Source organism: Acinetobacter sp. WU_MDCI_Abxb74, assembly GCF_025513915.1.
Lineage (GTDB): Bacteria > Pseudomonadota > Gammaproteobacteria > Pseudomonadales > Moraxellaceae > Acinetobacter > Acinetobacter calcoaceticus_C.
The window spans coordinates 690,942-806,284 of sequence record NZ_JAHPRP010000001.1 but is presented as its reverse complement, the minus strand read 5'-3'; the positions used below and the strand labels follow the sequence as shown (position 1 = coordinate 806,284).

Sequence of the window (115,343 nt, the reverse complement as noted above, 5' to 3'; positions counted from 1 at the left end):
TGCATGTTGGCTTTTGCTAGGAATAGGATTTTTATAGTCAGCTTTGCTCATATTTTACTATTACGACACGTTGAATATCCTATGGTATAGATGACCTTGTCTTTTAACAAGGTCATCTTTTTATAGAAATAAATTTAGTGAGAATGGCGTGGAACTTCTGAACCGCGGCAGCCAACCAAGAAATCAAAATCACAACCTTCATCGGCTTGTAAAACGTGTTCTACATAGAGTTTGCGGTAGCCACCAATAAAACTTGGCGGTGCTGGAGGCGCTAAACTCTCAAGACGTTGTTGAAGTTCTTCATCACTCACTTCTAGGTGAAGTTTTCCTTCATAGGCATCGAGTTCGATAAAGTCACCATTTTGAACTGCGGCTAAAGGCCCGCCCGCCATGGCTTCGGGTGCAACATGTAAAACTACGGTGCCGTATGCTGTACCACTCATACGTGCATCGGAAATACGGACCATATCGGTAATGCCTTTGGCTAAAACTTTTGGAGGTAACCCCATATTTCCAACTTCGGCCATCCCAGGATATCCTTTAGGACCAGCATTTTTCATGACAAGAATACATGTTTCATCGACATCAAGGTCCGGATCGTTAATGCGAGCTTTATAGTCATCGAAGTTTTCAAATACGACTGCACGGCCACGGTGTTTCATGAGTTCGGGTGTCGCAGCAGAGGGTTTGAGCACAGCACCTTTGGGCGCTAAATTGCCACGTAAAATACACATCCCTCCATCTTGTCGAATTGGATTATCAATTTTTCGAATGACTTCATCATTATAAATAGGTGACTGCTGGCAATTTTCCCAAATGGCTTGACCATTTACGGTTAACGCTTGTGGATGTGGTAATAAATTCGCTTCGCCCATACGACGAATCACGGCTGGTAAACCACCACTGTAATAAAACTCCTCCATTAAAAAACGGCCAGAAGGCTGTAAGTCAACAATGGTAGGCATGCCACGGCCCACACGGTTCCAGTCATCGAGTTGTAAATCAACTCCAATACGTCCCGCAATTGCTTTTAAGTGAATCACGGCGTTGGTTGAACCACCAATTGCAGCATTGACTTTAATGGCATTTTCAAAAGCTTCTTTGGTTAGAATTTTAGATAGACGTAAATCTTCATGCACCATGTCGACAATACGCATACCCGATAGGTGAGCTAATACATAACGCCGAGAATCAACTGCTGGAATAGCTGCATTGTGCGGTAAAGACGTACCTAAAGCTTCTGCCATACAAGCCATTGTAGAAGCTGTGCCCATGGTATTACATGTACCTGCCGAGCGTGACATGCCAGACTCGGCAGATAAAAATTCATTTAAATCAATTTTGCCTGCTTTTAATTCTTCATGCATTTGCCAAACAATTGTGCCTGCACCAATGTCTTTACCTTTGTGTTTACCGTTAAGCATTGGGCCACCAGTCACTACAATTGCTGGAATATCACAGCTTGCAGCACCCATTAATAATGCAGGTGTGGTTTTGTCACAACCTGTAAGTAGCACGACTCCGTCAATAGGGTTGCCACGAATGGCTTCTTCAACATCCATGCTGGCCAAGTTACGCGTGAACATAGCGGTTGGACGCAAATTTGATTCACCATTTGAAAACACTGGGAACTCCACAGGGTAACCGCCTGCTTCCAAAATCCCTTTTTTTACATGTTCGGCAATTTTTCGAAAATGTGCATTACAGGGTGTGAGTTCAGACCATGTATTACAAATTCCAATGATCGGTTTACCTTGAAACTCATGATCAGGAATTCCTTGGTTCTTCATCCAGCTACGATACATAAAGCCATTTTTATCAGTTGTACCAAACCAGGCTGCTGAACGAAGAACTTGTTTGTTTTCCATACAAATTTCCCTATATAGTATTACTATTTAAATTTATTTAAATCAAAATACACTAAAAAAATTACTTTTAAAAGGTTTGAAATTTAAATAGTAATACTATATTTTAAATAAAAATGATTATTTGTGAGCAAGAAGCTCTATACATAAATAATGGAAATGGAGACAAAGATGGATTTTGAAAAGGATGTAATACGGACGGTCACGTTTAAGCTCATACCTGCATTAGTCATACTTTATCTGGTCGCATATATCGATCGGGCTGCTGTTGGTTTTGCTCATTTGCACATGGGTGCTGATGTTGGAATTGGCGACGCAGCCTATGGTCTAGGAGCAGGTCTATTTTTTATTGGATATTTTCTTTTTGAAGTTCCAAGTAATTTGCTTTTAGATAAATTTGGCGCTCGTAAATGGTTTACCCGCATTTTGTTGACGTGGGGTTTAATCACCATGGCAATGGCACTCATTCAAGGACCAAAAAGCTTTTATTTTCTACGGTTTTTACTCGGTGTAGCTGAAGCAGGCTTTTTTCCGGGTGTTTTATATCTGATTACGCAATGGTATCCGGTACGCCACCGCGGAAAAATCATGGGCATGTTTGTGCTTTCACAGCCCATTGCCATGATGATTGCTGGGCCTTTAGCAGGTCTATTACTTGGCATGGATGGCATTGCAAATTTACATGGTTGGCAATGGTTATTTATTGCAGTTGGATTGCCTGCGGTTTTATTAGCTTTACCAACATTCCTTTGGCTGCCAGATAATATTGATAAAGTGAAATGGTTGAGCATTGAGCAAAAGCAATGGCTTAAAAATGAACTTATTAAAGATGAAGCGGAATACGATCAAACTCGACACGCCAATCCATTACATGCTTTAAAAGATAAACGCGTACTTTTATTGGCACTCTACTATTTACCAGTAACTTTAAGTATTTATGGTCTAAATCTGTGGTTGCCTTCTATTATCAAACAATTTGGAGGCGGCACCGATCTTCAAATTGGTTTCTTGTCTAGCATTCCCTACATTTTCGGAATTATTGGTCTTCTCATTATTCCACGCAGTACCGACCGTCTAAATGACCGTTATGGACACTTAAGTTTTCTTTACGCATTAGGCGCTTGCGCAATGTTTTTAAGTGGTTGGTTACATTCTCCAGTCATGCAATTGGCTGCTTTGGCTGTGGTTGCATTTTGCCTATTTTCATCAACGGCTGTGTTCTGGACTTTACCGGGGCGTTTCTTAACAGGCACAAGCGCTGCTGCTGGTATTGCCTTAATCAATTCTGTTGGGAATTTAGGTGGCTATGTCGGGCCGTTTGGTATCGGACTTTTAAAAGAATACACAGGAAATATGGCTGCTGGTTTGTATTTCTTATCAATTGTCATGATTTTCGGCTTGATCTTGACCTACATCGTATATGCCAAGCTCGAACGTCAAAAAACACAAACAGTGAATATTCAAAAGCCATTCTAAAGGAATAAAACATGCAAATTATTCAATTTGAAAATCGTGCAAATCAGCGTGCCGTCGCAAAAGTGGAAGGCAACATGGTGTATCCGGTTAAAAATATTCAATCGGTTCGTGATTTAGCACTTTTGGCAATTCGTAATAAAGTTTCATTGGAACAGCAAGTTGAGGCGTTAGGGTTTGAATCAGAGACCTATGATTATTCATCTTTATTAGCAGACCTAAAAGTCTTGCCACCATTGGACCATCCAGATCCGACACATTGTTTAATTTCTGGCACAGGTTTAACCCATTTAGGTTCTGCATCTGCACGAGACAAAATGCATCAACAAAATTTAAGCGATGATAGCTCCGTCACAGACACCATGCGGATATTTCAGTGGGGTCTACAAAAGGGCCGTCCAACAGAAGGACAGGTGGGCGCACAACCAGAATGGTTCTATAAAGGCGATGGTTCAATTGTGGTAAGACCGGGGGCTGAATTACCTTTACCTCCCTTTGCCGAAGATGGCGGAGAAGAACCTGAAATTGCAGGCCTATATGTCATTGGCGAAGACTTAAAGCCTTACCGAATCGGATTTGCACTGGGTAATGAATATTCTGATCATGTGATGGAACGCCGTAATTATCTATATCTAGCTCATTCAAAATTGCGTTTTTGCAGTTTTGGTCCAGCTTTACGGACAGGCGAATTACCAAAACATTTAGTGGGAACCAGCCGTTTGCGCCGTGATGGACAAATCATTTGGGAAAAAGAGTTTCTGTCGGGTGAAGACAATATGTGTCATAGCTTGGCAAATCTAGAATATCACCACTTTAAGTATCAACAATTTTTAAAAGCAGGCGATGTTCACATTCACTATTTCGGTACAGCGACTTTATCTTTTGCCGATGGTATTCAAGCGCAGGTCAACGATGAGTTTGAAATAGAGATGAAAGAGTTTGGCTACCCGCTTAAAAACAAACTTGCCCCTACACAACCAGAACTACCTATTGGTTCAGTCATTACACTTTAAGGAATTTAAAATGGTCATTGGATACAACTTTATTGGCGGTTCACGCAGTGCTCAAAGTACAACACTATTAAAAAGTGTGAATGCAACGACGGGCGAATCTCTGCCTTATGAGTTTCGCCATGCAACTGAACAGGAAGTGAATCAGGCTTGTGAAGCAGCCAGTCAAGCTTTTAAAACTTACCGTCATACCTCTCCTGAACAGCGTGCCACCTTTTTAGAAAATATTGCCGATGAACTTGATGCTTTAAGTACAAATTTTCTAGAGGTCGTTTCACAAGAAACTGCTTTACCGCTTGCCCGTTTGCAAGGTGAGCGTGGACGTACCAGTGGACAAATGCGTCTGTTCGCCAAAGTGTTGCGCCGTGGTGACTTTTTAGGCGCCCGTATTGATACTGCTTTGCCAGAGCGTCAGCCCTTACCACGACCAGACTTACGCCAGATTAAAATCGGTGTTGGCCCCGTTGCTGTATTTGGTGCAAGTAACTTTCCATTAGCCTTTTCAACTGCCGGCGGCGACACCGCTTCTGCACTTGCGGCAGGATGTTCGGTGGTGGTGAAAGCCCATAGCGGTCACATGGCGACAGCAGACTTTGTCGCTCAGGCGATTGAACGTGCCGTAGAGAAATCAAATATGCCAAAAGGCGTATTTAACATGATTTATGGCAATGGTGTGGGTGAACCATTAGTGAAACATCCTTTAATACAGGCAGTAGGTTTTACCGGTTCACTGCGTGGTGGACGGGCTTTATGTGATATGGCGGCAGCACGCCCACAACCGATTCCAGTATTTGCTGAAATGAGCAGTATTAACCCAATGCTAATGTTGCCCGAAGCCTTAAAAAACCGTGGTGAAAAAATTGCACAGGAATTGGCAGATTCAGTCGTTCTAGGCTGTGGTCAGTTCTGTACCAATCCGGGCCTAATTTTGGGAATTAAGTCAGCCGAATTTAGTCAGCTCATTACTAACCTGACCAATATTATGGGCGGCAAACCTGCTCAAACCATGCTGAATGCCGGAACCTTAAAAAGCTATTCGGCGGGTCTGGAACACTTAACTGAGCACCAAGGCATTGAACATTTGGCGGGTCAAACCCAGCAAGGCAATCAGGCTCAGCCACAATTATTTAAAGCTGATGTTGAGTTATTACTGGCGGGTGACCAGCTTTTACAAGAAGAAATCTTTGGTCCAGCAACTGTCATTATTGAAGTTGCAGATAAAGCTCAGCTCCTTCAAGCCTTACAAAGCATGAATGGTCAGCTTACAGCCACTTTAATAGCCGACGAAGCCGATTTAACCGAGTTTGCAGATGTGGTTCCTGTGCTCGAAGAAAAGGCTGGTCGCTTACTGTTAAATGGCTATCCAACAGGTGTGGAAGTGAGCGACGCTATGGTACATGGTGGACCCTACCCAGCAACATCAGATGCAAGAGGCACCTCGGTTGGAACCTTGGCAATTGACCGTTACTTACGTCCAGTGTGTTACCAGAACTATCCGCAAAGCTTATTGCCAGAGGCTTTGAAAGACAGTAACCCATTGCAGATTTTAAGACTTGTAAATGGCGAAATGACCAGAGGCGCGATCTAATAAACTAAAAAGAGACCTGTTAATGGTCTCTTTTTCATTATTTGTTATGAATAGCAATAAATCTACAGTGGGGTCGGCAAATTAAGTACCACCTGAGCGTCTAATAGATTTACCTATTAGATTAGTAAAGATGACTTATTAAATAATTGTGTATATACCATCAATTAAACATGAGCCATTCATAAAACGTGCTCATCGGAAGCGAGGAAAATAGCTAAAAACTTCCAGAAGAATTTTATCAGGCAGACAAATTTATGGCATCGCTACGTGTATTTATAATATTCTAGGTAACTTAGTTTGCTTGTTTTAAATTATGGACAGTAATTATTAATTTTGCTTGCTATTGTACAAAAAGAGATTGCTCCTAACTCTCCCATACCAGAAGCTGCATCTATGATAATACAGGTTTTATTAAGTTTGGATCTAAGTACTCATTGTGAAGTAAGAGCTATAAATATTTTTTATTTCCTATAATTTAATCTAGCTTAAATTTAAAGAATAATAATATTTCATTGAAAATGATAAAGGTGAAAGAGTTTTTAGAACTTGTAGATTAACATAGTTATCTCGTAGGCCTAATACAAATCTTTAAAAGTATTCTATTCCGATTATAAATAAAAACTATTATATGAAACAAAATAAGTATTGGTATTTAGCCGAGGATTTTTCCATTCTTAAACTGTTTTTATGTACACGTTCCAGTAGGTAGCTGTCTCGGAAAATACAAGGGATTTGTTGTGTCTAACTTTGCCTGAACTTCGTATTCCGTTTTTATACCTTCAGTAACGCAGTATACGTTCAATTTTGCAGTTTAAGGAAATATTGATGTCGAATTCTGCTGTTGTTGATTCAGTTGCTTTTGCCTTAAGACAAGCTGAACTATCACAAACTGCGATTATTCCTATTCGTACTGAGCTCGGTGGTGAACAGGCAAATGTGGATATCGCTTATGCAGTACAGGAAATCAATACTGTACGTGCACTCTCGGAAGGGCGTCGTTTAGTAGGTCGAAAAATTGGTCTAACTTCTAAAGTAGTACAAGCCCAACTCGGCGTAGATCAACCTGACTTTGGGATGTTATTTGCTGATATGGCATATGGCGATGGTGAAGTCATTCCAGTGGGTAAGTTGATTCAGCCAAAAGTTGAAGCTGAAATTGCGCTTGTACTCAAAAAGGATTTAACTCAAGCCCGACATACATATGCAGACATTATTAGTGCGACAGACTATGCATTACCAGCTATTGAAATAGTTGATAGTCGTATTGAGAACTGGAAAATCTCATTGATTGACACAGTTGCTGATAATGCATCAAGTGCAGCTTTTGTGCTGGGTTCACGTCCAGTACAGCTTAATCAACTCGATTTAGTTAATTGCAAAATGACGATGACTCGTGGTGACGAAGTCGTTTCGCAAGGCGTTGGTAAAGCTTGTTTAGCTAATCCATTGAATGCAGCAGTTTGGTTAGCTGATGAAATGGTACGACGCGGACGTCCATTACAAGCAGGAGATATTGTCCTGACTGGGGCATTGGGTCCAATGGTGGTGGCTGATCCAGGGGATGAGTTTAAAGTTGAAATTGAAGGCTTCAATTCAGTTGTTGCATGCTTTGCTGCTGAATAAAGGATAGGAAAATGAAAAAGATAAAATGTGCCTTAATTGGTCCAGGAAATATTGGAACAGATTTGTTGTATAAATTGCAGCGTAGTGAAGTTTTGGAGCCAGTATGGATGGTTGGAATTGATCCTACTTCCGAAGGCTTGGCTCGCGCTGAAAAAATGGGTTTAAAAACCACGGCTGAAGGGGTTGACGGTTTATTACCTCATGTACTTGAAGATGAGATCAAAATTGCTTTTGATGCAACTTCAGCATATGTGCATGCAGAGAACAGTCGCAAGCTCAATGAGCTTGGGGTGTTAATGATTGATTTGACTCCTGCGGCAATTGGTCCATTTTGTGTTCCGCCAGTGAATTTGGAAGCTTTGTTAGATGCTGGTGAAGTACCCAATGTGAATATGGTGACTTGTGGTGGGCAAGCCACTATTCCGATGGTCGCGGCAATTTCACGGGTACAGACTGTTAACTATGCTGAAATCATTGCAACAGTATCAACTAAATCAGTTGGTCCCGGTACGCGTAAAAATATTGATGAATTTACCCGTACAACTGCTGGAGCAATTGAAAAAGTTGGTGGCGCCAAACAAGGTAAAGCCATCATTATTATCAATCCTGCTGAACCACCATTAATGATGCGTGACACCGTACATTGTTTAGTTGATGGAGAACCTGACCAAGCTGCAATTACTGAATCAGTAAATGCCATGATCAAAGAGGTACAAAAGTACGTACCCGGCTACAAACTGGTGAATGGACCTGTATTTGATGGCAATCGTGTTTCTATGTTTCTTGAAGTAGAAGGCTTAGGCGATTATTTACCGAAATATGCAGGTAATCTTGACATTATGACTGCGGCAGCTGCACGTACTGCAGAAATGTTTGCAGAACGTGTTTTATCTAATCAAAAAGCTGAAGTTGTTTAAGGAGAAACCGTATGTCTAAGATTATTGTGCATGATATGACGTTACGTGATGGTATGCATCCACAACGTCATCAAACTACAGTTGAGCAAATGATTGCCATTTCAACCGCGTTAGACGAAGCGGGTGTGCCATTAATTGAAGTGACTCATGGTGATGGCTTAGGGGGGAGTTCCGTTAACTACGGTTTCGCTGCTGCAACAGATGAAGAATATTTATCTGCGGTTGTGCCACGCATGAAAAATGCCAAGGTGTCAGCGTTGTTATTGCCTGGCATTGGAACAGTTGATCATTTAAAAATGGCATATGAGATTGGTGTTTCAACCATTCGTGTTGCAACACACTGTACAGAAGCAGACGTGTCTGAGCAGCATATTACTGCTGCACGAAAATTGGGAATGGACACCGTAGGCTTTCTAATGTTGGCACATATGGCATCGCCACAACATTTGCTAGAAGAAGCAAAAAAAATGGTGTCTTACGGTGCTAACTGTATTTATGTCACTGACTCTGCTGGGTACATGTTGCCACAAGATGTTACTGATCGGGTTGGGTTACTTCGTCAAGAACTTGATAGCAGTATTGAGTTAGGTTTCCATGGCCACCATAACTTGGGTATGGGCGTTGCCAATACAGTCGCTGCAGTTGAAGCTGGTGCAATTCGGGTTGATTTGGCAGCAGCTGGTCTAGGAGCTGGGGCAGGCAATACACCACTTGAGTTATTTATTGCGGTTGCAAATCGTATGCAAATAGAAACAGGCGTAGACTTGTTTAAGGTACAGGATATTGCAGAAGATCTTGTGATTCCAATGATGCTAAACCCAATTCGTGCAGATCGTGATGCAGCAACATTAGGTTATGCAGGTGTATATTCATCTTTCTTGTTGTTTGCAAAACGTGCCGAAGCTAAATATGGCATCTCTGCACGTGAAATTTTATTAGAGCTTGGTCGCCGTGGTACGGTTGGGGGACAAGAAGATATGATTGAAGATCTTGCCTTGACCATGTCAAAAGCGAAAGTAATGAGCGCATAAGTTTTTTACAAATGAGAAAGAGCACTCCACGAGAGTGCTTTTTTTCATTTACTGATTTGATATAGATGAAATAACTTGAATATAAGCGTTATTTTCTATAAATGGATAGATATTATTTTTGATTGGATGAGCTTCTATTTAAATAAAAAAACGATTAGAAAATTAAAAATAGCGAATTTAAATAAAGCTATTTTAATAAAAAATAGATATATAACAAATGTTTATTCTGTTTTTTGGGAGATGATTAATCGTTTTTAGTGATCTGTTAAAAATCTTCATTACTGGAAAAGTAACATTTTTTTAAAGCATTGAGTTTAAAAAGAAAAATATCTTAATACTCTAGTCGAATTTTTCATAAAAATAGAGTTGAGCATGATAGGGCTTGGTTTCATGGATTGATTGAAAGGAAGTACGCAATGCGTCGTCAAACGTTATGGATCGCAATGGCTTGCGCAATAGCAACAATAGGGGCTACTGGCACATATGCAGGCTTTGTTGAAGATAGTCAGGTTCAGCTGAAATTTAAAAACTTCTATTTAGATCGTCAGTATGATGACACCCCCGCAAAAAACTGGGGGAGTTGGTCGCAAGCTGCGACACTGGATGCAAAATCGGGCTATGCAGAGTTTGGGGCGTTACAACTCGGTGTTGATGTGTTAGCACAGTACGCTGTGCGTCTGGATGGCCGTGACCGTAATGCCGATTGGGTTCTGCCGTACAGTGGGATTTCCGGTACAGGCACGGGAAAACAAGATCGCCAGTTTGGAAAAATAGGAGCAACTCTTAAAGCGAAAATCAGCCAAACTGAATTACGAATTGGTGAAATTTTACCTGTAACACCAGTAATTCATTTTGATCCATCACGTCAATTATTGACCACTTATAATGGGGTCTGGCTAGAGTCAAAAGATCTTAAAAATACTAAATTAACACTGGGTTATTTGGATAGTATCAACGCTCGCTATGAAAATCAGCCAATGGATTTTGGTCTATGGCCTAAAGCATTAAATAATGATGGTAAAACTGATGGGATGTATGTCGCGGGCATAAATTACCAATTAAATAAAAACTGGTCTGCAAGTTACTTTTATGGCGATGTGACGAATATCTATCGTCAAAATTACTTGGGTGTGAACTATAAAAACAATTATGAAAAGTTAAAAGTCGATTCACACATACGTTTTTTCGACAATGCAGAGTCGGGAGATGCTTTGTATGGTGATATTGATAATCAGGCATTGTCTATAGGCTCAACCTTAACTTATGGCTCACACAGCCTAGGTTTATCTTATCAGCAAATGTTTGGTGACCATGGTAGTAACCCGAGTGCAGCAACTGGTGCACCATATTTCCCATCCCTCGCAGGTTGGGTACCTCAGCCTTATTTGGATAACTGGTCAGTTGCGAGTTTTATCCGTAAAGATGAGAAATCGGTGGGTGTGGTTTATAGCTATGATTTTACCGATATTGGCATTAAAGGTTTAAAAACCACTGCAAAATATTGGCATGGTTGGGGCATTGATTCAGCTTATGAATCAAGTGCATTAACAGGCAAAGGCAAAGAAGATGAATTTAACTTTATTCTGAATTACGTAGTGCCGGAAGGGAAGTTAAAAGGCTTAGGTTTTCAGTGGATGTACATCGATGTGAACTTTGACAATATTGCAGGCCAAGCAAGCGATTTGCAGGAACATCGTATTGCAACCACATACACCTATAAATTTTAAAGGATTTTAAATATTTATTTAAATAACAAATAGTTATTAATATTTTTTTTATATCATATCATCGTAAACAAGTATCAGTTTAAGTACTTTGAACGGGTAATATGGATGAGCAAAACATTTAAAATTTGGCCTAGTAAAAGCAGTTTAATCTTGAGTTGAGCTGCATAAATTGCAAGAGGAATGATATGGGCACAGTACAAATCCCCGAATATAAAACAGATCCATTTTTTGGTTTGGAAGATAAATGGATTGAAACAGCAGCAGGCGAGCTCACTCATTATCATGAGCTTGGAAAAGGTACTCCAATTTTATTTTTACATGGTTCGGGTACTGGTGTTTCAGCAGCAGCAAACTGGTGGTTGAACTTACCACAAATTGCTGAGCAGGCACGCTGTATTGCTATTGATTCGATTGGTTATGGACAAACTGTTGTTGCAGAAGGCACAGCTTACGGTATCCGTGCATGGGTAGATCATGCAGTCCGTGTATTAGATGCTTTAGGAATTGAAAAAACCTGGTTAGTAGGTAATTCTTTAGGTGGTTGGTTAGCATTCCAGTTTATATTGGATTACCCAGAGCGTGTAATGGGTATTGTATCAATGGGAACGGGTGGTGCTAAACAGACGGCAGCACTTAAAGCACATGCTAATCCTGAATTGACAGAAGCTGGTATCCGTAAAACTTTAGAAATGTTTGTAGTCGATAAGTCTTTAGTCACAGATGAATTGGTTAAAGTTCGTTTTGACTCAGCAAAAAATGACTACGCATCAGATCGATTGATGGATGTTGTTGGTGCACGAGACCGCGACCGTTTTGAGTTCCCGCTTGATTTTGAAAAGATGAAAGAGATTCAAGTTCCTGTACTACTCATTCATGGTGTGCAAGATGTGGTTATTCCTGTATCTCGTACATGGGATATTTTGAATATTGTACCTTATGCTGATGCACATATTTTTAGTCAATGTGGTCATTGGTCACAAGTTGAAAGAGCACAAGAATTTAACCAGATTATTAAACAATATTTAGCAGTACATGATGTTAAATAAAATATAAAAAATACAGGAAGGATAAATTATTATTCTTCCTGTATTTAAATTAAAAAATTTGGTTTTTTGCTGAGCCCTATTATTTTATCTTAGACTTTTGTATTAAATAAGATAAGTTAGATCTGGTTAATATTTAAGTAAAAAACTTTACTTAATAAATCCATGAATTCTTTAACCCCAGAAGATTCTGCGTCTTTGCGATAGCTTACAAATAAATCTAAAAAAGGTAGATCGACATCAACAGGTCTAGTGACAATATGATTTAAAGTGAGCGGCTCTATATAGCTAGGCAAGATCCCGCAACCTAATCCCATCCCTATTGAATTAATATTAAATAAAATATTATGAGCAGTTTGCACAATGTTAAATTTAATTTTATGAAGTTCAGCAAAATTAAGAATTGTATTATGTAAAATCGATGACTGTTCTGATGATGGGATAATAAAATCAATATTATTTAAAAGTTTTACTGGAATACGCTCGTACTGAGCAAGTGGGTGATCTCGAGGAAGCAATAGCATTAGAGGTTCACGTAATACAAACTGACTCTGAATTTCATCGTTATTTAAGTTATCCCTCATAAAGGCAATGTCAATTTCACCTTTCTTTAATGCTTCCATTTGTTCGGTATTATTCATGCTCCGTAATTCAATTTTTAAGTTTGGATTTTGTATGCGTAAACTCGGAAGAACACACGGGAAAACTTTCATTTCTACTACTGGAACAAAACCAATGGTCAGTTGTTGTTTTTTAAATTTTGAAACTTGACGAGCCATAGCAATTGCTTTGTCCGCCTGAGCTAAAGTCAGACGGGCTTGTTCAAGAAATACACTACCTTCTTCAGTGAGTTCAACTTTACGTTTAGTGCGATGTAGTAATGTAACGCCCACCTCATCCTCAAGATCTTTAATTTGTTGACTTAACGAAGGTTGAGCTGTGTAGAGACGAAGTGCAGCTTTACTAAAGTTGAGTTCTTCTGCCACCATTACAAAGTAGCGTAAATGACGTAATTCCATATCAGTTGTGATCCCAAAATCCTATTATTAACTTTGGATAGTTAATAAAATATGCTAAATGCTTGAAAACCATAAATCCGTTTATAAAACCACTGATCAGTATCAGTCGAACTTAATTTTAATATTTAAAATCTATAATGAATAATTCATAAAAAGTCTAATTTGAAACAAATAAAATATTTCACTTAAAACATTTAAAAAATCATTATCCATTCAAATTGAATTTTATGTTGTGCGTTTTTGGCGGCAGCAGGAGTGCTTCTCATGAATGGAAAAATTGAAGTGTGTGAAATCGATGCGTTAGTCGATGCACAAAATGGACGTATCTCGCCAACTATCTATACAGATCCACAATTATACGAACTAGAGTTAGAGCGTGTTTTTGGACGTTGTTGGTTATTTCTTTGTCACGAAAGCCAGATTCCAAAGTCAGGCGACTTTTTCAATACGTATATGGGTGAGGACCCAATTATTGTTACGCGTCAAAAAAACGGTTCGATTAAAGCATTATTAAATCAATGTCGTCACCGTTCTATGCGAGTTAGCTATGCTGACTGTGGTAATACGCGTGCGTTTACCTGTCCATATCATGGCTGGTCCTATGGGATTGACGGTTCTCTTAAAGATATTCCATTGGAAGGTATCGCTTTTCCACATGGGCCTTGTAAAGAAGAATGGGGATTGCAAGAGGTTCCTCGTGTTGCAAGCTATAAGGGTTTAGTTTTTGGTTGTTGGGCAGATGACACACCCGAATTACTCGACTATATGGGTGATATTGCTTGGTATCTCGATGCAATGATTGACCGCCGTGAAGGTGGTTCGGAAGTCATTGGTGGCATTCATAAATGGGAAATCAACTGTAACTGGAAATTTGCAGCAGAACAGTTTGCTTCTGATCAATACCACGCGCCGTACTCGCATGCCTCTGCAGTACAAGTTTTAGGTGGTAAACCTGATGATGCATCAAAAGCATTAGGTGCAGCACAAACGGCACGTCCAGTTTGGGAAACAGCAGAAAGCTGTGTGCAATATGGTCAACGTGGCCATGGTTCAGGTTTCTTCCTTACGGAAAAACCAGATGCCAATTTCTGGGTTGATGGTCAAGTAGCAGATTACTTCCGTGAAACCTATGAAGAAACAAAAGAACGTTTGGGCGACACACGTGCTTTACGCTTGGCTGGACACAACACCATGTTCCCAACTTTATCTTGGTTGAACGGTATGACGACGATGCGTATTTGGCATCCACGTGGACCAGATAAAACTGAAGTTTGGGCATTCTGTATCACGGACAAAGCAGCGCCGCAGCACATTAAGGAAGCGATGGAGTTGAATGCTTGCCGAGCATTTGGCCCAGCTGGTTTTGCTGAAGCAGACGATGGTGAAAACTGGATTGAGATCCAGAAAGTGTTACGTGGTTATAAAGCGCGAAAAAGCAAACTCATCATGGAAATGGGCCTTGGCAATGAAAAATACCGTGAAGATGGTATTCCCGGTATTACTAACCATGTTTTTTCTGAAACTGCTGCACGTGGCATGTATCGTCATTGGGCAAACCTGTTGATGCATGAAAAATGGGAAGACGTACAACGGGCAGATGAAGCTTATGAGCAAGAGCTTTTGAAAAAGGCGGCTAAAAAGGATGAGAAGGAGCTTGTGAAATGAACCAGATCATTGACTCATTAAAACCACAGCCAGTATGGCGTTCTATTGGATTGGAACTTCACCACGACATTAGTCAGTTTCTATATGCAGAAGCACAGTTGTTAGATGACTGGAAATTCCGTGATTGGTTGGACATCTTAAGCGAAGATATTTTATATACGCTCAAAACGACGACAAATGCGCAAACACGTGATCGTCGTAAATGTATTGCACCACCATCAACATGGATTTATCACGACGACAAATTTGTATTAGAGCGTCGCGTAGCAAAATTAGAAACAGGGATGTCGTGGTCCGAAGAACCGCCATCACGTACTCGTCACTTAATTACTAATATTCGGGTCGAAGCAACTGCGCAAGCAAATGAATATCAAGTTTTTAGTAATTATTTGCTTTATCGCTCGCAAAAAGAAAAAGACGTATTGACCTATGTTGGTAAACGAGTTGATCTAATTCGAAAAGATGATAGCAGTGGTTTAGGTTGGAAAATTGCTAAACGCGATATCACCCTCGATCAAGCGACTTTGATTTCTCACAATATTACGGTGTTTTTCTAATGAATAAGATTTTCGTTTGTCAGATTGATGAGTTGGATGAAGGCGAAGCGCTGAAAGTAGATTGTAATGTAGGTGATATTGCTGCACTTGCAGTGTTCAATTTCAATGGTGAATTTTTTGCCATGAATGATAAATGCAGTCATGGTAATGCTTCTATGTCAGAAGGTTACTTGGAAGACGATGGTACAGTCGAGTGTCCACTTCATGCATCACGTTTTTGTTTGAAAACTGGCGTACCACAATGTGTACCAGCGACTGATCCGATTCAGACATTCTCAGTCGTGATTGAAGATGGTGCACTCTATGTCGAAATGGCAGGAGCGTAATGATGGGATGGTTAGAGGGTGAAGTTGCACTAATTACTGGTGGTGGTTCGGGACTAGGGCTTGCGTTGGTTGAGCGCTTTTTACAAGAGGGTGCACATGTTGGTGTATTGCAAAGGTCTCAATCAAAAGTAGATGAATTGATTGCACACTATGGTGACAAAATTGTGGCCATTAATGGAGATGTGGCTAATTTTCAGGATAACGTTCGTGCTGTGCAGGCTACAGTAGAACGTTTTGGAAAACTGGACTGTTTTATTGGTAACGCTGGTATTTGGGATCATTATGCCGACATCGTTAACATGAGTGGCGAACAGTTAGATAAAGCCTTTGATGAAATCATGAGTATTAACACGAAGGGTTATTTGCTTGGTGCAAAAGCAGCTTTAGATGAGTTACTCAAAACTGAAGGCTCGATGATTTTTACCTTATCTAACTCAGCGTTTTATTCATCTGGTGGTGGTCCAATTTATACCGCATCAAAACATGCTGGTGTAGGTTTAGTGCGTGAACTGGCCTATGAGCTGGCACCGAAAGTGCGTGTGAATGCAGTTGCTCCATCTGGCATGAATGTCAATGTGAAAGGTGCTGCATCCCTTGGGCAGGAAAATCTAGGATTACTTGATGCACGCGATCCCCAAAAAATTGGGCAGGGCATGCCATTGAGATTCTTACCAGAACCAGAAGACATGACTGGTTCTTATGTATTGCTCGCATCACGTCAAAATAACCGACCATTATCTGGCGTTTTTATAAATGCTGACTGTGGTTTGGGTATTCGTGGCTTACGCCAAGCGAACGCTGGTTTTTTTGATGCTTAATTTTAATCCGATATTAATGGACTAATAAGGCAGCTAAAAACTGTCTTATTTCGGAGCTAATCATGACTGTTAAACTTATTTGTGCTTCTCATAGCCCGCTAATGGAATTTGCGTCTCCGGCAGAACAACAACAAGAACAAACGGTGCGTCATACTTTTGAAAAACTGGCAGCCGAGGTCAAAGCATACGACCCCACTTTAATTATTGCTTTTGGGCCAGATCATTTTAATGGTTTCTTTTATGACCTGATGCCGAGTTTCTGCGTGGGTGTACGTGCGACGGCGGCAGGTGATTGGAATTATGGTCCGGGTGAGCTCAATGTGCCAGAAAACACATCATTGGGTTTAATTCGACGTGTACTTGATGAAGGTGTGGATGTTGCATATTCATATCGTATGCAAGCGGATCATGGCGTAACCCAACCGCTGCATTTTTTATGTGATGGTCAACTTAATCGTTACCCAACCATTCCAATATTTATTAATGGTGCTGCTGCACCAATGCCTACGACAAAACGAACTATTGCTTTAGGACGAGCGGTTGGTACTTTTATCAACTCAATTAATCTAGAACATGAACGTATATTGATTTTGGGCACAGGTGGACTTTCACACGATCCACCCACTCCTCAAATGGGCTCTGCACCACCTGAAGTTGAAGAGTTTCTTATTGCTGGCCGTAACCCAACTGTTGAAGCCCGTAATACACGTCAGGCCAAAATCATTTCAGTGGGACAGCGTTTGGCAGCAGGTGACAAGAGCGTATCTGTTCCACTTAATCCTAAATGGGATGAACAGTTATTGGAAAAATTCAAAAATGCAGACTTTGCTGCGCTTGAAAATATGACTGAAGATGAAATTCGCCGTGAAGGTGGGCGTGGTGGGCAAGAAGTTCGTACATGGATGGCTGCTTTTGCAGCATTAGAAGCTGTTGGCGATTATGAGATGACCTTACATTGCTATGAACCTATCAGTGAATGGATTGCTGGTTTTGGCATTGTATCTGCCGAGCTGAAATAAAGGATAAAACGATGAATATTCAAACTATTGTCATCATCGGTGCTGGACAGGCAGGTGCAAGTGCTATTCTGGAACTACGTAATAACAAATACGACGGCAAAATCATTTTGATTGGAGATGAATCTCATCTGCCTTATGAGCGTCCCCCTTTATCTAAAGATATGATTTTAAGGCCTGAACAGACCAAAATTGAAATTCTATCACAACAAAAATTGAAAGATTTAGGTGTCGAAGCCATTCAAGGCAATGCGGTTGTTCGCATTGAGCCTGAACAATATCAAGTGATTTTGAAAAATGGTGAAAGTATTCACTATGACAAGTTATTACTCGCGACAGGAGGGGCTCCTCGTCGTCTTCCAATTTTAGATGCAGTCGGTAAACATGTTTATACCCTGCGAAATTTGGAAGATTCACAAGCTTTGGTTCCAGTCTTTCAAGCAGGGAAGCGCATTTTGCTTGTAGGCGGTGGGGTTATTGGTCTTGAATTAGCATCAAGTGCTCGTTTTAAAGATTGTCAAGTGACCTTAATTGAACAAAGTCCAATGATTATGGGACGTTCACCCGCGATTATTAGCCAATTTTTACTTGATGAACATCGCAATAGAGGGGTAGATATTCACTTAAATGTGCAAATTGCCAATGTCACCTTACGTGGGGAAGAGATAGTCGTAATATTGGAAAGTGGTGAAGAGCTGATTGCCGATGCTGTTGTTTATGGTGTTGGGATTGTACCGAATGCTCAATTGGCCATAGAGGCTGGTTTAGATGTCGATTTTGCCATTAAAGTGAATGAAAATTGCCAGACTTCCCATCCAGATATTTATGCTGCTGGTGATGTAGCAACTCAGTTGCGTGCAGATGGTAATTATGCCCGTATTGAAACTTGGGAAAATGCCAATAACCAAGCGGGTACGTTTGCTCGTCATGTCATGGAATTAGCACAACCTAAAGCGAATCCATCATGGTTCTGGACAGATCAATATGATATTAATTTTCAATTCGTTGGCGATATGTCTGCAAAAGAATGGCATGTCCGAGGCGATATGAATCCACAAGAAGACAAAAATGTTGGATTCACCTTATTTGGGTTAGATCAGGGCATCGTTGTTGCGGGTATTGCAGTCAATCAGGCGCGTGAGGTTAGGCATTTAAAAAAATTGGTTTCTAGTTCTAGCACCTTTGATAAAGAAAAGTTGCTAGATGTGTCTATTGAATTACGCAAATTAATTTAATTGGGGTTGTTATACTAAAAGCTTATTTAATATTGAAAATAAAAACCGTCATGATTATATGGCGGTTTTTTTTGGTTAATCATAAATATTTTCCATGAGTAGATATCATTAATACTTAATTTGAACTGCACTATAATTTTTAGCTATTAATAGATTTAATTTTTATTGAGTGATTAATATGTTTTTTGGATTTTAAATTTTGTTTTTGTAGTTTAAGTGATTGAAATATAAGTTTATTTTAATTTTATTATAGATTATTTCTATAAGACTAAAGTATTTAAGTAAAATGTAGTAAATGTTTTTTAATTTTTTTATAAAATTATAGAACTTAAGGCTAATTTAGAAATAAAAGCAGTTAAGAAATGATGGTGAATGATTTTTTAAACTAGTAGAAAAGGATTTTTCTATGGACCGTGCAGGAAATAAGCACTCTATTATTACGATCGTCATTTGTTTTTTAGTTGCTGTGATTGAAGGGATTGATATTCAGGCAGCTGGTATCGCTGCTGTAGGTATTCGAGAATCTTTTGGTCTGGATAGCTCTCAACTCGGTATTTTTTTTAGTGTCGGAATATTGGGGTTATTACCCGGTGCATTAATTGGTGGGCGTTATGCAGACCGTATTGGTCGTAAGATGGTGTTAATCGGGGCTGTCGCTATTTTTGCAGTATTTACCCTTTGCACCGTTTGGGTAAATAGTTTCTATATGTTGCTGTTGGTACGTTTTTTAGCGGGAGCTGGATTAGGGGCTGCAATGCCAAATTTAATTGCTCTAGTTTCGGAAGCTGTTTCTAGCGAAAATCGTGGGCGTGCTGTAGGTCTGATGTATTGTGGTATGCCAATAGGCGCCATATTGGTGTCATTACTGGCAGCCTACGATGTAAGTGGGCATTGGCAAACAATTTTTTATGTTGGGGGAATCGTTCCTCTTCTTGTACTTCCACTTATGATCAAATTTTTACCGGAGTCACGGGAGTTTTTACAAACTAGATTTCAGGATAAATCTACTACACGCATAGAAAGCTCTTTTAAAAATCTATTTAGAAATAACTATGCAGGGCAGACTCTATTACTTTGGGCAAGCTATTTTTTTACCTTGATGGTTGTGTACATCATGTTGAGCTGGTTGCCGTCTCTCTTTATGGAGTTGGGATTCTCTCGTCAACAGGGTAGTTTAGCTCAAGTCTTTTTCCAAATGGGTGCTGCACTAGGTACGGTTGTTTTGGGTATTTTGATTGATCGCTGGAATAAAGCCTATGTGATTATCCTAATGTACATCGGTATTTTAGCTGGCTTATTTGCTTTAAATGGTGCCAATAGCCTAACTGCGATGTATGCAGCGGCAGCCTTAATGGGAACATTTACAATTGGGGGGCAAGGAGTCCTGTATGCGTTTGGTAGCATTGTATATCCAACTGAGATTCGGGCAACTGGTGTAGGCAGTGCCGCAGCGGTTGGGCGTATTGGTGCAATGTTAGGACCTGCGATTGCTGGACAATTACTCACGATGGGAAGCGGTGCTACAGGTGTGATTTCTGCTGCTATTCCTGGAATTGTCATTTCAGCATTACTGATGCTTTTGGTGATTCGCAAATTACATCAGACTCAACAGTCTGAACAATAATCATAAAAGTTGAATAAAGCTCACTTTTGGGAGCTTTATTCATACGTGGCATTGTTTGAGTGAAAATTCAAATTTGATCATCCTAATGTTTGAATAAATCAATAATCGTAACGATCAGATGAACATGATTTTGGTTTTACTAATCATCTATATTGAGTAAGAAAAATGTCAGCTGCCAAGGAAAAGCTTTGGAATCGTTCATTTATTCTTTGTGTATTGAACAATCTTTTTTTATTCATTTACTACTATGCATTACTCACAATATTACCTCTTTATATTTTAAAAGAATTATCCGGTTCAATTAGTCAGGCAGGTTTGGCGTTAACCTTATTTTTGGTTTCATCTATTATCACTCGTCCTTTTTCTGGCTTAATTATTGATCGTTTAGGTAAAAAATATGCCTTACGAGGTTCGGCATTATTATTTGCACTTCTGGCATTAAGTTATCTGTGGGCAAATCAGTTATGGCTTTTATTACTTATTCGTTGTGTGCATGGGATCTGGTTTAGCATTTTGACGACAGTAATAGTGCCTATAGTGAATGATTTTATTCCTGAGCAGAGAAAAGGCGAAGGTATGGGATATTTCGTAATGTCTACGAATCTGGCTGTTGTTTTTGGTCCAATGATCGCTTTAGCTACGATACGGTACACCAGTTTTTATAATTTATTTGCCTTTTTAGCCTCAATTGTTTGTTTGGGTTTAATTTTTTGTTTTCTTATTCCTGTTTCTTCCTTAAAAGATAAGGAGATCATCTCTGCAAAGCGGAGTATTACATTTGACGATATCTTTGAAAAAAGGGTGATGTCTATCGGCGTTATTGCTTTATTTACTGCAATGTCTTATTCAAGCATTATGAGCTTTATTAGTGTCTATAGTGAAACAAAAGGCTTATTAGCTGCGACCAGCATATTTTTTATTATCTTTGCAATATCAATGATTATAGTGCGCCCTTGGGTAGGTTACTCTTATGATAAAAGAGGGGCTAATTCCGTGATTTACCCTTCATTTATCCTTTTTTCAATAGGCTTATTTTTAGTTAGTTGGATGCAAACACCGTGGGGCTATTGGTTGGCTGCAGCATTAATAGGTATGGGATATGGTTCACTTTTCCCTATTTTTCAAACTATGGCAATACAATCGGTTGAGAAAAATAGGATAGGGCATGCTGTTTCAACCTTTTTTACTTTATTTGATTTAGGGATGGCCATTGGTTCAGTTTTGGTAGGAATAATTATTGCCCAAATAGGTTATGAGAAAACTTACCAGTTGTGTGCCTTCATCACGATAATGACTTTATTTTTATATCGTTGGATATGTAATAAAGATGGAAAGACAATAATCAGGATATGACATGGAATTACGTCACTTACGCTACTTTGTTGCGGTTGCTGAAGAGCTGAATTTTACTAAGGCAGCAATGCGCATGCATACGGTACAACCTTCTCTTAGTCAGCAGATTAAAGATTTAGAAGAAGAGGTGGGAGTTCAGCTTTTTATACGAAGTAAGCGAAAAGTTGAACTGACCAAAGCAGGAGAAGTCTTTTTTAAAGAAGCGCTAATCATTTTAGAACATACAGAAAAAGCAATTAGTTTGGCTAAACAAACTGCTAAAGTTGAACAAGAACAATTAAATATTGGTTTTGTTCCAGTGGCAGAAATGAAAGTTTTTCCCTACATAATGCCAAATATAAGAGCCCACTTTCCAGAACTTACAATTGATTTTCATAGTCTTACGGATGATGCACAACTAGCCGCGCTTAAAAAAGGTGAGATAGATATCGCTTTTACTCGTTATGGCGCTGATTCAGATGAATTGGTTTCTATTCAAGTATTCCAAGAACCACTTACTTTAATTATTCCTAAAAACTCGCTTCATGCTCAGCAGGAACGTATTAACATAAAAAGTTTTGAACAACATGACTTTGTGATTTGTAATGAAGAGTCATCGCCTGAACTTTATCGGATTATTCATAACTTTTTTAAAAAAAATAAGCTTAATGTATCTATCGTACAACACTCAACTAACATTTTACTTAATGTCAATTTAGTCGGAATGGAAATTGGATGGAGTCTTGTACCACAGTATGTAATTCCTTTATTAGGAGATAAAATTGTAGTCAAGAAGACTATAGAACCCTTACCCATGATCAGTTTATATGTTTCTTATCGAAAGGATAATGTTAATAAAGCTATAGAATTAATTTTAGATGTACTTAAAAAACAATTTTATCTTGATTTTAGTTAATATAAAAAAGCCATTCAAAAGAATGGCTTAAATAATTTTAATTAATTAAATACATTTTTTCAAAAAGTTCTTCACTTATACTATTTACCGTTTGGGGAATGGCAAGACCTGCTATAAAACGGTCAGGTCGTAATATCACCATAGATTGATTTGTTTGACCAAACCATGTACGGATTTCACTATCTATATCACCGATTGTAATGAAATCTGTATCAGGATTTTGATTTGGTAAATTTAATTGCACGTTAGGAACAACTTGAATAAATTTCACACCTAATTTAATCCATTTTTTCATACTATTTGGTGATATGCCCCAAGTTGGATTAACCCCCCAAGCGAGAATAGCAAAGTTATTTCCAATGACATCATCTAATAAAATTTTGTCTTTGTTTTGAAACTGGACATGAGGTTGTATGAACATCTTGCCAACAGGTGTATTTTTTCCTGAAAATGGTGCCAAAATTCCCTCACTATATTTTGGCATTGGCTTAAAACGCATTTCTAGTAAATAGCGTTTTATTGGCTGTATGTAGTTTAATGCATAAGAAATACTATCACGAACAATACCTTGCCATTTTTTCGGGGGAGCAAGTACATGACCAGCTAGAACGGACAAGTTAATCATTGCTTGAGCATGGTCTTTTCTTTCCAGTTGATAACTATCTAGAATTTCAGGACCTGCCACTTTTTTAATTACCAAGGCCATTTTCCATGCAAGATTAAAGGCATCACGCATGCCACTATTGTAACCTTGGCCTTGCCATACAGGCATAATATGTGCAGCATCACCAGCTAATAAAATACGGTCGACACGGAAGCGATCTGCTATACGTGCATTATGTGTATATACACGTTGGCGTATGACTTCAATATTATCTGTATGTGGTAAAACTTTTCTTAGTAAACGGTTGATGTTCTCAGGTTTGCTCAGCTCTTCTTCGGTCTCTCCAGGCATTACCATAAATTCAAATCGTCGGATACCATGTGGTAAAGCTGCTGATACATAAGGACGAACTGGATCACAGCATAAATATACATGAGGAGTAGCTAATGGATCATTTGCAAGGTCAATAACAATCCATTGGTTAGGTGCAGTTTTTCCTTCAAAATTAATATTGAGATTTCGTCGTACAAATGAATTTCCGCCGTCACAAGCAATCAAAAACTGTGCTTGTATAACTTCTTGCTTTTTATCTTTTGTAGTTAGATTTAAAGTTACATGTTCTTTGTCTTGAGTAAAACTATTTAAGTGGCGTGAAAAAAACACCTGTGTTGTTGGGTATAGCGCTAAACCTTCAAGTAAAACACGGTCAACTTGAGGTTGAATAAATGCATTACGGCGTGGCCAGCCAAATTCTCGAGTCATTGGTTGAATATCTGCAAAACAACGGCCTTTAGGAGTTAAAAAGCGCATTGCATGATTTGGAGTGGTATGCGGTAAAACTTGTTTAATTAATCCTAATGACTGGATTGTTCTTAGCGACTCATCATCAATGCCAATTGCTCTAGGATAATCAATAAGCTGATCTAATTGTTCAATAACAGTAACTTGTACACCTTGTTTACTTAAGTAATTTGCAATTGTTAATCCAACTGGTCCTGCCCCTAAAATTGCAACTTCCGTGGTGTGATGTTGAGTTTGATTCACAGTAAATATCCCTTACTATCAAGTTTCCTTATTAATATCAAAACTGAGAGAAGGTTTAATTTAATCAATAGTTTAATAAGTAATTTTTTTGAAGAGGGAAATGAAGTTTAATATTTATAACATTTTGTATTTAAATATTTTTTTTATTTTATTTGATAGTTTTTTTAAATCCTCTCATTGTTTTAAATTATGATTGAATAAAAATAAGTTTTAGAGCTAAAAACTCATAAATTAAGAAATGAATAACCTTATTGTTATAAATATTTTTCACATTAAAAAGAACTTGTATCTTGAATTTTTAGATTGAATAAATATAGATAAATAGCAAATAGTAGTTCAAATCATTCTAAATGGCAGACATAATCAATCACTTCATCTGTCGTAATTTTAAATTTGCTATTTTCAGGAACATTAAAAGATTCACCACTAGAGTAAATTTTAGCTTCTAATTCATCACCAATTTGAACAGTACATTTCCCAGAAATAATTTCGATGCGCTCTGGCACATGAGTTTTAAATATTAAAGCCTTGTCTGATGGAAGAATAACTCCTAGAGTCTTTTTTGTTCCATCTTCAAGTTCAATTACATGACTAATTGAACGTCCTTCATAGTGGACATTAGCTTTTTTCTTTATAGAAACGAAATCAAATTGATTTGACATTTTTTGTCCAATTTTGTTTTAAATTATGTAGTGATAATAATAAAAAATCATCTAAATCTTCAAGCTCTAATATTATATTGTGAGCAAATAAATTTATCTTATTTTTAATAATACAGTTTAAATACCTCAAGGCAGTCTTAGACTTACATCTGTATTTAAATAGCATAGGTAAAAATCCTGATAACCAAGCAGATTTTATGAATTAACTCTAAATATTTCTAATTTCATACATAGACTAATTATATTAATTAATAAAATATCTAGAGCAATCTTTTTAAATAATTGATATTAATCAAGTATAGTTGGTAGATTTAACACTACCTGAGCATCTTCCACCACATCTAAACGTAGAATTTTTGAAGCACCTAATTCATTTAGTAACCTTGTTAAAGGTCCCTCATTTTTCTCAAGTTGCACATTTTTCGGGAAAAGCTTTTGCGCAAAAGAAAGGATATTAGATTGAACTTCTGTTTGGTGCCATTTGCCATCAACCACATGTAGCATGGTGGCTTTGTTGATATGCGTTTCAGAATCGACATGTTTTAACGTTGGAACAGCTGTTTTTAGACTTAAATCTAATTTGCCATTAAGATCGGCAATATCGGCTTGAATCTCTTTTGGGTTAATGTTGACATTAATTTTAGTCAGCCATTTCGGTAGCTGGTAACCATATACGCCTCGTACTCTGGCAATTTCTGTATCTACAGGCAAAGCTAAAACATGGGCATGAAAATGACGTTGACGAATCGATTTCATTAATTCTGCAATGTGTGGCCCACGAGCATTAGGTTTACGTACAACAATCGCAATTGACACTTCGTTATATGGGTCATTGTCACAAACTGAATAGGTAAAAAATGTGACGGCTACCAACCCATAACCCGGAAATGGTTGTAGTGGCGTTAAAGCAGCGGGAAGTTTTGCCTTAATGTGCTTAATCGGAGCGAGCATTAAAAGCTGTACATTAGCACTACGATAATAAAAGTTAGGTGCCCAAACAGGACCTACACGAGATTCGACAATTTTTTTAGGAATATGACGGAAAAAATCGATGTTGCCAGCAGCAGGGTCTTGAGCGACTTCATCTAAATCGGGATTCATTCTAAAACGGTCATAATAACCACCTTTGGGTACTTTGACTTTTTGTTGCCCAAACTCAACCTCAGTAAACTGTTGTTTTATATTCATGAGAGTTCACCTTTACATTAATTGACCGAGTAGCTACGTTTGTCCATATTAAGACGTGTTAATTTATAGCCAATGTAGTCACTATAAGATTGAAGTTAACTTTAAAGTCAAGGCTTTAATTTTCATGTGTAAGAGCTTTAATATTTAAAAGAAATAAAATAAAAAACAATTAAATATTAAAAAGATACAAAGTACCCTAGACTATTCATATAAATTTTATTTTAAAAATAAGTTAAGACTGTTGACCTTAAAGCTAACTTTAACCTTAGTATAAACATTCAAACCTTTATAACGATCTACAAACAGATTTTCAGCAGGAGAACAAAGATGGGTTATGTAACCACAAAAGATGGTGTAGACATTTTCTATAAAGATTGGGGACCACGCGATGCCCAAGTTTTATTTTTTCATCACGGTTGGCCTTTAAGTTCAGATGATTGGGACACTCAATTACTTTTCTTTTTAGGAGAAGGCTATCGTGTGGTGGCTCATGACAGACGAGGGCATGGTCGCTCTAGTCAAGTCTGGGATGGCCACGATATGGACCATTACGCAGATGATGTTGCAGAGGTGGTTAAACATCTCAATATTAAAAATGCAATTCATATTGGCCACTCAACAGGCGGTGGTGAGGTGGCTCACTATATCGCTCGTCATGGCGAAGAAAATGTTGCAAAAGCTGTCCTTGTTAGCGCAGTACCGCCGCTGATGGTTAAAACTGAAAATAATCCCGAAGGTTTACCAAAAGAAGTTTTTGATGATCTTCAAAATCAAGTTCTTACCAATCGCGCACAATTTTTCCGAGACCTTCCATCTGGCCCGTTCTATGGTTTTAACCGACCTGATGTGAAGCCATCGGAAGGTATTATTGCTAACTGGTGGCGTCAGGGGATGACAGGCAGCGCGAAAGCACATTACGATGGTATCGTAGCTTTTTCACAAACTGACTTCACCGAAGATTTAAAGAAAATCACGGTTCCTGTTTTAGTGTTACATGGTGATGACGACCAGATCGTGCCTTATAAAACTTCTGGCGTGAAATCTGCTGAGCTGCTTCAAAATAGCCAACTCAAAATCTACCCAGGTTTTTCGCATGGCATGTTAACCGTAAACCATGAAGTGATTAATGCGGACTTATTAGCCTTCATTCGCGAGTAATTAAAAATATTAAACTGTAAAAAAAGAGGCATAACAAATGCCTCTTTTTTATATAAAAAATAAGTTAATTCAATTTATTAAGTGATATAAGGTAAAAAAGTATTGACATTAAAGTTAGCTTTAATCTTAAAGTGAAGCCATACTGAATGAGGTCATTCCAATGAAAGTGTTCGAAAAATTAGTATTTCCAAATGGCTCATATGTTTCTAACCGTATTGCCAAAGCGGCAATGGAAGAAAATATGGCTGATATTAACCATGCACCCTCAGAAGAATTAATGCGTTTATATCAGGCTTGGGCGAATGGTGGTGTAGGTCTAATCATTACTGGAAATGTGATGGTAGACCGTCGAGCAATGACTGGACCGGGAGGTGTGGTGCTTGAAGATGAGAAGCATCTAGATACTTTTAAAAAATGGGCACAAATTGGTCGTTCGAAAGGCGCGCAGGTTTGGCTTCAAATTAATCATCCGGGGCGTCAAATGCAAGCCAATCTTGGTCAGCAAACATGGGCACCTTCGGCAATTTCACTAGATTTAGGCAAAATGTCAAATCGCTTTAATGCACCAATCGAAATGAATGAAGACATGATTGCAGAGGTGATTCAACGTTTTGCAAACACGGCGCGTTTAGGTGAAAAAGCTGGATTTACCGGAGTTGAAATTCATGCAGCGCATGGATATTTATTAAGTCAGTTTCTTTCTCCACTCAGTAATAAACGCCAAGATCGTTGGGGTGGTTCTTTAGAAAACCGAGCTCGTATTTTAATTGAAATTGTTAAAGCAGTCCGTGACGTGGTGACACCTGAGTTCACTGTTGCCGTAAAGCTAAATTCAGCTGATTTCCAACGTGGTGGATTTAGCACAGAAGATGCCCAACAAGTCGTTAAAATGTTAAATGAACATGCGGTCGATTTGGTTGAGCTCTCTGGTGGTAGCTATGAAGCACCTGCAATGCAGGGCCAAGCACGCGATGGGCGGACACTTGCCCGTGAAGCTTACTTTTTAGAATTTGCACAAGAAATTCGTAAAGTGGCCAAAATGCCTGTTATGGTGACAGGTGGCATTCGTCGTAAACAAGTGGCAGAGAAAGTAGTTGAAAGCGGGGTAGATATGGTCGGTATTGCAACTGCTTTAGCAATTGAACCTAATTTGCCAAATGCTTGGAAACAAGGCCAGAATCTTACTCCTGAATTAAAACCGATTACTTGGGAAAACAAAACACTGGCTTCACTTGCCAATATGGCGGTGGTCAAATTCCAGTTACGTAATTTAAGCTCTGGTAAAAAAACAAAACCGACTGTTTCACCAGCTTGGGCTTTAATTTTGCAACAATCAGCTATGTCATGCCGTACCCGCCAATACAAAAAAGGTATGCGTGACTATTCATTTGCTTCTTAATAAGTGAGTTGTGTTATGACAAATCCTAACGATTCAAACTGGATAATTTATGGAGCAAATGGCTACACGGGCGAGTTAATCGCTCGTGAAGCTGTACGTCAAGGTTTAAAACCGACACTTGCAGGTCGTAACGAAGAAAAAGTTGAAGCACTTGCTCAAGAGTTAGGGCTCGACTATAAAGCTTTTGGGCTTGATAACGTAGATGCGGTAAGTGAGCAACTCCAAGGCTTTAAACTGGTCATGCACTGTGCAGGGCCATTTTCAGCTACTTCAAAGCCGATGATGGAAGCATGTATAAAAGCAGGTGCTCATTATCTCGATATTACGGGTGAAATTTCTGTATTTGAATTAGCGCAGTCACTTAACACTCAAGCAGAAAAAGCCGATATTGTGCTTTGTCCGGGTGTTGGCTTTGATGTGATTCCGACAGACTGCGTGGCAGCTGCACTGAAAGAAGCACTACCAGATGCAACCCATTTAGCGCTTGGTTTTGACTCTAGAACAGGGTTTTCACCAGGTACTGCCAAAACAAGTATAGAAGGTATGGGGGAAGGTGGAAAAATTCGTAAAAACGGAAAAATTACCACTGTTCCATTAGCACATTATGTTCGGACCATTGATTTTGGTGACGGTAAAAAAAGTGCCATGAGTGTTCCATGGGGAGATGTCTCTACCGCTTTCTATACAACAGGTATTCCAAACATTGAAGTGTTTGTTCCGGCGTTTCCAAAAATGATTATGGGCGCAAAAATGATGAACTATGTACGTCCAATATTAAGACTTAAAGCCGTGCAGAAGTTTATTAAGGCGCGTATTGAAAAAACAGTCGTTGGACCAAATGAAGAGCTCCGCGCAAAAATACCGACCTATGTTTGGGGTGAAGCCAGAAATTCACGTGGGGAAATCAGAACTGCCCGTATCCAAACAGAAAACGCTTATAGCCTTACGGTCAATGGTTCACTGACCGTGGTGAATTATTTACTCAAAAATACCGTTAAAGGTGGTACATATACACCAGCGAAACTGATAGGTTATAAGCTAGTGACTGAGCTACCAGGTTCTGGACCGTTGGTCATTACTTAACAGAAACTTGGTTAAAACAGCATATTTATAGAGTAGTCCCGAATAAGATAATTCTTGTTCGGGCAATGAATAAAAATTAAAGATATTTCAAAGAATACAACTTCATTTAGGTTCAAAGAAAAACAGAAAACAAAACACGCCACGAGAAATAATTCAAATTGAATATACTAAAATGTAATGCATATTTTTTATAAACAATGGAATGTAAATAATGAGAAAACTCATACTATTTCTACATGCTTCGCTTGACAGTTTTGTCGAAGGTCCAAATGGGGCAATGGATATTGGCTGGATTGCTTATGATGCCGATTTGGCAAAACACGCGAAAGACATTTTAAGTACTGCCGATACGGTGATTTGGGGACGCGCGACTTACCAAATGATGCATGGTTACTGGCCATCTATACTTTCCAATCCAGAAGCTTCGGAGCACGAAAGGAATCATGCAGAATGGATTGAAAAGACTGAAAAAATCGTTTTTTCAACAACCTTAGATAAAGTTGAGTGGAATAATTCCAGACTTGTAAAAGATCATGTTGAAGAAGAGATCAATAAGCTCAAACAGCAACCGGGTAAAGATATGGTTATTCTCGGTAGTCCTAGATTTGCGCACTACCTCATGCAACTGAATTTAATTGATGAATATAAAATTACAATTTCTCCAGTCTTGATTGGTAATGGATTGCCTTTATTTGAGGGTGGTAGTGAAAAGACGAATCTTAAACTCATCGAAAATAAAACCTTTGCTTCTGGAGCGATAGGTCTTCATTATCAAAAAATAAGCTGATCTTTTCTAAAGTATTTATATACCAGAGACGAATTACAGGGCTCGTTTATAATTCGTCTTTTAGATTTATTGAATCGTACTTAAACGTTTAATGACAGCTTCGGCAATTTCTTTACTCGATTGAGGATTTTGCCCAGTAATAATTCTGTCGTCTGAAACTACATAAGAAGTAAATGGAACAAACGCTCGCTTGTATTTTGCTCCACGTTCAATGAGTCCATTTTGTAAAGAAAAGGGAACTTGAGACTTAATACCTGACAGTGTTTCTTCAATATTTGCAAAACCAGTAACGGTTCTATTTGCAATTAACGATTTGCCATTTTCATCTTGTAGAGGTAATAACCCACCTACACCGTGACATACCGCTGAAACGACTCCACCTTGTTGATAAATTTGTTCGCTAATGTTCTGCAAAGATTGATTTTTTGGAAAATCCCACATAGTGCCATGACCACCGGTATAGTAAATGGCTTTGTATTGTGAAGGGTTAATTGCACTCGGGGATAGTGTGGTTTTTAGAAGTTGCATAAAGGCTGGGTCGGCTAAATGGTTTCGTGCCGATTTATCTAAGTAAATTGACTTTAAACTACGCTCATCTAACGGAACTTCACCACCGAGTGGACTTACAAAATCCATTTTATAGCCAGAGGCTAAAGCGACATCATAAAAATGAGTGAGTTCAGTCAACCAAAGTCCTGTTTTATCAGAACGAGTAGGGTAAGCTGAATGATTAGTCATCACTACTAAAATTTTTCCGCTTGCTTTAGTAAGGCTTTGAGTTTTAGCTGACTCTGCGGCGTGTACCGAATTTGAAGTTAAAAAGATGGCAAAAATAATTGTTAACCAACGCTGAATATCCCAAACTTTAAACATGACAGGTTCCTCATCAATCACCTGTAGTCAATCGTATGTTTAAAGTTCGCTTGAAGGTCAATAGAATTCTTAGAAAATTTATGGTGTTTTTGCTTTGTCATAGTAGAGATTCATGAGTCTTTCTGCATTTTCTTCGCAAGTAATTTCATCTGGCTTGTTATTAATTGCTTCAATCATTGTATGTAAGTTTTGCTTACTTGCTTTTAGTTTCTGTTCTAAAAGTTCTATTTCTTGAATTTTAGTTTCAAGTGTTTGAATGAGTTCATCGTGGTTCCAAGTAGCAACTTTTGAAGGCAAAAAAGCTTTAATTTCTGCTAAAGTAAAACCAACTTGCTGGGCTTGTTGAATCAAAGAGAGTTGCTTTAAATCGTTGTTACTATATTCGCGATAGCCATTTGATTTTCTCTTAGCTTTAGGCAAGAGTTTGATTTGTTCATAATAACGAATTGTGGGCGTGCTTAAGCCACTTAATTTAGATAACTCACTAATATTCATAGCCACACACTCTCTTGACATTAAAGCTAACTTTAGACTTATAGTGTTGTAAAAGCAAGGTTCATAACTTTACCAAGCACACACTTTCATTAACAGGTTTCTATGCTTTGATAAATTAATGAACAGAATTATAAATATGAAAATGAGGTGAAGAGATGTCTAAACGCATATTACATGTCGTGACTAACGTTTCACGTTACAAAGATGTAGATGAGCCCACAGGTCTATGGTTAGGTGAGCTCACTCATGCCTATGATGAGTTTGAGAAACAAGGTTATATTCAGGATATTGTAAGTCCGAATGGTGGAAAAACGCCGATTGAACCAAAGTCACTCGGTGCTTTAGTTGCCGATAAATCTGTAAAAGCGAGAGAAGACGATCAAGCATTTATGACTTTGCTGGCAAATACATTCAAACCGTCAGATATCAATTGGCAGGATTATGATGCTATTTATTATACTGGCGGCCACGGGGTAATGTGGGATTTCTTAGATAACCCTGAACTTCAAGAAATCACCAAAAATATTTATGAAAAAGGTGGGATTGTTTCGAGTGTGTGTCATGGCTATTGTGGTCTATTAAATGTAAGGCTTTCCAATGGTAAACGGCTTATAGAAGGGAAGAAGTTAACTGGCTTTGCTTGGAGCGAAGAGGTTTTGGCAGGGGTAGCAAAAAAAGTGCCTTATAATGCCGAAGAGTTAGCAAAAGAATATGGTGCAGACTATGAAAAGGCTTTAATTCCATTTGCACCACATGTGGTTCAAGATGGAAATTTAATTACAGGCCAAAATCCATTTTCTGCTAAAAAAACGGCTTTAGAAATTATAGAAGCTTTAGAAAAGTCCTAGGTTTTATGTATTAAAAATAATCCCCAAAAGAGAAGTCAATCATGACTTACAACTTTTGGGGATTGTTCTATTTTGAAAAGCTAACCTTAAGGAACAATAACAAAATCAGGATTTGCTATCGCAAACACAGCATCGCGGTCTGCCGCAGGTGGATAAATCCAGACCGTATTAATTTCCTGCTTGATTTTTTTGGCTTCTTCGCGAACAAATTGAACCTGACGGTCCCAACCTTCGCTATAAAGAGCGCCCCATGCACCTAAGTCAAGACAAGTCACATACTTTGGTTGACTATATGCATGCAATGGTAAATCAACCAATTCCGCCACAGCATTGTAACCCGCCACACGGCCTAGGCTCATGGCATGTTGGCAAGACATCACATTAAAATTACCTAAATCATCGGTTGGAACTTTTACCGTATCACCAGTCACAAAAATATTTTTTGCTTCAGGTGCATGTAAATAAGCATCTCCAATCAAACGGCCTAAATTATCTTTTTCACCTGCGATTTGAGAAGTGAGGTGATTTGCTCGCATGCCCGCAGTCCAAATAACAGTTGCAGCCTCAATTCTTTCGCCGTTAGAAAGTGTTACCCCTGATGCATCAAGCGCAGTAACTCGTAGACCAGCTTTACCTTCCACACCTAGTTCTGTGAGAGCTTCTCGAATAACTGTAGCAGCTTGGTCACCCATTGCCGCACCAATTTCTGTAGATGAATCTACTAAAACTACACGCACATCAGTTTCACCTAAAATACGACGCAGGCGTTCGGGCATTTCAGTTGCTGTTTCTAGCCCAGTTAAACCGCCACCTGCAACTACAACGGTATTACGTGCTGCATTTGCAGGTTTATTGGCTAAGTTTTTAAGATGTTGATCTAGTTTTTCGGCATCTTCTAGTGTACTTATGCTAAAGCCATATTCTGTAAGACCCGGTATAGGAGGCATAAAAGTGGTACTTCCAGTTGCCAGAATAAAACGGTCATAGCTTAAGGTTTGTTTGTTGCCATCGGTGGTTGAAACCTCAATGGTCTGTTGGTCGCCATCAATTTGATTTACCCAGCCTGCCAGAAACTTAACTCCAACCACGCTTAATAACTCTGAAATATCAGGGTTCATATTTTCAAGTACGGGTTCATAAAGACGAGGACGAATATCAACATTGGGAGTAGGGGAAACCATCACTACTTCAATATTTTGTTCTTGCGAAGCTAGGTGAATTGCTCTTTGTGCAGCAAGTGCAGCCCATAAACCAGCAAAGCCAGAACCAGCAATAATAATACGCTTACTCATTTGATTATCCTTTTGATAGGTTTTTTCGGACAATAAATTCCAGCTCATCACAAATTTAGGGTGAGCGAATCCTTTCTCTGATTGTCCGAAAAATCTGAGAAGGTGTTTAAAACGATTAGGGGAGTTTTATGTCAGGGTTTGAGGCCCTATCAGCTCGTTAGTCGGGGGTGTCCCGTGATATTTTGTTTTTCCGCATTTTTGCTGTTCTTCCTTCGATGCGTTCATTGATCCAGCCATTTACATCACTAAAAAATACGTCGGGTGCATAACGGCCAAAACGGTCTGCAATATCACCAAGTGTATGAGCACCTAGCGCATCTCGCATGGCTTTTTCGGCCTGTAGCATGACGGCATGCACTGCACACACACCACTGGTTGCCCAATCTGGCGGGGCATGATTAAAGACTGCACACTTCCCACGGACTTCTTGGCACTCAAAAAGCGGTTTTTCACCTTCGATTGCATTCACGATATCTAAAAAACTGATTTCATGAGCCGGTTTGGCCAGTAAATATCCACCGCGGACACCTTCTTGTGCAACTACCAGACCTGCCTTTTCAAGTTTAGGAAAAATCTTAGCCATAAAACTCGGAGAGACTCCTTGTAATTCGGCCAGATCCTTACTACTCAAAGGTTTATCTTCATTGTTCACAAGAAAAAGAAGACAGTGAATCGCATACTCGACGCTACTAGTGATATAAGCCATTTAATTTCATAATTGATCAATTACAAACACAGACTAACTCGGTCTGTGTTTTTAGTCAATAATAAAACTAAGACAAAGTTAGTCTTAGTTTTATTATTGAGTGATTTTGATAAAGAAAATATTAGTTATATTAATGAATTTAAAAGCCTTTAATGAAATATTAAGAGAGAAAATAATTTAAAACTAGCGAGAAAAAAATTATGAACGCCACCAATAATTTTCGACATTTGGCTCGTTTAGATTTAGGATTTCACCCATTTGCGGTGTGCTAATGCCTAAATCTTTTTGCTTAGCCAAACCGACAATACGTTCAAATGGGTCATCCCAAGCATGAAGCGCTAAATCAAAAGTACCGTTGTGCACAGGTAACAAATGACGTCCTTTTAAATCGAGATGGGCTTGTAAAGTTTGCTCTGGTTGCATGTGAACATCTGGCCATTCTGGGTCATAAGCTCCAGTTTCAATCATGGTGAGATCGAAAGGTCCATAACGATGTCCAATCTCTTTAAAGCCATCAAAATATCCCGTGTCACCGCTAAAAAATACGCGTAGATCACTATCAATAATTACCCAAGATGCCCATAAAGTTGCATTACTGTCACTCAAGCTTCGGCCCGAGAAATGATGTGCAGGGGTGGCTACCAGTTCTAAACCATCAATATGTGTGGTGTCCCACCAGTCGAGTTGTTGAACTTTTTCTGCTGGAACTCCCCATTTAATCAGGGCATCACCCACACCAAGCGGTGTTATGAAGTGCTCAACTTTGTCTTTAAGTTGTATGACCGCATGATAGTCCAAGTGGTCATAGTGGTTATGCGACAAAATCACGCCTTTAATGGGTGGTAATTCATCAATGCTGATTGGCGGTTGGTGAAAACGTTTTGGCCCAATCCACTGAAAAGGAGATGCGCGCTCCGAAAAAACAGGGTCGGTTAGCCAAAACTCATTGCGCAATTTTAACAAAATGGTCGAGTGCCCCAGACGAAATAGGGAACGGTCAGGTGCACTAAGAAGTTGTTCTTTCGACAAGCTTAAAACTGGAATTTGTTTATTTGGAACAGTGTCTTTCGGTTTGTTAAATAGAAACTTCCACATCAACTGAAGTGACTTACCAAAAGAAGGCTTATGCTGGTTCGGACGTGTATTTCTAAATTTGCCATCATGCTGTTGTGACGACATTAAGGGAGAAGGCAAGTCTGTTGTGTTTGAAATAGTCATCTTGTTTTTCCTTTAGTGGAATAAACCTATATGTGCAAATAAGAACTTTAAGAGTACTTATTAATATCTATATAAATGAGTATTTACTCACTCATTAATTGGTTCAAAAATAAGGACGCCGTAGGTCCTTATCTTTTATTTATATTGAAACTGCATGCCAAAATGCTTCAAAACCCGATTTGCGATAACGCTCGGTTTGAGAAGGGTCTTGGGCAATAAAATTCAGTGTGACTTCGGCAAGCGCCCCCAAAATTGAAGCAATAAATAATGGTGGGTAATCACGTAGTGTTCCACCATTAATATGTTCTTGAATATTTTGGGTCAGATCGCAAAAGGTTTGCATACCAATTTGTTTGCTTTGCTCGGTAATTTGTTCAGAGGTTGAAAGCTGTGCCATTACTTTGCGTTTGAGTGGAGCTTCTAAACTCCAGTCCAAATAGCTTTGCCAAATATGAGACATTTGTGTTTGCAAATCGGCGTGAGCAGGGTAATTGAGTATCATGACCTGACGTAGTTCAGCCTTGAGTGAAAGATAGAGCTGATTAAGCAACTCTTCTTTGCTACTAAAATAGGTAAATAAAGTACCTTCTGCCACACCAGCGCCTTTGGCAATTTTTGAGGTAGATGCACGTTCGCCAAGCTCTGCCAATGTTTCAATAGCAGCACTTAAAATTGCATTACGTTTATCTTCACTACGAGGACGAGCCATACACAAACATATTAATTGAGTGATTACTCAATCATACATAAAAATAGCTAGAGTGCAAGTGAAATAAAGAAGCCTTACATTAGCTTTTCTCCCCATTCCCAGCAAAAGATTTAATAGTAAAACTACCATACTAATTTTTATTATTTTTTGATTTTTCATCAGATAAATAAAAGCCAATTTACTAATCTAGATTATCTAAGATGTAGTTCTTTCTATGGTTATAAATATAATTAGTTATTTCACGAGTTAAGAAGAATTCTTTGTACAGCTTAAAGTAAATTTAGAAGAATTAATTATTCTTGAATCTACCTTAATAATTAGGTTAAATACAAACCAATAACATAGAAAATACATAACTTTACTTTTGTAATATCGATTTTAAAAAATTAGGAGAAATAGGGTATGAAGACATTTTTTATGTGGGTAGGTATTCTATTTACTATTATTTTTGTATTAGCCCTTATTGTTGGAGGGAACAGTTCAAAAGTATCATCAACTTCCTCAAATAATGTTAGTGAATCAGCAAAGCAAGAAGCCATTGCTGCCGCAAGTGAAGCAAGTGAAGCAAGTGAAGCAGTTGAAGCTGCAGAAGAGGCACAGGCAGCAGTTGATGCTGCGAATAAAGCCGAAAATCAAAATACTCCAGTTGTGGTCACCTCTAATTTGACTAATCAACAACGCAATGCTGTTAGAGCTGCTGAGCAATATCTTGATCTGATGGGTTTTTCTCGTAAAGGCTTAATTGACCAATTATCTTCAAGCGCTGGTGATGGTTTTAGCTATGCAGATGCCGAGGCTGCGGTCGATAGCATGGATGTAGATTGGAATCAGGAAGCAGTACAAGCAGCACAACAATATATAGAACTAACAGGTTTTTCTTGTAGTGGCCTTATTGACCAACTTTCGTCCAGTGCTGGTGATAGATTTACTGAGCAACAGGCTCGATATGGGGCGCAGCAAGTAGGAGCATGTTCTTAATCATTATAACTTTCCGCTATGACTTTAATATTAATAGCCTAGCGGATTTCTTTATTCTGAATATAAAACCTTTAAATAATTATTCAGAACCAATAATTTTATTAAGCCAATATTTAAGGTTTTTCTTAATTATGTAATTAAATGAAAAACAATAATTAATTAAATATTTTCTAGCCAATTTCACATTGACACCTTAAATATTGCAGATTACCATTTGCGGGCTGGCCTACATTGCCAGTCGGTTTTGACGGACCGATGATCGACCACATCAGATTATTCCTTCTGAGGAATAGTTTCATGTGTGCACACCTCGTTCCCTCCCGTAGCGGTAGGACGGGAGTGGGACACTTTCGAGTGTGCTGGATGTCGAACCCAGTCCGTCAACCCACTTCCGTTCTGCCACCATAATTTATAATGTTTCGGCAGAACTCCATACTTAAAGGAGTTGGCTTTGCACATTCATTATTTCTTGGCAGCCTTTGCCAAAAGCTATATCGACACAACTTAACCCATCTTTAAATGGTTTGATGGCCTTTAGGCTTGTCGAACTTTAAATCATTTCGTTTAAAAACTTAGCAACAATAAAACTTGAGATGTGCCAAGCACAGTCTTTATGGCTTTGCTACGCCTTTTTTCACCCTCAAAAGGGTCAAGGCTTTTTATATCTCATTTATATACAACAAAAATTTATTTTATAACGGTAAAACTATGCCACATTCAGATCTCCCATTTCGTGCTTTAAGTGTGCTTCATTCTGCAAGATATCTTTTTAATAAACATGGCTTTCACAATGTCGGGGTAGACCGAATTATTGAAGCAGCAAAAATCCCGAAAGCCACGTTTTATAATTATTTTCACTCAAAAGAACGTCTTATCGAAATGAGTCTAACCTTTCAAAAAGATGGGCTTAAACAAGAGGTAATTTCAATCATCCATGTCCAAAAAGAATTAACGCTAGTTGAAAAACTTAGGAAAATATACTTTTTACATGCAGATTTAGAAGGGCTTTATCATTTGCCGTTTAAAGCTATTTTTGAAATTGCGAAAACACATCCAAAGGCGTATCAGGTCGTAATTGACTATCGAAAATGGTTGATCAAGGAAATTTATAATCTGCTTTTAACAACTAACGCAAATGCTTCAAAACAAGATGTGCACATGTTTTTGTTTGTGATTGATGGAGCAATGGTTCAGCTTTTAGACCCGAGTAAACCAGATGAACGGGAGAGGTTGCTTGAGTATTTTTTGTTGGGGTGGGGGTGAGAGAAAAGCATTTTAATCTATGAATCTAAAATAAAATTTGTTTTATCAAGTAGTCAATGTAATTTATATTTTTAGAAAATTTAAATAAATGCATCTTTATTAGTCATATATTTTTATCTTCAATCATAAAATTTACAATGAAAGAAAATGTCACATGAAGTAGGTAGCCTTATAATGATAAGGATGTAAATTTAAAAATGAATCATATTAAAGAATGGACAATTAATATGGCTAATCAAAAAAGTGATCTACACCGGCAACAAGAGATTGATCAAGATCGCCAAAATAAACAGCAAGATCAACAATTCGAGCAAAACCAACAGGATCAACAACAGCAACAAAACCACCAATACCAACACCATATACCAAATCAACAGCGGCAACAAAACGTGAAAGATCAGAAAGATATACAGCGGCAAAAAGATCAGCAAAACTGATAAAACTATCGCAAATGTATAAAAAACCTCAATATCTCATTGAGGTTTTTTTATACGTATTTAAGCCGATTTCTTGTAGCAGAAAGCATCCTATAAATATCATGATTTTTTATTTAAGGAATATCCTTGTCCTTATTGGCACAGAGTATCTTTGGTCATCTCACCATTAACCAGCCTTAAAATCTGCAACGGGTTGCTGTCTTTCAAAGCCTCCGGCAATAAGCTTTGCGGATAGTTCTGGTAACACACCGGACGTAAGTAACGGTCAATTGCCAAGGTTCCAACCGAGGTGCCTCTGGCATCTGAGGTTGCTGGGTATGGCCCACCATGTACCATCGCATCACTCACTTCAACACCAGTAGGATAGCCATTTAACAGTAAGCGACCTGCCTTTTCTTCTAACACCGGAACCACATCTGTAAACTCGTTTAAGTCTGCTTCATCGGCAATTAAAGTTGCAGTGAGCTGACCGTTCATGCTTTGTAGCGCTTGAAGAAGTTGGGCTTTATCTTCAACTTCAATAATGACAGTTGCTGGCCCAAAGATTTCTTCTTGTAAAAGCTGGTCACTTGCCAGTAATAACTCAACATCAGCTTTAAATAATTGTGGTTGTGCCTGATTACCTAGCTGGGTTTGGCCTGCCAAATGTTCAATACCTTGATGCTCGGTTAAGTGTTCCAGACCTGCTGTATAGCTTTTTAAGGTTCCGGCATTCAGCATGGTTTGAGCAGGTTTGCCGCCCATAATATTGGTCAGGTTAGTAATGAGCTGGCTAAATTCGGCTGATTTAATTCCTAAAATTAAGCCCGGATTGGTACAGAACTGACCACAGCCCAGAACCACTGAATCTGCCAAGTCCTGTGCAATTTTTTCACCTCGGTTTTTTAAGGCTTCTGGCAACATCAGCATTGGGTTAATACTGCTCATTTCAGCAAATACTGGAATCGGTTGTGGGCGTGCTGCTGCCATGTCACATAAAGCACGACCACCACGGAGTGAACCGGTAAAACCAACCGCCTGAATTAGCGGATGCTTAACTAAAGGTTCGCCCACACCATTACCGTAGATCATGTTAAATACGCCTTTAGGCATATTTGATTTCTCTACGGCACGTTCAATCGCTTGCGCGACAAAGTCTGCTGTGGCCATATGTCCGCTATGGGCTTTCACCACCACAGAACAGCCAGCTGCTAAAGCAGAAGCAGTGTCTCCACCTGCAGTTGAAAAGGCCAATGGAAAGTTACTGGCACCAAATACTGCAACAGGGCCAACACCGATTTTAATCTGGCGCAGGTCTGGGCGCGGTAGAGGCTGACGCTCTGGTAAAGCTGTATCAATACGGGCGCCTAGAAAATCTCCACGGCGCAACACTTTGGCGAACAGACGCATTTGTCCACTGGTACGGCCACGTTCACCTTGCAAGCGTGCAAGTGGTAAAGCAGTTTCTTGTGAAACGACCTCTAAAAAATCTGTGCCTAAAGCATCGAGTTCATCGGCAATGTTTTCTAAAAAGGTTGCACGCTGTTCAGGTGAAGTGTGACGGTAAGTTTTAAAAGCTTGACTGGCTGCGTCACAAGCCTGGTTCACTTCCTGTTCGGTTGCATGGTGAAACTCATAAGGCAGAGATTCGCCTGTCGTTGCATTCACACTTTTTAATAAGTTTGTACTTTGAGCACTGCGTGAACCGCCAATAAAGTTGTGTCCAATAATGTTCATAACGAATATCCTGAAATTAATGAGAGTGTCTTGGAAGATTATTTTGGTTGACCACACGCATGTATAACGTTGCAGGCTCTAAGCAGCCGCCCGTTGATAATTGGCCTACCATATTTCGATACATTTCTTGCCAAGGTGTTTGAGATGCAGACACAGTGGGTTGCCATTCCTGACGGCGTTTTTCTAACTCTTCATCAGAAATGAGTACATTAACGGAGCGATTATTTAGATCAATGCGCAATCGATCGTTAGTTTTTAATAACGCAATTCCACCGCCTACCGCTGCTTCTGGTGACATATTTAAAATAGAAGGGCTGGCAGAGGTTCCACTTTGACGGCCATCTCCTAAGCAAGGCAGTGAGTCAATTCCCTTTTTAATTAACTGTGCGGGTGGGGCCATATTGACAACTTCGGCACTGCCCGGATAACCGACTGTTCCAGCACCTCGAATGACCAAAATACAACGTTCATCAATTTCTAAAGCAGGGTCGTTAATTCGTGCGTGATAATCTTCGGGGCCTTCAAAAACAATCGCTCTTGCTTCAAAGCTATTTTCACTATTGGGGTCAGATAAATACGTTTTCTTAAATGCTTCGCCAACGACAGACATTTTCATAATGGCGCTGTCAAAGAAATTACCACTCAGCACAATAAAGCCTGCACCATGTTTAAGTGGCTGTTCATAGGGGAAAATTACATCTGCATTTGAGGTTTTTGCATTTCTAGCAATTTCACCCATTGTTTTACCACTGACCGATGCACAGTCTTCATGTAAAACACCTGATTTTTGTAATTCATGCATAACCGCAGGAACGCCCCCAGCGCGGTGAAAACCTTCACCCAAATATTTACCTGCAGGCATACAGTTCACAATTAATGGAATATTTTCTCCAACGCGTTGCCAGTCTTCTAAACTCAGTTCAATGCCCATATGGCGGGCAATTGCAATTAAATGGGGAGGACAGTTACTTGATGCGCCTAGAGCAGACGCTACGGCAATAGCATTTTCAAATGATTGTTTGTTCATGATTTTAGATGGACGTAAATCTTCTAAAACCATTTCGCAAATTCTTTTTCCTGTCATATAGGCCATTTGCCCACGCTCGCGATACGGCGCAGGAATGCTTGCACATGTGGGTAATGACATACCCAAAGCTTCTGCCAAGGCATTCATTGAAAGTGCAGTGCCCATGGTGTTGCAATGCCCAACCGAAGGTGATGCCGAAGTCGTCATTTCCATGAAGCCTTCATAGTCAATTTCACCTGTTGCAAGTAAATTGCGTGCGTGCCAGAGCACTGTGCCAGAACCAATTAACTCGCCCTTAAAATGACCGTCTAGCATTGGACCACCAGATAAAACAATGGCGGGTAAATCTGTAGTCGCAGCTGCCATTAAACAAGCAGGTGTGGTTTTGTCACAGCCCGTTGTTAGCACCACACCATCAAGTGGATAACCATGTAATATTTCAACTAAACCTAAATAAGCTAAGTTTCGGTCTAGCGCAGCAGTGGGGCGTCGAGACTGTTCTGCAATTGGGTGAACTGGAAATTCCATTGGAATACCGCCCGCATCACGAATGCCTGCTTTAACCCGTTCAGCCAGTTCTTTGTGATGGCGGTTACATGGAGTTAAATCACTACCAGTTTGCGCAATGCCAATAATTGGTCGGCCCGACTGTAACTCGGCACGGGTCAACCCATAATTCATATAACGTTCAACATAGAGCGCTGTCATGTCAGCATGTGTAGGATCATCAAACCATTCTTGGCTACGTAAAAAAATCCGTTTATCTTGATCATTCATTTTTAGATCCTTTCACTCATACTTTTTAAAATTTAACTTTTTCACGAAATGAATATTACAATTCAACTGATCGATAATACGTGAAAATTATAATAATTCTCGTTGTTTCAAATTACGCATTAATGCATTTATTCCAAAATTCCACGGCGTCGCTTTGTCGCTTGTCATTACCGTATTGTATAAAGTGCCTAATTTAGGTGAATGAATACGAACGACATCGCCGACCTTATGTGTAAAGCCTGCGCCAGCTTGTTCGCGATCTTGAGTCGGGGCAAATAGAGTTCCCAAGAACAAGACAAAGCCATCTGGATATTGGTGATTTTCATTGAGTGTTTGCTGGATTAAATCTTCTGGGTCACGACTAATTTGTGACATAGAACTGATGCCATTGAGCACAAAGTTATCCGTACCTTGAATTTGCAGTTCAACATCACAAGCACGAATATCATTTAAAGAAAATGTCTGATCAAAAAGACGAATAAAAGGGCCAATTGCACAAGAGGCATTATTATCTTTTGCTTTACTTAAGAGCAAAGCACTACGACCTTCAAAGTCCCGTAAATTAACGTCGTTGCCTAAGGTTGCACCTAAAATTTTACCGTTGCTGTTTGCAACTAATACCACTTCTGGTTCTGGATTATTCCACTCAGACTTAGGGTGAATACCAATATTTTGACCCGTTCCCACGGCTGCTAAAACAGGTGCTTTGGTAAAAATTTCTGCATCTATTCCTATACCTACCTCAAGATATTGAGACCACATATTTTGTTCAATTAAATATTCTTTCAGCTGTAGTGCTTTTTCTGAACCGGGTTCGATTGTTTTTAAATTATCGCCAATCACATTCTGCACAACTTCACGGATGGATTGAGCTTTTTGTGCATCGCCACCAGCTTGTTCTTCAATCACTCGCTCTAACATGCTTGCGGCAAAGGTTACACCAGCCGCTTTAATCACTTGTAAATCAATAGGAGCTAAAAAATACGCTTTATTTGTATCTGGTTCAGCCACCGTATTTGCAAATAATTCATCAATTGACCCGATTAATTTCCCTTCAATTTCAGATAAAGCGTTTAATGGATCTGAACTTTCAAGCAACTGAGAAATTGTGTGAAACTTCTCTGAAATATCAAAAACCTGATTATCTTTTAAAATGATAGGTGAAGGGCCAGCAATTTGATTTGGGATCCACGCACGACCAATTAAACATCCTTGGGTAGCATCGTCTGGTAATGAGTTCTGGGAATTTAAGGTAAAGTTCATTTAAAGCATCCTTCTTTTATTTGAAATCATGATATGTTTCTTATTTAATAAACACCAATCGTAATAATTTAATTATTAATAACGAAAAGTTATCGAAAAGGAATTTTATAAATGGCGGATTTGACTTACGCAAGCTTAAATAATTGGTTAAAATTCAAGCATTTGGTTCTTCTTGAAACTTTAGCTCGAACCAATAATATGCATTTGGCCGCCGAGCAGATGAACCTAAGTCAACCTGCGGTCAGTAAAATGCTAAAAGAAATTGAAGGGTTGCTTGGTTTTCCTGTTTTTGAACGATTGCCCCGAAATATGCCTGTTACTGCTTTGGGTGAACTTGTGATTCGCTATGCGCAGCGTGTGTTAAACGATGCAAAGCATTTCGTCGAAGACATTGAAATTTTACGATTGGGTGGACACGGTTTTTTAAAAGTAGGCGGTATTTTTGCGGCAACCGCTGTGGTGATTCCAAACTCAATTATTGAAATCAAGAAAAAATGGCCATTACTTTCTATCGATGTGGTTGAGCAAACCAGTGACCATTTAATGGAAATGTTAAGTGAACATACTTTAGATTTAGCGATAGGCCGCTTTACCGATGTGACGCAAAGCCAGTTTTTCGATTTTCAACCTTTAGGCCCAGAGCCATTTTGTATTGTTGTGAATAGTGCCCACCCATGTGCTCAAAAAAAATTCTGCACTTTAGAGGAGTTACTCAACTGGCCGTGGGTACTTTATCCTAAAGGCACCCCAATTCGAGAGCGTATGGAAGGTGCATTTGCCCGAGCAAAAGTCAAAATACCTTTAAATACGGTGAATACCATGTCTATGCAAACCTTTTTACAGATATTAAAAGGTGCGCCTATGGTCGGAATGTTGCCAGAAGCGATGGTGATTGATCAGGTAAAAGAAGGTCAACTACAGATTTTAGAAACGGATTTGATTTTAGATGCACAAGATTATGGAATTTTGACACGTAAAGGTGAGCCTGTTTCTGACATCGCATCGGCATTTATCAACATTTTATTAAAAAACGCAAAACGTAAATAAAAAGATAGGCCTCAAATCAGTAAAGAATTTGGGGCTTTTTTATTAAAAAAATAAGAAAAATAACTGATTATTGTTGAATTATATAAACATGAAACTGATATTAAAAAGTTATCAATATTTAGAAATTATTCATTGGAAATTATTGCTTGGACTCCTTATCGTTTAATTCACGATGATTAAAAAATTTTTAAGTGAATAAAAATTAGGAAAGGATCCCTGTATGAATGTACTAATCACTGGCGGAACTGGTTTTATTGGAAAACAAATTGCGAAAGAGATTCTAAAAACCGGTAGCCTTACTTTAGATGGTGATCAACCTAAAGCCATCAATAAAGTTATTCTTTTTGATGCATTTGCTGGTGAAGATTTACCGCAAGACCCGAAAATTGAAGTTATTGTCGGTGATATTACCGATAAAACCACTGTGGCAAATATTACAGACAATATTGATGTGGTATGGCACTTAGCAGCAGTAGTGAGTTCAGCAGCGGAGGCTGATTTTGATTTAGGAATGGACGTTAACCTTTATGGCCTATTAAATTTATTAGAAGAATTAAGAAAAAAACAGACACGGCCTCGAGTCATTTTTGCCAGTGGTTGCGCTGTATTTGGCGGTCAATTGCCAGAGGTGGTAACAGACGAGACAGTAGTTACACCAAAGTCTTCTTACGGCATGCAAAAAGCGGTAGGCGAATTACTGGTGTCTGATTATTCAAGAAAAGGCTTTATTGATGGCCGTATTTTGAGACTACCGACCATTGTGGTTCGTCCCGGTAAACCAAATAAAGCAGCTTCTACCTTTTTTAGTTCAATCATTCGTGAACCGTTAAAAGGCGAAACGGCAGTTTGCCCCGTACCATCAGATACCCCAGTTTTTGTTACTTCACCACGGCGCTGTGTTGAATCGATGATTAAGGCTGCCACCATTTCGACAGACGTACTTCAAGATAATCGAATTATTCCCTTACCGGGATTAACCGTTACCGTTAAAGAAATGCTTGAAGCGCTTGAAAAAGTTGCAGGCAAACAAGCAACCGATTTGGTGCAATGGCAAGAAGACCAAACCATTCAACGTATTGTTAAAAGTTGGCCTGTTCAGGTGAAGGCTGAATATGCCGAATCTTTAGGTTTCCGAGCAGATGAAAATTTTGAAAGCGTCATTCAGGCACATATAGAAGATACCCAAAATTAATGGCAGTGATCGCCAGTTGATGTGAGAGTTATTATGGAAGATATCAAAAATGTAACTGCTCTCGAAGAGCAGACGATTAAGCGTGTTTCGAGTCGAATTATCCCGTTTCTCATTATTTTATTCATTATGGCATTTCTAGACAGAACCAATATTGGTTTTGCTGCGCTACACATGAATGATGCACTTGGAATTACTCAAACCATTTTTGGTTTAGGTGCGGGCGTATTTTTTCTTGGTTATTTTATTGCGGAAGTACCGAGTAATGTTTTACTTCATCGGTTTGGAGCAAGAATCTGGATTGCCCGAATCATGATTACTTGGGGAATCATTGCTGGACTTATGGGTTTTATCCATAGCGGTACTCAGTTTATTGTTTTACGGTTTTTACTCGGAATTGCCGAAGCGGGTTTCTTTCCGGGTGTTATCTTTTATTTAACCTTGTGGTTTCCTGCAAAATATCGTGCCCGCGTTTTCGCAACGTTCTATCTTGGATTGCCAATTGCTCAAATTATTGGTGCGCCAATTTCGGTAGGTCTTATGCAATGGGGTAATACCATTGGCTATGAAGGCTGGCGCTTAATGTATATTTTGGAAGGTATTCCTTCAATTATTTTAGGATTAATCTGTCTAAAATATTTAACCAATAATCCTAAAGAGGCTGAGTGGTTAACAGCAGAGCAGCGTCAATGGCTAATGACCACGCTAGAGCGCGAAGAACGAGAGAAAGAGCAATCTACAGAAGTGGCTTTAACCAAAGGTGAAATGATTAAACAAGTGTTTAAAAACCCATTGGTCTGGATTATGGCAATTGTTTATTTTGGCATTACGTCTGGTTCAAATGCGATGTTTTTCTTTTTACCGAGTGTATTAGAGTCATTCAGAAACACCTTTGGTATGGAAATCAGCCTCATTCAAAATGGTTTACTCACCGCAATTCCATATGCTTTTGCAGCAGTGGGCATGGTTTTATGGAGCCGCCGTTCTGACCGCAAACAAGAACGTTATAAACATGGAGCTTGTGCTGCACTCATGGCTGCTTCCGCAATCGCTATTGCCTTAATTGTGAATCAGCCTTGGGCAATTATTGTAGGTTTTATTCTTCTTGCGATTGGTGTGTTTAGTGCAATTAATATTTTTTGGACCATTCCTGGGCAAACTTTAACAGGTGTAGGTGCCGCAGCCGGAATTGGTTTAATTAACTCGGTCGGCAACTTAAGTGGTTTTACTGGTCCGTATTTAACAGGTTATTTATATACAACCACTGGAACCTACACAGTGGCCTTTCTCGTGATTGCTGGATTTGTTGCAATGGGTGGTTTAGGGTTGTTGTTATTGGCTAAGTTAAAATCGAATAGCTTAAAAGCAGAACAACAACAATTCAAAGTTCGGACTGCGACGGAGATGAAATAATGGCGACCATCGGATTTGTTGGTACAGGCATTATGGGTTTGCCAATGGCCATGAATTTACTAAAAGCAGGGCATCAAGTTAAGGTCTGGAACAGAACCCTATCTAAAGCAGATATTTTAAAAGACGCTGGTGCATATGTTTGCAGTGAACTTGAACAAGTCGGACAAGATGTAGAGTTTTTAATTTGTATGCTCAGTGATGGAAAAACTTGTGATGAAATCCTGTTTAAAGAACACGGTGCTATCTCACAGTTAAAGCCTGAAAGCACGGTCATTGTGATGAGTTCGATACCGGTGGAAATTGCAAAAAAACAAAGTGAAAAGTGTAAAGAAAGAGGTCTTAGATACTTAGATGCTCCGGTCTCTGGCGGAGAAAAAGGTGCTCAAAATGCAAGCTTAGCCATTATGGTTGGCGGTGAAGCTAAAACATTTTCACAAGCTGAAACTATTTTAAGTGCAATGGGACGACCAATTTTAGTGGGTGGGGCTGGCTGTGGTGAGCTTGCAAAACTCGTCAATCAAATGATTGTGGCAACCACCATTGCAACCGTAAGCGAAGGATTATTGCTTGCCAGTAAAGCTGGAGCTGACCCCGTAAAACTCAAACAGGCATTAACAGGTGGTTTTGCAGACTCTCCGATTTTGCAGCAGCACGGTGAACGGATATTAACGCGCAATTTTAAACCCGGAGGTACTGCTCGCACCCAATATAAAGATATTGATACCGCCATTAGCTACGCCAAATCACTTGAGTTGAATTTACCAATTGCTGAATTGGTCAATCAACTCTTTCAGAATATGGTTGGGGCGGGAGACGGTGAGCTTGATCATTCTGGTCTAATTCGTGAGTTAGAGCGAATGAACCATTTAGCTCTATAACCTTTTATAAATTCACTACGAATGGTTGAATAATCAAAATGTTTAATGACTGATTAACCATTTGTAGTGTTTTTATCTTCACATCATCATGCTCAAAGTTCAGCTATTTTTAAAACAACTTTTCCTTTTGAACGGCCAGTATTTACATATTGGAATGCTTCCTTGATTTGAGCAAAGTCATATGTTTGGTCAACTATGGGTTTAATTTTTCCGGCTTCTACTAATTCAGTAATTTTTGAGAGCTGTTGACCATTCGGCTGCATAAATAAAAATGAATAGGTAATGCCACGTTTCTTTGCTTTATGTCGAATTGGCCAGCTTAAGAGCGGGATAACACATTTTAGAAATCGGTTTGGATTAACTGCTTCTGCAAAAGCTTGGTCGGGTGGACCTGAAATACTAATAATACGCCCACCACGTTTAATCACATTCAGCGATTTCTCTAAAGTTTTTCCACCTTGCGTATCTAAAACCACGTCATAGTCTTTAAGCTCTTGCTCAAAGTCTGCCGTTTTATAGTCAATAATGATATCGGCGCCTAGTTCTCTAACCCAACGAGTGTTTTTACCACTTGTTGTTGTGGCAACAATAGCTCCAAGGGACTTAGCAAGTTGAATCGCAATTGATCCCACACCGCCAGAACCTGCATGGATGAGCACTTTTTGTCCTGGTTGAACTTTAGCAATTTCAACCAGTGCTTGCCATGCAGTCAATGCCACCAGAGGCAAAGAGGCCGCTAGTTCCATCGAAATATTTTGAGGTTTAAGGGCAAGTGAAGACTGCTGAACCACTGTATATTCAGCAAAAGCGCCGTTTAGGTCGATCTTGGCATAGACTTCATCACCAGTTTTAAATTGAGTAACGTTTGATCCAACCTCTACAACTGTTCCTGCAAAATCACTGCCTAATATGAACGGAAATTTTACTGGGAGAATTGCTTTAAATTCACCCCCTAAAACTCTTATGTCGAGAGGGTTGATACTCGCTGCATGCACTTTAACAAGCACAGCATCTTTTGACAGAGAAGGTTTTGGATGTTCACCGACTTGTACATCATCAATATGGCCGTAACGGTTAATGTAGGCTGCTTTCATTTGGAACCTCTATTTTTTGAAATTTGTTTTCATGTTTTATACGTTTAAGTTTGCTCTAAACTTTCACGCTGCGTTGAATTAACTTGTCAAAAATCTTTGCAGGCGCAAATCGTCTTAAAGCTTTTAGTTTTTGTGCAGTTTTGCCTGCTGTGTAACGTGGTACCACATGTTTACTTTGAATCACCTCTAAAATTGCATGGGCAACAACGCTTGGCTCATCTGACTTATTCATTAAATGAATCATTTGTTGATGGAGCTTTTTACGAGCTTCATCATAAAAAGAAACTTTATTGTCGGCTTCAAGTAAATTCATTCCTAAAGAGGTATTGGTATACGCCGGTTCAATCAAAGAAACACGAATGTTTTGAGACCTTAATTCATGGTCTAAAGATTCAGAATAACCCTCAAGTGCATGTTTAGACGCAGAATAAAGTGCGCCAAATGGCATAGGCACAAGTCCAAGAATTGAACTGATATTTAAAATAAGTCCTGATTTTTTCTGACGCATGTGTGGAATAACTGCGCGAGTCATTCGAACGGCACCAAAAAAGTTAGTATCAAAAATAGCCTGTGCTTGCTGCATTGAGCTTTCTTCAGCGCCAGCGGGTGATATTGCAAAACCAGCATTGTTAATTAAGACATCAATTCGACCTTCATTTGCAATTATTTTTTCAATGGCCTGCATTACCGACTCGTCTTGGTTCACATCTAACTCAATAAGATGAAATTTATAGTTTGATGAATTTTTTGCTTGTCGGCTTGTGCCATAAACAATAAATCCTACCTCATGTAAAAGGTCGGCGGCTGCTAAACCAATACCCGAAGATGCACCTGTAATGAGAACCACTTTGCTGGTCATATCATGTTCCTTACTTAAACTTTGTCGCCTGAACGAATGAATTCCGGCTTGATTTTTTCATCATAATCTAAAAATAAAATAGTTACTACTAAAAAGATAGTGACAAATAAATAATGTAGCCGTATAGTAAGTATTAAATGAGTAGTAACTGTGAAGGGTGTCGCTAATCTCAATAGATTGCTCATCAAAACAGTTAAATCAGTTGAATGAATAGAATTAGGATCAAAACAAATGAAATTTCTATTAAATACAATTGCTATGGGATTAACGGCGGTATCTATTTTTAGTGCTCCCTTAACTCAGGCAGAGACGGTGGCATCTATTTCTTTTAGTGACCACGCAACTCAGGAGAAGAAAATGTCATCAAATACTGTGATCAATCAGCAATCAGACTCAACCTCTCACTTAGATACAAATTGGACAAATGTGCCAACTCAATTTATTAGTGCAGGTGGCGTTAACTTCGCCTACCGAGAATATGGTCAGCAAAACGGTGGAACGCCTGTCATTTTCTTAAATCATTTAGCGGCAGTTCTAGATAACTGGGACCCACGAATGATTGATGGAATTGCGGCTAAACATCATGTTGTCGTGTTTGATAATCGTGGTGTTGGCGCTTCTACAGGTAAACCAGCCCAGTCGATTGAGCAGATGGCAGACGATGCGATTGCTTTTATTCAGGCAAAAGGATTTAAAAAAGTTGATTTATTTGGCTTCTCGATGGGAGGCATGATTTCACAAGAGATTGCTTTGAAGCAGCCGAATTTAGTTCGAAAAATGATTTTATCGGGAACTGGCCCTGCGGGCGGTACAGGAATTAGTACAGTAGGACGAATTTCAAATTGGGATTTATTCCGTGGAATGGTTACCCACCAAGACCCTAAGGTTTATCTTTTCTTCACGCGTACAGAAAATGGTAAAGCTGCTGCAAAACAGTTTATTCAACGTATTAATGAACGTACCGAAAACCGCGATAAAGAAATCACTATTTCTGCCTATCGTGCCCAGCTTAAAGCACTCAAAAAATGGGGAAGTAAAAAACCTTCCGACCTTTCTGTGATTCAACAACCAGTGTTAGTTGCTAATGGTGATCATGACCGAATGGTGCCAACAGTAAATACTTATGATTTAGCAAAGCGCTTACCAAATAGCTCACTTGTTATCTATCCAGATGCTGGCCATGGTGGAATTTTTCAGTTCCAAGAAGATTTTGTAAAACAATCACTTACATTCTTAGATAAATAAAAGCTTAAATTTAGGACAATGATGATGACAACAATTACACACCAAACAGCCGAGACCCAATTCATTGAAGTAGATGGAGCAAAATTTGCCTATCGTCGATGGGGTAATGCAAATACAGGGCAACCACCGCTATTTTTTCTTCAGCATTTCCGAGGTGGTTTAGACAATTGGGACCCACTCATTACTGATGGTTTGGCACAAGGGCGTGAAGTCATTTTGTTCAACGGTCGTGGCGTTGCTTCCTCTACAGGCCAGCCCCGTACTCGCATTGAAGATATGGCAGACGATGCGGCAGCAGTCATTCGTGCACTAGGCTTAAAGCAGGTTGACCTATTAGGCTTTTCACTTGGTGGGTTTCAGGCACAAGATTTAGTACGCCGTCATCCTGAACTTGTGAGAAAGCTGATGCTTTTAGGTACGGGACCAAGAGGCGGTAAACCACGTGGAGATGATCCAGAAGTCGCTGCTTTGGTATTGAAGCATGCAACAACTGCTGTGCCTTCTGAAGAAAACTTCCTCTTTTTATTTTTTGGCCGATCTGAAGCTGCTATTCAGGCGGGGCATGAATTTTGGCAACGTCGTCATCAGCGTAAAGACCAAGATCTAGCAAGCTCAGTTGAAGTCATGCAGGCACAGATAGAAGCCAATATGCATTTTTTACCTAAACTTGATGAACAAGATCCTTTTGCACATTTACGTGAGATTAAACAACCTACTTTCATTTTAAATGGTGTTGATGATGTGATGATTCCGACCATCAATGCATATCACATGGCACTTAACATTCCAAACGCACAGTTATTTATTTATCCCGATGCAGGACATGGTGCCCAATTTCAATACCCTGAACGCTTCGTAAAACATGCAATCCAGTTTTTAGATGAATAATGCTCATGAGTTCGGACCATTCAATTTGATGAATCAAGAAGATAAAAATGATGAAATTTAAATTATTGCTGTGGATGCTGACCAAGCTCATGCAGCGTGCTGTAAAAAATAACCCGAAATGCGCAGCTTTTGTGAAAGATAAAAATGTCATCTTTCAGATTCAAACAGCAAGTGGTGAAGGCCGCTATTTCGAAGTGAAAAATGGCAAGATTAACTCTTACTCAGGGCTAACCAAGTCACCAAGTTTTACCTTTACGTTTAAAACGGGTAGCAAAGGGTTTGCCGTGTTGTCAGCGAAAGACAGTGTAAACACTTTTTTAACTGCACTTAAAACACAAGACCTTGTCATTACTGGAAACTTTGTGGATGTGATGTGGTTTCAAAGTTTAGTGGACTTTATTCAACCTCATTCAAAACCCTCTTTAACTGTGTGAGATAAAGCCATGACTCAACTGCAATTAAAAACCAATCTTTTGAATCAGCCTTTAACTTTACCGAATGGTGTCATCATTCCAAACCGTTTAGCAAAGGCTGCAACCAGTGAAACTTTAGCGACTTATGCCAACAACCCAACCGAAAAACATGTTCGGTTATATCAGCGTTGGGCTGCATCAAGAATTGGGATGATCATAACTGGCAATATTATGATTGACCGACGTGCTTTAGGTGAAGCAGGCAATGTGGTGGTTGAAGATGAGCGTGATTTTGAGACTTTACAGAAATGGGCAAAATCCGTGACCGAACAAGGTTCTCAATTGTGGGCACAGTTAAATCATCCGGGAAAACAATCACCAAAAGGACTAAATGTCCGTAATATTTCTGCATCGGCAGTGCCATTTGGTGCAGAAATGCAGTCTTTATTTGCAACACCACATGAAGCCACACACGCAGAGATTATCGACATTATTCAGCGCTTTGGTCGTAGCGCAGCGATATGTAAAAAGGCTGGATTTAGTGGAGTCGAGATTCACGCTGCACATGGTTATCTCATAAATCAGTTTTTATCGCCTTTGCATAATTTAAGAAATGACGAGTGGGGCGGTACACTAGAAAAACGTCGTCGTTTTTTAATGGAAGTTTATGCAGAAATCCGAAAACAAGTCGGTAAAGAATTTCCAGTTGCAATTAAGCTTAACTCGGCAGACTTTCAAAAAGGCGGCTTTACCGAACAAGACTCGTTAGAAACAATTCAGGCTTTAGCGGATGCAGGAATCGACCTGATTGAAATATCGGGTGGCACCTATGAGTCTGGCGTAGCCAAAGCACCACAAAAAGCATCGACAATTGCACGTGAAGCTTTCTTTATTGATTTTGCAGAAAAAGTGAGAACACTGGTAAAAACGCCGTTGATGGTTACAGGTGGTTTTCGTACCGTAGAAGGTATGAATCAAGCTTTGCAGTCTCAAGCGTGTGATGTTATTGGGATTGCAAGAATTATGGCAATTGAACCTGATGTACCTAAATATTTGCTAGCAGGTAAAAATGGTCTTCAGTCGGTGCAACCTATTAAAACTGGCATCAAAAAAATTGATAGTCTTGGCGTGATGGAAGTACTTTGGTACACCCAGCAACTCAAACGGATTGGAAAAGGTAAACAACCAAAACCTAAAGAAAGTGGCTTATGGGCATTTATTAAATCAGTTTTACGCAGTGGTTGGGGAACTTACGCAACCCAACGTAGCCGAGCAAAATAACCAATTGATTTTAAAGAGAACCAATAAAAAGCACTCCAATTGAGTGCTTTTTCTAATTTAAATTATTCGCTATTTTTGACTAATCGGACGGGTACCAATTTCAGCGCCAGTCATTTGGTCAATTACAATCGGCTTAATTTCAGTACCTTGTTCTGCATCAATGAAAGTCACCATTTTTTCAGGCTGTTCATAGGGCTTATATTTTCGGCCCCATGCACCAATCACAAATAAAACAGGTAAAAAGTCTTTCCCAGCTTGAGTTAATACATACTCTTCGCGTGGTGGATGTTCAGAATATTGTCTTTTTTCGAGCAATCCTTCATCTACTAAAACAGACAACCGTTTTGTTAGCATGGTTGGCGCAATACCTAAACTTTTACGGAACTGATCAAAACGAGTGAAACCCGCATGAGCATCTCGCAATATCAGCATGCTCCATGCATCGCCTAGCACTGAAAGGCTTCGGGCAATGGGACAAACTTCAAGATTGATATTTTTACTCATAGGAAATGAATTAACTTAATAGTAACTACTAAAAAAATACTAACACAAAATGGAGAATTAAGCGAGTTTGAATGCTTAATATACGATAATAAGTCTATTTCTCGAGTCAATTTTGAACTATGTCTGCGCTAGGCTGACTTTCTAATAACTTGGATAAATTATTTTCAAGCCAAGTAGTTAAATCAAAAAGTCGTTCGGAAGCCTCTCGTCCAAAGTCTGTTAATTGATAATCTACACGAGGCGGTATTTCTGCATAATCCTGACGTACGATAAAACCATCATGCTCAAGCGTTTTTAAGGTTTGTGCCAACATTTTTTCACTAATGCCATCAATAATTTTCTTTAATTCATTAAAACGCAGACGCTGATCTCGAAGTGCAACTAAAATCAAAACACTCCAACGGCTAGTAAGTGTTAATAAAATTTTTCGAGAGGGGCAATCTGCTGCAAAAACGTATCCTTTCATCACTCACTACCTCAATTACAAAAGTTTACATTTGTTTCTAAACTTACTTTTAGGTAAGTACTTACTTTTAGTAAGTTAAGGTACTACGATGATTGAAATATATCAACTACCTCAGATGGAGATCATCATGCGTATTGCAGTTACTGGTGCATCAGGTCAACTCGGCCAATTGGTTATTTCTCAATTACTCGAACGGACTGAGGCAAAAAATATTGTCGCATTAGTTCGGAGTCCAGAAAAAGCATCAGATTTAAGTTCAAAAGGGATCGAAGTGCGTGCTTTTGATTATGGCCATGACGCAGATAAACTTTCGGTTCAATTGGCTGGTATTGATAAGCTTTTATTAATCTCATCGAGTGAAGTTGGTCAACGTACAGTACAGCACCAAAATGTGATTAATGCGGCAAAACTTGCAGACGTAAAATTTATTGTTTACACGAGTTTATTAAACGCAGATACATCACCACTTCTATTAGCACAAGAACATGTTGAAACTGAAAAATATTTAAAAAAATCGGATATCCCACATACGCTATTACGTAATAACTGGTACAGCGAAAACTATGCAATGGGACTTGCACAAGCAGTTGAGCACGGCAAAATTTTTGGGGCAACTCATCACGGCAAAATTGCTTCTGCTTCACGCTTAGACTATGCGACTGCTGCTGCTGTAGTATTAACGCAAGAAGGGTATGAAACTAAAATTTATGAACTAGCGGGTGATACGAGTTATACCCTTGATGATGTTGCAAAATGGGCAAGTGAAATTAGCAAAAAAGAAGTAATTTACCAAGACCTACCAGAAGAGGAATATAAAGCGCTCTTGGTACAATTGGGCATACCAGAAGGGTTTGCTGGTATCTTGGCAGATTCAGATGAAGGTGTATCTAAAGGCGGCTTGTATAGTGATAGCAAAGATCTGCACCAGTTAATTGGCCGCACCACTACAAGTATGCAAGAGACTATTAAAGAATTCTTATCTTAAGTTAACGCTATAGCTCTTATCAAAAAAAGGCTTAAATTGTTTGGATTTAGGCCTTTTGTATATTTTAATAAATACGGCTTTCATAAAGTTGGGGTAGACCAAATTATTGAGTCAGTAAATAACAACTAAACCAAATGCTTTAAAGCAAAATGCACATGTTTGTTTGTGATAGTTTAGTTTTTATATTTCTTTCTTTCGAAATTGGATTGGCGTTTGTCCTGTCCATTTTTTAAATGCGCGTGTGAAATTTGTAGGCTGTATATAGCCTAGATAAAGCGCAATCTCTTGTATTTCCATATCACTATTAAGTAATAAGTTTTCAGCTTCTTTTTGTTGTGCTTCTTCTAATAATTGCACATATGAAGAGCCGACTTGGCTTAAGTGGCGCCTCAGTGTTCGACTCGACATATTTAAGCGATCAGCAATTTCATCAAAAGTGGGGTAACCCAATTGTGGTTTTAAATTTAACTCTGCTTTTACGGTCAGGCATATATCTTTAATTTGTTCGGAAAAGCGGAGTTGTTCAGCTTCACATTGGGCTAGAGCTTGTTTGAAAGCAAATGGATCTGCCATCTTAATAGGTAAATCTAGAAGCTGTTTTTTATACCGAATTTGATTAGTCGCTTGGTTAAAGCGAATAAGTGGCAGTAAGTGTTGATAAGCTTTGTGATAGCTAGGTTCTGACCAGTCGACCGATAGCTCAATATCAGCAAAATTCTTATGTTCTATAAGAAATTGACCAGCTTGAATCACGCCAATCATCAAACACTCATAAAAAAATCGTCTCAGTATTTCTGCTTGTGTTGGTTGATTGCTGACAACAGGGTGAGTTTCTTTAATCTCAACAATAGAAAATTCATTATTTTCAAGTACAGTTATACGATAATCTTTCAATCGCATATTAAAAAATTGTGTTGAAACCTCAACTGCCTGTCGTAAATTGGGGCTGCTCATTAAGGCATATCCCATTGGCCCATGGGCGGTTAAACGCAGTTTTATTCCATACTCATATCCTAAACCAGAATCTTTTGACAATATTATGCTTTCCCATGCCAGTTTAGACCATTGCATAGGAGTAATTCGGGCATCTAATTGGTCTAAAAGCGTTAAGGGAATTTTACTTTTTTTCAAAATCTCAAGGGCTGAAAACCCTTTGTCTACCATAATTTCTAATAATAAATGAGCATAAGAAATAGGAATGCTGGCTTTAGATAGCCCATATGGATCCTTCATATTCTTTTTTTATTTTGGCCGAAAATGATTATCAGTATGTCTGATCTACATCTCACGCTCAAGTTAAAACTTCGGAATAATCAATTTATTCTATTTTGAGCAAGAATTATGAGCCTACCTATTCCACGAGTCTCATCTCGCGTTGTGATTACAGGTGCTTCATCGGGCATTGGTGAAGAGTTAGCAAAACAGTTTGCTTTACGAGGCTATTCCTTAGTTTTAGTCGCTCGCCGAGTTGAAAAATTAGAAATACTGGCTGAAAAATTAAAAGCTGAATATCAAATATCTGTAGATTTATATCCTTGTGATTTGGGAGATAGAGAAGCTAGAGCTAAATTTCGTCATTATTTAGAAAGTATTGAGATTTCAATTCTTTGTAATAACGCAGGATTTGCCACTTTTGGACGAATTCAAGAGTTAAATGCAGACCGAGAGCGCGAAGAGGTTGAAGTAAATAGTGTGGCAATTCACGACCTGACCTTAGCTGTGTTGCCACAAATGCTCAAACGAAAAGCTGGAGCAATACTGATTGTAGGTTCTACTTCTGGCCACCAGCCGACTCCAGCAAATGCTACATATGCAGCAACTAAAGCATTTGCAAACTCTTTTGCTGAATCATTACATAGCGAGCTCAAAGGAACAGGGGTTAGCTGTACCTTGCTGGCTCCGGGTCCGACTAAAACAGGTTTTAATGAAGTCGCAGGGATAGCCAAAATTGACGGAGTTGGTGGAAATTTTGTTTGGGTGACGGCTGAAAGAGTAGCCAAAGAAGCGATTCAAGGGATGGATTGCAATCGCCGTATTGTGATTCCCGGTTTTATTGCACAGGCGCAAACTTTTGGGGGGCGTTATACCCCACGTATCATTTTGCTTCCGATTCTGAAACAAGTATTTTCGAGATTGAAATCATGAGACAACTCATCAATGATTTAAGTGTTCCAGTGGGTTTAGCCAATCTTGGAAATAAGCTGTATCACAATGCCCAATACTTAACGGCTGTGGTTGAAATTGATGAAAAAGTCATAGCTCGCTGGTTACCCTCAGGAATGAAGTTGGTGAAACCTGCAAGAGCTGATTTGTTCTGTGCGTATTTCCCTGAAAATGTCTATACTGGTGCTTACCATGAAGCGGGTTTATTCGTTCATATTAAAGTAGGCAATAAAACAGGAATCTTTTGTCCTTGGATGATTTTAGACGATGATCGAGCCATGATTATTGGACGTGAGTTGCTAGGCTATCCTAAAAAGATTGGTGAGATTAGTTGGGAAAATGACGGCAAACGTATTGTTAGCAATGCCTCACGCCGCGGTACAACACTCATTGAAATGGATGCCAAGCTTGGTGAAGTCATTGATGATGCACCTCCAATTTTAGGACTACCACATCGTAATATCACAGGTGGATTGGGCCTTGGTCTACCACGTGAAGTTCGATTTACCCCGAAAGAACATCCACTTGAAGTCCGTCGTGTAGAAATGAACTTACGTTTTACGGGTACTGTAAATGATCCTTTACACGATATGGGACTAGGTAAAGTCATTGAAGCAAGATTGCATCGAGTTGATTTATCAGGTGGGTTAATTCCTCCAATTCAAATACCTCGTCTACGCACGCCGTTATTTTTATTGCGCCAATTTAATCCTCGCGTTTTATAACTGGAGAATAAAGATGAATGCGTTCTTTAAGTCAAAACAACCACAAGATTTTTCTAAAATCTCGGCTTCAATTGATATTCCTGTAAGAACAATGGATTTTACTTTTCCAGATGGAATTCCTGAGTTCTGGTTTAATAACAATGCCTTACTCACGATGTTGTTGACTGCATTATCGAGCGCATTTCCAGATGGTGAACGTCAATTTATTCATAGTGTACGTAATTATCAGGCAAAAATTGAAGATCCTGTTCTGCTTAAACAAGTCCGTGCCTTTATTGGTCAAGAAGCACATCACGGTAAAGAACATGATTCACTGAATTCTGTCATGCTCAAAAAGGGTTATCCCGTAGACCGAATTTATAAGCGCTTTAAAAAAATGAATCGCTTGATGCAAGAGCAATTCTCTACAGCTCATCAGCTTGCTTGCACGGTATGTATGGAACACCTCACAGCAATTCTAGCTGACTATTTTATTAGTACCGCACCTCAAGATTTAGAGTTGTTTAATACCCATGTCAGAAAAATCTGGGCATGGCACGCGATTGAAGAAACAGAACATAAAGCTGTAGCTTTTGATGTGTATCAGTCTTTGGTCAATAGACCTTATTTCTTACGATTGGTCATGATAGAAACCACGCTTTCTTTTCTTATCATTACCAGCAGAGGAACAACCGAACTGTTACGAGCTTCTGGTAAACAACGAGATTTAAAAGAACTTTATCAAGGTTTCCGTTATTTGTTTGGAAAACAAGGCTTAGTCAGACGGATTGGCAGACATTATCTCGACTTTTTCTCCGCAGATTTTCACCCTTGGCAGCATGACAATCGGGTCATGATGAACTTATTAAAAAAACAATATTTCAATGAAGAGCTGCTGAAATAATCAAAAGTTGATGCTTGTGCAGTACTCACAGAACAAACAATTTTAGGAATAATTATTATGGCACAGTCTACATCTACAAATTCTCCGTTACAGCAACCATTAAAATTGGTATGTGGCATAACCATACCCAACCGTATTGCAAAGTCGGCTATGAGTGAACAATTAGCTGATCGACACGGCTCACCCACCACAGACTTACAGCAACTTTATGCGGCATGGGCAAGAGGTGGAACTGGGCTATTAATTACGGGCAATGTGATGATTGATCACCGTGCTTTTGTTGAGCCACGAAATGTCGTTTTGCAAGATGAGCAATTTTTACAAGCAAATAAGTTATGGGCTCAGGCTGCTAAGGCCAACGGCAGCAAAATTATTATGCAGATTAACCATCCGGGCCGTGTTGCGGTTTTACCACTTTTGAAAAAGCCGATCGCGCCCTCAGCAGTCGGGCTTGATTTACCTGCTATGAATATTATTCGTATTCCACGGGCAATGATTGAAGCAGATATTTTGGAGCAAATTAAACGCTTTGCTACAACCGCAGAGCTTGCTGTTAAAGCAGGGTTTGATGGCGTACAGGTACATGCCGCACATGGTTATTTACTCTCGCAATTTTTATCACCTTTGGCCAACGTTCGGACAGATGGGTGGGGAGGAAGTCCTGAAAATCGACGCCGTATGTTGATTGAAACGGTTCGAGCTGTACGAGCTGCAATAGGCAAAGACAAAATATTAAGCGTAAAACTCAACTCTGCCGATTTTCAAAAGGGCGGCTTAAGTCAGGAAGAGTCTCTACAAATTGCATTAGCTTTAGAAGCAGAAGGGATCGACCTATTAGAGATTTCAGGCGGGAATTATGAATCTCCTGCACAGTTAGGCTATGCACCAGATCGTTCTGCTCAACGTGATGCATATTTTATTGACTATGCCACCGCACTTCGTAAACAAAGCAAATTACCACTGATGTTAACAGGTGGACTGCGTGATGTAGATTTTATGAATCACATTGTTGCTAATGGTACGGTCGATTTGGTTGGATTGGCTCGGCCTTTTGCAGTACAGCCAGATTTAGCAAAACAACTGTTAACCGGAAAATCGGTATTAAAACCAGCAAAAATTCCAGCCATTGGATACAAACCCGTTGATGCCTATTTGCAACTTGCTTGGCATGCTTCGCAATTTCGCCGTATTAGCAGTGGGCAACAACCCAAAGCGATTAAGGGCTTAGTGCGAACATTGATTGCTTTTGGCCCACGCATGGGCTTTAACATTTTGACTCAGGATTAATGGTAAGCACTTTTGATATATAAGGATTTATTATCATGAATAGTTTAATCAGACAAAACCATGTCATTGTCCCGCGACGTCCTGTATTTAATTTTACTGAAACGCCAACGCATTGGATTTATGACGATCCAATAGTGTCACAAATATTAAATTCAATTAACCCGATTACACCTGCACCAGAACGTTGGTTTTGTCAGACGTTTAGAGATGCATTGCCTTACATTCAAGATGAAAAACTTAAAGAGGCAGCAATTGCTTTCATTAAACAAGAGGGCGCTCATAGTTATGGGCACACTCTCGGAACTCGGCACATAGAGGCGTTAGGAATTGATTTAAGTCGTTATACCAAGATGACGAATTGGATATTTAATGACATGATTGGCCCAAAACCATTAGGCTATGAATTGAAGCATCCGCGCTTAAAGTCGATGTGGCTAACGACCCGATTAGCAATGGTGGCTGCTGCCGAACATCTGACGGGAGTGTTAGGGCACTGGGTTCTCAATGCAGAGGGACTACAACAAGCACCTGTCGATGTAGAAATGTTACGCTTATTGCAATGGCACGGAGCTGAAGAGGTAGAGCACCGTGAAGTAGCCGATGCAATGTTTAGATATTTTAGCAAGAGCAATGTACTTCGAGTGGGGGCGGCAGCTTTCACGTTCCCTCTATTTATTGTTTTGGCTTATGTTGCTGTCGAAAATCTAGTAGAACAAGATGCACAATTACCACATCGTTTTCGTTTCAAAGATTATTTCCGAGCAGCTCGACAAGACCGTGTGCCTAAGATTGACGATATAATACGTGCCTGCTTGCGATACTTTAATCCCAATCATAATCCTTTAAATGAGGGATCGACTGAGCAAGCATTGGCATTTTTAAATGATGGTAATTACAAACAGGTCACTTAACAGGCTGTTGTAAAAGTAAATTGTTAAGCCAATATTTAAGGTTTTTCTTAATTGTGTAATTAAAAGAAAAATTAATTCTGCCAATAAGGTGGCGAGCCGTAGACCTCAGCAAAATAATCAATAATTACCCGAATGTTTAAGGGCGGATGACGCACATTAGGATAAATTGCTGCGATGTGCTGGGGTTGCGATTTAATAGAAGCTTCATATTGCGGTAAAATTTTTATTAATTTGCCATGCTTTAAAGCCTCACCAATTAACCAGTCAGGAAATAAAACAATTCCCATCCCATTGAGTGCGGCCGTCATTAAGCTCTCAGCATTATTTGAAGCAAGTAAAGGTAAAATTGGATAATGTATCCACTCTTGATTTGGCTTTCTAACTAACCAACGGTTAGGACCTTCAAACCCTTTATAGACTAAACATTTATGTTTATTGAGTTCTTTGGGATGATCAATCGCGCCGTTTTTAGCAATGTAGGTTGGAGAGGCTGCCAAATGATATTTTTGTGTGCTGAAAATACGCGCATGAAATGATGAGTCTGTCAGGGTTCCAATACGAAAAATTAAATCCGTACTATCCCGAAGAGGGTCTATAAATTCGTCTGTCTGAATTAGTTCTATTAAAAGCCTTGGATAACGCTCTGATAAACCCGCTAACCATGGCGCAATATGCCTTTGACCAAAAAATACGGGTGCATTAATTCTGACCAGTCCAGATGGTTCTACTGTTTTATCTTGCAATGCCTTTTGAGCTTCATCAAATTGCTCTGTAATTCTTTTGGCATATTCAAAAAATAATTTACCCGATTCGGTCGGTGTGATTGCTCGTGTATTTCGATAAAAAAGTTGCTGCCCTAAAGCATCTTCTAACTGTTGAATAGTCCGAGAAATCATCGATGCCGACACATCTTCTTTTCTCGCCACCATAGAGAAGTTTTGAGCATTATATACACTGACAAAAAAGCGAAGGGTACGAATATCAATCGAATTAATTAAATTCATCTGTGCAATTTATGCAAAAGTGATTCATGAATTATGCTATTTTTCTGATGAATTGGCTACCTTAGTATTCATTGCCTAAATAAAATGAGGCAATGTTTGATGCAAATTCTATTACTGTTCCTCACCATTTTAGGTGGAATGGGGTTATCCGTAGAAGCTGGGCTTTTAGGGCCATTAGGTACAGAAGTTGGGGAGTTGTGGGCTACTTTTAGTATTTTTGGAGTAGGGGCAGCCCTTACATTTTTATTGATGCTGTTTTTTAGTCCACGTAACAGCCCTTCATTTTTCACTCTTCCATCTTGGCAGTTATTGGGTGGGGTTATTGGGCCCATCTACGTCATTATTCTCACCATTACCGCGCCGATTATTGGTATTGCCATGACCATGATTGGGATTTTGGCTGGTCAAGTTTTTAAGAGCCTTATTATTGATCATTATGGATTACTCGGAACTCCGCATAGAAAAGTAGATCGTAAACGTGTGCTTGCGCTTGTTTTTATTGTGGTCGCACTTTCATTAGTCGCAAAAGCATAAGAGGGTAATATGACAATATTTATGATTTTATTGGCTGTCATCGGCGGTGCTCTTTTAAGTGTTCAAGCCGCAATTAATGGTCAGCTTGGCAGTAAAGTTGGCGTATTTCGTAGTGCATTTTTGACGTTTTCGGTAGGCGCTTTAATTACTGCATTGCTTATTTTTTATTTTGAACCCAAGCAAACTTTAACACTGCTAGATGTACCTAAATGGCAATTGCTCGGAGCAATGTGTGGCGTTCCCTATATTGTAATTATGGTTTTAGCTGTGCAAAGAATAGGGGCGGCAGTTGCTACGGTTGCAGTGATTTTTGGGCAACTTTTAATGAGTATGTTGATTGATAATTTTGGTTGGTTTGGCAATGAAATTCTGCCTTTTTCAACATATCGATTGGGCGCACTCATCTGTTTAGCAATTGCTCTTTATTTTATCTATTCAAGTAGTAAAACGACTCAAGTTGAACCTAACAGTTAACAATGCTTATAAAGCAGGAGCGTTTTATTAAGTTAATATTTAAGGTTTTTCTTAATTGTGTAATTAAATGAAAAACAATAAATTAATTAAATAATTTCTAGCCAATTTCACATTGACACCTTAAATATTGCAGATTACCATTTGCGGGCTGGCCTACATTGCCAGTCGGTTTTGACGGACCGTTATTTGAACCACATCAGGATTATTTCTTCTGAGGAATAGTTTTGTGTGCACCCCTCGTTCCCTCCCGTAGCGGTAGGACGGGAGTGGGACACTTTCGAGTGTGCTGGAGTTCAAACCAGTCCGTCAACCTGCTTCCGTTCTGCCACCATAATTTATAATGTTTCGGCAGAACTCCCAATAGAAGGAGTTGGCTTTGCACATTCATTTTTTCTTGGCAGTCTTTGCCAAAAGCTATATCGACACCACTTAAAACACTTTAAAGAAGCTTGATCGCCATTAGGCTTATCGGACTTTAATTCGTTTCGACTAAAAACTTAGCAACAATAAAACTTGAGATGTGCCAAGCACAGTCTTTATGGCTTTGCTATGCCTTTTTTTCTCCCAGAAAAGGCACAGGCTTTTTCATCTCTTTTAGAAACAACAAGAATTTATAACGGTAAAACTATGCCAACTTTAGAAACATCTTCCAAAAAATTACAGGTTATTCATACCGCAATAGAGCTGTTCAATATCTATGGATTTCACAATACGGGTGTAGACTTAATCGCCAAAGAATCCAAAATTCCTAAAGCTACTTTTTATAACTACTTTCATTCAAAAGAGCAGCTTATTGAAAGGTGCGTATCTTTTCAAAAAAGCCGATTGAAAGAAGAAGTACTGGCAATTATTTACTCAAGCCGTTACCGAACCTCAAGCGATAAACTCAAAGAGATTATTGTTTTACATGTTAATTTTAATAGTCTGTACTATCTATTACTTAAAGCCATTTTTGAAATTAAACAGATTTACCCTCAGGCCTACCACATGGCAATTGAGTATAGAAAATGGCTGCTTCGAGAGCTTTTTGATCTGGTTTTTAGCTTGGAAAACCGCCCGTTAAAACCTGATGCTAATATGGTTTTAAACTTAATTGATGGTTTAATGTTTCAGATTTTAAGCTCAAATAGTTTGGATGAAAGAGATGTAGTGGTGGGGAGGTTTTTCAGATAGAAATTAGTACTCATTAAAATTTAAACGAATTAATAACTTTAATTTTTAGTAATTGATTATCCATTTTAATTCATACAAGCTTTTACCATCACACCTGATAATGAGGAAGTTAAATCGGAGAATTAATTATTTCTTATAATAAAATTTTAATTTATTATGTTTAAAAGTAATTTATATCAGTCAATAAAAAGAGTAAATTTGATGACACTTAATAAAACTAATTTTCTTTTTCTACTTTCAGGTCTTATGGTGGGCTGTGGTGGTGGCGGAAGTAGTGATACAGTTACCACAACAAAAGATGAAATTCTTAGTAAAGAGTTTGACAATACTACTTCTTACAAATGGGCATCTATTCAGTTTGATACTACATTTGTTGAGATTACCAGAAATTCAAGAAATGGAAATATTTGGTATGCGGATTATCCTAAGTTAGATAAAAGTACTGAACCAGATATTGGACGCTTAATGTTAAGCACAGATGGCCTTTATAGACCAGATGAGACGAAGTATCCATTAGGTTATAGACGGTATATTTTAAGATCTACTTCACAAGATGGAACCACTCTTCGAAAAACCCCTTATAACAAAGATGGCTTTAAGAATATTGTCGTAGAAGAGAAAGGGCGCTGGGTTGATTTAAAAAATGTTAGAATAAGCGACAGAACCGCCGTATATTGGAATCTTCTTGCAGAGAAAATTCCTACAAGTGTATTTTTTCATCCAGAACCTATTGGTGATCAGTTTAAAGATTTTTTAGCTTTAACCAAGAAAAATACATTTCCAGTAGGAGCGAAATGTTTTCAGATTGAAAGAACAAATTATTCAGTACCTTATTATGTAATTACAAATACAGATAGCTTGGCTTTTGTTAGCGGTGTTAGTGTTAATAACCTTTCAAATTATATCTCTTTAGCAGGAAGTAATGCCGTTACTGGAAAATGGGGCAATGTACAGTGGGCTTATTTAAATACAGAGGCAAATGATCCAAAATATTATACGATTTCGGTTTATATGAATATAGGCAATAAATTAGCTTCAGGTTATTGGCAAAAGAATCCGAATACTTCAATTGAGACTATAATTGCGGGTTATGAAAGATCACTTGATTCATTTAATAATAATATCGATGTAATTTCGTTCCAAAGTGCGATTGAAGAAGCAAAGAATGAATGTACTTACTATAATTCAGTTGCTTCTCAAAAAATTGAATCATTGATTAATCAGTCTTTAGTGAATTAATTTCAGATGATTTCATTCTCGAAATTGATAATTTAATTTTAATAGGCGAGTATTTTTTGAATTATAGTGCTCGTTATTCGTGAGTAGAAAACTCATGAGGGTAAAGTTCACTTGAAAAAGTAAGCTTTTTAAAAGTATTGAAATTATATGTCATTTTTAAACTTTATTTTGCTTAATTATTTTTGAAGATCAGTTAAATGAAAAAGATCAAATTAATAAGTAGTCTGGGAATAGTTATACTCATGTTATCAGGCTGTCTACAAATGTTTCCGCCTACTGTAGCTGAGATAAATCCTGGAATTTATCAACTTCATGCTCAAAGCAATGCATTTGGTTCAAGGGATGCTTTACGATCAAAGCTCATCAATAAGGCAGAAGAAGTATGTAAGAATAAAGGTTTTGATGAATTAGATAGTAATAACAAAATTGTAAATCATCACACTGCCTATAATTCAGGAATGATTATTCCGGTGAATACAAAAGCAGCGATTTTGAAAGTTAAGTGTAAAGATTAGTTTAAATAGAAGTTAATCTATTTTGAAAGTGCTTTGCTAAAGGTTTTACAGCACAAGAAGCCCACTTTGATTTGATCTTGGTGTTTTTTCTTTTTTGAATATTCTTGTTCAGAGTTGAAGGAATTTTAAGATATTTAAATTTATCATAGTGTTAACAAAGTAAGTTTAATATTAAATAACTGTAATATGGGTTATATGAATAAGTTGCATAAGAATGAATCTCCAGAAATGATTCTAGCTTTTGACAAAGCTGTAAGTACATTTAAATATTTTTGGCGTGAGCTCTATTGGGAATATCGACGAATTATTCCTGCTCTAGAACTAGCTTATGTGAAATGTGCATTTATCCAAGAAAACCTTGAAGATAAAAATCAACCTTTGATTGAGTATATGTGGATTGATCAAATTGGTTTTGATGGGAGTACAATTTCAGGAACTTTGTTAAATGAACCTTATATTATTGATAATGTACAAGCTGGTGAAACCGTAAGTCTTCAATTTGACTCTATAGTTGATTGGATGTTTTTATCTAATGGTACTGTTCATGGTGGGTTTACGATTCAAGAATATCGTAAAACTTTAAATGCAGTAGATCGTAAAGAATATGATGAAGCATGGGGGATTGATTTTGGCAATCCTGATGAAATTTTTCTAGTTTATGATCAGAAAGATTGTCCCGAAAATCTAGATGAACATCCTATGTGTAAGAATATCTTAGATCAGTTTATCAACATTATTAATACAGACCCCAGAATCATTACTGAAAAAGATGAAAGTGGTAATCAATTGCTACATCGTGAAGTTTTAGCAGGTAATTATTTGTTTGTCCGAGAAATTTTAAGCTCAAATGTTAATAAGTTGGTAATGAATAATCAATCAATGACTCCTTTAGATTTGGCTCATAAGATGGGATGGAACAATATTGTAAATTTACTTAAGTAGCTTTGAACCAGATCCTCTAATTAAGCGTGTTTTTTAATTAATGAAATTTATGAAAAAAATAAAATCAGTTTTCATAAAAAGTTAAGTCCATCGAAAAGTGGGCTTTTTTATTACACATTGCTTAAAAAATATACAGAAACCTCTCTAAAACGAGTTGGACTGCTACAAATGTGGATGATAATTTAAACTCCACTCTTCCTAATAAGTGAGGTGAGCAATGAAATTGTTAGCTTTGGTTAGTATGGGGGTTGCAGCGAGTTATTGGTATCAAACTATAAAAAATGGCAAGCCAACTCTTCAAAAACCAAATTTCGATGAAATAGTAAAAAAATTTGTATTAGCAGAATTTAAAGCCTAATGCATTTAATCATCTTAATTAAGAAGCTCATCGGAAGATGGGCTTTTTTATTGGAGTAGTGTTTATTTCTGTTAGAGCAAATTTAATTTATAACCACTTGAGCGTAGTGATAGATGATGATTCGAAGATCATCTATTCAAACTGTAGTTTAAGATGATAAATAGGATCAAAGAAATTATGTGTAAATAAAACAAAAATTAACGGTTTATAATATTTTGTTTTATAAATTGTAATTTTTAAATTTTTGCTTAGAAATAGTATATTTAATGATGAATTGTTAAAGGGATGCTTAAGGGTATGGGATCTATGCTTAATTTTTTGTTGGTTTTTATATAAACAATATATCGTTATATTTAACCCTTATTTTTTGAAAAATAAGATGAAAAATGAAAAAAATATTAGCACTAACAATTTTAATTTCATCATCTTGTACATTTGCTGCATCAAATGAGGGAATTGAGCAGGACATCCGTAGTTATTCTTTATTGCATGGCGTTAGCACAGCAGAAGCAAATAAAGCATTATTTTTAGAAGCGAACCGAGACTCTGCACTCGACGTTATTGAAAAAGAATTTAAAGGCCGTATAGCTGGTATTTATATTGAAAGTTCACCTACATATAAAATTGTGGTTAGAGTTAAAGGTTATGGTCAGAATGAGAAACGAAATGTCGCAGTAGGAAATGCAATTTCCAAAAGTAATTTGCCTATTGATATCCAATATGGCGCTAAAGAAACCAGGGAAGTTGCTAAAGGTCAGATAAATAAAGCACAAAAATTAGTAAAAAATTATTTTAATACCATTCAAACTCTTAGCTACAATGAAAAAAATGGGAATATTGTTGTTGAAGTTAAAGGAAAAAGTACTGCTGAAAATTTAAAGAAGGTTGATCAAGTACAATCTCTTTGGAAAAATCCAAATCTACCAATTGAAATTAAATTTGTTAATTGGACTATCAAACCTTTAGTCGATGCTCATGGTGGAACATTTTATTGCAGGACAAATCGATCCGACAAGATATGGAGACTGTAACTGCTTTTGGTATTAAAAACGCTAGTGGTACAAAGTAAATGAGTACAACTGCTCATTGTCCGAATAACTTCAAGAGTAAACAGGATGGAAACAATATACATTTGTAGGTGAGATTCCATTTGCGCAGATCTAATGATCTTCAGTGGAACGGTATTCTTTCACTTAGAGCAATAGATGATGTAACAGGTGTTTGTCAAGGATATTACTATGGTCCTACAGATAAAATTTATGAGAATGGTTTTTCTTTCATTTACTAATTAAATTTCATAAATGCGATAGCATTTTTTTTGGATATAGGTAAATACAGCATAGTCCGTAAATTAAGCCCCACTAAATATCGATTATTGGCGGGGCTTTTTACTTTGTGTGTTAAGCTGATCTTTATAATTTTATGGTTTCTTACAATGTTCATTTGTATTGGTGGTGATTTAGACGGTGAAGTTGTTAATAACCGTGAAGGAACATTCTTTAAAGCTAGTGAAATAAATTCCTCAAAAGAATCAACATACAACCGCCAGAGCTATATTATTGGTGAAAATATATATCGATTTTGGCTGTGTGCGGAGTTGACCTATGCTGAGACAACAAAAATAGCGAATGATTACTTGGCGCAAAAACATCCATATCTTTCATAATTCAGATATTAAAAAATAAGCCCGCCAATTTTGGTGGGCTTAATCTATCTAGAGTAAGTAGGCTAAATACTGGTTAAGTGAAAAAACAATTAAAAAAGCCCCTCATATCTGAGAGACTAGTCATATCAATTTTCTGGAATGAATGGCTGCAATTTCTTAAATAACTAAACAAATCAAATTGATAAAAGTAATTAATAGTAGAGTAAATCAGTGCACTAATTTATTCTTTATAGTAGCAGAGCCTCAAAATAACTTCCAAAGCACTGTTAATAAGAAATTATTTGTTATTAGGATCAGGTTGTTCATTATTCTCAGGCAGATCTTTTACAGTGCCTGGAACTTGTGAAGGCTGAGTTTCAGTAGGTGGTGTTGATGCAGAATGCTTGTTCATTTGAGCTTTAATGATATTGGCGTGGTTAGTTGTATTTTGAGAAAAACTTTTAAAACCTGTCATTTTTATCTTCTTATCTTCACTAGGGAGTATTCATAGTACGCTTTAAAAGTCTTTACATTACGGTAGTTGTAAGACTTATATGTGTTGATATGTCCTAGAAAAGATCTTTATCTCGAGGACTTATTTCATAAATAAAATCAATTATATATAACCTGTTGAGTCTTATCCTTTAAATTTTGAAATTACGGTATCCAACTTTCAAGTAGGGGTACATAAAGCACACATATATAAATTTTCTCAAGATATGGGATTAATAAAGTTTTAAAAATTAATTCAATCTAGTTGCCTACAAAATATTGATAGTATAAAAATATCGTTGGGCATAATATGTAGGATTAAATTGGAGCATATTAATGCTAAAAGACATTACAATTATTGATTTCCAAGGTAAAGAAAAAAAAGCGCAGGCAAACTATACGGAAGTAAATACTAATAAAATCAGTCATTCATCTAGAGTTCAGAGACCCAAAGTTGAATATATTTTGTTAAAAGGTGAATGTATTTACCCTACTTTAAATTTGGTTTTCAACAGTTCCGATGGCAACAGCTATTATATAGAGTAAACATGACCCACTTCGGTGGGTTTTTTTAATAGTTGATTTTAATTTGACGAACGTCTTACGGCACAGTAAGCCCGCTTTGATTTGGTCTTGGCATTCTACTAAAAGAATGCACAATAGAAGCATGATGAGTGCTCCAATCTTACTGTCAGCTTTGGAAGAGCTTAAAGAAAAATGTATTAAATCTAAAGTACATTAAATTTAGTCGCCAACAAGAACTAAAAAACTTAGCTACACAGCTCCTACACGGGGCTTTTTCTTTTGATGGAATGATAAATTAAACTGAATTAAAGGTCATCGTGATATGGTATAAAAGCACCTCCAATAATAAGGACTATATATGTCAGACAATTCAACAAAATGGCTTTGTGTGGGTGGTGTTCTAAGTGGCGAGTGGCGAGAGCAGCAATTAGAAGCATTTGATGTTGATCCCAATGATTTAAATACTCATAGTTATGAAGCAATGAAACTCATTAATCCTGTTACCAAGGCAGAACAGGATTTCTATGTATATACTGAGCTACAAGAACACGCATATGACAGGGCAATAAATTTTGCCTTATCCAAAAATCAATAAGATCAAGAGAGCACTTAGGTGCTCTTTTTATTGGGTGAAATTTATTCTACAAAGCAATTTGGAAACACCAGATGATTCTAAATATGCATTAGAGAAATGAGAGTTATGTTTAAATAGTAGATCTTATAAGTCTATCTTATTACTGGTTATAAATGATGTTAAGCTTATAAGGTATAACTTTGACGAATAAAGAAAATCACATATTATGAAAGCTATTTTATTATTTTTAGTTTTTGCCTTCTCAAATACCATTGTTTTTGCTGAAGATAAAAATGATTTAAATCCTGAACCGAAATATGCGTATGCTGAAGTTTTGATTGAGCTTTACAAAGATGGACGACATGAGGAATATTTAAAAAAAAGCAGTGGATTTAAAGATTTAGATGAGAAAATACTTAAGGCTGTAAAGGAAGCCCATTTCAAGCCAATAACCAATATAAATATAGACCGCATGTATCTAACGCAACCGTTTAAAATTGAACTTAGTGATACTGAAATTAAAAAGAATTAAAGCATTTTTTTATCTGAAGACATGACCTGTTAACTAATTTCTTAATTCCCAAGGACTCGCTTCTCAAGCATATCCATAAAAGTTTTTAAAATAATATTGTGGTTTTTGCCTTTATGAGTAATTAAGCAAATAGGGGTACTGTAAAGCATTTTGTCCTTAGAAACTGGTTGCATAAAACCATCTTCAACCCATTTTTTTGCATAGTGGTCGGGTAAAAAGCCTAGAAATTTTCCGGTTAAAATCAAAAATGCAATTCCTTCACGGTCACTTGCAGTCGCTTTACAGTCTAAAAGCTGGTGCAACTTCGCTGCTTCTGGCGTGATGGCATAATTGGGGAGCACAGCTTGCCATTTTTTTAATTCATCTAAATCCATCTTGCTACACTGACCAAACAAGGGATGGTTTTTACCGCAATATAAAAAAGAACTTTCTCTATATAAATCAAAATAGTCTAGGCCAGACAAAGGGGTAACAAGAGGAATTGCTCCTGCATGTAAACGGTTGTCTAGCACACGGCACTCAATATCTGAAAGTGTACTCATACTAATGTTAATGATCACTTCGGAGTGTTCTTCGGCAAGTTGTGCCAGCGTATTGGTAATATAGCCACTTGGCATGGTGACTAAATTATTAATAATGCCTATGTTGAACTCGCCTTTAAGACGATTATGCATTTGATTCACTTTAGAGCGAAAGTCTTCGATAGATGCGGTAAGCACTTCTATATATTCTAAAATTTCCCGACCTTCATCGGTTAGGGCAAACCCTGCGCGTCCACGCTGGCATAGCCGAATGCCCAGACGATTTTCTAAATCACTCATATGCAAACTAATGGCAGATCGGCTAATGCCAAGAATACTTTCGGCAGACGTAAAGCTATGGCAGTCACAAACCGTTTTAAATATTTTAAGTAATTTAATATCAAAATCAGTGACTTGATTTAATTTTTTAGGTTTCATTTAGTTTTGTTTTTTTAAATCTAAACTCAAGATAATTTGAATTTATCAAAACTATATCGCTCTGTACACTCAAAAAATAGCCTCAAAACAAGAAGAGTGATTATGTTTGATATCGACAAATTAACTGATGGTGATTCTGCATCGGAAACCGTTCAATCAAATGCTCAGATGAGCTTAAATTATCAAGCGCATTGGATGCCTTTTTCTGCAAATCGAAACTTTGCTAAAGACCCGCGCATGATTGTGGGCGCAAAAGGGTCATATCTGATTGATGATTCGGGCCGTGAAATTTATGACTCACTTTCAGGTTTATGGACTTGTGGTGCAGGTCATACGCTTCCTGAAATTCAACAAGCCGTGAGTACCCAGTTGGCAAAGCTTGATTATTCGCCAGCATTTCAATTTGGTCATCCATTGTCGTTCCAGTTGGCCGAAAAAATTATTCAACACATGCCTGAAAAATTGCAGCATGTGTTTTTTACTGACTCAGGTTCAGAGTCAGCCGACACCGCGGTTAAAATGGCACGTGCCTATTGGCGCATTAAAGGCAAACCAAGCAAAACCAAGTTGATTGGGCGCGCACGTGGCTATCATGGAGTCAACGTTGCAGGGACAAGTCTTGGTGGTATCGGTGGTAACCGTAAAATGTTTGGTCAACTCATGGATGTAGACCATTTGCCCCACACCTTACAGCCCGATTTAAGTTTCACTAAAGGCTGTGCTGAAACTGGTGGTGTAGAGCTTGCCAATGAAATGCTTAAGTTAATTGAGCTACACGATGCATCTAATATTGCTGCGGTTATTGTAGAACCAGTTTCTGGTTCGGCAGGGTGCATTGTGCCGCCGACTGGTTATTTAAAACGCTTAAGAGAAATCTGCGATCAACACGATATCTTGCTGATTTTTGATGAAGTCATTACGGGTTTTGGGCGCATGGGGAAATGGACAGCTTCAGAATATTTTGATGTTACACCAGATATTTTAAATTTTGCCAAACAAATTACCAACGGTGCTATTCCACTCGGTGGCGTGGTTGCAAGCCACGAAATTTATGATGCCTTTATGCAGCAAGATTTACCAGAACATGCTGTTGAGTTTACCCATGGTTATACCTATTCGGCGCATCCAGTAGCTTGTGCGGCTGCTTTAGCAACACTCGATGTTTTAGAAAAGAAAAATTTAATTCATCAATCCGCTGCATTGGCTCCAAGCTTTGAAAAACTCTTACATGAGTTAAAAGGCGCTCCAAACATTATTGATATACGCAACTGCGGGCTGATTGGTGCTGTGCAATTAGCACCGCGTGATGGCGATGCGACAATTCGTGGTTTTGAAATTGGCATGCAACTTTGGAAAGCAGGTTTCTATGTGCGTTTTGGCGGCGACACGCTTCAATTTGGCCCAATGTTTAATAGCACAGAGGCAGAGTTACAGCGACTCATGAACGCCGTAGGTGAAGCAATTTATCAAGTGAAATAACACTGATCGACTTAAAACTTAATTGGAAAAGATGAATAGACACAAGGAATAAAGATGAACACTTTAGAGAATTTTGACAGCAATGCCGTTGCGAACACAGACACAAATTCAAGTCAGCAAACCGTTAAAGTAGTCGGGCATTTTATTGATGGTGGACTTGTCACTAAAACCACCATGAAACAACCTGTTTATAATCCTGCAACTGGTGAAAGTACCAAAGAAGTTGCACTTGCAGATGCAGAGTTAGTGAATCAAGTGGTTCAAATTGCAGAGCAAGCTTTTCCAGCATGGCGTGATACACCTGTCATTAAGCGTGCGCGAGTGATGTTTAAGTTTAAGCAGTTACTCGAAGAAAACGCTGACAAGATTTGTGAGCTGATTGGTGAAGAGCACGGAAAAATTTGTCACGATGCAAAAGGTGAATTACAGCGCGGCATCGAAAATGTTGAATATGCTTGTGGCGCGCCTGAGTTTTTAAAAGGTGAATATTCGAAAAATGTTGGGCCAGATATTGATTCATGGAGTGAATTTCAACCGCTAGGTGTGGTTGCTGGTATTACTCCTTTTAACTTTCCAGCAATGGTTCCATTGTGGATGTTCCCAATGGCGATTGTTTGCGGTAACTGTTTTATTTTAAAGCCTTCAGAAAAAGCTCCGTCGGCTGCGTTATTTCTAGCTGAACTATTAAAACAAGCTGGATTGCCTGATGGTGTTTTCAATGTTGTAAATGGTGATAAAGACGCTGTTGATGCGCTATTGCATCATCCAAAAATTCAAGCGGTTAGTTTTGTCGGATCAACCCCAATTGCAGAGTACATTTACCGTACAGCAACCGCGAGTGGTAAGCGTTGCCAAGCGTTAGGCGGGGCCAAAAATCACGCGATTATTATGCCGGATGCAGATATTGATAATGTAGTGACTTCTTTGTTGGGTGCGGCATTTGGTTCATCGGGCGAACGTTGTATGGCATTGTCTGTGGCTGTCGCAATTGGTGATGAAGTTGCCGATGTTGTAATTGAAAAATTAAAACAAGAAATGAAGCAATTGAAGTTTGGTCACTATGCAGATGAGCGTAATGACTTCGGACCGCTCATTACGCAAGCACATAAAGATAAAGTACAAGCTTTTATTCAAAGTGCAGAGCAACAAGGTGCTAAAATTGTTGTGGATGGTCGTGATGCAAAACCAGCAGGTTATGAAAAAGGTTTTTTTGTTGGGCCGACTTTAATTGACCAAGTTTCGCCAGACATGACCAGTTACCAGCAAGAAATCTTTGGTCCTGTTTTACAGGTCATTCGTGTCAAAACCATGCAAGATGCAATGCAGCTCATTAATGACCACGAATATGGCAATGGTACTTGTATCTATACTCGTGATGGTGAAGCCGCACGCTATTTTACCAACAATATTCAAGTGGGGATGGTCGGGGTCAATGTGCCGTTACCTGTACCAGTTGCATATCATAGTTTTGGTGGTTGGAAACGTTCATTGTTTGGTGATTTATATGCTTACGGGCCAGATGGTGTGCGTTTTTATACACGCCGTAAAACTATTACGCAGCGTTGGCCTTCAACTCAGCTTCGTGAATCTAAACAATTTGCTATGCCTACATTAAATTGATGAATAAAAGGGAAAACTCTGATTTTCCCTTTTTTGTTTTGTACAAGTTGGAGAAGTACATTTTTAAGACGGTTTTAAAATCAGTTTGTTAATTTGAAGGAATCGAATATGAACAATGATAAAACAATAAAATTAAGTGAAGGACTTTCTAATCGACATGTCACCATGATTAGTATTGGTGGCGTTATTGGTGCAGGTTTATTTGTAGGCTCTTCTGCGGCAATTGCAAAAGCAGGCCCTGCCGCTGTACTCGCTTATATAATTACAAGTATTTTAGTTTTTCTAGTCATGCGCATGCTGGGCGAAATGGCCGTAGCGCAGCCCGATACAGGTTCATTTTCTACATATGCCCGTAAGGCAATTGGACCTTGGGCTGGGTTTACCATCGGATGGTTATATTGGTGGTTTTGGGTGCTGGTTATTCCAATTGAAGCGATTGCGGGTGCTGAAATTTTACATGCTTGGTTCCCGCAAATTTCTAGTGCTATTTATGCATTCGCCTTTATTATTTTACTTAGTCTAGCCAATTTTTTTAGTACCAAAAGTTTTGGTGAATTTGAGTTTTGGTTTGCGCTGATTAAAGTCTTTGCGATTGTAGTATTCATTATTATTGGGGTAATGGCTGTATTTGGAATGTGGCCTTTAGCCAAAAATGTCAGTGGTGTCGGCAATCTATTTTCAAATGGCGGTTTTATGCCACATGGCATGGGCGGAGTTGTATCGGCCATTTTAATCTCAGCATTTTCATTTTTTGGAATAGAAATTCTTTCTATTGCTGCTGCTGAATCAAAAAATCCAGAAGAAAAAATTAAACGTGCAACCAATTTGGTGCTTTATCGAATTATTTTATTCTTTGTCGTTTCGATTTTTCTTGCGGTTGCTTTGGTCGATTGGCGTTCACCAGATTTACAAAAGTTTGGAACTTTTCAGTTTGTATTGATGAGCCTACATGTTCCAGAAACTAAACTGATTATGGATGCCGTGGTATTTATTGCGGTTGCAAGTTGTATGAATGCGGCGGTTTATACCTCATCTCGCATGTTATTTGCTTTGGGTACCCGTCAGGAAGCCCCAAAAGTTGTGACAAAAATTAATGGAGCAGGTGTACCGACTTCGGCTGTATTTTTATCTACTTTGGTTGGAGTCGTCTGCTGTGCTGTCAACTATATGTTTCCAGGCCAAGTCTTTGGGTTCTTGCTCTCAACCACAGGCTCAATTGCGTTACTGGTGTATTTGGTGATTGCATTTTCACAATTACGCTTAAGACATAAATGGGAAAAAGAGGGCACAGCCGTATCTTTTAAAATGTGGTTATTCCCATGGTTAACTTGGTTTGTGATTTTAGTCATTATGACCGTTTTAGGTTATATGTTCTTATCACCAGCCTATAGTTATGAAACTACTTTATCTTTGGGCGTAACTTTGGCAGTGGTTGTTTGCGGGTTGGTCGTTACGCGAAAGCGTAAAGCAACCAGAGCGGTTGCCATAAATTTAGATTAATTATTTAAAAATTAGCTTCTTTATAATTAAAAAGAGACCGTAAATGGTCTCTTTTTTCTCTTATCCCAAAATAAAAATGAGTTATTTCTGAGTTGTATGTACAGAAACTAAAACAGATAAACCAGGACGTAATAATTTAACGTCTTTTTGATTTTCAACAAGTTTGATGCGTAATGGAAGGCGCTGAACAATTTTAGTAAAGTTACCAGTCGCATTGGTTGCAGAGATTGGAGAGAAAAATGCGCCAGTAGATGGAGAGAAGCTGTCTACCACACCTTTTAATTCAATATTATAAGCATCGACATACACTTTAACTGGTTGTCCGATTTTGATTTGTTTTAACTCAATTTCACGAAAGTTCGCTTCTACATAGACTTGATTTAAAGGCACAACAACCATTAATGGATTACCAGCGCCAACAAAGTTACCGACGTTGGCAGACTTTTGACCAATCATGCCATCAATAGGTGCTCGAACTTCTGTATAGCTTAAATTTAGTTTTGCTTTATCAAGTGCGGCTTGTGCCTGTTTAAGGGCAGCTTGTTTGGCTTGTACCTGAATCTTGTATTGGTTGAGTTGATATTGCGCATCTATTACTTTTTCTTTGCTGCTGTCTAAGTCGGCATATTGCTCAGTCAATGTGGTTTTTGACTGCTGTGTAATTAATCTCGACTCGGCACCGAGTGCCTGTAATTGCTCATACCGCGCCGTATTATCTTTTGTGAGTTTAATTCCAGCTTCTACTTTTCTAAGCTGAGCCTCTGTTTCCCGAATAACTGTCGGTTGTCTTTCCACGGCTAACATGGCTTCGCTTAAGTCAGCTTGTGCCTTCGCATAATTAGATTCAGCTTCCGCCAAAGCAGCTTGATAATCACGTGGATCAATTCGTGCTAAAAGTTGCCCTTTTTTTACAGTCTGATGATCTTTAATATAAATTTCTTCAATATTACCAGACACTTTTGGGGCAATGGTTGAGTACTCTACATCCACACGCGCATCGTCTGTTTCAATAATCGATGAGGGTAAAAAGATAAGTTTTAAAACCCACAAAATGGATGCTAAAACAATAATGAATGCGATAACCATAACCCAATGCTTTTTGAGATATTGCACCTTTGTTAACTTGGGTGGTTCAGTGTGGGTGGTATCTTGGGCTTCGAGAGTACTCATAAAGATTTTCCTGAGTTATGACTATTCATTAACTTAATGAGAGCAATACGTGGCGGGTAAGTTCTAACGGGCAAAATCAGCATAACAATGAACAAAATTGCGGTAAGTCCGGCCAAAATCAGATATTGATCGCTAATAACTAAAACAGATTGCTGCGCCTGAATCGCAGAATTTAAGGCCGATAAACCACCTGAAACCCGTTCTGCGCCATTTTCAGTCAGTACAGGTGGGGTAAGAGGGTTAATAACAGGGCCTTGAATATTTTGAAAAACATGTTGGGCTGTATTTTCAATCAGTCGTGTTGAGTGATATTCACCACGTACTCGGTTCACCCAATCCAAAATACAAACACCAAGTACGCCACTAATGGCTCGCGGGGTATTAATCATCGGTGAAGCATAAATTGCCATGGTTGGATGTACGCTGTTTGTACCCATCATGAGTAACGAGAGCACTACACAGGTTTGCCCTAAACATGAAATTGCATGCCAAAAATAGAACTGATCTTGGTTCCATGTTGTGTCGAGTTGGCTTGCACCTAGGCAGCCTGCAATCACCAGAAGCAAACCAAAGCCATGCACATAGCGGCTGTCGACCCAAGCTTGATTTAAAAGCTTAACCACAATGGGAATATAGATAAATTGTAATGCCGCAATTTGTAAACCAATCCACATGGTTTGAGTCGGTTTATAGCCGTGTACAGCACTCAGGTAATTGAGCGGTAATGTACTTGTCGACATTCCAATAATCACAAAACAAAACAGCGCAAAAATGGCATAAGCAAAATTTCGTATTTCGAGCATTTGCGGCTTAATTAATGGGGATGGAGAACGCCATTCATGTATGAAAAATAACGGTAATGTAATGGCACTTATTAACGCCAATACACTAATCAATTTAGAGTGGAACCAATCTAGATGATTGCCATGCAATAACATGGTACTCAGGCTTGCCAAGCTAATAATCGCTAAAGTAGCGCCTGCCCAATCGTAAGTTTTTATTCTTGAAAAATTTAAAGGATCTTGAGGAATACCAAAATAAACCAACGCAGCACTTAAGGCACAAAAAGGAATGGTTTGAAAGAAAATCATCTTCCAGCCCAGCACATCTAAATAAAAAGCAGAAAGCGCAGCACTTAAGTTGGGAAAGAAAGTCGCAGTTAATGCATAGCAGGCTAAGCCCCATAGTCGTATATCTGGCCCCAGAAATCTGAGCGCACAGGCCATGAGCAAAGGAATGGTTAGGCCATTGGCAAGGCCTTGCAAGGCGCGCAATAAATAAAATATTTCAATATTGGGGCTAAAAGGAATTAAAACGCTAGAGAAGAGGCAAAGCCCTATGGCAAAAAGAAGAACTCTCCGCATAGAAAAAATGACGGCCCAACTGGTGGAAAGTATCATGCCAATAATCATGGCACTTGCATAAATACTGTTGACCCAATAACCCGAGTCGACACTAATACCCATAGCTCCACGTATGTCGACTAAGGTAATGCTGGTGATTCGGTTATTAAATTCGACAGTCATTGCAGCAAATATTGCACCTGCTAAACCGATGAGTGGCTTTGTATTCATCTTTTACCTTAAATCTTAAACATCAATTCATTGCACGGAGCAGATATTTACTGTACTGTACCGATCGGTACTGTACTCTCTAATTAAATTGCCGTCAATTCTCGATTTTGAACTTTTCGATGAGTTACACTAGGAAAGAAATCGCTAAAATTTTTATAAGGTCACTATGTCAGTTACTACTAAAACCAATGAAAAAGATCAAAAAATTCTGGATGCAGCAACAAAGTTTTTTTTGACTCATGGTTTTAGTGGCACCACAACAGACATGATTCAAAAAGAGGCGGGCGTTTCAAAAGCCACCATGTATGGTTGTTATAAAAATAAAGAAGTGATGTTTGCTGCCGTGATTGAACGACAATGCACCAACATGCAAGAACAAATTATTTTAGTCGAGACAAAAGCCGAAAACCTACGTTCTGCTTTAACTGAAATGGGGAAAACCTATTTGTGTTTTATATTATCGCATTCAGGTTTGGCTTTTTTTAGGGTATGTATTGCAGAAGCGGTCAGATTTCCAGAATTGTCTGAAAAATTCTTTCAAGTTGGTCCACAAAGACTCGCTAATATTATTGCGGGTTATCTTGAGAAATCATCAAAAAAGGGTGAAATTGAATTAGAGTCTTCTTCGGATATCGCCGCGAATATATTTTTAGCTCTATTACGAAGTGATGCCCATCTTAAGTGTTTGACTCATCCTAACTATATAATATCGGACAATGAAATTGGTTCGTGGGTTGAATATGCAGTTGATTTGTTTTTGAAAAATATCAATTACAATGAGAAGTTAAAATAATTTTATAAGTATTTCTAATCTCAAAATTGGCAAGTTTTTTCTTTATTTAAAAAGTCTAGCAATGATTTCAACTGATTTAGGTCTAGCAGCACTTGATAGGACCTGAAAATCAAGTGCTGCTTTTTAACTTTATATAAACCAAATTATTCGATGTGCGGGTGTAAATTTGGAGGTTCTAACTTCTAGTCTCTTTAAAAAGTGAGCGTTACGTGAGAAGAGTAATTTTAGCTGCTACATTAAGTTTTGCTGTACTAGGTATGCAAGGTTGTCTTTCTTTACTTAATAAAGTTGATGAAAAACCTGCTGAAAAGAAAAACGAGTATTTTTCAGAAATTATTAAGTTTAAAGGTTTAAGCCAAACGCAAATTTATGATGCTTCTAAAAACTGGCGAAATAATGTTGTGGATTATGTTTCAAGTCGAAAGATTATTCAGGCAGATGAAGTGAATAAAGTCCTGATAATTAAAGGACATGCAGGGCTAAAATTTGATAATTGTATGGACTGTCTAAGCAGGAATATGATTAAGGTCGCAGATGATTCCTTTAATTATATTTTGAAAGTAGAAGTTAAAGATCATCAAGCTAAGCTTACTTTTAGCAATATAGAACCTCGTGACAATCGTAATAATCATTTTTATAAAGATAAAAATGCAGCCATAAAAAATCAATTAAAGAACATTGTGGAAGACTATAAATTTCATATCTTACATCCCAATGCTCAGCCTGTAGGCGCGAGTCCAATGTAGTTTTCTTATATTGGCTTATAAAAATATAATTAAAGAGTCAGATAGACGCATGAGAGATAAATATCTAAGGAAAATACGCATTTATCTTTCCTAAGTAGGTGATATCTCTCTCTTTAATATAAAACAAATAAATATTGCATATAAAAATCTTGAATAAATATTGATTTCCTGTATGCTTAATTTAACTAGAAAAAAGACTTGTAGTAAATCTTCTTTAAGTATCGCAGTTTTAGTCATAATCCTTCGTTTTTTCAGATATTAAGCTCAATTCGTTATTATTTTTTCAAGTTAATTTGTCATTTTTAAATGACTTAAATTATTAAAATTCAAGGATATGTTATGTCTAATACAACTAATGGTACAGTAAAGTGGTTTAACGAAACTAAAGGTTTCGGTTTTATTCAACAAGAATCTGGTCCAGATGTGTTTGCTCATTTTAAAGAAATCGCTTCTTCTGGCTTCAAAACTTTATATGAAGGTCAGAAAGTAACGTTTAATATCGCTCAAGGCCAAAAAGGTCCAAGTGCTGTAAATATTATTCCAGAATAATAAGCGATAAAAAAAGGCCCTGAATATTCAGGGCCTTTTTTATTTATTGTGAATCAACTTCAATCACAATTTTGCCAAATGCGCCTCTAGAAAGATGGTTAAAGGCTTCAATAGCTTCTTCAAATTTATATACATGGTCAATAACCGGTTTAATTTGATGTTCATTTAGAAACTTGTTCATACGTTCAAATGAAACTCTTGGTGCTACGGCTATTCCTCGAAGTTTGGTCTGACGAAAAATAAGTGGCATTAAATTTAATTGGGTGGTTTGTCCAGTTAGAAAGCCAACTTGGGCCACGGTGCCTGCTACTTTTGTGGCTGCAATAGATTGATTAAGACCATTACCGCCCGCAACCTCAATTGTTACATCTACACCTTTACCATCAGTTAATTCGAGTACTCGCTCATCCCAATTTGGATGAGTTTTATAATTGATTCCCTCATCTGCACCCAAAGCGCGAACTTTTTCTAAATTTATATCATTGCTTGATGTAGCGATGACTCTTGCCCCATAGGCGTGAGCTAATTGGATTGCAAAAATAGAAACACCACCAGTCCCTTGTACAAGAACATTTTGTTCTGGCTTAAGGTTACCTATATCCATAAGTGAATACCAAGCTGTTAATGCAGCAATAGGTAATGTAGATGCTTCAGCATCAGACATATTATCTGGAGCTTTTACTGCGCTTTCTTCATGCAAAATCATATATTCAGCAAGACCACCTGGTAATGGCATACCTAAACAATATTCCGGTTCATTGGGTCCAGGTTCTTCATCAATCCAGCGAGAATAGAGAGTAGTATTGACTCGATCACCTAATTTAAAACGCGTTACTTCTTCACCCACAGCCACAACTGTACCTGCTGCATCGGATACGGGAATTAAAGGTTTTGGAACCATGTGGGGTTCATAAAAACCTTCAATAATCGCTTTATCTCGATAGTTTAAAGAAACTGCTCCAACTTTAATAAGGAGTTCACCAGCTTTTGGAGTTGGGGTTTCCACTTCCTCTAATTTTAAATTATTTAAACCAAAATCTTTTAGTAACCATGCTTTCATCATCTTTTCCTCTTAAAAGAACTTGATAACTTTCTTACTTAGCTATCATTTGAACTCATCTTAATTCAAGAAAATAATTTTATTAATATGATAAAATTCTATTCATTGTGGAATAAAATTCCTTAATAGGTGATTTATGGATAGTAAGTTTTCAGGAATACTCGAGTTTGTTACGGCTGTAGAGCAGGGAAGTTTTACTGGTGCAGCAGAAATACTTGGAATTACCGGATCTGCGGTAGGAAAAAGTATTAATAAATTAGAAAAAAGATTGGGTGTCCAACTTCTTCACCGCACAACCAGACGCATTTTTTTAACTCCCGAGGGAGAAGCATGGCTTGTGAGTTGTCGTCGTATTTTGGAAGAATTAGATCAAATAGAAACATTACTTTCGACAGAAAATTCATACCCTACAGGGCGTATAAGAGTTGATCTTCCTACGACTTTTGGCCGTCGATATATTTTTCCGATTTTATTGGATTTAGCTCAGCAATATCCTCAGTTGGATTTATCTGTAACCTTTCAAGACAGGGCTGTAGACATGATTAGTGAGGGGGTAGATCTTGTTGTCAGAATAGGTGACTTAGAAGATTCTACTGACTTAATTGCAAAATCACTTGGTCACCAAACACTTTTAATTTGCGCTTCGCCAGCTTACTTAGAAAAGAATGGTTATCCCTCCAATAAAGAGGATTTAAAACATCACAACTGTCTAATCGGTTGGAGAAGAAATTATAAAGGACAATGGTTTTTAAAAAATGCGCTAGGAGAAATGGAAGAGTTCAAAATTAATTATAGACATGAAATTCCAGACGGTGATGCTTTACTAAGCGCATGCACTTCCGGTCTTGGTATTGCACAACTACCAAGTTGGTTAGCTTTTGATGCATTAAGAGCTGGAAAGTTAATTTCTATTCTTCCAGAGATATCGGGTGTAGAAATACCAATTCATGTGCTATGGCAAAAAAGATGGCATTTACAACCCAAAATAAGAGTCGTAGTTGATGAAATTACAAAGTTCACGCATAACAAACCTGAATTATTTTTAGAGTAATTCAGGTTATAAAAAATTAATCTGCGATATGCTTGTCCATTTTTATACGCTCTTTATATCCACCGACGGCGGAACCCCAAAAAAGCGTTTATATTCTCTGGAAAATTGCGACAAACTTTCGTACCCGACCTGAATACTGGTGGTTGAAATATCACATTCTTCAGTCATCAATAAGCGCCGTGCTTCGGTCAGCCTCATTCTTTTTTGATATTGTAAGGGGCTCATTGAGGTTATATCACGAAAATGCTGATGAAAACTTGAGGGGCTCATACCCATTGTGCTTGAAAGCTCTTCAATGCTAAATGATTTTGCAAAATTTGTTTTCAACCATTCAATGGCTTTCACAATTCGATGGCCTGTAGTTCCCGCCGCTACAATTCGTTTAAGTCGATCACCTTGTGGACTCATTAATAAACGATAAAAAATTTCTTTAATAATTAGAGGCGACAAGATTGGAATATCTTGTGGAGTGTCTAATAGTTTTAATAACCGTATAAAAGCATCATTCAGTTCCGAATTTACGACTTCAACAGCCATTCCTTTTTTTTCAGTATTTATGTCTTTAAAAGGGATATGGGCTTCAAGCATGATTTGGGCAAGTACATAGGGGTCTAGTCGTAGCACTATTGAAAGATAAGGTAGTTCAGCCGATGCTTCAAGAATTTGAGCAATCACTGGCAGGTCAATTGCCGTAAAAAGGAAATGATTAGAATCATAGGTATAGGTTTCTTCACTAAGAATCACCTGTTTTTTCCCTTGAGCAATCATACATAGACTGGCATCCATCATACTGCTATTTGGTTGGGTCAATGTTTCCGCACGAAATAAAGTCAGTCCCATAATAGGCGTTTCAAATGTACCTTTTTCTCGGGTCCATTGATCGACAAGTTGAGCCAGTGTTTCATTATTGCCTAGAGACATATTCGTCATTCAGATTTCACCTATTGTCATCTGTGTTTTTATTGTAGGCATTTCAAATAAGAAAAATAGAGAGAATTGCAACAATTCGGAGGATTGGGCAAATCTGTGAGAGGAATAGAACAACAGCTTATAACTTTCATTTTTATACTGATGAACATGGCAAAAAAGTCGATTGATTAAAGTCTGCTGGATCATCGTTTCCAAAAACGTATTCATGGGTATTCAAAATCAATAGCCATCAATGAATATCCAGTGATGAAATCGCCTTTATTTAAACATTAAACATGAGAGAAAAAATATGACAATTGAAGTTTTAGGTTATGCTGCGCTGTCATCAGAAACTCCTTTAGTTCCGTTTAAGTTTGAACGTAGAACCCCACGTGAAGATGATGTTGTCATTCAAATTGAATATTGTGGTGTCTGCCACTCCGATTTACATCAAGCTAAAAACGATTGGGGATTTAGTGCTTATCCGTTAGTTCCGGGCCATGAAATTGTAGGGCGTGTAACCTCGATTGGTTCCAAAGTCACTAAATATAAAATTGGTGACCTCGTAGGCATTGGCTGTATGGTAGATTCATGCCGTACTTGTTCTGCTTGCCATTCAGGGCTAGAGCAATATTGTGAAGAAGGTAACATCCAGACTTATGGCGGTGTCGATCGTCATGATCAACGACCAACCTATGGTGGATATTCTCAAACAATTACGTGTAGCGAAGATTTCGTCTTAAAAGTACCTGAAAATCTGGATGCTCAAGCTGTACCGCCATTACTTTGCGCGGGGATTACCACATGGTCGCCTCTACGTCATTGGAATATTGGAAAGGGTAGTAAAGTTGCAGTTGTTGGTTTAGGTGGCTTGGGACATATGGCAATTAAACTTGCAAATGCTCTAGGTGCGGAAGTGACATTATTCACTCGCTCAGCTAACAAAGAACAAGATGCAAAACAACTCGGAGCGCATCATGTTGTGTTATCAACAGATGAAGCTCAAATGAAATCAGTGTTAAATCAGTTTGATTTAATTATTGATACTGTGCCTTATAACCATGACTTGAAGCCTTATATTCCAACTTTAGCTTTAAATGGAACCATTGTGTTGGTTGGATATTTGGGTGAAATTAGCGCAAATTCAGTTCCTATGATTTTAGGAAGAAGATCAATTGCTGGCTCGGTGATTGGCGGGATTAAGGAAACACAAGAGTTACTTGATTTCTGTGGTGAACATAACATCGTTTCTGAGGTCGAGATGATTGATATGCAAAATATCAATGAAGCTTTTGAGCGTATGTTAAAGAGTGATGTGAAATATCGTTTTGTGATTGATATGAAAACTTTATCTGATCATTAATCTTATTTGATCTTTGCTGTGCATTCTGAACGTAGAGTGCACAGTACACCGAGTTAATACGGATGTGGATGTTATAGTTTAGATGGGATGTATTTACGCATTGCAAGGATGAGTATCGTAAGCAAAATACTAAAACCAAAAACAGGTAAGCTTAGGCCTAACACAATGCCAGCTAGCATTAACAATACTTTTTGCTGACCAGTTGCACGCGTCCAAACAAATAAGCTTTGACCAACAAAGTGACTTGTCATAAGTTTTAAGTTTGAGTTTTTAAATGCAGCTTTATATGCATAAATAATCATGAAACAAAGCGCAAGCGCATAAAGCGCAAGAACTAACTGATTCATCCAACCAAATAAAATACCAATATGAGCATCAACTCCCCACCGAGTTAGCTTAGCAACGAATGAGTAGTCTTTAAAGGCAAGTTGATCGATAACTTTGTGTTGTTCCATATCAATTGCGATGCTATCTGCTTGAGTTGGCCATTTACGCTGAATCTCGGCCACTTCCCAAGCTTGATTTCCGCTGGTGGGTGGTTTGATTTGTATTTGTGCCGCATCAATACCATGTGCTCTGGCTATTGAAAGAGCGGTATCAAACTCACTTGAGACAATATTTAAATTAAGGTTTTCACTGTGTGGCATTTCGTGATGTTCATGATGCATCACTGTTGGTAAATTATCTGTCTGAAGAGAAGTTGCTAATGTTGGGGTTTGCCAGTTGAGCCATTGACGAGCAACCCGAATATTATCTCCGGCCCACTCCGACCATGTAAGACCAGTAATGGCGATGATTAATAAGAGTGGAAATAAAACTAGACCAAGCGTGCTATGCCACTTCAATAATTTATTTTTTTGTGTTTGCCTGATTTTAAGATTTTGACGTCGTTTCCACCAATTATATAGTCCAGTTAAAGTCAAAATGGCTACCCAACTTGCTGCCAGTTCACTATAAAAGCGACCCCATTTCCCGAGTAATAAATTGCTATGTAATTGATCAAGTGTCGTTCGAAACGGCAGAACTCCACTGGTGCCATAGACAGCTAGGTGACCTTTCGCCTGAAGTGTAAAAGGATCAATAAAAACTGCTTCACTGGTAAAATCATGTAAAGGATCTGAAAAAATGATACGAGTTGTCTGGTCAGCACTTGGGGCGGGTCTAACTTCAATCACCTGTGCAGACTTGGGCATCACTTGCTTTGCGGCTTCAATTTGCTGACTGAGCTTATATTGTGCTTGGTTCAATGGTTCAACATTTAGAACATCTTTATACATCGCTTGTTCAAGTTGTGGCGTAATCGCATAGAGTAAGCCGGTGATTGCAGCAACCAATATCAATGGTGCAATAAAAATACCAGCATAAATATGAATTAAACGAAAAAGACTACGCCAGAAGGATGAATGGGTCAGCATTAGAAGATAATGTCTATCAGGTGTTGGGCTGGATTATAACGATTTATCTCTTGTGATGTTGATTGAGCTGTAACCTCTATTAAATTATTTGAATAGCCCTTATGCAGACTTTTTAACCCAATAATTAAACAGTTTTTATTACTTGGTAAATTTGGCGTTTTTTTTGCTTACTATCTAATACCTTATCTAACATACTTAATTTGATTGTTGTATAAATGATGATTCAAACTATTTTGCTCTCTTATAGTGTGTTTTTCACATGAAAAATGCACCAAATAGACGCGTCTTTTTATTTTGCACTGTATTTGTGCGTTGGGTGCTGTAATGAAGTTATTGCTTTCAATACTCACTTTACTCATTCTATGTGGATGTTCTTCATCTGAACAAAAGCGAAAAACACAAGAAAAGTTAGCAGCCCATTCGATATGTGTTTTTGATAGTACAAATACAAAAGTCTGTGTAGATAAACCAGCACAAAGAATTGTGTCTTTGTTTGAGTCCGGTTTAGATGGCTTATATATGCTAGGGCAAGGCCATAAAGTGATTGGTATACCAGCTGAAGTGTACATACAGCCTTTATTATTTAATGCCTATTCAAAAATCGATCAACGTATTGCCAATAGAGAGCTTGCTACACCTTCGCAAGGTGCAAATGCCACCAATATTGAAAGTCTCGTGCTGTTAAAACCAGATCTGGTGATTTTGGGGAGCGGACAAACCCAAACAATTGAACTGTTAAGGCAGTTTGGGATTGCTGTATATGTGATGGAGTCTGGCACTTACCAGCAAGTGAAAGAAGAGCTATCTGAAATCGCTGTGCTTAGTGGTGCTCAAAAGCGTGCTCAAGAAATTTTAAGTTTTTCTGATGAAATTGTGGCAGAGGTCACAGCTAAAACTGCACGTCAGCCAAATAAACAATCGATTTATTATGCATGGTCAGGTGGACGAATTTTTTCTACCTCGGGACGTCAATCGATTACCAATGACTTTATTGAGCTGGCGGGTGCTTACAACATTGTTCAGGCCAATGCCAATCAACCCAATGTGAACCCCGAGACCTTAATTGAATGGAACCCAGACAATATTGTGCTTTGGAACACCAACCCAAAACTGATTTATGAACGAAAAGAATTACAAGGTTTAAGCGCCGTACAAAACCGAAAGGTCTTTAATTTGAGTCCTGCATTTATATATAACCCACACACCATCAAAATTATTATTACGGCGATTTATTTGAATCACAGTATTTATCCTGAACAGTCCGATTTACCTGTAAGTGCTTTACAACAGCGTATTTTAACTCAGTTGTATGGTGAGCGCCTTGCCAAAGCGTTGGTGCAATGAATATGCAAAAATTGAAATATTATTGGTTTTACCCATTACCAGTCGTGATGATTTTTATCTCGTTGCTCATTGGGCCAACGCAGACATTGAGTGCATGGGACTATTTGCGGTGGGGTGTGCAAGCAGTCTTTGGTACACCATATTTTGATGCTGAACAATTTAGACTGATGCAAAATATTCTTTTGAATGTCAGACTACCCAGAATTTTACTGACCTTTATGGTGGGGGCTGCATTAGCAACCGCGGGTAATGGTTTGCAGGCGTTATTTCGTAACCCTTTAGTCGACTCTTATGTGCTCGGTATTTCATCTGGCGCGGCATTTGGTGCAGCTTTGGCACTTTCTTTAAGTTGGCTTTCACCCAATCTATCCGCCTTTATTTTTGGTGTTTGCGCTGTTGCCTTAACGTATTTATTTGCGCATCAAAAACATGAAAGCCAGACGTCTTTAGTGATGGTAATTTTATCGGGCATGATTGTTTCGGGGCTATTTTTGGCTGGTCTCACGGTGATTCAATATTTAAGTGATCCATTTAAATTGCAAGCCATTGTGCAATGGACCATGGGTAACTTACATCAAGCTTCTTGGCAAAAGGTTCAATATGCCGTGCTACCAATCTGCATTGGCCTTGCCGGATTATTTACGATGCGCTGGCGCCTAAACTTAATGGCACTCGGTGCCGAAGAAGCGCAGGCGGTTGGTGTTAACCCACGCTGGGAACAGCTTCTTTTAATTGCTTTGGTGACTGTATGTACTTCAACTTCTGTGGCTGCAGCAGGCATTATTAGTCTATATGGACTCTTTATGCCGCATATTGTGAGAATGTTGGTTGGGCCAGATCACCGCTACAGTATTCCTGCCAATATGGTGTTGGGCGGTAGTTTTCTACTGATGATTGATAACTTTTCTCGGGTTTTGCTGACGTTTGAAATACCGATTGGCATTTTTACCATGCTACTTGGCGCTCCATTTTTCTTATTATTAATGAAAACACAGAGGAATCATTGGGCATGATTCAAATTGATCAGTTAAATTATGCCTATGGGCACAAACAGGTTCTTAAAAATATTCATCTGGAGTTTCCTAAAAATCAGTTTTCAGTGATTTTAGGGCGTAATGGCTGCGGAAAATCGACACTTTTTAAGTTGATGGCTGGGTTAGAACCCGTAAAAGATGGATTGATCCGTTACTCAGGAAAGCCATTATCGGACTTTAAAGGTAAAGATCGGGCTGCTTTACTTGGCTTTTTACCGCAATTTCATAAAACCGTATTTCCATTTTTGGTTAAAGATGTCGTGATTACGGGTCGTGCCGCTTTTAGTCGATATCGTCCTTTAAAGTCAGATTGGGAGCGTGTTGACCAAGCTTTGCTTGATTTAGACATTGAGCATTTACGCGATCGTCCTTATACCGAGCTATCGGGGGGCGAAAGACAATTGGTCATGATTGCGCGTATTTTAGTGCAAGCACCAAAAGTTATTTTACTGGATGAGCCAACTAACCATCTTGATGTTTATTATCAGTCTTATTTAATGAAAAAATTGCGTCAGTTGTCGCGGCAAAATTTTACGGTCATTGCGATTATGCATGATCCCAACTTAGCATTTTTATTTGCAGATCATTTGTTTTTCATGCGGCAACATGAGGTGGTGAAGCCTGAGTCTAAAACCCGAGTCACCGATCCGAAGTTTTTAAAAAGTGTCTATGATGTTGAGTTTCATGAAGCCATGATTCAAGACAAAACCATTGTTATCCCTGATCATTCTTGGCTATAAATATGACATTTCACTATCAGCTAGCGGACAAATCAGACTATGCATCTGCGGTAGAGTTTGCACTTTATACTAGACAGCTTTTATTCCCAGAAATCTATCATGGGCAAGTTCCCAAAGATTTACAAAATTTTGAGCAATATTATGCCAATAACCCATTAGGTTGCTTTATTACGGTAAAAGATAAAAACCGTATTATTGGCACCATTGCATATCGGGCGTATGACCATCGTTTTGATTTAAATCTGCCACCAAATACGGTTGAGGTCGTCAAGTTATTTGTACTGCCTGAATACCGCCGTAGTGGCATAGCGACCAAGCTATGTGACATGTTGTTTAGCCATGCAAAAAAGAATGGAATTGCTACTTTGTATTTGCACACTCATCCATTTTTGCCTGCGGCTGAAGCGTTTTGGACTCTACAAGGCTTTGAAGTCATTAATCGAGAATGGATCGAGACGTATGACACCATTCACATGAGTAAATCTTTATAGTGCTTTATCATGCACATGAAATCTTTTTTGAAAATGGGTAGGCGGATAGCCCATAATTTTACTGAACATTGCTGTAAAAGCTGCCGAGTGTTCATAGCCCAAACTAAATGCAATTTCAGTAATCGAGATATTCTCTTTTAATGCATTTAAAGCATAGATGATGCAGACCCGATTACGCCATGCTTGAAAGGTCATGCCAGTTTCTGATTTAAACCAGCGATGAAAAGTTCGTTCACTTTTATTGTGATCATGCGCCCACCAGTGATTGCACTGTTGTGATTGGTGTTGAGCAAAAATATGTCGATGGTCTTCGCATTGATAGCACCGACTACATTGCAAAGGCATTTCACAAAGTTGCTGTGATGTAAGGCTTTACGAATGGTAAATTATTAGGTGAATTAATAAAAAATTTATACGCATTTTCACCACAGGTGGCAGCTGCAGCAGCCTTAAAAGATTTAAAAAATATTTTAAGGCATAACTACTAATCTACTAGTAATATTCTATGTAATGGATATTTTATTCTATCTAGCAGGTTTCCAAAAGAAAATCTCTAAACCAGCGTTGTATAGAATCATGGTGTGTGCGTTCATGCCATGCCATTAATTTATTATAACCACCAACTTCAATCGGTGGTTTTTTGGAAATAATACCTGAATCTTTCTCTAATAAATGATGTGGAGCAACAGCAATCCAATCACTATTTTTAAGAATTTCTGGTAACAATAAAAAGCTTGTAATAGACATTACAACATTTCTCTTTTTCCCGATTTTCTCCAATGCAACATCTGTAGCTCCAGTGAAACCACCTCCATCGTAAGAGACTAATACATGATTGAGAGAGCAAAATGTATCTATATCAAGCTCTTGATTAGCTAATGGATGATTTTCTCGCATCATACAAACATAGTTTTCTTTATGGATTATCCGTGAACGAAGGTTCAAGGGAACTGTTGGTTCACCCACGATAATAAGGTCAAGTTCTCCATTCATCAGCATAGCTTCGACATTCCGACCATGAATAGACATCAGAGCTATTTTGACTTTTGGTGCAATCTTATTTAAAGCTAATGTAAAAGGTACACCTACACAATGCATACCGTTATCAGTCGCAGCAATTCTGAAAGTTGTTTCTAGTTCCGCTGGATTAAAGATAGGCGGTTGTATTAATTGCTCAATTTCACTTAATATTTTCTTTAAAGGTTCAGCTAAAGCAAGAGCTCTATCTGTTGGAACCATACCATATGATGCCCGAACAAATAATGGATCATCAAAACGATCTCTTAGACGATTAAGCATGCTACTAACAGCAGGTTGAGTTAAAGCTAATTTATCTGCTGCACGTGTAACATTCTTCTCATCTAGTAATGCATCTAAAGCTTTAAGTAAGTTTAAATCGAGATTATTGATATTAGCCATATTTATAGCATGTATATATTTTGATAATTATATTTATAACAAAGCCTTTTCTATTATGCAAAGCTCCAATTTTAAAGAGCCACCACAATGATAAAAACCTCATCAAAATTTATAGGTGATTGTTCATTACCTATGAGTAAACTTGCATTAGGTACAGTTCAGATTGGTTATGAGCGCGGAATTAGCTTTGATCAAGCTAAAGAAATTATATATTCAGCTTATCATGAGGGTGTTCGATACTTTGACAGTGCACCAATGTATGGATTTGGGCGGGCTGAATATACATTGAGTACCGCTCTACATGAGTTAGAGATCAGAAAGAGTGTTCTTGTCAGTACCAAAGTTGGACGTGTTTTAAACTCACAAGGCTTTTATTCTAAAAATACGTCTTGGTACTTAAATTATCCTGATTACTACTATGACTATACTTATGATGGGGTAATGTCATCTTTCGAAGGTAGCTTAAAACGTACTGGATTGGATCATATTGATTTATTGTTAGTGCATGATCTGGGGAAAAAATGGCATGGAGATAAAGCTGAACTATTTTGGAATCAATTTTGTGAAAGTGGCTTTAAGGCTTTAGAAGAATTGCGTAGGAATAGGAATGTTTCAGCAGTTGGACTAGGTGTAAATGAAACTGAAATTGTTTTAGAAGTAGCTAAAGAGTTTAAAATTGACTGTGCATTGATTGCTGGTCAATATACTTTATTAGATCATAAAAACTCATATGAAGATTTAAAAAAGCTATCCGAATCTAATGTAGAAATTTTAGCTGCGGGAATCTTTAACTCTGGTGTACTTGCCTTAGGTAATACTTCACAAGCTAGTTATAATTATAAAAAAGTACCTGTTGAAATCGTCTCTAAAATACAAAAAATTCAAGCCATTTGTCTAAAATACGATGTATCTCTTGCCACAGCAGCTTTGCAATTTGCAGCAAGCCATCCAGCAATTACATCTTTAGTTTTCGGTGCTAAAAATAAAGAAGAAACTATTACTAATATCCAATCTTTCTCGAAAATAATACCTTATGAGTTTTGGGTAGAACTGAAAAGCGAAAACATCATCAGTGAGCAAATCCCTATAACAGCCCTTAATTGATCTTTGTATAGAGTATTAACTACAAGAGATATTAATGTGATTAATATTGTATATACGATTCTATAATTATATTTATAACAGTGGTTGCTCTAGTATTTTCATAACAGTTGAACATGCATTCTGTTCTAAAGGCGAATGTTGTTGTCCACGACTGAACTCTCATACTTAAGTAGGAAAATATAAGATGTCTAAACCAACATATGTTACTGAATACAATGCAATTGTTGAAGTATTAAATAAATATAATCAAGGTGGTAAACAAGCAGATAGCAGCATAATGAAACCTGCCTTTAATGAACAAGCAACTATCTTTGGTGTTGATGCTGACAATAAACTTATTGGTGGTCCTATCCAAGGTTTATTCGAAGTGATTGATCGTGATTTTAGTCCATCACCAGATGCCCAAGGTGTAATCGTAAATATTGATATCGTTGGCACTGCTGCAAGTGCACGTATAGATACTAATGATATTTCTGGATTTTGTTTTACAGACTTCTTTAACTTATTGAAAGTAGATGGTAAGTGGACAGTTGTTAGTAAAATTTATCATACCCATTCAACAAATTAATGTTTGGAGCGGGCATGAATTATTTAGAAAGTAAAGTAATCATTATTACTGGAGCTTCTTCAGGTATTGGTAAAGCTTCAGCCATAATGTTAGCGGCTGAAGGGGCGAAAGTTATAGCGGTTGCAAGAAATCAAGAACGTCTTAATGAATTAGTTAAAGAAGTAACAAAGCTTGGTGGTGAAATCACAGGCTTTGTAGCAGATGTTACTAACCTTGATGACTCTAAAAAGCTTGCTCAATTCGCTAAAGATACTTATGGCTCTGTCGATATTCTAATTAACAATGCTGGACTTATGCTTTTTTCATATTGGAGCGATTTAGCAATTGATGATTGGAACAAAATGATTGATACCAATATCAAAGGCTATCTGAATGCCATAGCAGGCGTATTGCCAATTATGCTTGAGCAAAAGTCTGGACAAATCTTGAATATGGATTCAGTTGCGGGACATCAAGTAGATCCTGCTGCGGGTATCTACTGTGCAACAAAGTTTTTTGTACAAGCTATGACTGAGTCAATGCGTAAAGATTTGGGTGTTAACCATGGTATCCGAGTTAATACTGTTAGTCCTGGTGTTATTAATACAGGCTGGGCGGACAAAGTCACTGACCCTGAAGGCCGTAAGGCAGCTCAAGAGCTCAACAAAATTGCCATAGATCCAGAGGATGTTGCACGCGCTGTAGTCTATGCACTTAATCAACCTGAAAATGTCACTGTGAATGATTTAATCATTTCTCCGACGCGTCAAAATTGGTAATCACTATCATTCTATCGCTTTTCCAATTCTTACAAGATGTGAGGTGGAGAAGCGATGCTTTTTACTCAGGGTTGGATATTAATCACTTTATCATGAAGGTGTATCTATGAATATTCTTGTTGTTGGTGCAAATGGAAGAGTAGGTTCTCATTTGGTCAAAACATTGGCAGAAATGGGGCATTCAGTTTTTGCAGGAGCTCGCAAAGATTCATTGAGTTTTACGAATCCTTCTATTCAGTTTTTTGAATTGGATTTGCTAGCTGATTTGCAAAAAATCATTCAACGTTTTGAATCTGTAAATATAGATATAATTTACTTCACTGCAGGCTCTAGAGGAAAAAATCTTCTTCAAGTTGATGCTTTTGGTGCAGTGAAAGTGATGCAAGCCGCGAAAGCTGTGGGTATTCGTCGATTTATAATGTTGAGCTCAGTTTTTGCACTACAACCTGAACGCTGGGGTGAGTCATTCTTACAGAATATTACTGATTATAACATTGCAAAATTTTTCGCAGATCATTGGTTAGTTCATCAAAGTAATTTGGATTTTACTATTCTACAACCAGGTGCATTGCAGGAAAATTTAGGTAGTGGCCGAATCAAAATTAATGTCTCAGAGCCTCTTAGTAACAGTATTGATAATGTCGTAGAAACACTTGCAAATATTTTAAGTGCTCCAAATACGATTGGTCAGGTAATTACGATGGCTGATGGTGACATTCCAATTATAGAAGCGCTCAATCAAGTCTCCCCATAAAGTTTTACGTTTCTGTTTAATGCTTTTAAAGCAAAGATTAAGTTCAAAGATTTTTTAAATTGAAGATGAATATGATGAATCCTAAATACTCTCCCTTATTCCAACCCTATACTTTAAATAATGGGGTAACGATTAAAAATAGATTAGTCGTTGCTCCAATGACACATTTTGCTTCTAATGATGATGGTAGTTTAAGCCATGAAGAACGTGCTTTTATTCAAGGACGTGCAGAAAACTTTGGCTTATTCATTAGTGCAGCGACTTTAGTTTCACCTGAGGGTAAAGCATTTGTAGGTCAGCCTGAGGCTATTAGCGATAAAGATTTACCTAGTTTGAAAGCAGTTGCTGAATTAATTAAATCTCAAGGTGCAAAAGCAATTTTACAAATTCATCATGGTGGGAAACTCAGCATTGATGAATTGTTAAATGGTGCTGAAATGGTTGCGCCATCAGAAGATCTAGAATCTGGATCACGTGAACTCACACATTCTGAAATTAATGATTTAATCCGAGCATTTGCTAATGCTGCTGATTTGGCTATTCAAGCGGGTTTCGACGGTGTCGAGATTCATGGTGCAAATGGTTATTTAATTCAGCAATTTAACTCAGCACAATCAAACCGCCGCACGGACGAATGGGGTGGTAGTATTGAAAAACGTATGCGTTTTTCACTATCGATTGTAGATGCTGTACATGCTGTCAAAATGAAACATGGGTTAAATGATTTCATTATTGGTTATCGGTTTTCACCAGAAGAACCGGGAGAGCACGGTTTAACAATGGCAGATACATTTGCTCTAATTGACGCATTGGTAGAAAAACCAATTCAATATTTGCATGTATCTCTTTGGGATTTTTATAAAAAAGCACGTAGAGGGGCAGATGTAAGCTTAACTCGTATGCAACTTCTACATGAGAGAATTGCAGGTAAGCTTCCATTAATTGGTGTCGGAAGTTTATTTAGTGCAGATCAGATATTAGATGCATATGAAACTAAATGGGCTGAATTTATTGCAGTTGGTAAAGCAGTAATGATGAATCCCGATCTTGCAACATTAATTTCGAATGGGCGCGAGAGCGAAATTGTTTTAGCAATAGACCCTCATAAAGCTGATCGTTATCGTATTCCTAATAATCTGTGGCAACAAAATATGAGCCGTTTATCCTATTTACCTCCACTTAAAGATGACTCTGAGTGGAAAACAGTTGATATTTAAATATTGAGCATAATATGGCAATTCAATCTGTACCTTTAGAAAAAGCATATCACTTATTGAACCATGGACCAACTGTGTTGGTCTCTGCAAAACATCAATCTACTGAGAATGTGATGGCTGCTTCATGGGTTTGTGCATTGGAGTTTTCTCCAGCGAAAGTCACTGTGGTTTTAGATAAAATGGCATTTACATGTTCTTTAGTTGAACAAAGTGGATGGTTTGCATTACAAGTTCCTGTTGCGCAGCAGGCTCAAATGGTTGTAGATGTTGGAAGTGAAAGTCTAAAAGACCACCCAAATAAATTGAACGAATTTGGTGTAAAGCTATTTTACCAAGATGGTTTTCAAACTCCTTTAGTCGAAGGTTGTGTAGCTTGGCTACTCTGTAAACTAATTCCAGAGCCACACAATCAAGAAGCTCATGATCTTTTCATTGGAGAGGTGGTTAGTGCTTGGGCTGATGATCGTGTCTTTAAAGATGGTCACTGGCAATTTGATGACGTACCGATAGAACTGAAAACTTTACATTATATTGCTGGTGGACAGTTTTATGTTATAGGCCAAGGACTTAAAGTAAATAAAGGACCTTAGTCTAGCTGTAATTTTACTGTATTGGCATTTTCTATGTACCAATACAGTAAATATTTTAATCATGTTAAAGTTAGAGATATTAAAGATATTGAAAATAAAATAAAGAAAGTACCAATAATTTTGTTAAATAAATAAAAGAATTTTGGTTTTTTTATTAACACTTTAATCTTTTCACCACCCCAAATGTAGATGAGCATCCAAGAAAATTCGCAAACAAAAAAAGTAAAAATCAGTATTGAATACTGTGAGAGGAGAGGTGAATTTGGATTAATAAATTGAGGGAAAAATGAAATAATAAAAAGTAATGTTTTAGGATTACTAATAGCTATAAAAAAACCATTAATAAATAAATTTCCACGTGTTTTAAATTCGAATGCGTTGTCATGGTTTAATTGTTTTGATTTATATTTTAAGTGTTTTATACCTATTATAAATAAGTAGATAATTCCAAATAAATTAATTAATTTAATAAAGATAGTTTGTAAATTACTTAAAAATAAGAGTGTAAGACAACATGCTGTAATTGATATTAATACTCCAAGTAAACACCCAGTAGTTGATATTAACGTTTCTTTTAAAGTTTGGCTTAGTCTCGTATTTAAGATGAATACCATATTAGGGCCTGGTATTGCTGATAGGGCAGAAATAGTAGATAGAAATAAGAGCCAAGTATATAAGGTCATAGCAGTTTATTAAATGTTAAATTATAGTTTTAAAGTAAAAATATAATAAACAATATTTTTTTATTAGATAGATAGAAAAATATTATATGCATATATGATTTTGATAATCATTTTTATTTAATTAAATTTGTTTTATTTCAACGTCTTGAAATTTATATAGGAATAATTTGTTAATTTAAAAAAATATTTTTGTTTCTATGCATGCTTTTTTTTATATAGCATAAATTTGTTTAAAGGATATAAGAAAATAAGGTCGAATAGATTCTTATTATCTTAAATTCCTATCAGGTATAAAGGATTATACGAGTAAAGACAGAATCTAAATTTTAGATTTTAACTCGAAAAACCTTTCTATTTTAAATTTTTATTTAAGACAAAAGTCAATTTAATAGAGGTTCCTATGAGTTTAGCACCATTCCATTTAGCTATCCCTGTTTATGATTTACCTGCTGCAAGAGATTTTTATGGTGAAGTCTTTGGTTTAGAAGAAGGAAGATCTAGTGATCACTGGGTTGATTTTAATTTCTTCGGACATCAGCTAGTTATTCATGAACATCCTAAAATGGATTATCAAGAAAAAGTTGTTTCTAATTCTGTGGATGGCCATGATGTGCCTGCTCCACATTTCGGAATTATTCTTAGTTGGGAAGATTGGGAAACTTTAGCTGAAAGATTAAAGTCTTTAGGTACAAAGTTTGTGATTGAACCCTATGTACGTTTCAAAGGTAAAGTTGGCGAACAAGGAACTATGTTTTTATTTGATCCGTGTGGTAATGCGCTTGAATTTAAAGCATTTAAAGATATGACTCAGCTTTTTGCGAAATAAAGTAATGAGGGATACGAATATTATTTGTATCCCTTTTTTGAGGACATGAAGAAACAAGGATGATTTATGAAAAGTATTTCTTTGGTATGGCAAATATTAATTGGTCTTCTTTTAGGTATTTTAGTCGGGTGGTATTTTAATGTAAATCCAACTCATCAAGTTTGGGTAAGCACTGAAATATTAAAACCGTTAGGCGATATTTTTATTAATATGATGAAAATGGTCGTTGTACCTATTGTATTGTGTTGCATGATCTTAGGCATCGCAGGAGGAGGTGATAATAAGTCTTTTGGAAAAATGGGTGCGGGTTCTCTCCTTTATTTCTTTACAATAACAAGCCTTGCGATTGTTTGGGGTTTATTATTGGCCAATTTTTTTCAACCTGGGGTTGGAACAGATATATCTGGGATGGCACACTCAGCTGTAGTACTGCATACTGATACGAACAAAGGCGCTCTACAGATTATAAAAAATATCGTGCCAGAAAATATTGTGGTAGCCCTATATGAAGGCAAACTACTATCAATTCTATTTTTTGCGATTCTTTTTGGTTTAGCATTAAACAAAATTCCTGAAGAAAAAAGCCAACCTGTAATAAGAGTTTTACAGGGAATATCTGATGCATTGTTTAAGCTGGTAAGTTTAGTCATGGCTTATGCACCGATTGGTGTGTTTGGTATGATCGGAGCGACAGTTGCGACTTTTGGCTTCAGTTCTTTATTGCCATTACTGAAATTAATTGGAGTCGTTTATCTAGCTTTAGCTTTATTTGCTATTTTTGTTCTAGGTACTGTGTGTTTGTATATAAGAGAAAACTTATTTCACCTTATTAAATATTTTAAAGATGAACTCATTCTAGCTTTCTCAACTGGTGCGTCTGCTGCTGTTATGCCGCAATTAATGCAGAAACTGGAAAACTATGGCGTTCCACGCCGTATTGTAAGTTTTGTAGTGCCTATGGGGTATGCATTTAATTTAGATGGAGCATCAATTTTCTTAGGTGTGGCTACAATTTTCGTCGCTCAATTATATGGAATAGATTTGTCTATCTCTCAACAAGCATTATTGGTTGTGACTATGGTCTTAACATCTAAAGGGGCAGCAGGAGTTCCAGGTTTTGCAATTCTAATTTTATCTGCAACTTTAGCTACAGCTGGTTTACCGCTAGAGGGTGTTGCGTTAATTGCTGGTATTTTTAGAATTATTGAAAGTGGTACTACAACATTAAATGTTCTTGGAAATGCTATTGCACCACTTGTTGTAGCAAAGTGGAAAACGAAACGGTTAGAGTCTTTTAATACTGTAACTGAAAATTAAAACCAAAGATAAGTATCGCACTAAGAGATACTTATCTATATAAATTTAGGAAGTGTATAATTTCTACAAGGATTGGTTTTATCATTTAATGGAATGCAGATAGTATGTTTCATGAGCTCAAAACCCTTATAGCAATTAAAAAATATGGTTCATTTAGTGCTACAGGTAACAATGTGGGGCTTACTCAAGCAGCTGTCAGCGCACAAATCAAATCTTTAGAATCTTATTTGGGGATTAAGCTCTTTGAAAGAAATGGAAAAACTGTTCAATTTAATAGTGAGGGTTTACGCGTACTTGCATTAGCTGAGCAACTTTTTGAACTCGTTGATAAGATGAAACAACCCGAATGTATGGCAGATTTTACGGGTGAGATTAGAATAGGGGCAATTGCCTCGATCCAATCAAATATTTTGCCAGAAATACTTGAAGAACTATTTAAATATTTTCCTAAAGCAAAAATTAAGCTTATACCAGGAGTGTCATTCAATTTATTCCATCAGCTGGGAAAAAATGAGATAGATCTCGCGATTATCATTAAGCCTAATTTTGAAATTTCAGATGACTATTGTTATTACACCTTAAAAAAAGAGCCTATTCTTCTTATTACCCCAATTGATATTCACGAAAAACACCCTGTTGAAATTTTGAAAAATAATCCGTTTATACGTTATGACTATTCTTCATTTGGGGGGAAAGTTGTTGCAAACTACTTAAATAGGAATCAAATAAAAACAAAGGACATCATTGAAGTTGATGAAATTGAAGCAATCATCAGAATGGTAGAAAAAAACTTAGGTGTAGCTTTGATTCCAGATATTGGAATGAATAAATTAAAAGAAAAAAATATTAATATTATTGATCTGAAACAACCAGATTTATATCGAGAAATTATTATTATCCATAAAAAGAATACTGAAGATTCAATTATATCGAGTATTGTTTCTAAAATAGTTGAAGGTGTGGCTATTCGTGATAAGTAATTAAGTCTATTCATGTCTCAACAAAGCATATGTGCTATTGATATGAAAAGACAAACATCCGACATTAAGACGGATTTTTTATTGCGTAAACTTAATTGATATAGATTGTAACAATCTCGAAATATGTGTCAAAAATCTCACATCAAATGTCATTCAGCGATTGCCTTAAAAAAGTTTGAAAATTAGACTTGAAATATATAGTGGCTTTATGCCACTATATATTCATCAAAAGTCATCAGACAAAAGAGGGTGATATGGCTATCCAGCTTTTAGATGCGGCAAGAAATGAAATTCCAGTGAAATTCACGCAGTTTTCTGGTGGAGAGCGTCATGTTCAGATTGATGAGACAACCTTAGCTTCTTTATCTGGCACCGTATTGGTTCGTGCACAAATGACCACAAGCCACGATGTGATGGACTATTTACTGCTTGAAAATGTATTGCTGAATCAGGGTTTAACCGTTGACCTAGAAATTCCATATTTTCCATACGCCCGTCAGGACCGTATTTGTGCAGTAGGCCAAGCGTTCTCACTTGATGTGATGACCAAATTACTCAACATCAACGCAGACAAAAAAGCGGGAAAACAAGGCAAGGTAACTGTATGGGACTGCCATAGTGAAGTAACAACAGCATTACTTGCAGCCAATACTTCTTTTAGTGAAGTTGTAAATGTCAGTTCAGTCGACATCATCGCAAAGAATGAAGCGCTGAGTGCATTGTTAAAAGATGAAAAAACAGTACTGATTTGCCCAGACAAAGGGGCGAAAGCACGTACACAAATGGTTGCAGATGCTTTTAATCACGAGCGCAAACAACCCATCACTATTGTTCAGTGTGATAAAAAACGTGACCCAGTGACTGGCAAAATTTTAGGTACACATGTACATGCGACTGATTTATCAGGCCTAACCGCGGTAATCACCGATGACATTTGCGACGGCGGTGCAACTTTTATTGGTATTGCCAAAGAACTCCGTCACCTCAATTGCCATAAGGTCGTTCTGTATGTGACCCACGGTATTTTTAGTAAAGGAATTGAAGTTTTTGATGGGCTGCTAGATCAACTGTTTACTTCAGACAGCTTTCCACAACAGCCAACAGACAAAATTTCAGTAATTGCTTTTGCAGCAAAATAAAGAGAATAAAGATGACTATTAAACTTAACCCGCTAAACGCTATCGATTTTTATAAAGCTGATCACAGACGTCAGTATCCAGTAGGCACAGAATATGTGTACGCAAACTTTACGCCGCGTTCATCTCGACTCGCTAAAATGTTGCCTGACTTCGATGATAAAGTTGTATTTTTTGGTCTTCAGGGTTTTATCAAACATTTTTTGATCGATACGTGGAATGAAGGCTTTTTTAAACAACCTAAAGATAAAGTGGTAGCTACTTATAAACGCCGTATGGATACTTCATTGGGTGAAGGTGCTGTACCGGTCGATCACATTGAAGCATTACACGACTTGGGCTATTTACCATTACGCATTAAAGCATTGCCAGAAGGCAGCCGCGTCAATATGCGTGTACCCGTGCTCACTGTAGTTAATACCGACCCGCGTTTCTTTTGGTTAACCAACTATATTGAAACTGTGTTAAGTGCTGAGCTTTGGAAAAGTTGTACTACAGCCACAATTGCCTACGAATACAAACGTTTATTAACGCAATATGCCTTAAAAACTGGCGCACCACTCGATTTTGTATCTGTGCAGGGACACGATTTTAGTAGCCGGGGCATGAGTGGAATTTATGATGCAGCGCAATCTGGCGTGGGGCACTTAACCAGTTTTATTGGAACGGACTCGGTTGCTTCAATCGACTACGCTGAAGACTACTACAATGCCACAGGTGTGATTGGTGTGTCTGTACCAGCGACCGAACACAGTGTGATGTGTATGGGCACAGAAAACAGTGAGCTAGAAACATTTAAGCGTTTAATTTGCGAACTTTATCCGTCGGGTGTTGTCAGTGTCGTGTCTGATACTTGGGATTTTTGGCGAGTGATTACCGAGTTTACGGTGGCTTTAAAACCTGAAATTCTGGCAAGACAGCCCAACGCTTTAGGTTTGGCTAAATTGGTTTTCCGTCCAGACTCTGGCGACCCTGTTAAAATTATTTGTGGTGATCCAGATGCCGAAGTCGGCAGCCCAGCTTACAAAGGCGCGGTTGAATGCTTATGGGAAGTATTTGGTGGCACAACAACTGACCAAGGCTATAAAGTACTGAATGAGCGTGTCGGTTTAATTTACGGTGACTCGATTACCCTAGACCGTGCACAGCGCATTTTAGAAGGGCTAGAAGCTAAAGGTTTTGCTTCAAACAATTTAGTGTTTGGGATCGGCAGCTTTACCTATAACTACTTAACTCGCGATACCTTTGGGTTTGCTGTTAAAGCAACTTGGGGGCAAGTCAATGGCGTGGGTCGAGAGCTATTTAAAGACCCGATTACTGACTCAGGTGTAAAAAAGTCTGCGAAAGGTCTATTACGCATTGAAGAAAGTGAAATAGGTTTTACCTTGTTTGATGAGCAAACAGCCGAACAAGAAAAGGGCGGAGCACTAAAAACAGTCTTTGAAAATGGTAAACTTCAATATGAGTGTACTTTGGATCAAATTCGTGAGCGTTTATCCATCGCATAACTGAGTTTAGATGAGCCGTTACATGAGTATCGGTTCATCGTTTTCATTGAGAGACTGAACGTGACTATTCAAACTGAACAAGAATTCCTTGCCAGTTATGATCGCCGAGATTATGACGCACCTTTACTGACTGTAGATATGGCTATTTTCTCGGTATTTAATGGTCAGTTGCAGGTATTACTCATTAAGCGACCCAACTTTCCAGCCAAAGACCAATGGGCTTTACCGGGCGGTTTTGCCGATTTAACCCATGATCAAGACTTGATGGCCACGGCTTATCGTAAGCTGGTCGAAAAAACAGGGATTGCTTCACCTTATTTGGAACAGGTTGCCTCTGTCGGCAACGCCAAACGTGACCCGCGTGGTTGGGCTGTGACCATTTTGTATTTTGCTTTAATTGATTTTAATGCTTACCAACATCAAGTGTTGGCTGAATACAGCGAATGGGTGTCCGTAGCAAAAGCACAAGATTTAGCATTGGCTTTTGATCACAATGAATTGCTTAGCCTAGCATTAGAACGTCTGACCAATAAAACCCGCTATACCGCATTGCCAGCCAGTCTGATGCCTGAATTATTTACACTGACTGAGCTACAAACCATTTATGAAATTATTCTTGGGCAATCTTTAGATAAAAAAGCGTTTAGACGCCGTATGATAGAAGCGGGCGCAGTTGAAGAAACTAATCACAGTAAAATTGTGGGTAAACGACCAGCTCAGCTTTACCGTTATGCACTCGATTCTTTCGATTTTATATTTCCTCGCTCACTCGAATTACCCAGAAATAAAGAGGGTGAAGATAAGCAAAACAATGAGCTTTCTGACTAGCGCATCTTGATGCACTTTTGATTTATAATGCCGCGCTTATGATTAATGTCATGTTTTGATCAGCACTTTGCCTATGTCACACGTTTCTCCCTGCTTCCAGCAAAACCAGTTTTTTGTATTGGTGGAATACCTCACTTCATTACACGAGATTTATCCTGTGAAATATGAGTTTGCAGGATATCCAGCTGCAATGACATTGGCAGATCGCGTACATTCAGATCATGATATTGCGCCGCTTGAGGCCAGCAAAAGTTATCCAGACTCAATCGATAAAGTCTTACACTTTTCGGGTAAGGCCCGAGACATACAAGATTTTGAGCACTTTTTAGAACAAGCCAAGTCTGCCAATATTCAAAACTTATTATTGCTTACAGGCGATAAACTGAAAGAACATCATAATGGACGAGATGGGCAGCCTCGTAGTCGATACCTTGAGTCTGTAAATGCCGTAATGGCAGCCAAGCAGCATGGCGGGTTTCGTATTGGGGTTGCTTTTAACCCATTTAAATATGTTGAAGCTGAGCGTGACGCACAGTATTTAAAACTGCATAAGAAGATTAAAGCAGGCGCTGACTTTATCATTACCCAATTGGGCTATGACATTGAAGCCTTAAAGCAAGCCAAATCATTTTTAACGAAGCATGCTTATTCGCAGCAAATACTGGCTTGTGTCATGCCACTGACTTTGGGCCGTGCTAATTTCATGGTGAAGCATAACGTCGCGGGTATTGTAATTACTCCACACATGCTAAAAGTCTTGGCAGATGAAAAACTAGCAGGGCATACAGACCGTGTTTATTTACGCTGTGCTTTACAGATTTTAATATGTAAACACTTAGGGTTTGCAGGCATTCATTTATCTGCTTGCCATAAGCCAGAAGAACAAATTTTGCTTGAAAGTTATATTGAGCAGTACAGACATTTGGAGCTTGAAGCCTTAGAAGAGCTTTGGAATTCACTTTGGCAAGTCACATCAGGCAAAGAGTTTTCACCTGTAATTGCTCGTTTTTCGCGTCAGCCAACGTCTAAACAAATAATTAAATATCGCCAATTGCATGTTATGCATGAAGCAATGTTTGGATCAAAAATTGCCAAAGGTGTAGGGCGGTTTATTTTCAAGGCATCTTTTTGGGAAAACTCTTTAGTAGCTAAAGTATTAATTAAAACAGAAGTGCTGAGTAAACATAGCCTAGTCGGTTGTGAAAGCTGTGGTCAGTGTCGCCTAAGCGATACTTTATATATATGTCCTGAAACGTGTCCAAAAGGTTTAGCCAACGGACCATGTGGCGGGACAACTTTAGATCGCTGTGAATTTGGTGACCGTGAGTGTATTCATTCAGTCAAAGCAAGACTTGCAAAAGCAGTTGAGCAAACAGAAGTATTAAAAGAAAAACTGATTCCAACCGTACCTGTTGAAACGAGAGGAACCAGTTCTTGGAAAAATTGGTATTTAGCGACTGAGGCTTAAGTTTTGTATTACCCTTTGATTTGATTTCAAAATTAATTGATATGCTAAACCATGGCGATAATTTAAAAATAACAATTACTTGCCTTAATTATGTTCAATCAAAATGATTACCTAGGAGTATACTTAAAGCAAATCTTTTGCGTTAAAAGGAAAGCTCTCTCAATGAAAAAGTTAGTTGCTGCACTTGCTGTAATTGTTATTTTAAGTGGATGCGTTTACGACCCTATTAATTACGACAAAATACACGACCAAGAGTTCCAAGATCACCTCAAACAAAACGGTTAGTAATAAAAAAGCCCACTTAATGAGTGGGTTTTAGTGTTTAAAAAGCTAAACCCTCTATTTCCTAAATAAAAAAGAGTTAAAAGTAACTCTTTTTTATTTTATTTTTTCCTTTTAATAATGTGTAATTACTTGACGAGACTCCGTCTTTTTTGTAAAAAACAATATACTATTCAACTAAATATAATTAATTCAAAAATTATTAAGTGTGTATCTTTAGCAAACTTTAATATTTAAGTTTCTTTATTTTTTTAAAACTACAATATTTATATTTTATTTTCATAAGAATAACAGGGAAGTTGTTAATTGTGATGAAATTCACATATTAATTAAATTAATGATATGTAGTATTCGAAAAATTGAGGTAATTTTTAGAGTTTAGTAATTAGTTTTTTGTACTTACTCTTCTTATTCTTCGATGTAGGATTATCTAAAAACATATATATTTTATATTAAATAATTGATTTTTAGGTAAATTATTTTAATTAAAAAATAGTTTTATAGAAAAATATTAGACAAAATCTAAAATTAAATAATTTTTAAATATAGTTTTTATAATATTTAGCTTATTGGCAGAAATAGAAAAAATATATGACAAAACGGTCAATGATCTTTAATTGACTTAAGAATGATAATTTGCACTAATTTTACGCTATCACGATTCATTTAATAAAACCTAGTGAAAAGTTACGTAAAAAAGACGCTAATAGTTTATTGGTGTAAATAAAAAATCGAATATTACAAATAAACGGAATGAATATGGATAACGTAGCTCAGCTAGAAACTGATACTAATTTCCAAAGTCGAAAAAAGATAACTTGGGGTGTTTTTAGTGTCCTGCTGTTATTTTTAGTCGCGGGCATTATATATTATTTTTTTGTATACCGATTTTATCAATCGACCGATAATGCTTATGTGCAAGCGGATGTCACTTGGGTGATGCCAAAGATTTCAGGCGAAGTGATGGAGTTATTAATTAACGATAATCAGTTTGTAAAGAAAGGGGAAACCTTAGCTGTATTAGATCATCGTGATTACCAAGCTCGTTATGATCAGGCTAGCTCTGTCGTGAGCTTAAAAGAAGCGGCGCTGGGTGTACAACAACAAAATGAAAAGTCTGCCAAGTCTTCAATTAGTGAAGCCAATAGTGGTGTCGTTGCGGCACAAGCAGACTTATCTCGCTTAAGAAAAGATTTTGAACGTTATCAAGATTTATTAAAAGATGGAGTAATTACCCGTCAAAACTTTGAAGGGGTTCAATCTCAATATTTAACGGCTCAAGCACAGCTAAGCAAGGCGCAAGCCGCCGTAAATGCAGCAGAAGCTCAGTTGGGTAGTTTACAGGCCAGTAGAGCGCAACTTTTGGCAGATATTCAAAGTGCCAATGCAAACTTAAACCTTTATCAAATTGATTTGGCTTCATCAAAAGTGGTGAGCCCAGTCGCAGGGAAAATAGGAAGCCTTGCAATCCAGAAAGGTTCGCGTGTTTCTCCGCAAACCCGTTTAATGGCGATTATTCCTGAAAATAGTTTGTATGTACAAGCGAACTTCAAAGAAACCCAAATTGAAAAAATGCATATTGGCCAGAAAGTTAAATTAAAACTTGATGCTTACCCCAGCCTGACTTACAGCGGAACAATTGAGAGTTTTTCACCAGCCTCTGGTGCAACTTTCTCACTCATGCCACCAGACAATGCCACAGGCAACTTTAACAAGGTTGTACAACGTATTCCTGTACGCATTGCCATAGATTCAAGTCCGCATATTGATCTTATAAAACCCGGAATGTCGGTTAGCGCTACGGTTGACCTAAGAACTTAATAATAAAATTTTTAGGTAATAAGAAATGAATAAGCATATTGACGCTGAGTGGAAGTTTCCCGCAAAGACGGCTTGGGCAATTTTTGCTGCCATGATTTTTGGCAACTTTATGGCGATTCTTGATATTCAGATTGTGGCGAGTTCTTTAAATGAAGTTCAAGCCGGCATGAGTGCAAGCCGCTATGAAGTGACTTGGGTGCAAACGGTTTATTTAATTGCCGAAATTATTGCGATTCCAATGTCGAGTATTGTCTCGCGAGTACTTTCAACACGGGTCTATTACACGATCTGTGCAATTGGCTTCACTATCAGTTCTTTACTTTGTGCGTTGGCATGGAACTTAGAGAGTTTATTGGTTTTCCGTGGCATTCAAGGCTTTATGGGCGGTGGCATGATTCCAACTTCCATGACCGCTTTGTACTTGCTGTTTCCAGAAGCAAAACGTTCATTGCCTTTGGTTATGTTTGGAATGATCAGTACTTTAGGTCCAGCCATCGGCCCAACCATTGGCGGCTGGTTAACCAATAACTTCTCATGGCATTGGATGTTCCTGATTAATATCATTCCGGGCATTATCATTGCCACGGTCATCTACTCAGGCCCAAATATCGACCGTGCGAATCATTCACTCATCAAAAGCATGGATTGGTTCAGCCTCATTGGTATGGCGATGTTTTTGGGTGGATTGGAATATTTCCTTGATGAAGGCGCACGGCATGACTGGCTTGCAGACACAGGCGTTCGAATTGCTTTCATGATCTGCGTTGTGGGTGGCATGATCTTCTTCTCTAGAAGCTTTACCCAACCTAAGCCATTGCTCGATTTATCCGTATTTAAGAATAAAAACTTTACCTTAAGTGCCATCACAACTTTTGTGATTGGTATGGCGCTCTATGGCTTGGGTTACATGATTCCAGTGTTTCTGGGGCAAGTCCGTGAAATGAACAGTAGCCAAATTGGTCACGTCATGATGGTGACAGGCATTGTCATGTTCTGCTTTGCGCCGTTTCTTGCGTGGCTCATTCCCAATTTTGATACTCGCAAAACAGTATTTATTGGAATGATTCTGGCTGGTTTTGGTGTATGGCTCAATTCTCACCTCAGCATTCACAGCGATTATGACTTTATGTTTTGGCCACAAATTTATCGCGGCATTGGCCTCATGATCTGTCTGATTGTGGTTTCGCATTTAGCCATGAGCACTTTGCCACTGAGTAAAGTGGCCGATGCCAGCGGTATTTATAACCTGATGCGCAATATTGGCGGAGCGGTTGGACTGGCACTGATTAACTCATCATTAGATTGGCTGACTGCGCTTCATGTTACCCAGATTAATCAGTCGATGACCCCGCAGAACTGGATCTTTACAGAAAGACTCGATCAGCTCACGGCGCAATATCAGGAAGTCGGCTCAAATGCACAGCAAATTGCGCTCAGCGTGATCTATCGTGACATTCATTTTCAGGCACTTACATCTAGTTTTAATGATTTATTACGCATGCTCGCAATCATCATGTTTGTGACCGCCTTTTTAACCATATTTATGGATCGGGGGAAGAAAATGAATATGTAGCTATTTAGAAATAAAGAGCAGCTTTCAAAGAATGAAAAACAATAGGGCATATCAAAACGTATCCCTTCATAGAAAAAGAACATTTATATGAGTTTTCTAATATCGGTAGATGAGATCGGGGAACTCGCAAATTAGAGGTGGAAGGTTAAAGGATTATGATTAATACAACGTATAAACTGATTTCAAAATTGAACCTGAAAAACACGACTTATGGTCAATATTTTGAAAAAGAGCAAATCGATACTGACCGATTAAAAGTGATGTATTCCATTTACGAACAGTATTATGAAAATACGAGATTTTCTATTTTTGTAGATGATTTTAAAAATAAAAGTGGCGCGATCTTAATTTTTGACTCGGCAACAGATGAGATTGTGGGGTTCTCAACCGTTGTTGTGCAGCACTTCTATTTAAATGGTAAAGACTACACCGTGTTATTTAGCGGTGATACGGTCATTTTGAAGAAGTTTTGGGGCACGCGTAGTCTGCAAAGTACCATGCTCAAACTTATGATTAAGCTTCGAATCAAATATCCATTTAACGAACTCTATTGGTTGCTGATTTCTAAAGGTTATAAAACCTATCTATTACTCGCCAATAACTACTATGTGTACTACCCAAATATTAAAGATGAAAACCAGCACCTGTCGGAAGTGGTCGAGCACTACTGTGAGAAATTCTTTGGGGAATATTATGATAAAGATGCGGGCCTCTTAAATTTTGGAGATGACTATCAACCATTAAAAGGTGAAGTCGCGCCGATTACTGCCGAAATGAGAGAAAAGAACCCAAATATTCATTTCTTTGAACAGATGAATCCAACATGGAGTGCGGGTACTGAATTACCGTGTATTGGTCGATTAGGCTGGAAAGATCTTGCTCGTTTCCCAGTAAAACTCATCACCAAACCCACGAGTAAAGGAAAGTTTGAAGCCTGTGTAACACACAAAACAAAACGTAGAGAGGCTATCCAATGAAACCTAATGAATGGCTAACTTTGGGTTCGCATCTGATTTTAAAACAATGGTGTGATGCATCTGACCGAAATTTTCAAAAACGGTTTAATGCTTTAGAAGCAACACAACGCCAAATTCTGCATTCGATTTTACAGACCTCTACGTTTGCTAAAGATAAGAAAGTTCAAAACTATGAACAGTTTGTAAAATCATTTTCTGCGACACGTTATGGCGCATGGCGAGAAGACATTCAACGTTACCGTGAACAAAAGCTTTCATTGTCTAGCAGTAAACTGGTTCGTTTCCAGCCGACCAGTGGGTCGAGTGAACAGATTAAGTTTATTCCATACACCAAGCTGTTTTTAGATGAGCTTGACCATGCGATTGCGCCGTGGATGGCAAGTCTATACCGTAAATGTCCGGAGCTGAGTTCGGGTACGCATTATTGGTCGGTGTCATGGTTACCTGAAAGCCAGCGTGAAGTTTTAAAAGACAAAAACCTAAATGATGATAGTGCGCTACTGGGTGTAGGTAAGCGAATTTTATCTAAGTTTACCCAAGCCGTTCCAAGTAATGTTGCATTTGCAGCCAATGCCGACGATGCACTCTTTGCCACAATTTGCTATTTGGTTGCAAACCGTAACTTAGCCATGATCTCGGTGTGGAGCCCAACGTTTGCGCTGCAATTGCTTGAACGTTTAGAGTCAATGCAACAGGAAGTTATTGAGGTTTTAGAGACGGGTTTATGGGGGCATCGCCAAAGCTCATTAAAAGAAGTAAATGCACCGCATAGCCTTGAAAGTGCTCAAGCCCTAATTGATAGTTCAAATGGCGAACAGATCGACTTCAAACAACTATGGCCAAAGTTAAGTTTAGTGTCGAGTTGGGATACCGCAGGTTCAAAAGCTTGGGCCGAAAAATTACAAGAGAAATTACCCAGTGTTCAGTTTGAAGGAAAAGGTCTATGGGCGACTGAAGGTGTAGTCACGATTCCCTATAATGATCAATACCCGCTGGCGTATCAAAGTCACTTCTATGAATTTGAATATTTAGAGGGTGATAAACAAGGACAAATCATTCCGTCGTGGCAACTTAAACAAGGTGATGTGGTGAGCCCACTCATTACATCTGGTAATGGCTTGCTTCGTTACTGTATGGATGACTGCTTACGCGTAACTGGCTTTATAGAACAAATCCCGTGTTTTGAGTTCCAAGGCCGCCGTTTTGGTGTAGATCTGGTCGGTGAGAAACTCGCACCTGAAACTGCCCAGCAATTATTGTCGCAGTTAAATGAAACGGAATCGAAAGCGATTTCTTTACTGGCGATTGATACTGAGCAACACGTTAAACCGTTTTATTGCGTGCTTTTTGAAGGCGAAATTCATCACAGCATTAACAATGAATATATCGACAGTATTTTACGTCAAAATTTTCATTATGAACTTGCTCGCAACCTAGGACAGTTAGATCAGCCACAGATTCGTCAGGCCAATAATGGTTGGAGCGCTTACAAGAAACTGGTCATGTTTGACGGTATTATCGAAGGCAATATCAAGCCTGAGCCACTCAAAAAAGTCACCCTGAATAGTTTGGAACAACTATGAAAGGGAAAAAGCAATTTAATACTCGGTTTTTATCACTCCGACATGCCTTGTATCTAGGCGTGTTGCTTGTGTCGAATACACATGCCATGACTTTAGACGAGGCTTTGTCTGCTAGCTTAAGACATGAAAGTCAGCTTGAAGTGAGCCGTTTAAGCGTAAATCAGTCCACCGCTATGCTTGAACAGGCTAAACAACGCGATGGACTTAAAGTCAATTTGGTGGGGCAACTTGACTATGAAAGAATAGATACGCCTTCACAAGTCCTGTTTCCAACTGAAGGAAACCGTAAAGGTCGAAGTTTGCAATTGCAGGCAGATTATCCGATTTATACCTCTGGACGACACCGTTTAGGAATTGATGTTGCCGAAAGCCAGCTCTCTGCACAAAGCCAAGGGTTATCAGACCAAAGATCGGAAACTATTCTAAATACTGTCATGGTCTATACCGATGTATTAAAGAAGAAAGCGATTTTAGAACTTAGACAAAAGACCATGGCGAATCTGCAACGGTCTCTATATGAGTCAAAGCGCCGTTTTGATGTGGGGATGATTACCCGTGCGGACTTGGCTCAGGTTTTGGCACAAGTCGCCCAAGGACAAGCCGATATTACACAGGCTCAGTCTAACTTGACCGTAAGCGAAGCACAGTTTTATCAAGTGACAGGCGCAACACCTGAAAACCTTGTGGCCATTAAACATCTACCTGCTATTCCCGCGAACTTAGATGAAATTTTGGCTCAAACCAAAAATCATCCAGCTTTAATGCGTAGCAAATATGAAAAACAGGCTGCTGAGAAACAATATGCTTTAACTAAGCGGGAACTTTGGCCTACGGTCATGCTCACCAGCCGTGCAGGAAAGCAAGATGAAGCAAGCTATATTGGTTCTGAAAGTAATAACTATATGGTTGGGGTGCAGTTGAATGTACCGCTATACGATGATGGTTTAAATCGGGCCAATGTCAAAAAAGCACAGGCCGATATAGATTTGGCTAACCAAAAAACGCGAAGTCTTGAACTGGATTTGAATAAGCGTACCCGCACGACTTACGCGCAGCTTCAAACCATTCGACAAAATAAAGAAGCACTGGCAAATGCCATAGAGGCAGCGTCGATTGCCTTTGTCTACACACGTAAAGAGTTTGATGTCGGCACCAAAACAACATTTGATTTGCTCAATACTGAGCAGAAGCTACTTGATGCAGAAACCCAAAAAACCGTGAATGATCAAGATGAAGTCGTGTTTGTCTATCAGTTGCTCGACCAAATGGGACGTTTAAATAATTTGGTGCCCGTACAGACCGCACAACAGGTGAATAATGAATGAAAACAAATCCACCACTTGCTGACAATACCCTCATTACCCGAGAAGCCACTTTGGCAGACGATCAGGCGCTAAGAGACTTAATCGCCGTACCTATGACCACCAAAGGGATACAAATTAGCTTTCAGCGTGAACCCAGTTATTTTCAAGCTTCCGATATTGTGTATCGACATAAACTGCATGTGGTGATTGAAGACACCGAGAGTCAGAAGCATGTCGCTTGTTATAGCAATGGTCACCGTCCTTGTTATGTCGATCGGAACGTTCAAAACTTACGATACG

The 115,343-nt window shown here is 38.2% G+C and carries 113 protein-coding genes and 1 pseudogene (2 of these 114 cut by a window edge); 83 read left to right on the top strand and 31 right to left on the bottom strand.

Annotated elements, in window-relative coordinates; genetic code table 11:
• Together KTH84_RS03890 and KTH84_RS03885 are read right to left on the bottom strand one after the other, a co-directional pair.
• Nucleotides 1–51: the 5' end (the start) of a FadR/GntR family transcriptional regulator gene (locus KTH84_RS03890; protein WP_042896165.1), read on the bottom strand. Its footprint begins 666 nt before the window's first position; only the first 51 of its 717 coding nucleotides appear in the window; it begins with the start codon at nt 49–51; the stop codon falls past the left edge of the window.
• A gap of 83 nt (nt 52–134) precedes the next feature.
• On the bottom strand, nt 135–1,868 hold the full coding sequence (locus KTH84_RS03885) for an IlvD/Edd family dehydratase (RefSeq protein WP_262472071.1): 1,734 nt from the start codon (nt 1,866–1,868) through the stop codon (nt 135–137).
• Between the two features lie 168 nt (nt 1,869–2,036).
• Between KTH84_RS03885 and abaQ the strand changes: the two genes are divergently transcribed.
• The 8 genes from abaQ to KTH84_RS03845 all read left to right on the top strand — a co-directional run bounded on the left by abaQ (nt 2,037) and on the right by KTH84_RS03845 (nt 12,280).
• The gene (abaQ, locus tag KTH84_RS03880; protein ID WP_197731011.1) at nt 2,037–3,341 is read left to right on the top strand and encodes a multidrug efflux MFS transporter AbaQ; all 1,305 of its coding nucleotides are present in this window, start codon (nt 2,037–2,039) and stop codon (nt 3,339–3,341) included.
• Nucleotides 3,342–3,352: 11 nt separating this feature from the next.
• A complete protein-coding gene (araD1, locus tag KTH84_RS03875) occupies nt 3,353–4,351 on the top strand; it encodes an AraD1 family protein (RefSeq protein WP_262472069.1) in 999 nt (332 codons plus the stop codon).
• Nucleotides 4,352–4,361: 10 nt separating this feature from the next.
• Nucleotides 4,362–5,936, top strand: coding sequence for an aldehyde dehydrogenase (NADP(+)) (locus tag KTH84_RS03870; RefSeq protein WP_262472068.1), 1,575 nt, complete (start codon nt 4,362–4,364; stop codon nt 5,934–5,936).
• A gap of 825 nt (nt 5,937–6,761) precedes the next feature.
• The gene (locus KTH84_RS03865; protein ID WP_262472066.1) at nt 6,762–7,559 is read left to right on the top strand and encodes a fumarylacetoacetate hydrolase family protein; all 798 of its coding nucleotides are present in this window, start codon (nt 6,762–6,764) and stop codon (nt 7,557–7,559) included.
• A gap of 11 nt (nt 7,560–7,570) precedes the next feature.
• Nucleotides 7,571–8,476, top strand: coding sequence for an acetaldehyde dehydrogenase (acetylating) (locus KTH84_RS03860; RefSeq protein WP_262472064.1), 906 nt, complete (start codon nt 7,571–7,573; stop codon nt 8,474–8,476).
• 11 nt (nt 8,477–8,487) lie between these two features.
• Nucleotides 8,488–9,507 (top strand): 4-hydroxy-2-oxovalerate aldolase, encoded by a 1,020-nt coding sequence (gene dmpG / locus KTH84_RS03855; RefSeq protein ID WP_262472062.1) that lies wholly within the window; start codon nt 8,488–8,490, stop codon nt 9,505–9,507.
• A gap of 416 nt (nt 9,508–9,923) precedes the next feature.
• Nucleotides 9,924–11,234, top strand: coding sequence for an OprD family porin (locus KTH84_RS03850; RefSeq protein ID WP_262472060.1), 1,311 nt, complete (start codon nt 9,924–9,926; stop codon nt 11,232–11,234).
• Between the two features lie 185 nt (nt 11,235–11,419).
• Nucleotides 11,420–12,280, top strand: a complete 861-nt coding sequence (locus tag KTH84_RS03845; RefSeq protein ID WP_262472058.1) for an alpha/beta fold hydrolase — start codon at nt 11,420–11,422, stop codon at nt 12,278–12,280.
• Between the two features lie 116 nt (nt 12,281–12,396).
• Here the strand turns inward: KTH84_RS03845 and hcaR are convergent, their stop codons facing one another.
• Nucleotides 12,397–13,296, bottom strand: coding sequence for a DNA-binding transcriptional regulator HcaR (gene hcaR, locus KTH84_RS03840; protein ID WP_262472056.1), 900 nt, complete (start codon nt 13,294–13,296; stop codon nt 12,397–12,399).
• A gap of 264 nt (nt 13,297–13,560) precedes the next feature.
• Here hcaR and hcaE point away from each other — a divergent pair, with 264 nt between their 5' ends.
• The 9 genes from hcaE to KTH84_RS03795 all read left to right on the top strand — a co-directional run bounded on the left by hcaE (nt 13,561) and on the right by KTH84_RS03795 (nt 22,785).
• Nucleotides 13,561–14,961 carry a 3-phenylpropionate/cinnamic acid dioxygenase subunit alpha gene (gene hcaE, locus KTH84_RS03835; RefSeq protein WP_262472054.1) on the top strand — a complete coding sequence of 467 codons (1,401 nt, stop codon included), beginning with the start codon at nt 13,561–13,563 and terminating at the stop codon, nt 14,959–14,961.
• Nucleotides 14,958–15,518, top strand: coding sequence for a 3-phenylpropionate/cinnamic acid dioxygenase subunit beta (gene hcaF, locus KTH84_RS03830; RefSeq protein WP_045431586.1), 561 nt, complete (start codon nt 14,958–14,960; stop codon nt 15,516–15,518). Before hcaE ends, hcaF begins: the two co-directional genes overlap by 4 nt.
• Entirely contained in the window at nt 15,518–15,844 is a 327-nt protein-coding gene (gene hcaC / locus KTH84_RS03825) for a 3-phenylpropionate/cinnamic acid dioxygenase ferredoxin subunit (protein WP_005046830.1), read from the top strand. Before hcaF ends, hcaC begins: the two co-directional genes overlap by 1 nt.
• 2 nt (nt 15,845–15,846) lie before the next feature.
• Nucleotides 15,847–16,662 (top strand): 3-phenylpropionate-dihydrodiol/cinnamic acid-dihydrodiol dehydrogenase, encoded by an 816-nt coding sequence (gene hcaB / locus KTH84_RS03820; protein ID WP_262472052.1) that lies wholly within the window; start codon nt 15,847–15,849, stop codon nt 16,660–16,662.
• A 62-nt stretch (nt 16,663–16,724) separates the two neighbouring features.
• On the top strand, nt 16,725–17,681 hold the full coding sequence (locus KTH84_RS03815; RefSeq protein ID WP_262472051.1) for a 3-carboxyethylcatechol 2,3-dioxygenase: 957 nt from the start codon (nt 16,725–16,727) through the stop codon (nt 17,679–17,681).
• Between the two features lie 11 nt (nt 17,682–17,692).
• Nucleotides 17,693–18,913 (top strand): 3-phenylpropionate/cinnamic acid dioxygenase ferredoxin--NAD(+) reductase subunit, encoded by a 1,221-nt coding sequence (gene hcaD, locus KTH84_RS03810; RefSeq protein WP_262472049.1) that lies wholly within the window; start codon nt 17,693–17,695, stop codon nt 18,911–18,913.
• A 406-nt stretch (nt 18,914–19,319) separates the two neighbouring features.
• Nucleotides 19,320–20,537 carry a 3-(3-hydroxy-phenyl)propionate transporter MhpT gene (gene mhpT, locus KTH84_RS03805; RefSeq protein ID WP_262472047.1) on the top strand — a complete coding sequence of 406 codons (1,218 nt, stop codon included), beginning with the start codon at nt 19,320–19,322 and terminating at the stop codon, nt 20,535–20,537.
• 165 nt (nt 20,538–20,702) lie between these two features.
• On the top strand, nt 20,703–21,890 hold the full coding sequence (locus tag KTH84_RS03800; protein ID WP_262472046.1) for an MFS transporter: 1,188 nt from the start codon (nt 20,703–20,705) through the stop codon (nt 21,888–21,890).
• Nucleotide 21,891: 1 nt separating this feature from the next.
• Complete coding sequence (locus KTH84_RS03795) at nt 21,892–22,785, top strand: LysR substrate-binding domain-containing protein (RefSeq protein ID WP_262472045.1); 894 nt, start codon at nt 21,892–21,894, stop codon at nt 22,783–22,785.
• Nucleotides 22,786–22,822: 37 nt separating this feature from the next.
• Here KTH84_RS03795 and KTH84_RS03790 read toward each other — a convergent pair whose 3' ends face one another.
• The 3 genes from KTH84_RS03790 to KTH84_RS03780 form a co-directional block, all read right to left on the bottom strand.
• Nucleotides 22,823–24,433 (bottom strand): bifunctional 3-(3-hydroxy-phenyl)propionate/3-hydroxycinnamic acid hydroxylase, encoded by a 1,611-nt coding sequence (locus KTH84_RS03790; protein WP_262472043.1) that lies wholly within the window; start codon nt 24,431–24,433, stop codon nt 22,823–22,825.
• 341 nt (nt 24,434–24,774) lie between these two features.
• Complete coding sequence (locus tag KTH84_RS03785; RefSeq protein WP_262472042.1) at nt 24,775–25,095, bottom strand: pyrimidine/purine nucleoside phosphorylase; 321 nt, start codon at nt 25,093–25,095, stop codon at nt 24,775–24,777.
• Nucleotides 25,096–25,383: 288 nt separating this feature from the next.
• Complete coding sequence (locus tag KTH84_RS03780) at nt 25,384–26,283, bottom strand: acetoacetate decarboxylase (protein ID WP_262472041.1); 900 nt, start codon at nt 26,281–26,283, stop codon at nt 25,384–25,386.
• Between the two features lie 327 nt (nt 26,284–26,610).
• Between KTH84_RS03780 and KTH84_RS03775 the strand changes: the two genes are divergently transcribed.
• The 4 genes from KTH84_RS03775 (at nt 26,611) to KTH84_RS03760 (ending at nt 30,710) form a co-directional block, all read left to right on the top strand.
• Nucleotides 26,611–27,441, top strand: a complete 831-nt coding sequence (locus tag KTH84_RS03775; protein ID WP_262472040.1) for an alpha/beta fold hydrolase — start codon at nt 26,611–26,613, stop codon at nt 27,439–27,441.
• A gap of 160 nt (nt 27,442–27,601) precedes the next feature.
• On the top strand, nt 27,602–28,840 hold the full coding sequence (locus KTH84_RS03770; protein ID WP_262472039.1) for an NADH:flavin oxidoreductase/NADH oxidase family protein: 1,239 nt from the start codon (nt 27,602–27,604) through the stop codon (nt 28,838–28,840).
• A 15-nt stretch (nt 28,841–28,855) separates the two neighbouring features.
• On the top strand, nt 28,856–29,923 hold the full coding sequence (locus tag KTH84_RS03765; RefSeq protein WP_262472038.1) for a saccharopine dehydrogenase family protein: 1,068 nt from the start codon (nt 28,856–28,858) through the stop codon (nt 29,921–29,923).
• Between the two features lie 211 nt (nt 29,924–30,134).
• Nucleotides 30,135–30,710, top strand: coding sequence for a dihydrofolate reductase family protein (locus KTH84_RS03760; RefSeq protein WP_262472037.1), 576 nt, complete (start codon nt 30,135–30,137; stop codon nt 30,708–30,710).
• Between the two features lie 66 nt (nt 30,711–30,776).
• Here the strand turns inward: KTH84_RS03760 and KTH84_RS03755 are convergent, their stop codons facing one another.
• Both KTH84_RS03755 and KTH84_RS03750 read right to left on the bottom strand, forming a co-directional pair.
• A complete protein-coding gene (locus KTH84_RS03755; protein ID WP_262472036.1) occupies nt 30,777–31,583 on the bottom strand; it encodes a type 1 glutamine amidotransferase domain-containing protein in 807 nt (268 codons plus the stop codon).
• A 78-nt stretch (nt 31,584–31,661) separates the two neighbouring features.
• Complete coding sequence (locus KTH84_RS03750; protein WP_042896186.1) at nt 31,662–32,078, bottom strand: MerR family transcriptional regulator; 417 nt, start codon at nt 32,076–32,078, stop codon at nt 31,662–31,664.
• A gap of 155 nt (nt 32,079–32,233) precedes the next feature.
• Here KTH84_RS03750 and KTH84_RS03745 point away from each other — a divergent pair, with 155 nt between their 5' ends.
• Complete coding sequence (locus KTH84_RS03745; protein ID WP_262472035.1) at nt 32,234–32,926, top strand: type 1 glutamine amidotransferase domain-containing protein; 693 nt, start codon at nt 32,234–32,236, stop codon at nt 32,924–32,926.
• An 86-nt stretch (nt 32,927–33,012) separates the two neighbouring features.
• On the opposite strand, the gene KTH84_RS03740 is transcribed toward KTH84_RS03745, so the two are convergent.
• From KTH84_RS03740 to KTH84_RS03725, 4 genes are all read right to left on the bottom strand, one after another.
• Nucleotides 33,013–34,218 carry an NAD(P)/FAD-dependent oxidoreductase gene (locus KTH84_RS03740; protein WP_262472034.1) on the bottom strand — a complete coding sequence of 402 codons (1,206 nt, stop codon included), beginning with the start codon at nt 34,216–34,218 and terminating at the stop codon, nt 33,013–33,015.
• Between the two features lie 157 nt (nt 34,219–34,375).
• The gene (locus KTH84_RS03735) at nt 34,376–34,924 is read right to left on the bottom strand and encodes an RrF2 family transcriptional regulator (protein WP_005040253.1); all 549 of its coding nucleotides are present in this window, start codon (nt 34,922–34,924) and stop codon (nt 34,376–34,378) included.
• 198 nt (nt 34,925–35,122) lie between these two features.
• Entirely contained in the window at nt 35,123–36,142 is a 1,020-nt protein-coding gene (locus KTH84_RS03730; RefSeq protein WP_202741970.1) for an MBL fold metallo-hydrolase, read from the bottom strand.
• 139 nt (nt 36,143–36,281) lie between these two features.
• Complete coding sequence (locus tag KTH84_RS03725) at nt 36,282–36,851, bottom strand: TetR/AcrR family transcriptional regulator (RefSeq protein WP_262472031.1); 570 nt, start codon at nt 36,849–36,851, stop codon at nt 36,282–36,284.
• Between the two features lie 402 nt (nt 36,852–37,253).
• Between KTH84_RS03725 and KTH84_RS03720 the strand changes: the two genes are divergently transcribed.
• From KTH84_RS03720 to KTH84_RS03710, 3 genes are all read left to right on the top strand, one after another.
• Nucleotides 37,254–37,829, top strand: coding sequence for an Ltp family lipoprotein (locus tag KTH84_RS03720; protein ID WP_262472029.1), 576 nt, complete (start codon nt 37,254–37,256; stop codon nt 37,827–37,829).
• 708 nt (nt 37,830–38,537) lie between these two features.
• Nucleotides 38,538–39,092 (top strand): TetR/AcrR family transcriptional regulator, encoded by a 555-nt coding sequence (locus KTH84_RS03715; protein ID WP_262472028.1) that lies wholly within the window; start codon nt 38,538–38,540, stop codon nt 39,090–39,092.
• A gap of 227 nt (nt 39,093–39,319) precedes the next feature.
• Nucleotides 39,320–39,529, top strand: a complete 210-nt coding sequence (locus KTH84_RS03710) for a hypothetical protein (RefSeq protein WP_133973461.1) — start codon at nt 39,320–39,322, stop codon at nt 39,527–39,529.
• Nucleotides 39,530–39,661: 132 nt separating this feature from the next.
• On the opposite strand, the gene KTH84_RS03705 is transcribed toward KTH84_RS03710, so the two are convergent.
• From KTH84_RS03705 to KTH84_RS03695, 3 genes are all read right to left on the bottom strand, one after another.
• The gene (locus tag KTH84_RS03705) at nt 39,662–41,245 is read right to left on the bottom strand and encodes an aldehyde dehydrogenase (NADP(+)) (protein WP_262472026.1); all 1,584 of its coding nucleotides are present in this window, start codon (nt 41,243–41,245) and stop codon (nt 39,662–39,664) included.
• Nucleotides 41,246–41,261: 16 nt separating this feature from the next.
• On the bottom strand, nt 41,262–43,049 hold the full coding sequence (locus KTH84_RS03700) for an IlvD/Edd family dehydratase (RefSeq protein ID WP_262472024.1): 1,788 nt from the start codon (nt 43,047–43,049) through the stop codon (nt 41,262–41,264).
• An 87-nt stretch (nt 43,050–43,136) separates the two neighbouring features.
• Nucleotides 43,137–44,312, bottom strand: a complete 1,176-nt coding sequence (locus tag KTH84_RS03695) for a fumarylacetoacetate hydrolase family protein (protein WP_262472023.1) — start codon at nt 44,310–44,312, stop codon at nt 43,137–43,139.
• A gap of 111 nt (nt 44,313–44,423) precedes the next feature.
• On the opposite strand from KTH84_RS03695, the gene KTH84_RS03690 reads away from it, so the two are divergent.
• The 4 genes from KTH84_RS03690 (at nt 44,424) to KTH84_RS03675 (ending at nt 48,839) form a co-directional block, all read left to right on the top strand.
• The gene (locus tag KTH84_RS03690) at nt 44,424–45,359 is read left to right on the top strand and encodes a LysR family transcriptional regulator (protein ID WP_262472021.1); all 936 of its coding nucleotides are present in this window, start codon (nt 44,424–44,426) and stop codon (nt 45,357–45,359) included.
• A gap of 220 nt (nt 45,360–45,579) precedes the next feature.
• Nucleotides 45,580–46,551 (top strand): D-erythronate dehydrogenase, encoded by a 972-nt coding sequence (gene denD, locus KTH84_RS03685; protein ID WP_262472020.1) that lies wholly within the window; start codon nt 45,580–45,582, stop codon nt 46,549–46,551.
• A 33-nt stretch (nt 46,552–46,584) separates the two neighbouring features.
• On the top strand, nt 46,585–47,961 hold the full coding sequence (locus KTH84_RS03680) for an MFS transporter (protein WP_262472019.1): 1,377 nt from the start codon (nt 46,585–46,587) through the stop codon (nt 47,959–47,961).
• Nucleotides 47,961–48,839, top strand: a complete 879-nt coding sequence (locus tag KTH84_RS03675; protein ID WP_262472018.1) for an NAD(P)-dependent oxidoreductase — start codon at nt 47,961–47,963, stop codon at nt 48,837–48,839. The genes KTH84_RS03680 and KTH84_RS03675 overlap by 1 nt, the downstream gene beginning before the upstream one ends.
• 92 nt (nt 48,840–48,931) lie before the next feature.
• Here KTH84_RS03675 and KTH84_RS03670 read toward each other — a convergent pair whose 3' ends face one another.
• Nucleotides 48,932–49,933, bottom strand: a complete 1,002-nt coding sequence (locus KTH84_RS03670; RefSeq protein WP_262472016.1) for an NADP-dependent oxidoreductase — start codon at nt 49,931–49,933, stop codon at nt 48,932–48,934.
• A 55-nt stretch (nt 49,934–49,988) separates the two neighbouring features.
• The gene (locus KTH84_RS03665; protein WP_262472015.1) at nt 49,989–50,792 is read right to left on the bottom strand and encodes an oxidoreductase; all 804 of its coding nucleotides are present in this window, start codon (nt 50,790–50,792) and stop codon (nt 49,989–49,991) included.
• 231 nt (nt 50,793–51,023) lie between these two features.
• Between KTH84_RS03665 and KTH84_RS03660 the strand changes: the two genes are divergently transcribed.
• Genes KTH84_RS03660 through KTH84_RS03645 form a run of 4 tightly spaced genes read left to right on the top strand, consistent with a single transcriptional unit; the run spans nt 51,024 to nt 54,619 of the window.
• Nucleotides 51,024–52,037 carry an alpha/beta fold hydrolase gene (locus KTH84_RS03660; protein ID WP_262472014.1) on the top strand — a complete coding sequence of 338 codons (1,014 nt, stop codon included), beginning with the start codon at nt 51,024–51,026 and terminating at the stop codon, nt 52,035–52,037.
• Nucleotides 52,038–52,061: 24 nt separating this feature from the next.
• A complete protein-coding gene (locus KTH84_RS03655; protein WP_262472013.1) occupies nt 52,062–52,925 on the top strand; it encodes an alpha/beta fold hydrolase in 864 nt (287 codons plus the stop codon).
• 47 nt (nt 52,926–52,972) lie between these two features.
• Nucleotides 52,973–53,359 carry a helicase gene (locus tag KTH84_RS03650; RefSeq protein WP_262472012.1) on the top strand — a complete coding sequence of 129 codons (387 nt, stop codon included), beginning with the start codon at nt 52,973–52,975 and terminating at the stop codon, nt 53,357–53,359.
• Nucleotides 53,360–53,368: 9 nt separating this feature from the next.
• Nucleotides 53,369–54,619 carry an NADH:flavin oxidoreductase/NADH oxidase family protein gene (locus tag KTH84_RS03645; RefSeq protein ID WP_262472011.1) on the top strand — a complete coding sequence of 417 codons (1,251 nt, stop codon included), beginning with the start codon at nt 53,369–53,371 and terminating at the stop codon, nt 54,617–54,619.
• Between the two features lie 69 nt (nt 54,620–54,688).
• On the opposite strand, the gene KTH84_RS03640 is transcribed toward KTH84_RS03645, so the two are convergent.
• Nucleotides 54,689–55,123 (bottom strand): winged helix-turn-helix transcriptional regulator, encoded by a 435-nt coding sequence (locus KTH84_RS03640; RefSeq protein ID WP_042896221.1) that lies wholly within the window; start codon nt 55,121–55,123, stop codon nt 54,689–54,691.
• Nucleotides 55,124–55,229: 106 nt separating this feature from the next.
• Nucleotides 55,230–55,589, bottom strand: coding sequence for a winged helix-turn-helix transcriptional regulator (locus KTH84_RS03635; RefSeq protein ID WP_003651924.1), 360 nt, complete (start codon nt 55,587–55,589; stop codon nt 55,230–55,232).
• A gap of 127 nt (nt 55,590–55,716) precedes the next feature.
• Here KTH84_RS03635 and KTH84_RS03630 point away from each other — a divergent pair, with 127 nt between their 5' ends.
• Nucleotides 55,717–56,574 carry an SDR family oxidoreductase gene (locus tag KTH84_RS03630; RefSeq protein WP_262472010.1) on the top strand — a complete coding sequence of 286 codons (858 nt, stop codon included), beginning with the start codon at nt 55,717–55,719 and terminating at the stop codon, nt 56,572–56,574.
• A gap of 180 nt (nt 56,575–56,754) precedes the next feature.
• Here the strand turns inward: KTH84_RS03630 and KTH84_RS03625 are convergent, their stop codons facing one another.
• The gene (locus KTH84_RS03625; RefSeq protein WP_262472009.1) at nt 56,755–57,807 is read right to left on the bottom strand and encodes an AraC family transcriptional regulator; all 1,053 of its coding nucleotides are present in this window, start codon (nt 57,805–57,807) and stop codon (nt 56,755–56,757) included.
• 108 nt (nt 57,808–57,915) lie between these two features.
• On the opposite strand from KTH84_RS03625, the gene KTH84_RS03620 reads away from it, so the two are divergent.
• From KTH84_RS03620 to KTH84_RS03600, 5 genes are read left to right on the top strand one after another with little or no spacing between them, the layout of a single operon-like run.
• The gene (locus KTH84_RS03620) at nt 57,916–58,719 is read left to right on the top strand and encodes an SDR family NAD(P)-dependent oxidoreductase (protein WP_262472007.1); all 804 of its coding nucleotides are present in this window, start codon (nt 57,916–57,918) and stop codon (nt 58,717–58,719) included.
• Complete coding sequence (locus KTH84_RS03615) at nt 58,716–59,462, top strand: acetoacetate decarboxylase family protein (protein WP_262472006.1); 747 nt, start codon at nt 58,716–58,718, stop codon at nt 59,460–59,462. The genes KTH84_RS03620 and KTH84_RS03615 overlap by 4 nt, the downstream gene beginning before the upstream one ends.
• Nucleotides 59,463–59,475: 13 nt before the next feature.
• Nucleotides 59,476–60,345 (top strand): metal-dependent hydrolase, encoded by an 870-nt coding sequence (locus KTH84_RS03610; RefSeq protein WP_262472004.1) that lies wholly within the window; start codon nt 59,476–59,478, stop codon nt 60,343–60,345.
• A 57-nt stretch (nt 60,346–60,402) separates the two neighbouring features.
• Nucleotides 60,403–61,632: an NADH:flavin oxidoreductase/NADH oxidase family protein gene (locus KTH84_RS03605; RefSeq protein ID WP_262472003.1), complete on the top strand. Its 1,230-nt coding sequence runs from the start codon at nt 60,403–60,405 to the stop codon at nt 61,630–61,632.
• Between the two features lie 35 nt (nt 61,633–61,667).
• The gene (locus KTH84_RS03600) at nt 61,668–62,543 is read left to right on the top strand and encodes a metal-dependent hydrolase (RefSeq protein ID WP_262472001.1); all 876 of its coding nucleotides are present in this window, start codon (nt 61,668–61,670) and stop codon (nt 62,541–62,543) included.
• A 71-nt stretch (nt 62,544–62,614) separates the two neighbouring features.
• On the opposite strand, the gene KTH84_RS03595 is transcribed toward KTH84_RS03600, so the two are convergent.
• Complete coding sequence (locus KTH84_RS03595; protein WP_262472000.1) at nt 62,615–63,547, bottom strand: LysR family transcriptional regulator; 933 nt, start codon at nt 63,545–63,547, stop codon at nt 62,615–62,617.
• 99 nt (nt 63,548–63,646) lie between these two features.
• On the opposite strand from KTH84_RS03595, the gene KTH84_RS03590 reads away from it, so the two are divergent.
• The 9 genes from KTH84_RS03590 to KTH84_RS03550 all read left to right on the top strand — a co-directional run bounded on the left by KTH84_RS03590 (nt 63,647) and on the right by KTH84_RS03550 (nt 70,448).
• Entirely contained in the window at nt 63,647–64,081 is a 435-nt protein-coding gene (locus KTH84_RS03590; RefSeq protein WP_004792134.1) for a DMT family transporter, read from the top strand.
• 9 nt (nt 64,082–64,090) lie between these two features.
• On the top strand, nt 64,091–64,555 hold the full coding sequence (locus tag KTH84_RS03585; RefSeq protein WP_111854014.1) for a DMT family transporter: 465 nt from the start codon (nt 64,091–64,093) through the stop codon (nt 64,553–64,555).
• Nucleotides 64,556–65,182: 627 nt separating this feature from the next.
• Nucleotides 65,183–65,728 carry a TetR/AcrR family transcriptional regulator gene (locus KTH84_RS03580; protein WP_262471997.1) on the top strand — a complete coding sequence of 182 codons (546 nt, stop codon included), beginning with the start codon at nt 65,183–65,185 and terminating at the stop codon, nt 65,726–65,728.
• A 201-nt stretch (nt 65,729–65,929) separates the two neighbouring features.
• The gene (locus KTH84_RS03575; RefSeq protein WP_262471996.1) at nt 65,930–66,967 is read left to right on the top strand and encodes a hypothetical protein; all 1,038 of its coding nucleotides are present in this window, start codon (nt 65,930–65,932) and stop codon (nt 66,965–66,967) included.
• A 197-nt stretch (nt 66,968–67,164) separates the two neighbouring features.
• Entirely contained in the window at nt 67,165–67,482 is a 318-nt protein-coding gene (locus tag KTH84_RS03570; protein ID WP_316249449.1) for a hypothetical protein, read from the top strand.
• 228 nt (nt 67,483–67,710) lie between these two features.
• On the top strand, nt 67,711–68,424 hold the full coding sequence (locus KTH84_RS03565; protein ID WP_202742477.1) for a YegJ family protein: 714 nt from the start codon (nt 67,711–67,713) through the stop codon (nt 68,422–68,424).
• A 217-nt stretch (nt 68,425–68,641) separates the two neighbouring features.
• Nucleotides 68,642–68,782: a hypothetical protein gene (locus tag KTH84_RS03560; RefSeq protein ID WP_202741994.1), complete on the top strand. Its 141-nt coding sequence runs from the start codon at nt 68,642–68,644 to the stop codon at nt 68,780–68,782.
• Between the two features lie 386 nt (nt 68,783–69,168).
• The gene (locus tag KTH84_RS03555) at nt 69,169–69,813 is read left to right on the top strand and encodes a hypothetical protein (protein ID WP_262471993.1); all 645 of its coding nucleotides are present in this window, start codon (nt 69,169–69,171) and stop codon (nt 69,811–69,813) included.
• Between the two features lie 404 nt (nt 69,814–70,217).
• On the top strand, nt 70,218–70,448 hold the full coding sequence (locus KTH84_RS03550; protein WP_262471992.1) for a hypothetical protein: 231 nt from the start codon (nt 70,218–70,220) through the stop codon (nt 70,446–70,448).
• A gap of 277 nt (nt 70,449–70,725) precedes the next feature.
• Here KTH84_RS03550 and KTH84_RS03545 read toward each other — a convergent pair whose 3' ends face one another.
• Nucleotides 70,726–70,902, bottom strand: a complete 177-nt coding sequence (locus tag KTH84_RS03545) for a hypothetical protein (protein WP_171253679.1) — start codon at nt 70,900–70,902, stop codon at nt 70,726–70,728.
• A gap of 353 nt (nt 70,903–71,255) precedes the next feature.
• Here KTH84_RS03545 and KTH84_RS03540 point away from each other — a divergent pair, with 353 nt between their 5' ends.
• The 3 genes from KTH84_RS03540 (at nt 71,256) to KTH84_RS03530 (ending at nt 72,550) form a co-directional block, all read left to right on the top strand.
• The gene (locus KTH84_RS03540) at nt 71,256–71,465 is read left to right on the top strand and encodes a hypothetical protein (RefSeq protein WP_042896239.1); all 210 of its coding nucleotides are present in this window, start codon (nt 71,256–71,258) and stop codon (nt 71,463–71,465) included.
• Between the two features lie 337 nt (nt 71,466–71,802).
• Nucleotides 71,803–72,039: a hypothetical protein gene (locus KTH84_RS03535; RefSeq protein WP_004642900.1), complete on the top strand. Its 237-nt coding sequence runs from the start codon at nt 71,803–71,805 to the stop codon at nt 72,037–72,039.
• Nucleotides 72,040–72,244: 205 nt separating this feature from the next.
• Entirely contained in the window at nt 72,245–72,550 is a 306-nt protein-coding gene (locus tag KTH84_RS03530; RefSeq protein ID WP_262471990.1) for an energy transducer TonB, read from the top strand.
• Between the two features lie 41 nt (nt 72,551–72,591).
• Here KTH84_RS03530 and KTH84_RS03525 read toward each other — a convergent pair whose 3' ends face one another.
• Complete coding sequence (locus KTH84_RS03525; protein ID WP_262471989.1) at nt 72,592–73,509, bottom strand: LysR family transcriptional regulator; 918 nt, start codon at nt 73,507–73,509, stop codon at nt 72,592–72,594.
• Between the two features lie 96 nt (nt 73,510–73,605).
• On the opposite strand from KTH84_RS03525, the gene KTH84_RS03520 reads away from it, so the two are divergent.
• The 3 genes from KTH84_RS03520 to KTH84_RS03510 all read left to right on the top strand — a co-directional run bounded on the left by KTH84_RS03520 (nt 73,606) and on the right by KTH84_RS03510 (nt 78,108).
• Nucleotides 73,606–74,988 (top strand): aspartate aminotransferase family protein, encoded by a 1,383-nt coding sequence (locus KTH84_RS03520; RefSeq protein ID WP_262471988.1) that lies wholly within the window; start codon nt 73,606–73,608, stop codon nt 74,986–74,988.
• Nucleotides 74,989–75,042: 54 nt separating this feature from the next.
• On the top strand, nt 75,043–76,608 hold the full coding sequence (locus KTH84_RS03515) for a CoA-acylating methylmalonate-semialdehyde dehydrogenase (RefSeq protein WP_262471987.1): 1,566 nt from the start codon (nt 75,043–75,045) through the stop codon (nt 76,606–76,608).
• A gap of 108 nt (nt 76,609–76,716) precedes the next feature.
• A complete protein-coding gene (locus KTH84_RS03510; RefSeq protein WP_262471986.1) occupies nt 76,717–78,108 on the top strand; it encodes an amino acid permease in 1,392 nt (463 codons plus the stop codon).
• A gap of 81 nt (nt 78,109–78,189) precedes the next feature.
• Here the strand turns inward: KTH84_RS03510 and KTH84_RS03505 are convergent, their stop codons facing one another.
• Complete coding sequence (locus KTH84_RS03505) at nt 78,190–79,278, bottom strand: HlyD family secretion protein (protein ID WP_262471985.1); 1,089 nt, start codon at nt 79,276–79,278, stop codon at nt 78,190–78,192.
• A complete protein-coding gene (locus KTH84_RS03500) occupies nt 79,275–80,852 on the bottom strand; it encodes an MFS transporter (RefSeq protein WP_202742002.1) in 1,578 nt (525 codons plus the stop codon). The genes KTH84_RS03505 and KTH84_RS03500 overlap by 4 nt, the downstream gene beginning before the upstream one ends.
• A 166-nt stretch (nt 80,853–81,018) precedes the next feature.
• On the opposite strand from KTH84_RS03500, the gene KTH84_RS03495 reads away from it, so the two are divergent.
• From KTH84_RS03495 to KTH84_RS03485, 3 genes are all read left to right on the top strand, one after another.
• Nucleotides 81,019–81,645, top strand: a complete 627-nt coding sequence (locus KTH84_RS03495) for a TetR/AcrR family transcriptional regulator (RefSeq protein WP_202742003.1) — start codon at nt 81,019–81,021, stop codon at nt 81,643–81,645.
• A 209-nt stretch (nt 81,646–81,854) separates the two neighbouring features.
• Nucleotides 81,855–82,391, top strand: a complete 537-nt coding sequence (locus tag KTH84_RS03490; protein ID WP_262471983.1) for a DUF4468 domain-containing protein — start codon at nt 81,855–81,857, stop codon at nt 82,389–82,391.
• A gap of 339 nt (nt 82,392–82,730) precedes the next feature.
• Nucleotides 82,731–82,940: a cold-shock protein gene (locus tag KTH84_RS03485; RefSeq protein ID WP_042896259.1), complete on the top strand. Its 210-nt coding sequence runs from the start codon at nt 82,731–82,733 to the stop codon at nt 82,938–82,940.
• 43 nt (nt 82,941–82,983) lie between these two features.
• Here the strand turns inward: KTH84_RS03485 and KTH84_RS03480 are convergent, their stop codons facing one another.
• The gene (locus KTH84_RS03480) at nt 82,984–84,000 is read right to left on the bottom strand and encodes a zinc-dependent alcohol dehydrogenase family protein (RefSeq protein WP_262471981.1); all 1,017 of its coding nucleotides are present in this window, start codon (nt 83,998–84,000) and stop codon (nt 82,984–82,986) included.
• A 136-nt stretch (nt 84,001–84,136) separates the two neighbouring features.
• Here KTH84_RS03480 and KTH84_RS03475 point away from each other — a divergent pair, with 136 nt between their 5' ends.
• On the top strand, nt 84,137–85,051 hold the full coding sequence (locus KTH84_RS03475) for a LysR family transcriptional regulator (protein WP_262471979.1): 915 nt from the start codon (nt 84,137–84,139) through the stop codon (nt 85,049–85,051).
• A 42-nt stretch (nt 85,052–85,093) separates the two neighbouring features.
• On the opposite strand, the gene KTH84_RS03470 is transcribed toward KTH84_RS03475, so the two are convergent.
• Nucleotides 85,094–85,981 (bottom strand): AraC family transcriptional regulator, encoded by an 888-nt coding sequence (locus KTH84_RS03470; RefSeq protein WP_262471978.1) that lies wholly within the window; start codon nt 85,979–85,981, stop codon nt 85,094–85,096.
• 289 nt (nt 85,982–86,270) lie between these two features.
• Between KTH84_RS03470 and KTH84_RS03465 the strand changes: the two genes are divergently transcribed.
• Nucleotides 86,271–87,323 carry an NAD(P)-dependent alcohol dehydrogenase gene (locus tag KTH84_RS03465; protein WP_262471977.1) on the top strand — a complete coding sequence of 351 codons (1,053 nt, stop codon included), beginning with the start codon at nt 86,271–86,273 and terminating at the stop codon, nt 87,321–87,323.
• Nucleotides 87,324–87,394: 71 nt separating this feature from the next.
• On the opposite strand, the gene KTH84_RS03460 is transcribed toward KTH84_RS03465, so the two are convergent.
• The gene (locus KTH84_RS03460) at nt 87,395–88,738 is read right to left on the bottom strand and encodes a PepSY-associated TM helix domain-containing protein (RefSeq protein WP_262471976.1); all 1,344 of its coding nucleotides are present in this window, start codon (nt 88,736–88,738) and stop codon (nt 87,395–87,397) included.
• Nucleotides 88,739–89,062: 324 nt separating this feature from the next.
• On the opposite strand from KTH84_RS03460, the gene KTH84_RS03455 reads away from it, so the two are divergent.
• Genes KTH84_RS03455 through KTH84_RS03440 form a run of 4 tightly spaced genes read left to right on the top strand, consistent with a single transcriptional unit; the run spans nt 89,063 to nt 92,347 of the window.
• Nucleotides 89,063–90,082 (top strand): ABC transporter substrate-binding protein, encoded by a 1,020-nt coding sequence (locus KTH84_RS03455; protein WP_262471974.1) that lies wholly within the window; start codon nt 89,063–89,065, stop codon nt 90,080–90,082.
• A gap of 2 nt (nt 90,083–90,084) precedes the next feature.
• Entirely contained in the window at nt 90,085–91,095 is a 1,011-nt protein-coding gene (locus KTH84_RS03450; protein ID WP_262471972.1) for a FecCD family ABC transporter permease, read from the top strand.
• Nucleotides 91,092–91,856, top strand: a complete 765-nt coding sequence (locus KTH84_RS03445; protein ID WP_262471970.1) for an ABC transporter ATP-binding protein — start codon at nt 91,092–91,094, stop codon at nt 91,854–91,856. Before KTH84_RS03450 ends, KTH84_RS03445 begins: the two co-directional genes overlap by 4 nt.
• 2 nt (nt 91,857–91,858) lie before the next feature.
• Entirely contained in the window at nt 91,859–92,347 is a 489-nt protein-coding gene (locus KTH84_RS03440; RefSeq protein WP_410374393.1) for a GNAT family N-acetyltransferase, read from the top strand.
• On the opposite strand, the pseudogene KTH84_RS03435 reads toward KTH84_RS03440, so the two are convergent.
• A pseudogene (locus KTH84_RS03435) lies at nt 92,342–92,605 on the bottom strand (helix-turn-helix domain-containing protein); the annotation flags it as partial. The gene KTH84_RS03440 and the pseudogene KTH84_RS03435 sit on opposite strands and share 6 nt — an antisense overlap.
• 270 nt (nt 92,606–92,875) lie before the next feature.
• Nucleotides 92,876–93,766, bottom strand: a complete 891-nt coding sequence (locus KTH84_RS03430) for a LysR family transcriptional regulator (RefSeq protein WP_133973526.1) — start codon at nt 93,764–93,766, stop codon at nt 92,876–92,878.
• Between the two features lie 132 nt (nt 93,767–93,898).
• On the opposite strand from KTH84_RS03430, the gene KTH84_RS03425 reads away from it, so the two are divergent.
• From KTH84_RS03425 to KTH84_RS03400, 6 genes are all read left to right on the top strand, one after another.
• Complete coding sequence (locus tag KTH84_RS03425) at nt 93,899–94,870, top strand: aldo/keto reductase (RefSeq protein WP_262471968.1); 972 nt, start codon at nt 93,899–93,901, stop codon at nt 94,868–94,870.
• A 184-nt stretch (nt 94,871–95,054) separates the two neighbouring features.
• Nucleotides 95,055–95,438, top strand: coding sequence for a nuclear transport factor 2 family protein (locus KTH84_RS03420; RefSeq protein WP_262471966.1), 384 nt, complete (start codon nt 95,055–95,057; stop codon nt 95,436–95,438).
• 14 nt (nt 95,439–95,452) lie between these two features.
• Nucleotides 95,453–96,196, top strand: a complete 744-nt coding sequence (locus tag KTH84_RS03415; protein ID WP_262471964.1) for an SDR family oxidoreductase — start codon at nt 95,453–95,455, stop codon at nt 96,194–96,196.
• 106 nt (nt 96,197–96,302) lie between these two features.
• Nucleotides 96,303–96,950 carry an SDR family oxidoreductase gene (locus tag KTH84_RS03410; protein WP_262471962.1) on the top strand — a complete coding sequence of 216 codons (648 nt, stop codon included), beginning with the start codon at nt 96,303–96,305 and terminating at the stop codon, nt 96,948–96,950.
• A gap of 71 nt (nt 96,951–97,021) precedes the next feature.
• The gene (locus tag KTH84_RS03405; RefSeq protein WP_133973533.1) at nt 97,022–98,167 is read left to right on the top strand and encodes an NADH-dependent flavin oxidoreductase; all 1,146 of its coding nucleotides are present in this window, start codon (nt 97,022–97,024) and stop codon (nt 98,165–98,167) included.
• 14 nt (nt 98,168–98,181) lie between these two features.
• Nucleotides 98,182–98,757 carry a flavin reductase family protein gene (locus KTH84_RS03400; RefSeq protein WP_262471961.1) on the top strand — a complete coding sequence of 192 codons (576 nt, stop codon included), beginning with the start codon at nt 98,182–98,184 and terminating at the stop codon, nt 98,755–98,757.
• Between the two features lie 59 nt (nt 98,758–98,816).
• On the opposite strand, the gene KTH84_RS03395 is transcribed toward KTH84_RS03400, so the two are convergent.
• Nucleotides 98,817–99,440, bottom strand: a complete 624-nt coding sequence (locus KTH84_RS03395; protein WP_262471960.1) for a LysE family translocator — start codon at nt 99,438–99,440, stop codon at nt 98,817–98,819.
• 400 nt (nt 99,441–99,840) lie between these two features.
• On the opposite strand from KTH84_RS03395, the gene KTH84_RS03390 reads away from it, so the two are divergent.
• The 14 genes from KTH84_RS03390 to KTH84_RS03325 form a co-directional block, all read left to right on the top strand.
• Nucleotides 99,841–100,266: a VOC family protein gene (locus tag KTH84_RS03390; protein WP_133973539.1), complete on the top strand. Its 426-nt coding sequence runs from the start codon at nt 99,841–99,843 to the stop codon at nt 100,264–100,266.
• Nucleotides 100,267–100,332: 66 nt separating this feature from the next.
• Nucleotides 100,333–101,583 (top strand): cation:dicarboxylate symporter family transporter, encoded by a 1,251-nt coding sequence (locus KTH84_RS03385; RefSeq protein WP_262471959.1) that lies wholly within the window; start codon nt 100,333–100,335, stop codon nt 101,581–101,583.
• Nucleotides 101,584–101,687: 104 nt separating this feature from the next.
• The gene (locus KTH84_RS03380) at nt 101,688–102,563 is read left to right on the top strand and encodes a LysR family transcriptional regulator (RefSeq protein ID WP_262471958.1); all 876 of its coding nucleotides are present in this window, start codon (nt 101,688–101,690) and stop codon (nt 102,561–102,563) included.
• 254 nt (nt 102,564–102,817) lie between these two features.
• Nucleotides 102,818–103,702: a phosphoribosyltransferase family protein gene (locus tag KTH84_RS03375; protein ID WP_262471957.1), complete on the top strand. Its 885-nt coding sequence runs from the start codon at nt 102,818–102,820 to the stop codon at nt 103,700–103,702.
• An 11-nt stretch (nt 103,703–103,713) separates the two neighbouring features.
• Nucleotides 103,714–105,207 (top strand): nicotinate phosphoribosyltransferase, encoded by a 1,494-nt coding sequence (locus KTH84_RS03370; RefSeq protein ID WP_262471956.1) that lies wholly within the window; start codon nt 103,714–103,716, stop codon nt 105,205–105,207.
• 60 nt (nt 105,208–105,267) lie between these two features.
• A complete protein-coding gene (locus KTH84_RS03365) occupies nt 105,268–106,035 on the top strand; it encodes an NUDIX domain-containing protein (protein WP_262471955.1) in 768 nt (255 codons plus the stop codon).
• Between the two features lie 73 nt (nt 106,036–106,108).
• Nucleotides 106,109–107,503 (top strand): methylenetetrahydrofolate reductase C-terminal domain-containing protein, encoded by a 1,395-nt coding sequence (locus tag KTH84_RS03360; RefSeq protein ID WP_262471954.1) that lies wholly within the window; start codon nt 106,109–106,111, stop codon nt 107,501–107,503.
• A gap of 162 nt (nt 107,504–107,665) precedes the next feature.
• Nucleotides 107,666–107,788, top strand: a complete 123-nt coding sequence (locus KTH84_RS03355; protein WP_262471953.1) for a hypothetical protein — start codon at nt 107,666–107,668, stop codon at nt 107,786–107,788.
• 756 nt (nt 107,789–108,544) lie between these two features.
• A complete protein-coding gene (locus KTH84_RS03350) occupies nt 108,545–109,606 on the top strand; it encodes an HlyD family secretion protein (RefSeq protein ID WP_262471952.1) in 1,062 nt (353 codons plus the stop codon).
• Nucleotides 109,607–109,631: 25 nt separating this feature from the next.
• Nucleotides 109,632–111,179: a DHA2 family efflux MFS transporter permease subunit gene (locus KTH84_RS03345; RefSeq protein ID WP_262471951.1), complete on the top strand. Its 1,548-nt coding sequence runs from the start codon at nt 109,632–109,634 to the stop codon at nt 111,177–111,179.
• Nucleotides 111,180–111,367: 188 nt separating this feature from the next.
• Nucleotides 111,368–112,156 (top strand): hypothetical protein, encoded by a 789-nt coding sequence (locus KTH84_RS03340; protein ID WP_202742481.1) that lies wholly within the window; start codon nt 111,368–111,370, stop codon nt 112,154–112,156.
• Nucleotides 112,153–113,739, top strand: coding sequence for a GH3 auxin-responsive promoter family protein (locus KTH84_RS03335; protein WP_262471950.1), 1,587 nt, complete (start codon nt 112,153–112,155; stop codon nt 113,737–113,739). Before KTH84_RS03340 ends, KTH84_RS03335 begins: the two co-directional genes overlap by 4 nt.
• On the top strand, nt 113,736–115,064 hold the full coding sequence (locus KTH84_RS03330; RefSeq protein WP_262471949.1) for a TolC family protein: 1,329 nt from the start codon (nt 113,736–113,738) through the stop codon (nt 115,062–115,064). The genes KTH84_RS03335 and KTH84_RS03330 overlap by 4 nt, the downstream gene beginning before the upstream one ends.
• Nucleotides 115,061–115,343: the 5' end (the start) of a hypothetical protein gene (locus KTH84_RS03325; protein ID WP_262471948.1), read on the top strand. It continues 875 nt past the right edge of the window; only the first 283 of its 1,158 coding nucleotides appear in the window; it begins with the start codon at nt 115,061–115,063; its stop codon lies beyond the right edge, outside the window. Before KTH84_RS03330 ends, KTH84_RS03325 begins: the two co-directional genes overlap by 4 nt.

Bases quoted from the DNA above. Each gene is read 5' to 3' on its own strand.
- KTH84_RS03585 (WP_111854014.1), top strand. From the start codon at position 64,091: ATGACAATATTTATGATTTTATTGGCTGTCATCGGCGGTGCTCTTTTA.
- KTH84_RS03700 (WP_262472024.1), bottom strand. From the start codon at position 43,049: ATGAATGATCAAGATAAACGGATTTTTTTACGTAGCCAAGAATGGTTT.
- KTH84_RS03560 (WP_202741994.1), top strand. From the start codon at position 68,642: ATGAAATTGTTAGCTTTGGTTAGTATGGGGGTTGCAGCGAGTTATTGG.
- KTH84_RS03680 (WP_262472019.1), top strand. From the start codon at position 46,585: ATGGAAGATATCAAAAATGTAACTGCTCTCGAAGAGCAGACGATTAAG.
- KTH84_RS03485 (WP_042896259.1), top strand. From the start codon at position 82,731: ATGTCTAATACAACTAATGGTACAGTAAAGTGGTTTAACGAAACTAAA.
- KTH84_RS03695 (WP_262472023.1), bottom strand. From the start codon at position 44,312: ATGAACTTTACCTTAAATTCCCAGAACTCATTACCAGACGATGCTACC.
- KTH84_RS03675 (WP_262472018.1), top strand. From the start codon at position 47,961: ATGGCGACCATCGGATTTGTTGGTACAGGCATTATGGGTTTGCCAATG.
- dmpG (WP_262472062.1), top strand. From the start codon at position 8,488: ATGTCTAAGATTATTGTGCATGATATGACGTTACGTGATGGTATGCAT.
- KTH84_RS03600 (WP_262472001.1), top strand. From the start codon at position 61,668: ATGAATAGTTTAATCAGACAAAACCATGTCATTGTCCCGCGACGTCCT.
- KTH84_RS03330 (WP_262471949.1), top strand. From the start codon at position 113,736: ATGAAAGGGAAAAAGCAATTTAATACTCGGTTTTTATCACTCCGACAT.
- KTH84_RS03440 (WP_410374393.1), top strand. From the start codon at position 91,859: ATGACATTTCACTATCAGCTAGCGGACAAATCAGACTATGCATCTGCG.
- KTH84_RS03525 (WP_262471989.1), bottom strand. From the start codon at position 73,509: ATGAAACCTAAAAAATTAAATCAAGTCACTGATTTTGATATTAAATTA.
- KTH84_RS03770 (WP_262472039.1), top strand. From the start codon at position 27,602: ATGAAAGTGTTCGAAAAATTAGTATTTCCAAATGGCTCATATGTTTCT.
- KTH84_RS03515 (WP_262471987.1), top strand. From the start codon at position 75,043: ATGAACACTTTAGAGAATTTTGACAGCAATGCCGTTGCGAACACAGAC.
- KTH84_RS03540 (WP_042896239.1), top strand. From the start codon at position 71,256: ATGCTAAAAGACATTACAATTATTGATTTCCAAGGTAAAGAAAAAAAA.
- KTH84_RS03750 (WP_042896186.1), bottom strand. From the start codon at position 32,078: ATGAATATTAGTGAGTTATCTAAATTAAGTGGCTTAAGCACGCCCACA.
- KTH84_RS03500 (WP_202742002.1), bottom strand. From the start codon at position 80,852: ATGAATACAAAGCCACTCATCGGTTTAGCAGGTGCAATATTTGCTGCA.
- KTH84_RS03555 (WP_262471993.1), top strand. From the start codon at position 69,169: ATGAAAAAAATATTAGCACTAACAATTTTAATTTCATCATCTTGTACA.
- KTH84_RS03480 (WP_262471981.1), bottom strand. From the start codon at position 84,000: ATGAAAGCATGGTTACTAAAAGATTTTGGTTTAAATAATTTAAAATTA.
- hcaE (WP_262472054.1), top strand. From the start codon at position 13,561: ATGAATGGAAAAATTGAAGTGTGTGAAATCGATGCGTTAGTCGATGCA.
- KTH84_RS03510 (WP_262471986.1), top strand. From the start codon at position 76,717: ATGAACAATGATAAAACAATAAAATTAAGTGAAGGACTTTCTAATCGA.
- KTH84_RS03530 (WP_262471990.1), top strand. From the start codon at position 72,245: ATGAAAGCTATTTTATTATTTTTAGTTTTTGCCTTCTCAAATACCATT.
- KTH84_RS03385 (WP_262471959.1), top strand. From the start codon at position 100,333: ATGAAAAGTATTTCTTTGGTATGGCAAATATTAATTGGTCTTCTTTTA.
- KTH84_RS03445 (WP_262471970.1), top strand. From the start codon at position 91,092: ATGATTCAAATTGATCAGTTAAATTATGCCTATGGGCACAAACAGGTT.
- KTH84_RS03850 (WP_262472060.1), top strand. From the start codon at position 9,924: ATGCGTCGTCAAACGTTATGGATCGCAATGGCTTGCGCAATAGCAACA.
- KTH84_RS03725 (WP_262472031.1), bottom strand. From the start codon at position 36,851: ATGGCTCGTCCTCGTAGTGAAGATAAACGTAATGCAATTTTAAGTGCT.
- KTH84_RS03660 (WP_262472014.1), top strand. From the start codon at position 51,024: ATGAAATTTCTATTAAATACAATTGCTATGGGATTAACGGCGGTATCT.
- KTH84_RS03885 (WP_262472071.1), bottom strand. From the start codon at position 1,868: ATGGAAAACAAACAAGTTCTTCGTTCAGCAGCCTGGTTTGGTACAACT.
- KTH84_RS03745 (WP_262472035.1), top strand. From the start codon at position 32,234: ATGTCTAAACGCATATTACATGTCGTGACTAACGTTTCACGTTACAAA.
- KTH84_RS03645 (WP_262472011.1), top strand. From the start codon at position 53,369: ATGACTCAACTGCAATTAAAAACCAATCTTTTGAATCAGCCTTTAACT.
- KTH84_RS03575 (WP_262471996.1), top strand. From the start codon at position 65,930: ATGACACTTAATAAAACTAATTTTCTTTTTCTACTTTCAGGTCTTATG.
- KTH84_RS03870 (WP_262472068.1), top strand. From the start codon at position 4,362: ATGGTCATTGGATACAACTTTATTGGCGGTTCACGCAGTGCTCAAAGT.
- KTH84_RS03590 (WP_004792134.1), top strand. From the start codon at position 63,647: ATGCAAATTCTATTACTGTTCCTCACCATTTTAGGTGGAATGGGGTTA.
- KTH84_RS03740 (WP_262472034.1), bottom strand. From the start codon at position 34,218: ATGAGTAAGCGTATTATTATTGCTGGTTCTGGCTTTGCTGGTTTATGG.
- KTH84_RS03570 (WP_316249449.1), top strand. From the start codon at position 67,165: ATGAAAAAGATCAAATTAATAAGTAGTCTGGGAATAGTTATACTCATG.
- KTH84_RS03845 (WP_262472058.1), top strand. From the start codon at position 11,420: ATGGGCACAGTACAAATCCCCGAATATAAAACAGATCCATTTTTTGGT.
- KTH84_RS03360 (WP_262471954.1), top strand. From the start codon at position 106,109: ATGTCACACGTTTCTCCCTGCTTCCAGCAAAACCAGTTTTTTGTATTG.
- araD1 (WP_262472069.1), top strand. From the start codon at position 3,353: ATGCAAATTATTCAATTTGAAAATCGTGCAAATCAGCGTGCCGTCGCA.
- KTH84_RS03400 (WP_262471961.1), top strand. From the start codon at position 98,182: ATGGCAATTCAATCTGTACCTTTAGAAAAAGCATATCACTTATTGAAC.
- KTH84_RS03730 (WP_202741970.1), bottom strand. From the start codon at position 36,142: ATGACTATTTCAAACACAACAGACTTGCCTTCTCCCTTAATGTCGTCA.
- KTH84_RS03705 (WP_262472026.1), bottom strand. From the start codon at position 41,245: ATGAACATTATTGGACACAACTTTATTGGCGGTTCACGCAGTGCTCAA.
- KTH84_RS03465 (WP_262471977.1), top strand. From the start codon at position 86,271: ATGACAATTGAAGTTTTAGGTTATGCTGCGCTGTCATCAGAAACTCCT.
- KTH84_RS03450 (WP_262471972.1), top strand. From the start codon at position 90,085: ATGCAAAAATTGAAATATTATTGGTTTTACCCATTACCAGTCGTGATG.
- KTH84_RS03580 (WP_262471997.1), top strand. From the start codon at position 65,183: ATGCCAACTTTAGAAACATCTTCCAAAAAATTACAGGTTATTCATACC.
- KTH84_RS03610 (WP_262472004.1), top strand. From the start codon at position 59,476: ATGAATGCGTTCTTTAAGTCAAAACAACCACAAGATTTTTCTAAAATC.
- KTH84_RS03775 (WP_262472040.1), top strand. From the start codon at position 26,611: ATGGGTTATGTAACCACAAAAGATGGTGTAGACATTTTCTATAAAGAT.
- KTH84_RS03550 (WP_262471992.1), top strand. From the start codon at position 70,218: ATGTTCATTTGTATTGGTGGTGATTTAGACGGTGAAGTTGTTAATAAC.
- KTH84_RS03720 (WP_262472029.1), top strand. From the start codon at position 37,254: ATGAAGACATTTTTTATGTGGGTAGGTATTCTATTTACTATTATTTTT.
- KTH84_RS03535 (WP_004642900.1), top strand. From the start codon at position 71,803: ATGTCAGACAATTCAACAAAATGGCTTTGTGTGGGTGGTGTTCTAAGT.
- KTH84_RS03470 (WP_262471978.1), bottom strand. From the start codon at position 85,981: ATGACGAATATGTCTCTAGGCAATAATGAAACACTGGCTCAACTTGTC.
- KTH84_RS03410 (WP_262471962.1), top strand. From the start codon at position 96,303: ATGAATATTCTTGTTGTTGGTGCAAATGGAAGAGTAGGTTCTCATTTG.
- KTH84_RS03815 (WP_262472051.1), top strand. From the start codon at position 16,725: ATGACTGTTAAACTTATTTGTGCTTCTCATAGCCCGCTAATGGAATTT.
- KTH84_RS03620 (WP_262472007.1), top strand. From the start codon at position 57,916: ATGAGCCTACCTATTCCACGAGTCTCATCTCGCGTTGTGATTACAGGT.
- KTH84_RS03430 (WP_133973526.1), bottom strand. From the start codon at position 93,766: ATGGCTAATATCAATAATCTCGATTTAAACTTACTTAAAGCTTTAGAT.
- KTH84_RS03800 (WP_262472046.1), top strand. From the start codon at position 20,703: ATGTCAGCTGCCAAGGAAAAGCTTTGGAATCGTTCATTTATTCTTTGT.
- mhpT (WP_262472047.1), top strand. From the start codon at position 19,320: ATGGACCGTGCAGGAAATAAGCACTCTATTATTACGATCGTCATTTGT.
- KTH84_RS03715 (WP_262472028.1), top strand. From the start codon at position 38,538: ATGCCACATTCAGATCTCCCATTTCGTGCTTTAAGTGTGCTTCATTCT.
- hcaF (WP_045431586.1), top strand. From the start codon at position 14,958: ATGAACCAGATCATTGACTCATTAAAACCACAGCCAGTATGGCGTTCT.
- hcaD (WP_262472049.1), top strand. From the start codon at position 17,693: ATGAATATTCAAACTATTGTCATCATCGGTGCTGGACAGGCAGGTGCA.
- KTH84_RS03795 (WP_262472045.1), top strand. From the start codon at position 21,892: ATGGAATTACGTCACTTACGCTACTTTGTTGCGGTTGCTGAAGAGCTG.
- KTH84_RS03505 (WP_262471985.1), bottom strand. From the start codon at position 79,278: ATGAGTACTCTCGAAGCCCAAGATACCACCCACACTGAACCACCCAAG.
- hcaB (WP_262472052.1), top strand. From the start codon at position 15,847: ATGGGATGGTTAGAGGGTGAAGTTGCACTAATTACTGGTGGTGGTTCG.
- KTH84_RS03625 (WP_262472009.1), bottom strand. From the start codon at position 57,807: ATGAAGGATCCATATGGGCTATCTAAAGCCAGCATTCCTATTTCTTAT.
- KTH84_RS03860 (WP_262472064.1), top strand. From the start codon at position 7,571: ATGAAAAAGATAAAATGTGCCTTAATTGGTCCAGGAAATATTGGAACA.
- abaQ (WP_197731011.1), top strand. From the start codon at position 2,037: ATGGATTTTGAAAAGGATGTAATACGGACGGTCACGTTTAAGCTCATA.
- KTH84_RS03765 (WP_262472038.1), top strand. From the start codon at position 28,856: ATGACAAATCCTAACGATTCAAACTGGATAATTTATGGAGCAAATGGC.
- KTH84_RS03565 (WP_202742477.1), top strand. From the start codon at position 67,711: ATGATTCTAGCTTTTGACAAAGCTGTAAGTACATTTAAATATTTTTGG.
- KTH84_RS03495 (WP_202742003.1), top strand. From the start codon at position 81,019: ATGTCAGTTACTACTAAAACCAATGAAAAAGATCAAAAAATTCTGGAT.
- KTH84_RS03690 (WP_262472021.1), top strand. From the start codon at position 44,424: ATGGCGGATTTGACTTACGCAAGCTTAAATAATTGGTTAAAATTCAAG.
- KTH84_RS03460 (WP_262471976.1), bottom strand. From the start codon at position 88,738: ATGCTGACCCATTCATCCTTCTGGCGTAGTCTTTTTCGTTTAATTCAT.
- KTH84_RS03380 (WP_262471958.1), top strand. From the start codon at position 101,688: ATGTTTCATGAGCTCAAAACCCTTATAGCAATTAAAAAATATGGTTCA.
- KTH84_RS03415 (WP_262471964.1), top strand. From the start codon at position 95,453: ATGAATTATTTAGAAAGTAAAGTAATCATTATTACTGGAGCTTCTTCA.
- KTH84_RS03785 (WP_262472042.1), bottom strand. From the start codon at position 25,095: ATGTCAAATCAATTTGATTTCGTTTCTATAAAGAAAAAAGCTAATGTC.
- KTH84_RS03405 (WP_133973533.1), top strand. From the start codon at position 97,022: ATGATGAATCCTAAATACTCTCCCTTATTCCAACCCTATACTTTAAAT.
- denD (WP_262472020.1), top strand. From the start codon at position 45,580: ATGAATGTACTAATCACTGGCGGAACTGGTTTTATTGGAAAACAAATT.
- KTH84_RS03345 (WP_262471951.1), top strand. From the start codon at position 109,632: ATGAATAAGCATATTGACGCTGAGTGGAAGTTTCCCGCAAAGACGGCT.
- KTH84_RS03605 (WP_262472003.1), top strand. From the start codon at position 60,403: ATGGCACAGTCTACATCTACAAATTCTCCGTTACAGCAACCATTAAAA.
- KTH84_RS03865 (WP_262472066.1), top strand. From the start codon at position 6,762: ATGTCGAATTCTGCTGTTGTTGATTCAGTTGCTTTTGCCTTAAGACAA.
- KTH84_RS03670 (WP_262472016.1), bottom strand. From the start codon at position 49,933: ATGAAAGCAGCCTACATTAACCGTTACGGCCATATTGATGATGTACAA.
- KTH84_RS03665 (WP_262472015.1), bottom strand. From the start codon at position 50,792: ATGACCAGCAAAGTGGTTCTCATTACAGGTGCATCTTCGGGTATTGGT.
- KTH84_RS03755 (WP_262472036.1), bottom strand. From the start codon at position 31,583: ATGTTTAAAGTTTGGGATATTCAGCGTTGGTTAACAATTATTTTTGCC.
- KTH84_RS03420 (WP_262471966.1), top strand. From the start codon at position 95,055: ATGTCTAAACCAACATATGTTACTGAATACAATGCAATTGTTGAAGTA.
- KTH84_RS03545 (WP_171253679.1), bottom strand. From the start codon at position 70,902: ATGACAGGTTTTAAAAGTTTTTCTCAAAATACAACTAACCACGCCAAT.
- KTH84_RS03655 (WP_262472013.1), top strand. From the start codon at position 52,062: ATGACAACAATTACACACCAAACAGCCGAGACCCAATTCATTGAAGTA.
- KTH84_RS03475 (WP_262471979.1), top strand. From the start codon at position 84,137: ATGGATAGTAAGTTTTCAGGAATACTCGAGTTTGTTACGGCTGTAGAG.
- KTH84_RS03780 (WP_262472041.1), bottom strand. From the start codon at position 26,283: ATGAATATAAAACAACAGTTTACTGAGGTTGAGTTTGGGCAACAAAAA.
- KTH84_RS03650 (WP_262472012.1), top strand. From the start codon at position 52,973: ATGATGAAATTTAAATTATTGCTGTGGATGCTGACCAAGCTCATGCAG.
- KTH84_RS03630 (WP_262472010.1), top strand. From the start codon at position 55,717: ATGCGTATTGCAGTTACTGGTGCATCAGGTCAACTCGGCCAATTGGTT.
- KTH84_RS03395 (WP_262471960.1), bottom strand. From the start codon at position 99,440: ATGACCTTATATACTTGGCTCTTATTTCTATCTACTATTTCTGCCCTA.
- KTH84_RS03370 (WP_262471956.1), top strand. From the start codon at position 103,714: ATGACTATTAAACTTAACCCGCTAAACGCTATCGATTTTTATAAAGCT.
- KTH84_RS03735 (WP_005040253.1), bottom strand. From the start codon at position 34,924: ATGGCTTATATCACTAGTAGCGTCGAGTATGCGATTCACTGTCTTCTT.
- KTH84_RS03760 (WP_262472037.1), top strand. From the start codon at position 30,135: ATGAGAAAACTCATACTATTTCTACATGCTTCGCTTGACAGTTTTGTC.
- KTH84_RS03390 (WP_133973539.1), top strand. From the start codon at position 99,841: ATGAGTTTAGCACCATTCCATTTAGCTATCCCTGTTTATGATTTACCT.
- KTH84_RS03615 (WP_262472006.1), top strand. From the start codon at position 58,716: ATGAGACAACTCATCAATGATTTAAGTGTTCCAGTGGGTTTAGCCAAT.
- KTH84_RS03640 (WP_042896221.1), bottom strand. From the start codon at position 55,123: ATGAGTAAAAATATCAATCTTGAAGTTTGTCCCATTGCCCGAAGCCTT.
- KTH84_RS03375 (WP_262471957.1), top strand. From the start codon at position 102,818: ATGGCTATCCAGCTTTTAGATGCGGCAAGAAATGAAATTCCAGTGAAA.
- hcaC (WP_005046830.1), top strand. From the start codon at position 15,518: ATGAATAAGATTTTCGTTTGTCAGATTGATGAGTTGGATGAAGGCGAA.
- hcaR (WP_262472056.1), bottom strand. From the start codon at position 13,296: ATGGAATTACGTCATTTACGCTACTTTGTAATGGTGGCAGAAGAACTC.
- KTH84_RS03355 (WP_262471953.1), top strand. From the start codon at position 107,666: ATGAAAAAGTTAGTTGCTGCACTTGCTGTAATTGTTATTTTAAGTGGA.
- KTH84_RS03595 (WP_262472000.1), bottom strand. From the start codon at position 63,547: ATGAATTTAATTAATTCGATTGATATTCGTACCCTTCGCTTTTTTGTC.
- KTH84_RS03635 (WP_003651924.1), bottom strand. From the start codon at position 55,589: ATGAAAGGATACGTTTTTGCAGCAGATTGCCCCTCTCGAAAAATTTTA.
- KTH84_RS03350 (WP_262471952.1), top strand. From the start codon at position 108,545: ATGGATAACGTAGCTCAGCTAGAAACTGATACTAATTTCCAAAGTCGA.
- KTH84_RS03425 (WP_262471968.1), top strand. From the start codon at position 93,899: ATGAGTAAACTTGCATTAGGTACAGTTCAGATTGGTTATGAGCGCGGA.
- KTH84_RS03335 (WP_262471950.1), top strand. From the start codon at position 112,153: ATGAAACCTAATGAATGGCTAACTTTGGGTTCGCATCTGATTTTAAAA.
- KTH84_RS03455 (WP_262471974.1), top strand. From the start codon at position 89,063: ATGAAGTTATTGCTTTCAATACTCACTTTACTCATTCTATGTGGATGT.
- KTH84_RS03710 (WP_133973461.1), top strand. From the start codon at position 39,320: ATGGCTAATCAAAAAAGTGATCTACACCGGCAACAAGAGATTGATCAA.